The 112,895-nt window shown below is 55.6% G+C and carries 113 protein-coding genes, 1 tRNA gene, 1 other RNA gene and 1 pseudogene; 57 read left to right on the forward strand and 59 right to left on the reverse strand.

Features of this window, described 5'->3' with window-relative positions; all coding sequences use genetic code 11:
• The first annotated feature begins 278 nt into the window (after positions 1-278).
• Complete coding sequence (metA, locus tag ACEVJK_RS08715) at positions 279-1,202, forward strand: homoserine O-succinyltransferase (RefSeq protein ID WP_186853116.1); 924 nt, start codon at positions 279-281, stop codon at positions 1,200-1,202.
• A 64-nt stretch (positions 1,203-1,266) separates the two neighbouring features.
• Here metA and ACEVJK_RS08720 read toward each other — a convergent pair whose 3' ends face one another.
• The gene (locus ACEVJK_RS08720) at positions 1,267-2,232 is read right to left on the reverse strand and encodes a LysR family transcriptional regulator (RefSeq protein ID WP_262669121.1); all 966 of its coding nucleotides are present in this window, start codon (positions 2,230-2,232) and stop codon (positions 1,267-1,269) included.
• 181 nt (positions 2,233-2,413) lie between these two features.
• Between ACEVJK_RS08720 and ACEVJK_RS08725 the strand changes: the two genes are divergently transcribed.
• From ACEVJK_RS08725 to ACEVJK_RS08790, 14 genes are all read left to right on the forward strand, one after another.
• Positions 2,414-4,090, forward strand: coding sequence for a dihydroxy-acid dehydratase (locus tag ACEVJK_RS08725; RefSeq protein WP_374740389.1), 1,677 nt, complete (start codon positions 2,414-2,416; stop codon positions 4,088-4,090).
• A gap of 442 nt (positions 4,091-4,532) precedes the next feature.
• Positions 4,533-5,195, forward strand: coding sequence for an HD domain-containing protein (locus ACEVJK_RS08730; RefSeq protein ID WP_147573376.1), 663 nt, complete (start codon positions 4,533-4,535; stop codon positions 5,193-5,195).
• Positions 5,196-5,352: 157 nt separating this feature from the next.
• Positions 5,353-5,727: a BlaI/MecI/CopY family transcriptional regulator gene (locus ACEVJK_RS08735; RefSeq protein ID WP_374740390.1), complete on the forward strand. Its 375-nt coding sequence runs from the start codon at positions 5,353-5,355 to the stop codon at positions 5,725-5,727.
• Positions 5,720-6,628 (forward strand): M56 family metallopeptidase, encoded by a 909-nt coding sequence (locus ACEVJK_RS08740; RefSeq protein WP_262669122.1) that lies wholly within the window; start codon positions 5,720-5,722, stop codon positions 6,626-6,628. The genes ACEVJK_RS08735 and ACEVJK_RS08740 overlap by 8 nt, the downstream gene beginning before the upstream one ends.
• Entirely contained in the window at positions 6,625-8,550 is a 1,926-nt protein-coding gene (locus ACEVJK_RS08745; RefSeq protein WP_374740391.1) for a hypothetical protein, read from the forward strand. Before ACEVJK_RS08740 ends, ACEVJK_RS08745 begins: the two co-directional genes overlap by 4 nt.
• Before the next feature lie 80 nt (positions 8,551-8,630).
• On the forward strand, positions 8,631-9,932 hold the full coding sequence (locus ACEVJK_RS08750) for a hypothetical protein (protein WP_374740392.1): 1,302 nt from the start codon (positions 8,631-8,633) through the stop codon (positions 9,930-9,932).
• Between the two features lie 43 nt (positions 9,933-9,975).
• Positions 9,976-11,982 carry a hypothetical protein gene (locus ACEVJK_RS08755; RefSeq protein ID WP_374740393.1) on the forward strand — a complete coding sequence of 669 codons (2,007 nt, stop codon included), beginning with the start codon at positions 9,976-9,978 and terminating at the stop codon, positions 11,980-11,982.
• 248 nt (positions 11,983-12,230) lie between these two features.
• Entirely contained in the window at positions 12,231-13,070 is an 840-nt protein-coding gene (locus ACEVJK_RS08760) for a 3-hydroxyacyl-CoA dehydrogenase family protein (RefSeq protein ID WP_147573370.1), read from the forward strand.
• Positions 13,071-13,600: 530 nt separating this feature from the next.
• On the forward strand, positions 13,601-14,746 hold the full coding sequence (locus ACEVJK_RS08765) for an acyl-CoA dehydrogenase (protein WP_147573369.1): 1,146 nt from the start codon (positions 13,601-13,603) through the stop codon (positions 14,744-14,746).
• Between the two features lie 18 nt (positions 14,747-14,764).
• Positions 14,765-15,565, forward strand: coding sequence for an acryloyl-CoA reductase electron transfer subunit gamma (gene acrB, locus ACEVJK_RS08770; RefSeq protein ID WP_147573368.1), 801 nt, complete (start codon positions 14,765-14,767; stop codon positions 15,563-15,565).
• 19 nt (positions 15,566-15,584) lie between these two features.
• Positions 15,585-16,697, forward strand: coding sequence for an acryloyl-CoA reductase electron transfer subunit beta (gene acrA, locus ACEVJK_RS08775; RefSeq protein ID WP_147573367.1), 1,113 nt, complete (start codon positions 15,585-15,587; stop codon positions 16,695-16,697).
• Positions 16,698-16,838: 141 nt separating this feature from the next.
• Positions 16,839-17,267 carry a hypothetical protein gene (locus tag ACEVJK_RS08780; protein WP_374740394.1) on the forward strand — a complete coding sequence of 143 codons (429 nt, stop codon included), beginning with the start codon at positions 16,839-16,841 and terminating at the stop codon, positions 17,265-17,267.
• Between the two features lie 286 nt (positions 17,268-17,553).
• Positions 17,554-18,423, forward strand: coding sequence for a dipicolinate synthase subunit DpsA (gene dpsA, locus ACEVJK_RS08785; protein ID WP_147573366.1), 870 nt, complete (start codon positions 17,554-17,556; stop codon positions 18,421-18,423).
• An 85-nt stretch (positions 18,424-18,508) separates the two neighbouring features.
• Positions 18,509-19,090, forward strand: a complete 582-nt coding sequence (locus tag ACEVJK_RS08790; protein WP_147573365.1) for a dipicolinate synthase subunit B — start codon at positions 18,509-18,511, stop codon at positions 19,088-19,090.
• A 53-nt stretch (positions 19,091-19,143) separates the two neighbouring features.
• On the opposite strand, the gene ACEVJK_RS08795 is transcribed toward ACEVJK_RS08790, so the two are convergent.
• The 6 genes from ACEVJK_RS08795 to hrcA all read right to left on the reverse strand — a co-directional run bounded on the left by ACEVJK_RS08795 (position 19,144) and on the right by hrcA (position 24,615).
• Positions 19,144-19,305: a hypothetical protein gene (locus ACEVJK_RS08795; RefSeq protein ID WP_186853126.1), complete on the reverse strand. Its 162-nt coding sequence runs from the start codon at positions 19,303-19,305 to the stop codon at positions 19,144-19,146.
• Between the two features lie 192 nt (positions 19,306-19,497).
• The gene (dnaJ, locus tag ACEVJK_RS08800) at positions 19,498-20,646 is read right to left on the reverse strand and encodes a molecular chaperone DnaJ (protein ID WP_147573364.1); all 1,149 of its coding nucleotides are present in this window, start codon (positions 20,644-20,646) and stop codon (positions 19,498-19,500) included.
• Between the two features lie 182 nt (positions 20,647-20,828).
• The gene (dnaK, locus tag ACEVJK_RS08805; protein WP_147573363.1) at positions 20,829-22,673 is read right to left on the reverse strand and encodes a molecular chaperone DnaK; all 1,845 of its coding nucleotides are present in this window, start codon (positions 22,671-22,673) and stop codon (positions 20,829-20,831) included.
• Between the two features lie 41 nt (positions 22,674-22,714).
• Positions 22,715-22,852 (reverse strand): hypothetical protein, encoded by a 138-nt coding sequence (locus ACEVJK_RS08810; RefSeq protein ID WP_186853129.1) that lies wholly within the window; start codon positions 22,850-22,852, stop codon positions 22,715-22,717.
• A gap of 62 nt (positions 22,853-22,914) precedes the next feature.
• Positions 22,915-23,526: a nucleotide exchange factor GrpE gene (grpE, locus tag ACEVJK_RS08815; protein WP_186853130.1), complete on the reverse strand. Its 612-nt coding sequence runs from the start codon at positions 23,524-23,526 to the stop codon at positions 22,915-22,917.
• A gap of 21 nt (positions 23,527-23,547) precedes the next feature.
• Positions 23,548-24,615 (reverse strand): heat-inducible transcriptional repressor HrcA, encoded by a 1,068-nt coding sequence (gene hrcA, locus ACEVJK_RS08820; RefSeq protein ID WP_147573361.1) that lies wholly within the window; start codon positions 24,613-24,615, stop codon positions 23,548-23,550.
• Positions 24,616-24,930: 315 nt separating this feature from the next.
• Between hrcA and ACEVJK_RS08825 the strand changes: the two genes are divergently transcribed.
• Entirely contained in the window at positions 24,931-25,086 is a 156-nt protein-coding gene (locus tag ACEVJK_RS08825) for a hypothetical protein (RefSeq protein WP_186853131.1), read from the forward strand.
• Between the two features lie 35 nt (positions 25,087-25,121).
• On the opposite strand, the gene ACEVJK_RS08830 is transcribed toward ACEVJK_RS08825, so the two are convergent.
• From ACEVJK_RS08830 to ACEVJK_RS08840, 3 genes are read right to left on the reverse strand one after another with little or no spacing between them, the layout of a single operon-like run.
• The gene (locus ACEVJK_RS08830; RefSeq protein ID WP_240288571.1) at positions 25,122-25,964 is read right to left on the reverse strand and encodes an MBL fold metallo-hydrolase; all 843 of its coding nucleotides are present in this window, start codon (positions 25,962-25,964) and stop codon (positions 25,122-25,124) included.
• A 13-nt stretch (positions 25,965-25,977) separates the two neighbouring features.
• On the reverse strand, positions 25,978-27,366 hold the full coding sequence (locus tag ACEVJK_RS08835) for an MATE family efflux transporter (RefSeq protein ID WP_186853132.1): 1,389 nt from the start codon (positions 27,364-27,366) through the stop codon (positions 25,978-25,980).
• A 29-nt stretch (positions 27,367-27,395) separates the two neighbouring features.
• A complete protein-coding gene (locus ACEVJK_RS08840) occupies positions 27,396-28,535 on the reverse strand; it encodes a cysteine desulfurase family protein (RefSeq protein WP_374740395.1) in 1,140 nt (379 codons plus the stop codon).
• Between the two features lie 282 nt (positions 28,536-28,817).
• Between ACEVJK_RS08840 and ACEVJK_RS08845 the strand changes: the two genes are divergently transcribed.
• The 4 genes from ACEVJK_RS08845 to ssrA all read left to right on the forward strand — a co-directional run bounded on the left by ACEVJK_RS08845 (position 28,818) and on the right by ssrA (position 31,170).
• Positions 28,818-29,489 carry a thiamine diphosphokinase gene (locus tag ACEVJK_RS08845; protein WP_147573358.1) on the forward strand — a complete coding sequence of 224 codons (672 nt, stop codon included), beginning with the start codon at positions 28,818-28,820 and terminating at the stop codon, positions 29,487-29,489.
• Between the two features lie 72 nt (positions 29,490-29,561).
• Positions 29,562-30,023 (forward strand): SsrA-binding protein SmpB, encoded by a 462-nt coding sequence (gene smpB, locus ACEVJK_RS08850; protein ID WP_147573357.1) that lies wholly within the window; start codon positions 29,562-29,564, stop codon positions 30,021-30,023.
• Between the two features lie 27 nt (positions 30,024-30,050).
• Entirely contained in the window at positions 30,051-30,572 is a 522-nt protein-coding gene (locus tag ACEVJK_RS08855; RefSeq protein ID WP_262669129.1) for a peptidylprolyl isomerase, read from the forward strand.
• 233 nt (positions 30,573-30,805) lie between these two features.
• Positions 30,806-31,170, forward strand: a transfer-messenger RNA (tmRNA) gene (ssrA, locus tag ACEVJK_RS08860).
• Positions 31,171-31,248: 78 nt separating this feature from the next.
• Here ssrA and ACEVJK_RS08865 read toward each other — a convergent pair.
• Positions 31,249-32,451 carry a tyrosine-type recombinase/integrase gene (locus ACEVJK_RS08865; RefSeq protein ID WP_374740396.1) on the reverse strand — a complete coding sequence of 401 codons (1,203 nt, stop codon included), beginning with the start codon at positions 32,449-32,451 and terminating at the stop codon, positions 31,249-31,251.
• 104 nt (positions 32,452-32,555) lie between these two features.
• Entirely contained in the window at positions 32,556-33,050 is a 495-nt protein-coding gene (locus ACEVJK_RS08870) for a hypothetical protein (protein WP_374740397.1), read from the reverse strand.
• Between the two features lie 369 nt (positions 33,051-33,419).
• Between ACEVJK_RS08870 and ACEVJK_RS08875 the strand changes: the two genes are divergently transcribed.
• The 8 genes from ACEVJK_RS08875 (at position 33,420) to ACEVJK_RS08910 (ending at position 38,423) form a co-directional block, all read left to right on the forward strand.
• Positions 33,420-33,602 carry a hypothetical protein gene (locus tag ACEVJK_RS08875; RefSeq protein ID WP_374740398.1) on the forward strand — a complete coding sequence of 61 codons (183 nt, stop codon included), beginning with the start codon at positions 33,420-33,422 and terminating at the stop codon, positions 33,600-33,602.
• Positions 33,602-33,787, forward strand: coding sequence for a helix-turn-helix domain-containing protein (locus tag ACEVJK_RS08880; protein WP_374740399.1), 186 nt, complete (start codon positions 33,602-33,604; stop codon positions 33,785-33,787). Before ACEVJK_RS08875 ends, ACEVJK_RS08880 begins: the two co-directional genes overlap by 1 nt.
• Positions 33,788-34,177: 390 nt before the next feature.
• Positions 34,178-34,798: a CHC2 zinc finger domain-containing protein gene (locus tag ACEVJK_RS08885; RefSeq protein ID WP_374740400.1), complete on the forward strand. Its 621-nt coding sequence runs from the start codon at positions 34,178-34,180 to the stop codon at positions 34,796-34,798.
• On the forward strand, positions 34,753-36,288 hold the full coding sequence (locus ACEVJK_RS08890; RefSeq protein ID WP_374740401.1) for a YfjI family protein: 1,536 nt from the start codon (positions 34,753-34,755) through the stop codon (positions 36,286-36,288). The genes ACEVJK_RS08885 and ACEVJK_RS08890 overlap by 46 nt, the downstream gene beginning before the upstream one ends.
• Positions 36,289-36,356: 68 nt before the next feature.
• Positions 36,357-36,752 (forward strand): hypothetical protein, encoded by a 396-nt coding sequence (locus ACEVJK_RS08895; protein WP_374740402.1) that lies wholly within the window; start codon positions 36,357-36,359, stop codon positions 36,750-36,752.
• Entirely contained in the window at positions 36,742-37,089 is a 348-nt protein-coding gene (locus ACEVJK_RS08900; protein ID WP_374740403.1) for a hypothetical protein, read from the forward strand. Before ACEVJK_RS08895 ends, ACEVJK_RS08900 begins: the two co-directional genes overlap by 11 nt.
• Positions 37,090-37,154: 65 nt before the next feature.
• Positions 37,155-37,784, forward strand: coding sequence for an RNA polymerase sigma factor (locus tag ACEVJK_RS08905; protein WP_374740404.1), 630 nt, complete (start codon positions 37,155-37,157; stop codon positions 37,782-37,784).
• Between the two features lie 369 nt (positions 37,785-38,153).
• A complete protein-coding gene (locus tag ACEVJK_RS08910; RefSeq protein WP_374740405.1) occupies positions 38,154-38,423 on the forward strand; it encodes a hypothetical protein in 270 nt (89 codons plus the stop codon).
• Between the two features lie 132 nt (positions 38,424-38,555).
• On the opposite strand, the gene ACEVJK_RS08915 is transcribed toward ACEVJK_RS08910, so the two are convergent.
• The 3 genes from ACEVJK_RS08915 to ACEVJK_RS08925 all read right to left on the reverse strand — a co-directional run bounded on the left by ACEVJK_RS08915 (position 38,556) and on the right by ACEVJK_RS08925 (position 39,345).
• Positions 38,556-38,699, reverse strand: a complete 144-nt coding sequence (locus ACEVJK_RS08915) for a hypothetical protein (RefSeq protein WP_374740406.1) — start codon at positions 38,697-38,699, stop codon at positions 38,556-38,558.
• Positions 38,692-38,997, reverse strand: coding sequence for a hypothetical protein (locus ACEVJK_RS08920; RefSeq protein ID WP_374740407.1), 306 nt, complete (start codon positions 38,995-38,997; stop codon positions 38,692-38,694). Before ACEVJK_RS08920 ends, ACEVJK_RS08915 begins: the two co-directional genes overlap by 8 nt.
• Before the next feature lie 126 nt (positions 38,998-39,123).
• The gene (locus tag ACEVJK_RS08925) at positions 39,124-39,345 is read right to left on the reverse strand and encodes a hypothetical protein (protein WP_340405469.1); all 222 of its coding nucleotides are present in this window, start codon (positions 39,343-39,345) and stop codon (positions 39,124-39,126) included.
• A gap of 563 nt (positions 39,346-39,908) precedes the next feature.
• Between ACEVJK_RS08925 and ACEVJK_RS08930 the strand changes: the two genes are divergently transcribed.
• On the forward strand, positions 39,909-40,133 hold the full coding sequence (locus tag ACEVJK_RS08930; protein ID WP_374740408.1) for an ABC transporter ATP-binding protein: 225 nt from the start codon (positions 39,909-39,911) through the stop codon (positions 40,131-40,133).
• 472 nt (positions 40,134-40,605) lie between these two features.
• Here the strand turns inward: ACEVJK_RS08930 and ACEVJK_RS08935 are convergent, their stop codons facing one another.
• Together ACEVJK_RS08935 and ACEVJK_RS08940 are read right to left on the reverse strand one after the other, a co-directional pair.
• Positions 40,606-42,102: a recombinase family protein gene (locus tag ACEVJK_RS08935; RefSeq protein WP_374740409.1), complete on the reverse strand. Its 1,497-nt coding sequence runs from the start codon at positions 42,100-42,102 to the stop codon at positions 40,606-40,608.
• A complete protein-coding gene (locus ACEVJK_RS08940; RefSeq protein WP_374740410.1) occupies positions 42,099-42,821 on the reverse strand; it encodes a helix-turn-helix domain-containing protein in 723 nt (240 codons plus the stop codon). The genes ACEVJK_RS08935 and ACEVJK_RS08940 overlap by 4 nt, the downstream gene beginning before the upstream one ends.
• Positions 42,822-43,029: 208 nt before the next feature.
• On the opposite strand from ACEVJK_RS08940, the gene ACEVJK_RS08945 reads away from it, so the two are divergent.
• Positions 43,030-43,224, forward strand: a complete 195-nt coding sequence (locus ACEVJK_RS08945; protein ID WP_176833196.1) for a hypothetical protein — start codon at positions 43,030-43,032, stop codon at positions 43,222-43,224.
• Positions 43,169-45,496, forward strand: coding sequence for a YfjI family protein (locus ACEVJK_RS08950; protein ID WP_374740411.1), 2,328 nt, complete (start codon positions 43,169-43,171; stop codon positions 45,494-45,496). The genes ACEVJK_RS08945 and ACEVJK_RS08950 overlap by 56 nt, the downstream gene beginning before the upstream one ends.
• A 122-nt stretch (positions 45,497-45,618) precedes the next feature.
• Here ACEVJK_RS08950 and ACEVJK_RS08955 read toward each other — a convergent pair whose 3' ends face one another.
• Positions 45,619-46,596, reverse strand: coding sequence for a DNA-deoxyinosine glycosylase (locus tag ACEVJK_RS08955; RefSeq protein WP_021920516.1), 978 nt, complete (start codon positions 46,594-46,596; stop codon positions 45,619-45,621).
• A 103-nt stretch (positions 46,597-46,699) separates the two neighbouring features.
• On the opposite strand from ACEVJK_RS08955, the gene ACEVJK_RS08960 reads away from it, so the two are divergent.
• Positions 46,700-46,942, forward strand: a complete 243-nt coding sequence (locus ACEVJK_RS08960; protein ID WP_374740412.1) for a helix-turn-helix domain-containing protein — start codon at positions 46,700-46,702, stop codon at positions 46,940-46,942.
• 81 nt (positions 46,943-47,023) lie between these two features.
• On the forward strand, positions 47,024-48,262 hold the full coding sequence (locus ACEVJK_RS08965) for a hypothetical protein (RefSeq protein WP_374740413.1): 1,239 nt from the start codon (positions 47,024-47,026) through the stop codon (positions 48,260-48,262).
• A gap of 791 nt (positions 48,263-49,053) precedes the next feature.
• On the opposite strand, the gene ACEVJK_RS08970 is transcribed toward ACEVJK_RS08965, so the two are convergent.
• Both ACEVJK_RS08970 and ACEVJK_RS08975 read right to left on the reverse strand, forming a co-directional pair.
• Complete coding sequence (locus ACEVJK_RS08970; protein WP_240288926.1) at positions 49,054-49,953, reverse strand: PAS domain-containing protein; 900 nt, start codon at positions 49,951-49,953, stop codon at positions 49,054-49,056.
• Positions 49,954-49,989: 36 nt separating this feature from the next.
• Positions 49,990-50,463 (reverse strand): sporulation initiation factor Spo0A C-terminal domain-containing protein, encoded by a 474-nt coding sequence (locus ACEVJK_RS08975; protein ID WP_147573355.1) that lies wholly within the window; start codon positions 50,461-50,463, stop codon positions 49,990-49,992.
• Positions 50,464-50,748: 285 nt separating this feature from the next.
• Here ACEVJK_RS08975 and ACEVJK_RS08980 point away from each other — a divergent pair, with 285 nt between their 5' ends.
• The 3 genes from ACEVJK_RS08980 to ACEVJK_RS08990 all read left to right on the forward strand — a co-directional run bounded on the left by ACEVJK_RS08980 (position 50,749) and on the right by ACEVJK_RS08990 (position 54,066).
• Positions 50,749-51,486: a helix-turn-helix domain-containing protein gene (locus ACEVJK_RS08980; RefSeq protein WP_374740414.1), complete on the forward strand. Its 738-nt coding sequence runs from the start codon at positions 50,749-50,751 to the stop codon at positions 51,484-51,486.
• A 372-nt stretch (positions 51,487-51,858) separates the two neighbouring features.
• A complete protein-coding gene (locus tag ACEVJK_RS08985; protein ID WP_240288577.1) occupies positions 51,859-53,394 on the forward strand; it encodes a DUF1538 domain-containing protein in 1,536 nt (511 codons plus the stop codon).
• Complete coding sequence (locus tag ACEVJK_RS08990; protein WP_340406401.1) at positions 53,395-54,066, forward strand: hypothetical protein; 672 nt, start codon at positions 53,395-53,397, stop codon at positions 54,064-54,066. It begins immediately after the preceding gene.
• A 69-nt stretch (positions 54,067-54,135) separates the two neighbouring features.
• Here ACEVJK_RS08990 and ACEVJK_RS08995 read toward each other — a convergent pair whose 3' ends face one another.
• Positions 54,136-56,562: an ATP-dependent Clp protease ATP-binding subunit gene (locus ACEVJK_RS08995; protein WP_240288582.1), complete on the reverse strand. Its 2,427-nt coding sequence runs from the start codon at positions 56,560-56,562 to the stop codon at positions 54,136-54,138.
• A gap of 119 nt (positions 56,563-56,681) precedes the next feature.
• Here ACEVJK_RS08995 and ACEVJK_RS09000 point away from each other — a divergent pair, with 119 nt between their 5' ends.
• Both ACEVJK_RS09000 and ACEVJK_RS09005 read left to right on the forward strand, forming a co-directional pair.
• Positions 56,682-56,852, forward strand: a complete 171-nt coding sequence (locus tag ACEVJK_RS09000; RefSeq protein ID WP_147573351.1) for a DUF362 domain-containing protein — start codon at positions 56,682-56,684, stop codon at positions 56,850-56,852.
• A 162-nt stretch (positions 56,853-57,014) separates the two neighbouring features.
• Positions 57,015-57,728, forward strand: a complete 714-nt coding sequence (locus ACEVJK_RS09005) for a hemolysin III family protein (RefSeq protein ID WP_374740415.1) — start codon at positions 57,015-57,017, stop codon at positions 57,726-57,728.
• Positions 57,729-57,791: 63 nt separating this feature from the next.
• Here the strand turns inward: ACEVJK_RS09005 and ACEVJK_RS09010 are convergent, their stop codons facing one another.
• Positions 57,792-60,503: an S-layer homology domain-containing protein gene (locus ACEVJK_RS09010; RefSeq protein ID WP_374740416.1), complete on the reverse strand. Its 2,712-nt coding sequence runs from the start codon at positions 60,501-60,503 to the stop codon at positions 57,792-57,794.
• Positions 60,504-60,742: 239 nt separating this feature from the next.
• Positions 60,743-62,104: an MATE family efflux transporter gene (locus ACEVJK_RS09015; protein ID WP_147573388.1), complete on the reverse strand. Its 1,362-nt coding sequence runs from the start codon at positions 62,102-62,104 to the stop codon at positions 60,743-60,745.
• 226 nt (positions 62,105-62,330) lie between these two features.
• Here ACEVJK_RS09015 and ACEVJK_RS09020 point away from each other — a divergent pair, with 226 nt between their 5' ends.
• Together ACEVJK_RS09020 and ACEVJK_RS09025 are read left to right on the forward strand one after the other, a co-directional pair.
• Complete coding sequence (locus tag ACEVJK_RS09020) at positions 62,331-63,938, forward strand: peptide chain release factor 3 (protein WP_147573348.1); 1,608 nt, start codon at positions 62,331-62,333, stop codon at positions 63,936-63,938.
• 68 nt (positions 63,939-64,006) lie between these two features.
• Entirely contained in the window at positions 64,007-64,414 is a 408-nt protein-coding gene (locus ACEVJK_RS09025; protein ID WP_147573347.1) for a hypothetical protein, read from the forward strand.
• Between the two features lie 39 nt (positions 64,415-64,453).
• On the opposite strand, the gene ACEVJK_RS09030 is transcribed toward ACEVJK_RS09025, so the two are convergent.
• Positions 64,454-65,764 carry an MATE family efflux transporter gene (locus ACEVJK_RS09030; protein WP_147573387.1) on the reverse strand — a complete coding sequence of 437 codons (1,311 nt, stop codon included), beginning with the start codon at positions 65,762-65,764 and terminating at the stop codon, positions 64,454-64,456.
• A gap of 334 nt (positions 65,765-66,098) precedes the next feature.
• On the opposite strand from ACEVJK_RS09030, the gene ACEVJK_RS09035 reads away from it, so the two are divergent.
• Positions 66,099-68,090 carry a fructose-1,6-bisphosphatase gene (locus ACEVJK_RS09035; RefSeq protein WP_147573346.1) on the forward strand — a complete coding sequence of 664 codons (1,992 nt, stop codon included), beginning with the start codon at positions 66,099-66,101 and terminating at the stop codon, positions 68,088-68,090.
• A 47-nt stretch (positions 68,091-68,137) separates the two neighbouring features.
• Here the strand turns inward: ACEVJK_RS09035 and ACEVJK_RS09040 are convergent, their stop codons facing one another.
• On the reverse strand, positions 68,138-68,335 hold the full coding sequence (locus ACEVJK_RS09040; RefSeq protein ID WP_374740417.1) for a hypothetical protein: 198 nt from the start codon (positions 68,333-68,335) through the stop codon (positions 68,138-68,140).
• Positions 68,336-68,565: 230 nt separating this feature from the next.
• Here ACEVJK_RS09040 and ACEVJK_RS09045 point away from each other — a divergent pair, with 230 nt between their 5' ends.
• Entirely contained in the window at positions 68,566-69,372 is an 807-nt protein-coding gene (locus ACEVJK_RS09045; RefSeq protein ID WP_186853143.1) for an HAD-IIB family hydrolase, read from the forward strand.
• A gap of 40 nt (positions 69,373-69,412) precedes the next feature.
• Here the strand turns inward: ACEVJK_RS09045 and ACEVJK_RS09050 are convergent, their stop codons facing one another.
• Positions 69,413-71,116 (reverse strand): S-layer homology domain-containing protein, encoded by a 1,704-nt coding sequence (locus ACEVJK_RS09050; protein WP_374740418.1) that lies wholly within the window; start codon positions 71,114-71,116, stop codon positions 69,413-69,415.
• A gap of 188 nt (positions 71,117-71,304) precedes the next feature.
• Between ACEVJK_RS09050 and ACEVJK_RS09055 the strand changes: the two genes are divergently transcribed.
• Positions 71,305-71,889 (forward strand): hydrolase, encoded by a 585-nt coding sequence (locus ACEVJK_RS09055; protein WP_147573345.1) that lies wholly within the window; start codon positions 71,305-71,307, stop codon positions 71,887-71,889.
• Between the two features lie 46 nt (positions 71,890-71,935).
• Here ACEVJK_RS09055 and ACEVJK_RS09060 read toward each other — a convergent pair whose 3' ends face one another.
• The 3 genes from ACEVJK_RS09060 to ACEVJK_RS09070 all read right to left on the reverse strand — a co-directional run bounded on the left by ACEVJK_RS09060 (position 71,936) and on the right by ACEVJK_RS09070 (position 75,070).
• Entirely contained in the window at positions 71,936-72,454 is a 519-nt protein-coding gene (locus ACEVJK_RS09060) for a QueT transporter family protein (RefSeq protein WP_147573344.1), read from the reverse strand.
• Positions 72,455-73,006: 552 nt separating this feature from the next.
• Positions 73,007-74,695 carry a DAK2 domain-containing protein gene (locus ACEVJK_RS09065; protein ID WP_186852263.1) on the reverse strand — a complete coding sequence of 563 codons (1,689 nt, stop codon included), beginning with the start codon at positions 74,693-74,695 and terminating at the stop codon, positions 73,007-73,009.
• 27 nt (positions 74,696-74,722) lie between these two features.
• A complete protein-coding gene (locus ACEVJK_RS09070; RefSeq protein WP_147573342.1) occupies positions 74,723-75,070 on the reverse strand; it encodes an Asp23/Gls24 family envelope stress response protein in 348 nt (115 codons plus the stop codon).
• A 225-nt stretch (positions 75,071-75,295) separates the two neighbouring features.
• On the opposite strand from ACEVJK_RS09070, the gene ACEVJK_RS09075 reads away from it, so the two are divergent.
• Entirely contained in the window at positions 75,296-77,659 is a 2,364-nt protein-coding gene (locus ACEVJK_RS09075) for a SpoIIE family protein phosphatase (RefSeq protein WP_374740419.1), read from the forward strand.
• Between the two features lie 32 nt (positions 77,660-77,691).
• Here ACEVJK_RS09075 and ACEVJK_RS09080 read toward each other — a convergent pair whose 3' ends face one another.
• The 3 genes from ACEVJK_RS09080 to ACEVJK_RS09090 all read right to left on the reverse strand — a co-directional run bounded on the left by ACEVJK_RS09080 (position 77,692) and on the right by ACEVJK_RS09090 (position 79,466).
• Positions 77,692-77,940 carry a helix-hairpin-helix domain-containing protein gene (locus ACEVJK_RS09080; protein ID WP_147573340.1) on the reverse strand — a complete coding sequence of 83 codons (249 nt, stop codon included), beginning with the start codon at positions 77,938-77,940 and terminating at the stop codon, positions 77,692-77,694.
• Between the two features lie 2 nt (positions 77,941-77,942).
• The gene (gene asnS / locus ACEVJK_RS09085) at positions 77,943-79,337 is read right to left on the reverse strand and encodes an asparagine--tRNA ligase (RefSeq protein ID WP_147573339.1); all 1,395 of its coding nucleotides are present in this window, start codon (positions 79,335-79,337) and stop codon (positions 77,943-77,945) included.
• Positions 79,338-79,389: 52 nt separating this feature from the next.
• Positions 79,390-79,466: transfer RNA gene (locus ACEVJK_RS09090), tRNA-Arg, on the reverse strand.
• Between the two features lie 174 nt (positions 79,467-79,640).
• Here ACEVJK_RS09090 and ACEVJK_RS09095 point away from each other — a divergent pair.
• The 5 genes from ACEVJK_RS09095 (at position 79,641) to ACEVJK_RS09115 (ending at position 82,264) form a co-directional block, all read left to right on the forward strand.
• Positions 79,641-80,099 (forward strand): LytTR family DNA-binding domain-containing protein, encoded by a 459-nt coding sequence (locus ACEVJK_RS09095; RefSeq protein WP_147573338.1) that lies wholly within the window; start codon positions 79,641-79,643, stop codon positions 80,097-80,099.
• Positions 80,096-80,959 (forward strand): DUF3021 family protein, encoded by an 864-nt coding sequence (locus tag ACEVJK_RS09100; protein WP_186852265.1) that lies wholly within the window; start codon positions 80,096-80,098, stop codon positions 80,957-80,959. Before ACEVJK_RS09095 ends, ACEVJK_RS09100 begins: the two co-directional genes overlap by 4 nt.
• Entirely contained in the window at positions 80,949-81,362 is a 414-nt protein-coding gene (locus ACEVJK_RS09105) for a hypothetical protein (RefSeq protein ID WP_186852266.1), read from the forward strand. Before ACEVJK_RS09100 ends, ACEVJK_RS09105 begins: the two co-directional genes overlap by 11 nt.
• Before the next feature lie 106 nt (positions 81,363-81,468).
• Positions 81,469-81,879 (forward strand): hypothetical protein, encoded by a 411-nt coding sequence (locus ACEVJK_RS09110; protein ID WP_262669429.1) that lies wholly within the window; start codon positions 81,469-81,471, stop codon positions 81,877-81,879.
• Between the two features lie 85 nt (positions 81,880-81,964).
• On the forward strand, positions 81,965-82,264 hold the full coding sequence (locus ACEVJK_RS09115) for a hypothetical protein (protein ID WP_374740420.1): 300 nt from the start codon (positions 81,965-81,967) through the stop codon (positions 82,262-82,264).
• 76 nt (positions 82,265-82,340) lie between these two features.
• Here ACEVJK_RS09115 and ACEVJK_RS09120 read toward each other — a convergent pair whose 3' ends face one another.
• From ACEVJK_RS09120 to ACEVJK_RS09145, 6 genes are all read right to left on the reverse strand, one after another.
• Positions 82,341-83,183 carry a glycosyltransferase family 8 protein gene (locus ACEVJK_RS09120; RefSeq protein WP_147573334.1) on the reverse strand — a complete coding sequence of 281 codons (843 nt, stop codon included), beginning with the start codon at positions 83,181-83,183 and terminating at the stop codon, positions 82,341-82,343.
• Between the two features lie 69 nt (positions 83,184-83,252).
• A complete protein-coding gene (locus tag ACEVJK_RS09125; protein WP_374740421.1) occupies positions 83,253-85,406 on the reverse strand; it encodes an ABC transporter ATP-binding protein in 2,154 nt (717 codons plus the stop codon).
• Positions 85,406-87,187, reverse strand: a complete 1,782-nt coding sequence (locus ACEVJK_RS09130) for an ABC transporter ATP-binding protein (protein ID WP_147573332.1) — start codon at positions 87,185-87,187, stop codon at positions 85,406-85,408. Before ACEVJK_RS09130 ends, ACEVJK_RS09125 begins: the two co-directional genes overlap by 1 nt.
• A 1-nt stretch (position 87,188) precedes the next feature.
• Positions 87,189-87,671 (reverse strand): MarR family winged helix-turn-helix transcriptional regulator, encoded by a 483-nt coding sequence (locus tag ACEVJK_RS09135; protein ID WP_374740422.1) that lies wholly within the window; start codon positions 87,669-87,671, stop codon positions 87,189-87,191.
• Between the two features lie 190 nt (positions 87,672-87,861).
• Entirely contained in the window at positions 87,862-88,032 is a 171-nt protein-coding gene (locus tag ACEVJK_RS09140) for a hypothetical protein (RefSeq protein WP_186852271.1), read from the reverse strand.
• A gap of 104 nt (positions 88,033-88,136) precedes the next feature.
• Positions 88,137-88,955: a polysaccharide deacetylase family protein gene (locus ACEVJK_RS09145; RefSeq protein WP_262669425.1), complete on the reverse strand. Its 819-nt coding sequence runs from the start codon at positions 88,953-88,955 to the stop codon at positions 88,137-88,139.
• A gap of 106 nt (positions 88,956-89,061) precedes the next feature.
• On the opposite strand from ACEVJK_RS09145, the gene ACEVJK_RS09150 reads away from it, so the two are divergent.
• From ACEVJK_RS09150 to ACEVJK_RS09170, 5 genes are read left to right on the forward strand one after another with little or no spacing between them, the layout of a single operon-like run.
• Complete coding sequence (locus tag ACEVJK_RS09150) at positions 89,062-89,292, forward strand: helix-turn-helix transcriptional regulator (RefSeq protein WP_147573330.1); 231 nt, start codon at positions 89,062-89,064, stop codon at positions 89,290-89,292.
• On the forward strand, positions 89,279-89,710 hold the full coding sequence (locus ACEVJK_RS09155) for a hypothetical protein (RefSeq protein ID WP_147573329.1): 432 nt from the start codon (positions 89,279-89,281) through the stop codon (positions 89,708-89,710). The genes ACEVJK_RS09150 and ACEVJK_RS09155 overlap by 14 nt, the downstream gene beginning before the upstream one ends.
• A 12-nt stretch (positions 89,711-89,722) precedes the next feature.
• On the forward strand, positions 89,723-90,139 hold the full coding sequence (locus ACEVJK_RS09160) for a hypothetical protein (protein WP_262669424.1): 417 nt from the start codon (positions 89,723-89,725) through the stop codon (positions 90,137-90,139).
• Positions 90,123-90,455: a hypothetical protein gene (locus ACEVJK_RS09165; protein WP_147573327.1), complete on the forward strand. Its 333-nt coding sequence runs from the start codon at positions 90,123-90,125 to the stop codon at positions 90,453-90,455. Before ACEVJK_RS09160 ends, ACEVJK_RS09165 begins: the two co-directional genes overlap by 17 nt.
• A gap of 13 nt (positions 90,456-90,468) precedes the next feature.
• Entirely contained in the window at positions 90,469-90,831 is a 363-nt protein-coding gene (locus ACEVJK_RS09170) for a hypothetical protein (RefSeq protein ID WP_374740423.1), read from the forward strand.
• A 39-nt stretch (positions 90,832-90,870) separates the two neighbouring features.
• Here ACEVJK_RS09170 and ACEVJK_RS09175 read toward each other — a convergent pair whose 3' ends face one another.
• From ACEVJK_RS09175 to ACEVJK_RS09200, 6 genes are all read right to left on the reverse strand, one after another.
• Positions 90,871-91,767 carry a hypothetical protein gene (locus ACEVJK_RS09175; RefSeq protein WP_374740424.1) on the reverse strand — a complete coding sequence of 299 codons (897 nt, stop codon included), beginning with the start codon at positions 91,765-91,767 and terminating at the stop codon, positions 90,871-90,873.
• A gap of 97 nt (positions 91,768-91,864) precedes the next feature.
• The gene (locus tag ACEVJK_RS09180) at positions 91,865-93,442 is read right to left on the reverse strand and encodes a recombinase family protein (RefSeq protein ID WP_207726614.1); all 1,578 of its coding nucleotides are present in this window, start codon (positions 93,440-93,442) and stop codon (positions 91,865-91,867) included.
• Between the two features lie 145 nt (positions 93,443-93,587).
• The gene (locus tag ACEVJK_RS09185; protein ID WP_002334813.1) at positions 93,588-93,782 is read right to left on the reverse strand and encodes a hypothetical protein; all 195 of its coding nucleotides are present in this window, start codon (positions 93,780-93,782) and stop codon (positions 93,588-93,590) included.
• Between the two features lie 71 nt (positions 93,783-93,853).
• Positions 93,854-94,798, reverse strand: a complete 945-nt coding sequence (gene mobV, locus ACEVJK_RS09190; RefSeq protein ID WP_122012631.1) for a MobV family relaxase — start codon at positions 94,796-94,798, stop codon at positions 93,854-93,856.
• Between the two features lie 183 nt (positions 94,799-94,981).
• Complete coding sequence (locus tag ACEVJK_RS09195) at positions 94,982-95,377, reverse strand: replication initiator protein A (RefSeq protein ID WP_117551616.1); 396 nt, start codon at positions 95,375-95,377, stop codon at positions 94,982-94,984.
• Between the two features lie 111 nt (positions 95,378-95,488).
• Positions 95,489-95,902: a cysteine-rich VLP domain-containing protein gene (locus ACEVJK_RS09200; RefSeq protein ID WP_054352687.1), complete on the reverse strand. Its 414-nt coding sequence runs from the start codon at positions 95,900-95,902 to the stop codon at positions 95,489-95,491.
• A 339-nt stretch (positions 95,903-96,241) separates the two neighbouring features.
• On the opposite strand from ACEVJK_RS09200, the gene ACEVJK_RS09205 reads away from it, so the two are divergent.
• From ACEVJK_RS09205 to ACEVJK_RS09215, 3 genes are all read left to right on the forward strand, one after another.
• Positions 96,242-97,042: a helix-turn-helix domain-containing protein gene (locus tag ACEVJK_RS09205; RefSeq protein WP_117685591.1), complete on the forward strand. Its 801-nt coding sequence runs from the start codon at positions 96,242-96,244 to the stop codon at positions 97,040-97,042.
• Positions 97,043-97,078: 36 nt separating this feature from the next.
• On the forward strand, positions 97,079-97,600 hold the full coding sequence (locus ACEVJK_RS09210) for a GNAT family N-acetyltransferase (RefSeq protein ID WP_117502383.1): 522 nt from the start codon (positions 97,079-97,081) through the stop codon (positions 97,598-97,600).
• A 191-nt stretch (positions 97,601-97,791) separates the two neighbouring features.
• Complete coding sequence (locus tag ACEVJK_RS09215) at positions 97,792-98,658, forward strand: aminoglycoside 6-adenylyltransferase AadE (protein ID WP_001255868.1); 867 nt, start codon at positions 97,792-97,794, stop codon at positions 98,656-98,658.
• Here the strand turns inward: ACEVJK_RS09215 and ACEVJK_RS09220 are convergent.
• The 15 genes and pseudogenes from ACEVJK_RS09220 to ACEVJK_RS09290 all read right to left on the reverse strand — a co-directional run.
• Positions 98,607-99,017, reverse strand: coding sequence for a hypothetical protein (locus tag ACEVJK_RS09220; RefSeq protein ID WP_243118116.1), 411 nt, complete (start codon positions 99,015-99,017; stop codon positions 98,607-98,609). The two genes, ACEVJK_RS09215 and ACEVJK_RS09220, sit on opposite strands and share 52 nt — an antisense overlap.
• Before the next feature lie 254 nt (positions 99,018-99,271).
• Positions 99,272-99,385: pseudogene (locus ACEVJK_RS09225) on the reverse strand (helix-turn-helix domain-containing protein); the annotation flags it as partial.
• 158 nt (positions 99,386-99,543) lie between these two features.
• The gene (locus tag ACEVJK_RS09230) at positions 99,544-100,953 is read right to left on the reverse strand and encodes a TraB/GumN family protein (RefSeq protein ID WP_240288615.1); all 1,410 of its coding nucleotides are present in this window, start codon (positions 100,951-100,953) and stop codon (positions 99,544-99,546) included.
• Between the two features lie 271 nt (positions 100,954-101,224).
• Positions 101,225-102,199 carry an SPFH domain-containing protein gene (locus ACEVJK_RS09235; protein WP_186852278.1) on the reverse strand — a complete coding sequence of 325 codons (975 nt, stop codon included), beginning with the start codon at positions 102,197-102,199 and terminating at the stop codon, positions 101,225-101,227.
• A gap of 41 nt (positions 102,200-102,240) precedes the next feature.
• Entirely contained in the window at positions 102,241-102,669 is a 429-nt protein-coding gene (locus ACEVJK_RS09240) for an NfeD family protein (protein ID WP_147573323.1), read from the reverse strand.
• Between the two features lie 335 nt (positions 102,670-103,004).
• Positions 103,005-104,633 (reverse strand): chaperonin GroEL, encoded by a 1,629-nt coding sequence (groL, locus tag ACEVJK_RS09245; protein WP_186852279.1) that lies wholly within the window; start codon positions 104,631-104,633, stop codon positions 103,005-103,007.
• 59 nt (positions 104,634-104,692) lie between these two features.
• Complete coding sequence (gene groES / locus ACEVJK_RS09250) at positions 104,693-104,977, reverse strand: co-chaperone GroES (RefSeq protein ID WP_023347701.1); 285 nt, start codon at positions 104,975-104,977, stop codon at positions 104,693-104,695.
• 189 nt (positions 104,978-105,166) lie between these two features.
• Positions 105,167-106,081 carry a diacylglycerol kinase family protein gene (locus tag ACEVJK_RS09255; RefSeq protein ID WP_147573321.1) on the reverse strand — a complete coding sequence of 305 codons (915 nt, stop codon included), beginning with the start codon at positions 106,079-106,081 and terminating at the stop codon, positions 105,167-105,169.
• Positions 106,082-106,099: 18 nt separating this feature from the next.
• Positions 106,100-106,597 carry a DUF3916 domain-containing protein gene (locus ACEVJK_RS09260; RefSeq protein ID WP_147573320.1) on the reverse strand — a complete coding sequence of 166 codons (498 nt, stop codon included), beginning with the start codon at positions 106,595-106,597 and terminating at the stop codon, positions 106,100-106,102.
• Positions 106,598-106,605: 8 nt separating this feature from the next.
• Positions 106,606-107,727, reverse strand: a complete 1,122-nt coding sequence (locus tag ACEVJK_RS09265) for a class I SAM-dependent RNA methyltransferase (RefSeq protein ID WP_240288619.1) — start codon at positions 107,725-107,727, stop codon at positions 106,606-106,608.
• A gap of 132 nt (positions 107,728-107,859) precedes the next feature.
• Complete coding sequence (locus tag ACEVJK_RS09270; RefSeq protein ID WP_262669419.1) at positions 107,860-108,675, reverse strand: glutamate racemase; 816 nt, start codon at positions 108,673-108,675, stop codon at positions 107,860-107,862.
• A 130-nt stretch (positions 108,676-108,805) separates the two neighbouring features.
• A complete protein-coding gene (locus ACEVJK_RS09275; protein WP_147573316.1) occupies positions 108,806-109,624 on the reverse strand; it encodes a hypothetical protein in 819 nt (272 codons plus the stop codon).
• 4 nt (positions 109,625-109,628) lie between these two features.
• On the reverse strand, positions 109,629-110,939 hold the full coding sequence (locus ACEVJK_RS09280; RefSeq protein ID WP_186852284.1) for a hypothetical protein: 1,311 nt from the start codon (positions 110,937-110,939) through the stop codon (positions 109,629-109,631).
• Positions 110,932-112,704, reverse strand: a complete 1,773-nt coding sequence (locus tag ACEVJK_RS09285) for an ATP-binding protein (protein ID WP_240288626.1) — start codon at positions 112,702-112,704, stop codon at positions 110,932-110,934. The genes ACEVJK_RS09280 and ACEVJK_RS09285 overlap by 8 nt, the downstream gene beginning before the upstream one ends.
• Positions 112,697-112,895: hypothetical protein (locus tag ACEVJK_RS09290; protein WP_374740425.1), on the reverse strand; the 199-nt coding region annotated here is incomplete at its 5' end. The genes ACEVJK_RS09285 and ACEVJK_RS09290, both read right to left, overlap by 8 nt.

A 112,895-nucleotide genomic window follows, 5' to 3' on the forward strand; every position in this document is an offset into this window, starting at 1 on the left:
AAACACTTCCTCCCTTGTCAACACTTTTTTCCCACTTTTTTCCCCTTTTTTTATCCCCTCCTTACCTACACTATATCTTCCCCTCCCTCACTCCCTCCTACCACTATATCTGGACCGCCCTTCTACCTGTCCATCTGTCAAGAACAAATATACACCAGATTTCCGCCTTGCGGAAATTCCTTGTTTGTGGTAACCTTATTTCATCCATGGCCGAGCAAATACGCACCACTGACGGCCAAGAGGCCACACGCCTCTTATCATATAGGGAAGTGATCCAAATGCCCATCAAGATCCCCGACTCTCTGCCCGCCCGAGCCACGCTGGAGGGGGAAAATATCTTTGTCATGACGGAATATCGGGCCATCCATCAGGATATGCGTCCGCTGAATCTCCTTATCCTGAATCTAATGCCGACCAAAATCGTCACTGAAACGCAGTTGCTTCGCAAGCTGTCCAATACGCCTCTGCAAATTCAGGTGGAGCTCCTTCAAATGGCTAGCCACGTTTCCCAAAATACGGATGCCAGCCATCTCGCTTCCTTTTATACTACCTTTGACCAAATCAAGGATAAACGGTATGACGGTATGATCATCACCGGCGCGCCGGTAGAAAATCTGGATTTCGCGGATGTGGACTATTGGCCGGAGCTGTGCGACATTATGGAGTGGACCAAGACTCATGTCCACTCCACCCTCCATGTATGCTGGGGGGCTCAAGCCGGCCTCTACTACCACTACGGCATTCCCAAATACTCTCTGCCCAAAAAACTGTTCGGTGTCTTCCCACATACTATTATAAAAAAACAATCCCCTCTGTTCCGGGGATTTGATGATATCTTTTATGTCCCCCATTCCCGGCATACGGAAAACCATCTGGATGATATCCTGGACCGCCCGGAACTAGAACTGCTGGCCGTATCGGATGAGGCCGGAGTTTTTGCTGTCAAAAGCGAGAACAACCGCCGCTTCTTTATCACCGGCCACCCGGAATATGATCCGGACACGTTGGCCAACGAGTACTTTCGGGATATCAACAAAGGTCTTGATATTGATGTTCCCAAGCATTATTTTCCCGGCGATGACCCCCAGCAGTCACCCGTTGTCCGCTGGCGCTCCGCCGCCCAGCTCTTTTACACAAACTGGCTCAATTACTACGTATATCAGACTACTCCCTATGACCTGTATCACGGCCAACTGCAATGATGATAAAGCTGGTCCCCGAAACCTCCATTTCGGGGACCAGCTTTTTGTTATCCAAATCTCAGGTCTACTGCTCCAACACATCTGTCTGCTCCAAGTAGCTGCCCACAATTTCCTTCAGAAGCGCAAAACAGTCTACCGCAAATTTGGGGTAGTACACCATATCCTGATACACCAAATCAAAGCGCAGGGATCGTTCCAAGCCCCGTACCGGTAGGATGCAGAGAAATCTTTCCTCTGGGCAGCTTCGGTTCCCCTTTATAATGGTAGGCAGAAATATTTGGGGACAGAAGGACGCCACATATCCAGTGCGACACGCCTCCTCTAATACGTTGTAATCACTGACTGACAACAGATTGTCTATCGTCACCCCATTTGTGACCAGGTGCTGGTCAATCAACTGGAAGGCTGTACTTTTTCCATAATTCATAGCAAAGGGCAGGCCTTGAAAGTGTTTCAAGTCAATGCCGCTCCTTAGGCCGGCTATTGCCTCTTTCTCCAGTCCGAGGTATTTTTTGAGATAGGAGACGGAGGCAATCAAATAGATGCTCTCCCGAGCTAGAGGGACCGACTTCATTCCAGGACGCAGAGCTGTATTGACACCCAAAAATCCATCCAGCTCACCGTTCTCCAGCATCCTTTCCATTGCGGAGGTCTCTCCCGGGACCAGCTCGACCCGCACCTTCGGATATCGAGCATGATACTGCACAAAGAACAGAGGAATGATCAGGCGGGCTCTTGCATAGTTTGTACCTAATCTCAGGGTGCCAGCAGCCCCCTCCTCCAGTTCGGCCAATTCCGCTTCCAACCCGGACTCCAAATTTTTTACCCGCTGCAGCGTGCGCTGTACCGCTTCCCCCGCCGGAGTAAGGGACACCCGTGGACGCCGGTAGAAGAGCGGGGTTCCATAGCACCCCTCCAGCCGCCGGATATGGTCACTGAGCCCCTGTTGGCTGAGGAAAGCACGGGCCGCTGCCCGACGGAAATTGAGCTCCTCCGCCAAGATCAGAAAGAGTTTCTCACTATTTGTCATCTGTCTCCCCCCCTTTCATGGTAACATACACGGCATTTAATAACAAGTATTTACTTGTTGATTTACAGAGTACAACTGTTTTACATAGAATCAGTTTTTCTCTATACTATATTGTATCAGAGCGGACACATACCACAGCAACCACTATATTATCATTTCAATTAGGGGAGGCAAGACCTAGATGGCAGAAAACTGGAAGGGGGTCCATGACCCTGATAATATCCAGGAGGGCTATTTCACCGGCCTGATGAATTCCTGCGGATACCGCATCAAGGATTTACGCAAACCTATCATCGGCATCGCAAATTCTTACACGGATGTCAATCCCGGTCACCGAAGCTTTGGCGAACTGGTCAAGTTCGTAAAGGAAGGTATCTGGTCCGCTGGCGGCGTACCGGGGGAGTTTAATGTCCCCGCCCCCTGCGACGGCATGGCCCAGGGCACAGGGATGCATTATATCCTGCCCCAGCGTGATTTGATCGCGGCCAGCATTGAATCCATGGCCAACGCCCACGGCTTTGACGGCCTTGTCTTCCTATGCAGCTGTGACAAGATCGTCCCCGGTATGCTTATGGCTGCCGCCGCGCTCAATAAACCCTGCCTTTTTCTCACTGCCGGCAGCATGGTGCCCTATGAGGCGGAGGAGGGCACCTATGTGACCCCTGATTTGAAGGAGTCTATCGGCGCCCGGAATATCGACAAGATCAGTGAGGAAACCTACACTCGTTATCGTGAAAACATCTGCTTTTCCTGCGGTACCTGCAGTATGTACGGGACCGCCAATACCATGGGCGTTTTTGCCGAAGTCATCGGCCTGTGCCCCATCGACAGCACCACCATGCTGTTCTGCTCTGCGGCTAAAAACCGTCAGGCCCGGGATGTGGGTGAACGCATCGTTCAGCTTGTGAAGGAGAACGTCAGGTTCAGCGATATCGTCACGGAAAGCAGCCTGATAAACGGCCTCCGTCATGTAGCGGCTACCGGCGGATCTACCAACGCCCAGCTCCACATATGCGCGCTGGCCCGTGTGATGGGTATTAAGCTCGATATGGGAGATTTCGACCAGATCCAGCAGCATGTCCCCTGTATTGCCAAGTTCAAACCCTCCTCCCAATATAATATCTATGACTATTACAAGGCCGGAGGCGTGGGAGCCACCCTCAAGGCGATCCAGCAGTATTTGGACCTGGATGCCCGTTTGGCTATGGGCGGTACTCTGGGCGAATTTTTGTCCGCCTTCAAACGGAAAGTAAACGCCGAGATCATTCACTCTGTCGAGGACCCCCTGTATCCTGACGGCAGCTTTGCCGTGCTATACGGCAATTTGGCCCCCAACGGCTGCATCGTGAAAAAGAGCGGCGTGGTCCCTGAGATGTTCCACCACCGGGGGCCGGCTGTGTGCTTCGACTCTGAGGACGACCTGCGCAAGTTTATGGCAGATAGGGCCGTCAAGCCCGGCAGCGTCCTGGTCATCCGCTATGAAGGGCCCAAGGGAGGCCCAGGCATGAGGGAAATGTCCATCCCCGCCGCTATGCTGGTGGGCATGGGGCTGCACACCAGCTGTGCCATGGTCACCGACGGACGCTATTCCGGCGCGACACGGGGGCCCTGTATTGGCCATGTCTCCCCCGAAGCCTGGGATGGCGGTCCCATCGCCGCGGTCCAAGACGGGGATATAATCGAGATCGATATTGACAACCACACCATCCATCTGGAAGTAAGCGAGGAGGAGATTGTCTCCCGTCTAGCTAAGATTCGCCGTCCCGACCGCCCTGTTAAGGGCGCGTTGGCCGCCTACCGTTCCGCCGTGGAGGGGGTTGACAAAGGTTGCGTCTGGTTATACGGAGACGAGCAATAATTTCCCTACATTCTATTTTGTTATATTCTTTGATATATATTTTACTAGAACAGGGGTCCATAGGCTGAAACCTATGGACCCCTGTTTTTTCTTTTGATTTTCCTTAAACATACAGCTCAGACCGAGACCAGTATGCCTCATGCTTCTCCAACATCTCTGTGGTCCTGTAGCGCTCCCATCCTTCCTTACTGCCGGACCAGGGTCTTTAGATTCTGGTCCGCTCTTTTTCGCCTGTCCAGTTTTATCCCATTTCAACTATTGAAAACTGCCCATAATTATTATAGTATAAACAGGGACATTTCCACCCCGGAGCGCAGTGTTTCCCTTTCAACGGGGAAGCGGCATCTCCGTTCCCCCTGCGTAACAGTTACCGGCGGCGGGTCACCCACACCATTTGGATGAGAACGTCCCCCAACCGGCCGGCATGAAGGAGGCTTTACTTATGTCTGTCACCTTTCAGGATATTCAAAACTCCGTGGAAATCCGCACTTATATTACCCAGGCGGACGCTTCCCTGATCGCTCTCGGCTTTACTGAACATTCCTTTGCCCATGTGGGCCGGTGTGCCGACGTAGCCGCCAGGATTCTGAACGAGCTGGGCTATCCCGCCCGAGAGGTGGAGCTGGCTCGGATCGCCGCCTTTATGCATGACATCGGTAATGTGGTCAACCGCCATGACCACGCCATCAGTGGAGCCACCATGGCCTTCCGCATTCTTGATAAAATGGGGATGGAACCGGCGGAGGTGGCCACTGTCATCACCGCCATCGGCCACCACGACGACTCCACCGCTTTTCCCGTAAATGCGGTGGCTGCCGCCCTGATCCTGGCGGACAAGACCGATGTGCGCCGCAGCCGGGTGCGCAACAACGATGTCATTAACTTCGACATCCACGACCGGGTCAACTACGCTGTGGAGCGGTCCGAGGTGCTACTGGACACCGTGTCCGGAACCGTTACCCTCTCCCTGACCATTAACACCCAGGTCTGTGCTGTCATGGACTACTTTGAAATCTTCCTTCAGCGTATGGTGCTGTGCCGTAAAGCGGCGGAGTTCTTTCACCTTCAGTTCCATCTGGAAATCAATGGGCAGATTTTGCTGTAATTCGTTTTTCCCTGCGGCCGCTTATGAGGCGGCCGCTTTTTCTTTTTCCCCATCCATTCTGTTGCCCACTGTAACCACACTGTAACTTGATTTTCTATTACTTCAAGTGTAGTATGTTTTTAAGGACTACATTTGACGTAATAAGGAGCTATCTGACATGAAACGACTTCCTGACACCGAACTGGAGGTAATGAAGGCCCTGTGGACCTCTGGGCCAGGCACTCCGCGCGCCCAGCTGGACCAAACCCTGGCCCCTTTCGGCTGGTCTCCCAACACCATCAACACCTACCTCACCCGGCTAGTGGCGAAAGGGTTTGTGTCCGTTCGAAGGGAGGGCAGGGGCAACCTGTACACCCCTCTCATCCTTCGGGATGACTACCAGGCCTTTGACAGCCGGGCAGTGGTGTCTCGACTGTACGGTTCTCCCCGAAACTTTGTGGCCGCTCTGGCGCGGGAAGGCTTGGACCGCCGGGATCTGGATGAGCTTCAAGCCCTGCTGAACGAGTTGAGCGGAGGGCGGGATCATGGATGACTTTCTTCTCACTTTAGGGGCGCTGACTCTAGGCGGATCAGCGGCTATTCTCCTGCTGTCCCTAGCATCCCGCTCCACCCGCTCCCTCTATGGGGCCCGGTGGCGGTGCTGGGCCTGGCTGCTCCTTTGTCTGCGGCTGGCGGTTCCCTTCCCCCTGCTGCCCCAAGGGCAGCGTGAAGCCGCCCCTATCCAGCTCCCCACTTTTTCTGATTCCATTATCTACCAATCGCGCCCTGGCGGCGGAGAACAATCTCCCCCTGAAGGTCAGAGCGGGGAGGCGCCCGGCAAGGCCGGCAGTCAGGGGAGCACGGTTTCTTCTTCCTACTCCGGCGGTCAGCCGGACCCATCCTGGGATGAGCCTTTCTCCCTGTCCCTCTCCCAACTGGCTGGGGCATTGTGGCTGGTAGGAGTAACTGTCGTTGTGCTATGGGCCGGGCTGGCCCACCTGCGCTTCCTGTGCTACCTCCGACGCTGGTCCTCTCCTGTCGTGGACAGCGACACTGTGCGTATTTTCAACCAGTTAGGGGACAGCTTGGGCCTGGGCCGTCGCCCTCGGCTGCTGGCGTGTCAGGGGCTGAAGGTGCCCATGCTGGCCGGTTTGCTGAGGCCCGTTCTCCTGCTGCCCCAGGATAAGCTGTCGGGAGATGCTCTGCACTACTCCCTCCTCCATGAGCTGACCCACTTCCGCCGCCGGGACATCTGGCTGAAGGCCCTGGCCCTGTGGGTCAATGCCCTTCACTGGTTCAATCCCTTGGCCTGGTATATGGTCCGTCTGGTAGAGCGGGACACGGAGCTGGCCTGTGACGAGGCGGCGCTTAACACACTCTCGCCGGAGGAACACGCCGCCTACGGGCAAACCATCCTGTCCGCTGTGTCCCGTCTGAGAAAGGAAGCGCCATGAACAGAACGTCCCTCCCCATTTCCCCTTTTACCACCGCCCTGTCCGGCTCGGCCAGGGAAACGGAGCTTCGCATCCGCAGCATCTTCCAGTGGAAGCGCAGGCGCCCGCCTCTGCCCCTGCTGATCCTCCTGCTGGCCGCCGCCCTCCTGTGCGGCAACCTGGTGTCCTGCCGGACGGAGGAGCCTGACCTGGCCCAGCTTCTCCTGGAGGCGCACGAAAATTATCCCTATGATGGTGGCCGTATGTCCTCTAAGCTCCTCCTGTCCCAGGAAGGGGAGGGCTGCACCCTGGCCCTGGCTCTCGTAGACGGCGGCTCTCACCCCGCAGGGCTGGGCAATCTGATGCTGGGCCTGTGGGACGGGAGGGAGCAAGACTGGCGGGGCCCTGTCCGACAGGTGGCTGGGGATGACGGCCTGTTCTCCTCCTGGACCGATGCGGAGGGCATCCTCAACATTTTGTGCACCAACACCTCCACCTGGACCGGCATTGAGGGAGCCAGCACCGTGGCCCACTACCGCTTTGACGGCTCCAGTTTGGAGGAGGCTGCCCAGTGGGACTACTACAGTGACGACGGTCTCTCCGACCAGAAGGCCGTTCCCGTGGAGGGCGGCCTGGAGCTGTACTCCCTCAACCCGGAGTGGGGCTATCCCGACAGCATCCAGTCTGGCAGTCCCATGCCGGAGCAGTGGGTCTATTCCCATTTTGAGTCCATTGGCAAAGCAGGCATCTCCGCCCATACCGCCGCCTACTCCGTTCCCCTCACAAGCCAGCGGGATCTGACTCTGGAACTTCGTTCCGACAGAGCCAAGAGGGACGTTTTTTTCTCCCCTCTCAAGGAGATTCTGGTCTACGAGGACGGAAAGCTGCTTCAATCCATTGACGTCCCCGCTCTGATGGCCAGCGACCAACCCATTCAGGCCTACCGGTGGGACACACATTCCGTTGATATCTACCCCGCCTTCAGTCTGGCGGAGGAACCTCAGTATCTCTATGAGGGTCTGTTTTTCCGGGAGGAGTCCGCTTTTGGCGGCCAGGAATTTGGAGATTTCAACTTCGACGGCTACACCGACTTTGCCATTCCGGCGGTGGAGGCCTCTCCCCATAATGTGACCTACGCCTATTTTCTTTTTGACCCCGCGGCGGAGGAGTACATTTTCTCTTTCCTCATGTTCAGCCCGCCGGAGCTGTTGAAGGAGGAGGAGCTGCTGGTGGAGCATGAGCATGACAGCCAAACCGTCCAGCGCCGCTATTATTCCTTTGACCGGGAGGGACGGCTTGTGTTGGTGCGGCAGGAAACCGAGCTTTACGGACAGCCCTCTGACTCCCTCTCCCCTGAGCCTTATCCCGGCCCCGCCGAGGCAGCAGAGGCATTCCGGCAAGTGATGGCCGGAGACGCTCCTTTCCGTTCTGTATCAGAAGACGGCAGAGAGTATTACCTCTCTCAAATCAACGAGCTGATTTGGAATGACCCTGCGGTGAACGCCTATGCGGAGCAATTTGCCGTGGCCGATCTGGACGATGATGGGACGCCGGAGGTCATCATTCTCACCAACCAGCACATCCACTCCGAGCCCATTCTGGTCCTGCGCTGGCAGGATGGGCAGATCTACGGCTACAATGAGGTGGGCCGGGGGATGCAGGGGCTGAAGGCGGACGGCACCTCCGGCTGGTCTGACGGCGCCTTTCACAACGGCACCCACCGGGACCAATACAGCTCCAGCGGCGATGGCCCCGACCGGCGGGAGCAACTCTATCTCAGTGAAGAAATTTTGGCCTCAGACGGTTCAGGGGAATTCTATCTCAGCGGCCAAGAGGTCACCCAGGCAGAGTATGAAGCCGCCGAAGCGGCCCAGGACGCCAAGCCTGACGCGGTCTGGTACAACCTTCTCCCGGAAATCATCGCCGACCTGTTTGGACAATAGGAGGAAGGGCCACCCTGTGCCTTCGCCCCCCTAATTCCTAACTCCCATCCCAACTCTCCATTCTCAACCGGAGGTGTCCCATGAACAAAATCCCCTCCTCCCCCTTCGCCACCCGCCTGTCCGGGTCGGCCACAGAAACGGAGCTTCGCATCCGCAGCATCCTCCAGTGGAAAAAACAGCGCCCGCCCCTGTGGGCCATGATCCTCACCGGCCTTGTCATCCTCTCCTGCGGCGGGCTGGTGTCCTGCCAGGCCCAGGAGGAAATGCCCGCCCCCGGCGGCCTCTCCGGCGATCCGGGCCCCGCCCCCGTCAGCAGACCCGCGGATCCCTCCCTCCCTTACGATTTGGAGACAGTCTCTTTGGACGGTCTGACTCTGGATGATAGCGGGACGGAAGACGACCGGGTCACCGTCACCTCCTGCCGGGTGGACGCTTCTGACCGGGAGGGGCTGACCACAGTGGAGGTCACTCTGGGCGGCGGGCAGACCGCTGTCTGGGAGCACCCCTTCCCCTGCTTCCCCAACATTGTCCCCCTGCACCTCACCTCACCTGACGTGCAATCCCTGGTCATCGAAATGGCAGACCGCACCTCTAATTATGGGGCCGCCCGCTACTTCATTCTGGAAATGGAGGACGGCGCTCTGGCGGAGCGGGGCCATATCGGACTGTGGGATGACCCGGAGTGTGACCTTTTGCCCGATGAGGCCGTCCTTTACGGTGCGAAGTGGGCAGAGCGGGAGGACAGCGCGCTCCAGGCCCTGCGGGTCCCCGTACTGATCGACAAGTGGCATGACCCCTGTTATATCACGCTGACCTGGGAAGATGGTCAGTTTGTATCAAAGGCCGACGACTTCTTCACCGACCGGGAAACGCTTCCCCTGCCGGACGGCGGGGAAGTGACCATAGAGTTGGAGGGCCGCTGGGAAAACAGTGACACAGCCCGGCAGACGCTTTATTACAGTGAGATCCGGGTTTTGGAGGGGACCCGCCTGCTCCAAACCATCACGCCCCCGCACGCACTGCCCCAGCCCCGTGCCTTCGACTCCGATACCGCCGCCCAGGTCACCCCTCCGGCGGCCAACGCCCCGGCGCTGGGCTTCAGTGCAGAGCGCCAGCTTCACGCCCTGGATCTCCGGGATGTGAATTTTGACGGCTTCACAGACCTGGGCCTTCCCTGGGACACCACCCACAACGATGTCCACCTCTGGTACCTGTGGGATCCGGCGGCCGGACAGTTCCGGTATTCCTTCGCCCTCCAAGGGGATCTGACTATCGATGCGGAGCGGCATCTGCTGATCGAAACCCGCTGGGAGGAGGGCCCCCACACCTATTCCTTCAATGCCCGGGGCCAGATCTGCTGGCAGGGGCCGTATGAGATGTGACTGCCGCCCCTTTTTGCTCCAGGACAAAAGGAGGTATATTCAGATGAAAAAAATTCCCCGCTCCCCCTTCGCCACCCGGCTGTCCGGGTCGGCCAGGGAGATCGAGCTGCGAATCCGCAGCATCTTCCAGTGGAAAAAACAGCGCCCGCCCCTGGCCCTTTTCCTTCTCATGCTGGTCATCGGCCTGCTGTGCGGCAATCTGGTGTCCTGCCAGAGCAGTCCGGCAGGCGTTCCGGAGGACCCCCCCGCCCAGAGCGGCGAGGCGTGGAGCACCCGGTCCGTTCTGGACGCCCTGTCCCAGTGCTTCGACGCCGCAGAGTCGTTCCCCGACGGCATGGAGCGAGAGCTGCTGGATACCGTCGGCACCGGCGAGGATGTCACTCTGGCCGCGGCCCATTTTTACGACCGCTATCCCCGCTACTCCTTGGTCATCGGCATGGTGGACCGGGCGGGGCAGGCGGTCGGAACGCCCTTTGAGGTCCGGGGCTCCGGTGGTCGGCCCTATGTGGCCGCCTTTGTAAAGGACGGGGTGGAGTACCTGCTCTACACTGGAAGCAGTGCGCACCAGGCATACAGCAGCGGCCAGGCCGGGGTCATCCGTCTGGACGGAGGCGACTTCTCCTGGGTGTGGCCGGTGGAGGGGGACATCCGGGATGAAAGCTCCCAAGCTTACCGGGACTACAACGCCTATTGGGAGGAAAAAAAGCCCCTGATGGCCCCTGGCGGCGTAGATATTTTTACGGAAAACCAAGACTACGGCTCCTATGAGGGCTCCCCCGTCCAGTGGGTCCCCGACCACAATGAAACCTTCTGGTATACTGCCGAACAGGACCTGCCCATTGGCGTCTACTATCAGAGCCGGGGATGGTTGGAGGAATTTACCCGGCATGAACGGAACCCCTGGAACGCCTTGAACACCTCTGCCCTGTGGCAGATCGTATCCCTAGCCCCGGCGGACGGGGTGTACCGGGACAGAAACTATGACGGGGAGGCGGTCTATGAGCTGAAGGCCCGGGCAGACAACGGAGAGGACCTGTGGTTTGCGGCCTCCCTTCTCTTTGACCACAGCGGGGAGCGTCCCATCCAGGTCCAGGGCTGGCGCATGGGTACAAAGGCGGAGATAGACAGTGCCGGCGGAGGGGCCGATCCGCAGCAGCCGGACGAGGCCCTCTACACCCTGCTCCGGGACTGGTATAACGGCCAATACCCCAACGGCCGGTGGTATTTTGTTTCCGACCAGCCCAGCGCCCCCCGGGAGGGGGACGTCCGACTTGGCCCTGTCACTTATGTCGGGGAGGTCCCCACAGACAGCGGGGCAGCAGCGGTCTACGAGATCGTCATATCCCGTTATACGCTCCACCGTGCAGACGAGAATGACCCCGGCTCCTGGGACTTCTTCTCCGCCGACACCCAGTTCATCGTCCTCCGGCTGGATGGGGAGGGCATACCCACCCAGGTGCTGGGCGTCGCCCCCACGCAGCCCAGCCGCGATATCCAGGCCATCGTCTATGAGGCCCTCTATGGCCTACTCAGCGGTGATGTGACCTTCCTCCGGGACGGCTGGAACACCCCCATCGGCCCGGGGATGGATCTATCCTTCTCCTGCCTGGACGTTGGGAGCATGGAGACGGAGCAGTTGGAGGACTACGAGCCCATCTACCACGATGGGGACTACTGGTACCGGGTCTCCGCCAACTACCCCACGGGCACCTTTACCGCCCTGTGCTATCACAGCGCGGCAGACGACGCCGACTCCATCCACACCCTGGAGGCCTCCATGTCCGACCTGTACACCCCCCGGGGCATCCGGGTAGGGGCCAGCCGGGCGGAGGTGCTGGCCGCCTATCCCAAGGCCCTCACCGGCGATTACTGGGGCCAGTATCCGGAGGAGCCGGACCTGCTGGCCTATCTGCCCTGGAGCGGCCACGACCCGGAGCAGGTTTCCGACCTGTCCCAGCTGGAGTTTTCCCAGGGGCTGGGCCCGGCGATCCTGTTTTTCTTTGACGGGGACACCGTGGAGCGCATCGTCCTTACCAATATGTTCAACTGACCGCAGGGCAACAAACGGCAGCTTTCCGGCAAGATATGCAGGTCAAAACTGAAAAAGCTGCATTTTTTCAGGGCTTTGCCCAATTACACGGAAAAAATATTGTTTAAAATATTCCCCCCCTTTCCTCTTGCGTTTGCACAAAAAAACAGGTATACTGAGGTCCATAAGAGCGGGGCCGGGTTTCCCCGGCCGACCCCCGCCAGCGGATCTGGCACCATTTCACTTATTTTAATTAGGAGGAACACAGTATGAAAGTCGCATTGTTCGGCGCCGGCACTATGGGCCGGGGCATCGCCCAGGTCTTTGCCGCCAAGGGCCACACCGTCCTGATGTACGCCAGCAGCCCCGCCTCCGCCCAGCGCCACAAGGATACCTTGGGCAAGTCCCTGGCCAAGCGGGTCGAAAAGGGCAAGATGGCTCAGGAGGCTATGGATGCCCTGATGGCCAACGTTCTGATCCCCCAGACCCATGAGGAGGCCGCCGATGCCGATCTGGTCATTGAGTGCGTCAAGGAGGAGATGGCCACCAAGAAGGAGCTTCTGAACGAGCTGGACGGCTTCTGCAAGCCCGAAACTGTCTTTGCCTCCAACACCTCCTCTCTGTCCATCACCGAGATGGGCAACGGCCTGAAGCACCCCGTCATCGGAATGCACTTCTTCAACCCCGTGCCCTCCATGAAGCTGGTGGAGATCATCCGCGGAGCCAACACCACCCAGGAGACCTTTGATTTCATTTACAAGCTGTCCCAGGACATCGGCAAGGACCCCGTCGAGGTGGCCGAGGCCCCCGGCTTTGTGGTCAACAAGATCCTGATCCCCATGATCAACGAGGCCATCGGCCTGGTTGAGACCGGCGTCGCCTCTGTGGCCGACATCGACAAGGCCATGCAGTTGGGCGCCAATCATCCGATGGGCCCCCTGGCTCTGGGCGACTTCATCGGTCTGGACGTGTGTCTGGCCATTATGGACACCCTGTTTGCCGAAACCGGCGACCCCAAGTACCGCCCCGCCCTTCTGCTGAAGAAGATGGTCCGCGGCGGCCTGCTGGGCAAGAAGTCCGGCAAGGGCTTCTACGATTACAGCAAGTAAATCGCCCCATCCAGCTGCCCCCTCCCAAGCCGGAGGGGGCAGTTTTATATGTCAAAAAAAGAGCGGCACTTCGGGCCTTCTTTTCCGGAGGCACCTTCTCCGCCCCCCAATCCAGCCGGACCACGGGCCGGCCCCCCGGCGCCCTGAAAGGGCAGCGAAATCGCAGCCGGTCAACATACGCCAATCTTTTAGGCAACTTCCGCATATTTTCCCGTTTCCGACAAATCCGATATGGAAAAACTGTTAAATTTGCCAGATATGTCCCCCTTGCTTTACCCCTGAAAAACAGCTATAATCTGGGTTGTAAGTGGATTTTAGCCGTGTTTGATATGGTTCGCAACGCCAGGATCCTTTCCTGTGTTGCGCTTTTTTCCGGTTTTTATTGTTAAATTTCTAACAATATTCGTCAAACGCGGCGTCCCGACCATGTATCGTCTGCCCCCGGGGCCGGCTCTCTCCGGTCAAGAAAGGCGCGCCTCCCGGGCGTTTAAGGATGATTGCAAAGTAATTTAAACTAGGAGGACTAAAAAATGGATTTTCATCTGTCGAAAGAACAAGAGATGGTCCGCAAGATGTACCGCGAGTTCGCCGAGAACGAGGTCAAGCCCTTGGCTGAGGAAATCGACGAGGAAGAGCGCTTCCCTATGGAAACCGTAGAGAAGATGGGCAAGCTGGGCATGCTGGGCATCTACTTCCCCAAGGAGTACGGCGGAGCCGGCGGCGATGTGCTGTCCTACGCCATGTGCGTTGAGGAGCTGGCCAAGGTGTGCGGCACCACTGCCGTCATCGTGTCCGCCCATACCTCTCTGTGCTGCGCCCCCATCTTTGAGCACGGCACTGAGGAGCAGAAGATGAAGTACCTGCCTGACCTGCTCTCCGGCAAGAAGATCGGCGCCTTCGGTCTGACCGAGCCCAACGCCGGTACCGACGCCTCCGGCCAGCAGACCACCGCCGTAAAGAATGAGAACGGCGACTATGTGCTCAACGGCTCCAAGTGCTTCATCACCAACGGCACCGTAGCCGAAACTCTGGTGGTCTTCGCTATGACCGACAAGACTCTGGGCAACCACGGCATCTCCGCCTTCATCGTGGAGAAGAACTTCCCCGGCTTCTCTGTGGGCAAGCACGAGAAGAAGATGGGTATCCGCGGCTCCTCCACCTGCGACCTGATCTTTGAGGACTGCGTCGTGCCCAAGGAGAACCTGCTGGGCAAGGAGGGCCAGGGCTTCAAGATCGCCATGCAGACCCTGGACGGCGGCCGTATCGGCATCGCCGCGCAGGCTCTGGGCCTGGGCGAGGGCGCTGTGAACGAGGCTGTCAAGTACACCCAGGAGCGCGTGCAGTTCAAGAAGCGTCTGTCCCAGTTCCAGAACACCCAGTTCCAGCTGGCCGATATGCACACCCGGATGCAGGCCGCTCAGTACCTGGTGTACGCCGCCGCCGTGAAGAAGCAGAACCACGAGCCCTACGGCATGGATTCCGCTATGGCCAAGCTGTTCGCCGCTGAGGCCGCTTCCGACGTGACCCGCCGCGCCGTCCAGCTGTTCGGCGGCTACGGCTACACCCGTGAGTACCCCGTGGAGCGCATGATGCGCGACGCCAAGATCACCGAGATCTACGAGGGTACTTCCGAGGTCCAGCGCATGGTCATCTCCCGTGCTCTGGGTGTGAAATAAGTTAGGAGGCAGATCGAAATGAAAATCATTGTTTGTGTCAAGCAGGTCCCCGATACCTCCGGTAAGGTGGCCGTCAATCCCGATGGTACTCTGAACCGCGCCTCCATGGCCGCTATCACCAACCCCGACGACCTGAACGCCGTCGAGGCCGCTCTGACTTTGAAGGAGCAGACCGGCGCCGAGGTCGTGATCGTCTCTATGGGTCCTCCTCCCGCCGAGTCCATGCTGCGTGAGGTCATGGCCCGCGGCGCTGACCGCGCCGTTCTGGTGTCCGCCCGTGAGTTCGGCGGCTCCGATACCTACGCCACCTCCCAGATCCTGGCCGCCGCCATCAACAAGATTGGCGTCGAGGACGAGGATATCGTGCTGTGCGGCCGTCAGGCCATCGACGGCGATACCGCCCAGGTCGGCCCCCAGATCGCTGAGAAGCTGCACCTGCCCCAGGTTTCCTACGCCGCCGAGATCACCAAGGAAGGCGACACCATCACCGTCAAGCGGATGCTGGAGGACGGCTATATGACCATCAAGGTCAAGACCCCCTGCCTGATCACCTGCATCAAGGAGCTGAACGCTCCCCGTTACATGAGCGTGGGCGGCATCTACGAGTGCTACTCCAAGCCCTATGAGATCTTTGACTACAACACCCTGAAGGACGATCCCCTCATCGATCCTACCACCATCGGTCTGAAGGGCTCCCCCACCAACATCTTCAAGTCCTTCACTCCCCCTCAGAAGGGCGTGGGCATGATGCTGGAGGGCGCCGACAAGGCCACCTGCGACAAGCTGGCCGGCATTCTGGCCGCCAAGCACCTGATCTGATAGAAGGGAGATTAAGAATATGTCTAACTACAACAGTGCTGCCATCGAAGAATTCAAGGGCGGCGTTTGGGTATTCTGCGAGCAGCGTCAGGGCAAGATGATGCCCACCTCCTTCGAGCTGATCTCCGAGGGCCGCAAGCTGGCCGACGAGCTGGGCGAGAAGCTGTACGGCCTTCTGCTGGGCCACGAGATCGAGGGTATCGCCAAGGAGCTGGGCGGCTACGGCGCTGACGGCGTGTATGTCTGCGACCACCCCCTGCTGGCCAACTACACCACTGACGGCTACACCAAGGTCATCTGCGACGTGATCCAGGAGTACAAGCCTGAGGTCATGCTGATCGGCGCCACCAACATCGGCCGCGATCTGGGTCCCCGCTGCGCCGCCCGTCTGCACACCGGTCTGTGCGCCGACTGTACTCACCTGGACATCGACGTGCCCAAGTACAAGGACTTCCTGCGCTCCGCCTCCACTCTGGCTCCTGCCATGATCGACTCCATCCCCGAGGATGACCGCAACCTGAAGATGACCCGTCCCGCTTTCGGCGGTCACCTGATGGCCACCATCATCTGCCCCCGCTTCCGTCCCGCTATGGCCACCGTCCGTCCCGGCGTGATGAAGAAGAACGCCTTTGACCAGGCCAAGGCTGACGCCTGCGAGATCATCAAGCCCAACTTCTCCCTCACCGAGGACGACATGGAAACTCAGGTCGTCGAGGTGGTCAAGGCCGCCAAGAAGCTGGTCGATTTGATCGGCGCCGATGTGGTCGTTTCCGTGGGCCGCGGCATCTCCAAGGATGTTGAGGGCGGCATCAAGCTGGCCGAGGAACTGGCTGAGGTTCTGGGCGGCGTCGTGGGCGGCTCCCGTGCCACCATCGACTCCGGCTGGCTGTCCGCCGACCATCAGGTCGGTCAGACCGGCAAGACCGTTCACCCCAAGATCTATGTGGCTCTGGGCATCTCCGGCGCTATCCAGCACAAGGCCGGTATGCAGGACTCCGAGTGCATCATCGCCGTGAACAAGAACGATACTGCCCCCATCTTCGAGATTGCCGACTACGGCATCTGCGGCGACCTGTTCAAGGTCACCCCCATGCTGATCGAGGCCATCAAGGCTGCCAAGGCCGCCAAGTAAGATCGGCTGTAATCGCATAAAAAAGCCAGTACCCCCCGTCCGTTGGACGGGGGGTACTTATTTTATAAGTAGTTTTTTAAAAAAATCCATGCTATACTGTTGATATAATACAGAAACTACTAGGCTTAAAGGAGGCATATCATGAAAATCTATCATAAACCTTCTTTTATGTACGGTCTTACTTTCCTTTTCGCGCTGCCTCTGTTTGCGTTTGGTATCATAAAGGTCCATTGGTGGCAGTGGATCATCACCATCGCATTTGCCACAAAGTTCTTATACACAGGACTTTCTAGATCAGAAAGCGAGTATCAGGAAAATATCGCAAAGAACTATCGGAGCGTGGCCCAGGAGCTTTACGGGAAATATGCAACCATAAAGTTAAATTTCCCTTTGGTCATTTTATGTTCTTTTTATGCTGTCGCTTTGTTCATCAGGTTGGTAGCTGATCTTTTTATTCCTATTTGGATCACTGTTTGTTTCACAATCGTTCTTACTGTTTCTGTCTTTTATAGCCTCAGCCTTGACCATAAAATCAAAGAACATATTGAAAATGGCACAAATAGAGGATAGAAATGAATTAAACAACACCTCAAAAGCCAATACCCCCCCTAGGGCCAGCCGGAAACCGGCTGGCCTTTTTTTATACTCCCCCTCATCTGTCTGGGCGGCTTGGCTGCCCGTAGGATACTCCGGTGGCACACATCTCCCCCCTCTACACGGCGTAACAAGGTCGTCACGCTCTCTCCATCTTCCATCTCTTCTCTCCATTCTCATTCCCCCCGCACCGTGGCCCGGCCGTGCGCATAGGATAGCTCAGAAACCCGCCCCCCTTCAGGCGGTCTTCGGAGGTACTGCTATGAAACACGAACTGAACATCTGGGTGGTGGGCGGCGATATGCGCCAGGCCAAGCTGGCCCAGCTGCTGGCCCTGGACGGCCACACTGTCCATACTTACGCTTTGGAGCAAGACCGCTCTACCGGCCCGCTCCCTGAGGAGGATCTGTCTCAGGCCGAGAAGGCGGACTGTGTCGTTCTGCCGCTGCTGGTGTCCACAGAGGGCGGCCTGCTCAACGCCCCTCTATCCCAAACAGATCATCCCTTGTCCGACGTATTAGATGCACTTCGCCCCAGCCAGTTTATCTGCGGCGGCCGGCTGGACTCGGAAATCTTAGCTTTGGCTGCCCACCGCGGGCTAACCATTCGGGACTACTTCGCCCGGGAGGAGCTGGCGGTAGCCAACGCTGTCCCCACAGCGGAGGGAGCTATCCAACTGGCCATGGAGCATTTACCAATCACAATCCACGGCGCCCGTGTGCTGGTCGTGGGCTTTGGCCGGGTGGGCCGGCTCACCGCCCAACGCTTCCAAGCTCTGGGAGCAAAGGTTTCCGTGGCGGCCCGCCGGTATGAGCAGCTGGCCTGGGCGCAGGCCATGGGACTGGGCACCGAGCATCTGGCCCATCTAGCCGGATGGCTGTGCGGCTATGACCTGATCGTCAACACAGTCCCCGCCCAGGTCCTGGGCCGGCTGGAACTAGAGGATGTCAAAGAGGACTGTCTCATCCTGGACCTGGCCTCCAAGCCCGGCGGGGTGGACCTTAGGGCGGCGGGAGAGCTGGGCCTCACAGTAATCTGGGCCCTGTCCCTCCCCGGTAAGGTAGCCCCTGTGACCGCCGGGGCCGCCATTAAATCCACCATTTATAATATGCTTCAAGAGGCGGGGTACTGAGAGGGGCGTGCCCTGGAGGGAAGTACAAGACGTACCCCGGCGCGAATCGCCTCACATTCAGTCTGATTTGGAAAGGAAGATTGATTTGATCGATAAAACCGTCGGATTCGCTGTGTGCGGGTCCTTCTGCACCCATCACAAGGCCATGGAGGCCTTAGAGCAGGTGAAAGCCCGCTTCACCCATGTGGTGCCTATTGTATCCGAGTGCACTGCCGACACGGATACCCGCTTCGGCAAAGCTCACGACCTGATGCGGGAAATGGAGCGCATCTGTGACCACCGGGTCATCTCCACTGTCAAGGCGGCAGAGCCTATTGGCCCCCAGAAGCTGCTGGACCTGCTTATTATCTGCCCCTGTACCGGAAACACCCTGGGCAAGCTGGCCAACGGAGTGACAGACACCAGTGTCACTATGGCTGCCAAAGCTCACTTACGCAACAGCCGCCCCCTGGTCATCGCCCCCTCTACCAATGACGGACTGGCCGCCTCGGCCGTGAGCATCGGGGCCCTGCTGCCTAGAAAATACATCTATTTCGTTCCCTTTGGCCAAGACGACCCAGAGAGAAAGCCTACTTCTTTAGTATCTGATTTCTCTTTGGTGGCAGACGCGGCCCAGGCCGCCCTGGAGGGAAAACAGCTTCAACCCCTGCTCATCCCACATCATTGATCAAAAAAGATCCCGGACCACACCCTTACAGGTGAGGTCCGGGATTCGCTCTCTTAAAGGGAGCTCCCGTGCCAATATGACCGGAAATAATGGAGCAGGTCAGAGCCAAATTGGAACAGAATGATCAGCACCATCACGGTCACAGGCAAAAATAAGAGGAACATCACGATCTCGTCCATCAGCTGATATAGAGAGGCCCAAAAAAAGCTCCACATATTTCGCTCCTTTCCCGATTTGATTCTTCCCTACGTGCTCCTCCTCAACTTTTTCTCTATACAAAGTATACTATATCTCACGAGATTTATCAATATAATTTTCGTTTTTTTACAAATAAAATATCTTGATGTAATCCACCCTCTTCTTTATAAAAGGAGGCCGCCTGTGTAAATCACAGGCGGCCTCCTTTTTCATTTTTTCTTTTTTCGCTTTTCAAAAAAACTCTTGACTACACCTTCTGGTACCTCTTCGCCCATGCTCTCACCAAAGGCCTCTAGAGCAGCGCGCTGATCGGCGCTCAGGCTGGTCGGTACTTGGACTTTGATGGTCACATACTGATCGCCCCGGCCTCGACCTCGAAGCTCTGGGATTCCTTTCCCCCGCAGGCGGAAGGTGGTACCGGGTTGTGTTCCGGCCGGCAGGCTCCACTTGACCTTTCCGTCGATGGTGGGAATCTCCAGCTCCCCTCCCATCGCCGCCCGGTAGAAGGAAACGGGCTGCTCGTAGAGGACTGTGGTCCCATCCCGGCGGAACTGCGTATGGGGCTTTATACGGATGCCCACAATCAGGTCACCGGCCGGGCCTCCGTTTTTACCGGCATTGCCCTGGCCCCGCAGAGAAACCGCCTGTCCGTCGTCGATCCCGGCAGGAATGGTAACGGTGATGCGTTTTTTCTTCCGCACACTGCCGGCGCCGCCACATACCTTACAGGGGGAGTGGATCAGCTTGCCCGTCCCCCGGCACTTGGAACATTGGGCGGTGGTGGAGAAGGCGAAGCCGCCCGCCCCCCGCTGAATCCGAACCACGCCGGTCCCCCGGCAGTCAGGGCAGGTCTCGGCGGTGGTGCCCGGCTCACAGCCGGAGCCATGGCAGGCATCGCACATCTCAGTCCGTGTCAGCTCCAGCTCCTTCTCGCAGCCGAAAGCGGCCTCCTCAAACGTGACAGAGAGATTAGCCCGCAGGCTCTCTCCCTTTTGCGGGGCATTAGCTCTCTGCTGCTGACCACCAAAGCCACTGAAGCCGCCGCCGAAGAAGGAGCCAAAGATATCTCCCAGGTCGATGTCCCCCATATCGAAGCCGCCGAAGCCGCCGCCACCCCCGAAATTGGGGTCTACCCCCGCATGGCCGAACTGGTCATACTTCGCCCGCTTCTCCTTGTCGGACAGGACCTCATACGCCTCGTTGACCTCTTTGAATTTAGCCTCTGCCCCTTTGTCCCCCGGATTCATGTCGGGGTGGTACTGCTTGGCCAGCTTACGGTACGCTTTTTTCAATTCTTCGTCCGAGGCCCCTTTGGACACGCCCAAGACCTCGTAATAATCTCGTTTCTGTTCTGGCATGATATCACCTCTGTTTCAGAGTTCAGAGTGGAACGTGAAGAGCGGAGATAAGGTCTGCGGCGTATATGCCCGGAGTGAATGACCATATCTTCACTCTCCACTCTTTACCCTTCACTCTTTTGAACAGGCACAACGGCGCGCAGGCGGGGCGACGCCCCGCCCGCGCGGACCATAGATTTCTATTACTTCTGATCGTCGTCCACGACCTCATAGTCCGCATCGACCACATCAGGGCCGGCGGCGCTGCCGCCCTGGGCGCCGCCCATATCGGGGCCGGGGCCGGGCTGGCCGGCCTGCGCCTGGCCATACAGCTTTTCGCTAACTGCGTAAAACTCCTTCGTCAGAGCCTCGGTGGCCTCCTTGATGGCCTGGGTGTCATTTCCCTTCAAGACTTCCTTCAGGTGGTTCAGCGCGCTCTCCACCTTGCCCTTATCTCCAGCGGGGATCTTATCGCCCATCTCCTCCAGGGTCTTTTCTGTCTGATAAACCATCTGGTCCCCGTTGTTGCGGATGTCCACCTCTTCCTTCCGCTTGGCGTCTTCGGCGGCGAACTGTTCAGCCTCCTTGACTGCCTTATCAATGTCGTCCTTCGACATATTGGTGGAGGAGGTAATGGTAATATGCTGCTCCTTGCCGGTACCCATATCCTTGGCGGACACGTTCACGATGCCGTTGGCGTCGATATCAAAGGTAACCTCGATCTGAGGCACACCCCGGCGTGCGGGAGCGATGCCGTCCAGGTGGAAGCGGCCCAAGGTCTTGTTGTACTGGGCCATCTCACGCTCGCCCTGGAGAACGTGGACCTCTACGGAGGTCTGGTTATCAGCGGCGGTAGTGAAGGTCTGGCTCTTCTTTACGGGGATAGTGGTGTTACGCTCGATGAGCTTGGTCATCACGCCACCCATGGTCTCAATGCCCAGGGACAGGGGGGTGACGTCCAGCAGCAGCAGGTCCTTCACGTCGCCGGTAAACACACCGCCCTGGAGAGCGGCGCCCAAGGCCACGCACTCGTCGGGGTTAATGCCCTTGAAGCCCTCCTTGCCAGTCAGCTTCTTTACCATCTCCTGAACCGCGGGAATACGGCTGGAGCCGCCCACCATCAGGACCTTAGACAAATCGCTTCCGCTCAGTCCGGCGTCAGACAGAGCCTGCTTCACAGGGCCGCTGGTGGCTTCCACCAGGTGAGCGGTCAGTTGGTCGAACTTGGCCCGAGTCAGGGTCAGGTCCAAGTGCTTGGGGCCGGTGGCATCAGCGGTGATATAGGGCAGGTTGATGCTGGTAGAAGTGACACCGGACAGCTCGATCTTGGCCTTCTCAGCAGCCTCCTTCAAGCGCTGCATGGCCACCTTGTCGCCGGTCAGGTCCACACCCTCAGTTTTCTTAAACTCCGCGGCCATCCAGTCCATGACGCACTTGTCGAAGTCGTCGCCGCCCAAGCGGTTGTTACCAGCGGTAGCCAGCACCTCGATGACGCCGTCGTCGATATCCAGGATGGATACGTCGAAGGTGCCACCGCCCAGGTCATACACCATGACCTTCTGGGCGGTCTCCTTGTCTACGCCGTAGGCCAGAGCAGCGGCGGTGGGCTCGTTGATAATCCGCTTCACGTCCAGGCCGGCGATCTTACCAGCATCCTTAGTGGCCTGGCGCTGGGCATCGGTGAAGTAGGCGGGGACTGTGATGACGGCCTCGGTGACTGTTGTGCCCAGATAGGCCTCGGCGTCCGCCTTCAGCTTCTGCAGAATCATGGCGCTGATCTCCTGGGGGGTATACTTCTTGCCATCGATGTTCACCTTGTAGTCGGAGCCCATCTCACGCTTGATGGAGATGACGGTCCGGTCGGGGTTCGTGATGGCCTGGCGCTTGGCCACCTGACCCACCATACGCTCGCCGTCCTTGGAAAAAGCCACCACAGAGGGGGTGGTGCGGTTGCCTTCGGCGTTGGGGATGACGACAGCGTCGCCGCCCTCCATGACCGCTACACAGCTGTTGGTCGTACCTAAATCGATACCGATGATCTTAGACATAATTCATTCCTCCTAAATATATGACATTCATGTTTACAAAGTTAAAATAGGAACAGCGGCCCGATGGCGTAGAGTGCGGCGCACCAGGCCAGCAGGCCCCCAGCGAGCAGCAGGGTATAGGATACAGCATCACAGGTTTTCGCTTTACAGCACTGCTTGCAGGGCTGATTTCTTTTCACTGTTTTCCTCCTTTAATCCCATCGGCTTTTGAAAATAAGCCGCACACCTCGGTTCCGTTCCCCTAATTGGCCACCTGCACCATGGCGAAGCGGATGACCTTCTCGCCGCACTGGAAGCCGGCCTGGAACACGGCGGCCACTACGTTCTCGCCCAAGCTCTCATCCTCCACGTGCATAACGGCGTTATGGAGATTCGGATCAAAGGGCTGGCCCAGGGCGGGAATCTCAGTGATGCCCAGCTTGGAAAGGATCTCCTTCAGCTGGTTCATCGTCATCTCCACCCCTTTTTTGTAGGCTTCGTCGGCGGTGTCCTGCTTCAAGGCCCGCTCCAGGTTATCATAGACGGGAAGAAACGCGGCGGCGGTATCCGCCTTGGCGTCGTTCCAGATGGACTCCTTCTCCTTGGCGGTCCGCTTTCGGTAGTTGTCGTACTCCGCGGCCAGGCGGAGAAAGCGGTCGTCGAGGGGTGCGGTCCCCTCTCCGGAGGGCTCCTCCTTGGGTGCCTCCCCTGATTTCTGGTCCTCCTGGGCGGCCTCGCCGGCCTCCTGGGGCCCCCCTTTCTCCTCCTGTTCCGTGCGAACAGCCTCTTCCTCAGGCTCCACAGCCTCTTCCTTCCGAATATCCTCCTGACACTGCTCAGGCTGGGCCTGCTTCTTTTTATTTTTATCGCTCACGATGCGGCGCTCCTTTCCTGCTTATGGCTCCTGTGTATCTGTTTTCTCTGCCGGGGGTAACTCTCCCTTGCCGAACATCCGGGTCAGGCTGTCGGCAAAATAGGACAGGCGGGCGGTGACCTTGGCGTAGTCCATCCGGGTGGGTCCAACCACTCCGATGACGCCCTTCATATTTTCTCCAATGTCGTAGCTGGCCATGACCACACTGGTGTCCTTCAGCGCGTCACTGACATTTTCCGGCCCGATCAGGATGTTCATGTTCTGGCCGCCGGTCATTGTCACAGGCAGCCGGGCCACATCCTTCTCCTCGGCCAGATAGTTCATCAGAGGTTTAGCCTTGTCCAGGCTTCGGTATTCCGGGTGTTCCAGCAAGTGAGTGATTCCGGTAGTTCGGACCTTTTGGCTGCTCTGTTCCGACAGGATCTCCACCGCGAAGTCCACCACCAGGGCAATCAGCTCAAAGGCGCCTGGAGCGGTGCGGGTCTCCATCTTGTCCAAGGTCTGTTCCATCTCCTCCTGGGTCAGTCCCACGAAGGAACTGTTCAGAACCGCGGAGAGCAGTTGGAGCTGGGTGTCAGAAACCTCCTCAGGGATATGGATGAGTTTATTTTTAACGATGGAGTTGTCCGTCATGACCACGGCGATAAAGGCGTTTTCTTCCACTTTCAGCAGGTCATAGCGTTTGACGGTGATCCGCTCCGCGGGGGCGGCCATGGTAAATACAGGATAGTCGCTGAACTGGGATAGGACCTTTCCCGCCCGGTCGATCACTCGATCCAGCTCCTCCATCTTCAGGTTCAGCGCCTCGTTGATACGCTGAGTCTCCTGCATGGTCAGCTGCTGATGACCCATCAACTCATTGACATACAGCCGGTAGCCCGCGGCGGAGGGTACCCGTCCGGCGGAGGTATGGGGCTGCTCCAAAAGGCCCATATCAGTCAAATCAGCCATCTCGTTCCGGATGGTGGCACTGGACACATCCAGTCCGGCCCGCTCCGCTACCATTTTCGACCCCACAGGCTCGGCGGTGGCGATATAGGTTTCAATGATGGCCCGAAGAATCCGTCTTTTTCTATCCGTCAGCTCCATGTTTCCCCCCCCTGTTCCTTTTATCTCGGCATGCGCTTCCGGCCGTTCCGGCTCAAGACAGCTCCGCTCCGCGGACCCTTCGTCTTATATCCTCATGCCGGCCTGCTTGCGCTTTGATCATTTCGTTAGCACTCAATACTCCTGAGTGCTAAAGATAATGTACCACCGGGGGGCAGAATTGTCAATAGGCACTTTATGAATTTGTTGTAAACAAATGAATCCCGCCAATTTTTTGCATCTTCTATCTTTTGCTGCTAAGAGCTCCGGCTCTTGACAAATGTTTCTAATGTATTACACTAGATATGAGGTGATTTTATGGGAATCGAAAAAAAGAATTACAGCTTTCGTTTTCATGAGGACATGGTAGAACGCCTCCGCGCCCAGGCCCAGCTGGAGAACCGCTCGCTCTCCAACCTGGTGGAAACGATTCTGCTCCAATATCTCTCCACCTTAGAGGAGAAAACAACATGACCGTCTGTCCATAGACAGGCGGTCATGTTTCTTTTTTATAGGGTAAACACCTGGCCGGTATACAGTCCCTGACAGCCGGGACCGAAGTATTCCGTCAGCCGCTCCAGGGCTGGCTGTCCGGTGCAGTGGCCGGTCAGGATTCGCTCCACCCCCAGGGCCTTCAGCGCGTCAGCCACCGACTGTACATACTCCGGCGAGCAGTTCATGCCAGTCCCCCCCTTGGCATACATATGCAGTCCGCCCACCACGGCGTGCACCCGCTTTCCGGGCAGCTGGTCCAACACGCCCCGCACGATGTTGACGATGCCCCCATGGCTGCAGGAGTTGAAGACCACCAGTCCCCGCTCCCCCTCCAGCACCAGGGACTGCTCGTGGCTGAAATCGTCCGGGAAAAAGTCATCCTCCCCTCGCTTGCAGACCAGGTTAGACGCCTTTCCCATAAAGGCCGGGTCCTTTGGACCGTCGGGCAGCAGCCACCCGCCCTCCAGCAGCTCCATAGGTCCCGGTACTGGGACAAGCCGCTCTCTGGCCCCCTCCCAGATATCCCGGTGGACGCCAATAAATTTGGGTCCCTCCTCTGTCATGGAGAAGTAGGGCCCTCCGGCCTGGGGGCGGACATAGACCTTGGCTCTCTGGTTGAGCTGGAAGAACCGGCGCAGGCCGTCGGCGTGGTCATAGTGGCCGTGGGACAGCACCCCCAGGTCCACATCCGCCAGGTCCACCCCAAGCTTCTGGGCGTTGTCGGCAAACCGTCCTGAGGCGCCCCCATCCAGCAGCAGCCTCTTCCCCCGATATTCGATATACAGGGACAGGCCGTGCTCCGGCACCAGACCGCATCCCTCCTGGGCAGTATTTTCCATTAATACGGCAACTTTCATGTCCTGTTCCTCCTTATTCCAGTGCTCCAGAGCGGGTCAAGTCTCGAATCCACTTGCCGCTCCTTAATCTCCACACTCCCCCGACGCACTTACAAAACTGCTCTACCCCCAGGGATAGGTAGACCCAAAAGATCCCCGTCTTCAACACCAGCCCACATATAGCGGCCATAGGCACTGCCACCAGCCAGAGCGGGAGAATGTCAATGAGCGTAGTGGCCCGCACATCTCCCCCTCCCCGGAGGACTCCCACAATATTCACGCTGTTAAAATCCTTCAGCGGCATGATGACCGCCTGGAGAGTAATCATCATAGTGGCCGCGGCCGCCGCTCCTGCCGAGAGCTTAAACAGCGGGAACACATAGGTAGGCGCCAGGAAAACCAGTACCAGCCACAGGGCCAATCCCAGCGCCGCGCCTCCTACGGCGGCCAAGGTGTTCAGGGCGAGTCCCACTCCATATACCCTGTCCTTATGTCCGGCACCGATCTCCCGGCCAATGATAATCGCCGCGGTAGAGGCAAGTCCCATGGAAACTACCTTACATATTTTCTCTACATTTCCTGCTAGTGTATAGGCGGCCAGTATCTCCGTGCTGCCCGCCATATGTCCCATGACTGTGGGATACATAGAGGTACCTAGCCCCCACAGGGTTTCATTCAGCACCACTGGCCCACTGCACATCAGAAATTGACGGGCCAGCCGCTTTCCTGGCCGCAGGACCAGTCTCCACCGCACCCGGAAGATCCGATTCCTAGCCATGTGACAGGCCACGATGACAACCTCTAAAACGCGTGCGATGAGGGTGGCCAGAGCCGCCCCTTGAACTCCCAGTGCGGGCGCTCCCAGATTTCCGAAAATAAATACCCAGTTCAAAAAGGTATTCACTGCCATAGAGGTAGCCAGAATGTACATTCCCAGTTGGGGATGCTCCATACTGCGGAAGGCTGCAATATAAGTCATTGAAAAGGCGTTGAATACATAGGACAGCCCCGCCAGCCGGCCATATTGGGCGGCCAGCTCCACCACCGCCCGGTCGTTGCCAAAGAGGCTGAGAAATTCTACCGGACAGATCAGCAGAATCACCGAGCACAGAGACGATACTGCCATCACCAGCCACAGGGCCATCCCATAGATTCGATTGATAGACTCCATGTCCTGTTTGCCCCAGTATTGGCTCAACAGGACCGTGGAGCCGCTCTGCACTCCAAAAATAAAAAGCTGCACTACAAACAGTGGAATATTGGCTAGGGTAACCGCCGCCATCGGCTCCTCCCCCAGCAGCCCCACCATAAAGGTGTCCGCCATGCTCAGGGTGCTGGTGATCATATCCTGGAGGATGATAGGCGCGGCCAGAGCAGCGACCTCCTTATAAAAATTCGGTCCTCTCCGCATATAGGCAAACATGGAAACGCTCCTTTTTCGTTGTTTCTCATTCAGGACAGGGATGGGAACAGCTTCTCCGATGCCCCTTTCAATCCCTCAATTAAGGCGTCTACGTCCTCCTGCTTGGTATCGTAGGAAAAGCTGATCCGCAGCACCCCGTCCCGTTCCCCCTTGGGCAGTTTCAGGGCGGCAAAGACGTGGCTGGGTTTCCCCTTGTGGCAGGCGGAGCCGGAGGAGATATATACCCCCCGGTCACTCAGGAAGCGGACCACCACCTCGCTCTTATAACCCACCAGGGAGATGGCTAGGATGTGGGGAGCGCCCCCCTGGGCCAGCAGCTTCGCCTTCGGCACTTCCTCCGCCAGTCGCCGAACGGTTTCTTCCTTCAGCCGGGCCATATGGGCCATGTCCTCCTCCAGAGTCTGCCGCCCCAGCCGGGCGGCGGCGGCGAACGCCGCGATCTGAGCTGTGGCCTCAGTACCCGACCGAAGGCCCTCCTCCTGCCCCCCGCCCCAGATCAGGGGAGGCAGCTTCAGCCCCTTTCGAACATAGAGCGCCCCCACCCCTTTAGGGGCGTGGATCTTGTGCCCGCTGACTGTCAGCAGGTCTACACCCAGTTTTTTGGGGGAAAAAGGTATTTTCAAAAATCCCTGCACCGCGTCACAGTGGAGCAGAGCCGGGCAGCCAGTCCTCCGAATGACTTGGGCAACCTCCCCCACAGGCAGGATGGCGCCTAGTTCATTGTTAACCAGCATCATGGAGACCAGCGCCGTGTCCGGCCGCATCGCCCCCTCCACCTGGGCGGCAGTGATGTTACCCTGGCGGTCCGGCTCCAGGTATGTCACCTCATAGCCCCGGCGCTCCAATTCCCGGCAGGGCTCCAGCACAGCGGCGTGCTCGATGGCGGTGGTGATAATGTGCTTTCCTCGGCGGCGATTGACCTCCAGGGCAGACTGGATGGCCCAGTTGTCCCCCTCCGTGCCACAGGAGGTAAAAAACAGCTCCTCCGGCAGGCAGCCCAGGGCTTGGGCCACATTCCCCCGCCACTCCTTCATCCGGGCGGCCGCCTTGGTCCCCAGTTCATACCGGGACGAGGGGTTGCCCCAGCCTTTGGTCATCGCCTCTACCGCCGCCTGTACCGCCTCCGGCCGCACCGGCGTGGTGGCCGCATTATCCAAATAATGTATCATCCTGATCCACCCCAGTCTGTATCTGTTCAAAGTATCCTTCATTCTACCGTCTGCCTGGAGGAAAGTCAAGGCGGCGTAGACCGGCTCTGACCAGTGGGCTGCCGGACTTTCTCTCTATATCGGTCCTATCCGCACAACTTCCCTGGATACACTTATTTTTTCTTCTCCAGGAATATACTCTCCACAAGGAGACCTCTTTGTGGTATAATGAGAAAAAATCGCTCAAGGGTTCTCCCGGTCTTCTCCGGGCCTCTTATGCTCTCTGAAAAAGAAGGTTTTATCATGACCAATAACCAACGCATCTGTTATGTGGTGGGGGCCATGTCCCTGTCCCCCTCTCTGCGCCCCTACCCCGCTCCGGGGGACTACGTCATCGCCGCCGACCGTGGCTATGACTCCCTGATGGCCTACGGCGTCACGCCTGACCTTGTGGTGGGCGACTTTGATTCCCTGGGCCGCACCCCCTCCCATCCCAACGTGATCCAGCTCCCAGCGGAGAAGGATGATACTGACATGGTCTACGCTCTTCGTAAGGGTCTGGAGCTGGGCTACCGGCGATTCGTTCTGCTGGGCGGCGTGGGCGGCCGGCTGGAGCACACCCTTGGCAACCTCCAGCTGCTGGACTGGCTGACTACCCAAGGGGCCCACGGATTCCTGGCAGGCGAAAAAACAGCGGCCACCGCCCTCCGGAACAGTTCCCTCACCTTCCCCGCTTCCATGTCTGGCTATCTATCTGTGTTCTGCAACAGCGGCACAGCGGAAGGGGTCACCCTCACTGGGCTCAAATTTCCGCTGGACCAGTATCAAATGGAGGGCAGTTTCCCCATTGGGGTCAGCAATGAGTTTCTGGGCACAGAGGCCACGGTGTCTGTGAGGCATGGTTCTCTCCTGCTGCTGTGGGAGGAATCGGGGAATTTTTACTCCCAACTGCCCAAACTGTGGCCCAATCCTTGACTTTTTCCTTGCCTTTTGGGCTATCCTATGGTATAGTTGTTCCCTGATCTTGAGGGAGAGGAGGTGTCCCCAGTGGGCGAAGCGGTCAAGGTCGTCGCCAAAAATAGCAAGGCCTACCACGATTACTTCGTGGAAGAGAAATTTGAGGCCGGCATTGAACTGGCGGGCACCGAGGTCAAGTCTATCCGGCTGGGCAATGTGAATCTGAAGGACTCCTTCTGCATCATCAAGGAGGGGCAGCTGTCTGTCCTGGGTATGCACATCAGTCCATATGAAAAGGGCAATATTTTCAATAAGGACCCCCGCCGGCCCCGCCGACTGCTTATGCACCGGCGGGAGATCCTGCGGCTCTCCGGCCGAATCCAGCAGGACGGCTACTCCCTCATCCCCCTGTCCGTCTATTTCAAGGGTCCCCGGGTCAAACTGGAGCTGGGGCTTGCTAAGGGCAAGAAGCTCTATGACAAGCGGGAGTCCTCCGCCAAGCGGGACGCCAAGCGGGAAATAGACCGGGCGATGAAGACAAGGAACCGGTGACCGGTACTATCAGAAAGGATGACAGATATGGCACAGAATCCCATTGTCACCATCGAAATGGAAGACGGCGGCGTCATGAAGGCGGAGCTCTATCCTGAGGTGGCCCCCAACAGCGTCAACAATTTCATCAGCCTGGTCAGCAAGGGCTTTTATAACGGGCTGATCTTCCACCGCTGTATCCCCGGATTCATGATCCAGGGTGGTTGCCCCCAAGGCACTGGTATGGGCGGTCCCGGCTACTCCATCAAGGGCGAGTTCAGCCAGAACGGTGTAAAGAACGACTTGGCCCACGACCGGGGTGTGCTGTCCATGGCTCGGGCCATGGCCCCCGACTCCGCCGGCAGTCAGTTTTTCATTATGGTCGAGAAGGCTCCCCACCTGGACGGCAGCTATGCCGCCTTTGGCAAGGTCTTTGAGGGCATGGAGGTGGCTGACGCCATCGTAAACAGCAAGACAGATTGGAATGACCGGCCCCGTCAGGACCAGAGGATGAAGTCGGTTACCGTTGACACCTTTGGTGTGGAGTACCCTGAACCGGAGAAAGTATAATATAGTCCTTGAGTAAGCGCATCCGTACCGGCGCGCCAGCCGTGCCGGTACGGTCTGATTTCACTGAATCCCTCAAGCAAACCACACTGCATACGTTTTCTTTTTCTGGCGGCAAAGCCGCTGTCCAAAATGGAACCCAGTGCAGCGGATCCGTTTTGGAGAGGAGGAATAAGGGAGCGAACGAAGTTTTCGCCATTATGGGAAGCGGAGTTGGCTGGACTTTGCGACGACGAGGGGGCGTACCGGTTTCGACGGGGACGCTGCAGTGGGAATAGCGGGCGGTGGCGCCTGGCCACCTTAAAACGGGCATTCTTTATAAATTAAAGAACGACAACTACGCTTACGCTGCCTAATTAAAGGCAGCCGTCTGACCGGGAAGGGCCACGAGCCCGGATCAGGCGTCGCTTAGTGGCGGACGTGAGCCGGCAAAGCTTTGAGCCGGCCATGCATCATGAAGCTCACCTGACCTTCAGGCGTGACGGCTTGCCTGAAGCGAAGGGAACGGGGAGAGCAAGACTCCTGTAATAACCGTCTGCGCCCGGAGAAGTTCCCATGAATGTGTTTTCGGACGGGAGTTCAACTCTCCCCGCCTCCACCAAGAAGAAAGCCTAGAGCCACAGCGGTTCTAGGCTATTCTTATGCTCTTTTTCCGGGCGTTTTCCCTTTAGTTTTCCCTTTACAGGTTAGAAACTCCCTTTATAAACTGCTCCATGCGGTCTGCGCTGGCCTGTTTCATCTCCTCTGTAACGTGGCCGTATACGTCCAGTGTAAAAGAGGCGGTGTAGTGCCCTAGATTGCCCTGAACTGTCTTAATGTCGTCACCGGCCCGGATGGCAGCCACGGCATAGCTATGCCGCAGATCATGGAATCGTGCGTTAGGGAGGCCGATAGAGGCTACAATCTTCTTATAGTGATGGTACATAGTGCTGGGGGCTAAGTGGTGGCCCAGGTCATCTGTGAATACTAGGCCGGAATCCTCCCACATACTTCCTACCAAGAGACGCATTTCACTTTGGTGGGCTCGGTGTTTTTTCAAGATACTGACCACAGAGGGGGCCACTGTAATCATACGACCCTTGTTGTTCTTTGTGGGTACAAGATGATATTCCCCCGGCTTGCCGGGAATGTTCTGGAGTTGCTTGTTAATAAGGATATGCCCTCGCTCCAGATCCACACAATCCCAGGTAAGTCCTAAGACCTCTCCCCTCCGCATACCAGTAAAGAGAGTGGTCAAAAAGATCGTTTCAAATGAATCTCCCTGAATGGCTTTCAAGAATCTGGAGATATCCCCGCTGTCCAGCGGCTTGATCTCCTTCCGGGCGGAGCGTGGCAAAGCGCAGTTGTTCGCTGGATTGAACCGGAGATAGCCCACTACCACCGCTTGTTGAAGCGCCTTATGTAAAATACCGTGGATACATTTGACCGTCTTAGGAGAAAGTCCCTTTTTGTCCCCCTTTGGCTTTCCTAGATCGTTAATAAATCCCTGGATCTTGTGGGCGGTAAGTGCTTCCAGCTTGACTGCTCCCAGAGCTGGCTTGATATGGACCCGGACATTTTTGCTGTATGTCTGGACCGTAAAAGGTTTCACGCCGCCCAAGTAGTCCTTTTGCCAGATGTCCAGCCATTCCCCCAACGTCATTTTACTTGGCTCCTGATAGGTCCCATCATTGACAGCCACAGCAGCAGCTTGTATCTTCTCCCGGACCTCCTTCTGTGTCTTGCCGGTAAAGGACTTCTGTATCTGTTTCCCTGTTCCGGGATCATGGCCAATGGTGACCCGGCCCTCCCAATAAGTGTATTGCTGGCCCTTGCGGGTGACTGTTTTCTTGCGGATCGTCCCGCTCCCCTGTGCGGCTCGTGTGTTGCTCTTTCTCGCCATTGCAATTCCTCCTTTGTTTGTGGTAGAATGGAGGAGCAGTAGGCCGTGTGAAGTTTACTGCCCCTTATAGCCGTCCCTGGTGTTCGTAGCACCGGGGGCGGCTTTTATTTCCTCAGCTCCGGAGGCTTCAGGAAATGGGCCAAAATGTCATGAAATGCCTGGGTAGCTCGAAAGCCCTCCACGCCAATCCAGGTATGCGTTTGATTCGAGTAGCCTTGCAGGCCATTTCGTTCCAGCAATACCGCCCGCTCCTCTTCTGGCAGTTCGCTATAGTTAATCCGGTGGATATCCCGCAAGGTGGCCATCGTCTCCAGCAAAGTGTAGAACAAGTCCACGGGGGCATCCTGCTTGACACACTCGTCCGGGATGTGCGCCCCCAGCAGAGTGTTGAGCACGTCCAACACAGTGGTACAGGTTAGCCCATCCATATCCGCTGCCATACTGGCCAGGTCCGCCCATCCGCCCAGCGTTTTCACCGCATTTTCATTCAGGCCGGTGTACTGGCAGATATTCCGGACCGAACTGTCCGGTGTGCGCACATCAGTGAGCCCCAGCAACCAATCCGCCGAAACCCCATAGAAATCTGCAAAGTACCGCAAATATTCGACCCTCATACCATTATTTTTATATGCTTTAGTATGATACTCATCGGAAACCTCATAATTTATCAGACTGTCTTTAGATATTTCGACACCATACTTCTCCAAGATAGCGGACCGGAGCTTTTCATGGGATAATCCAAGCCTTTCACGTTCGGATTTTAATCTTTTCCCCATAGTAAGCGACAATCTTTCTGTATCCACATTATCACCTTCAAATAATTGATTTATTTCAACTTTTTATTCCTTTTAGTTGTATATTTTTTACTTTTATCAGCTTGCGAATCGAACAAATATTCGGTATGATATTATCATCTTATTCTATATTTTATAGTATTAAAATCATTCTGTCAAGAGGAGGCTGATGTAATGAGAGAAAATCAAAAAATCAGGAAAGCTGCACGCATCGCAGGGGTGCCCTTGTGGAAAATTGCGGCAACCGCCGGAATCAGCGAGCCAACATTAATGCGGTGGTTAAGATTCCCACTTTCCGCAGAAAAGGAAAAACTGCTAATGGATGCAATCGCCGTTTTGGAACAGGAGGTGAGCTAATGGACAAACTGGAACCTCTGGCCGTCTCTGCACTCGAAGCAGCCCGATTGCTGGGGGTAAGTAAGCCCACAGTATATCAAATGATGAATCGAGAAGATTTCCCGGCCTTCAAAGTCGGAACTAGGACACTAATCTCTGTGGAAGGGCTACGGGAGTGGATCAGAAAGCAGGTGAACGAACAATGAGTGAACAAAGAAAAACCCGCTCCAGTGTTGCAGCACCGGAACGGGCGGAGGAAACGGGGTCGGCTTCACGGGCGGACACCACTTCCCAAAACTATTGTACATCAGACCAGGACCGGACGCAAGCGGGATATATTTCCCAGTTTCTGCTTGCTGGAGCGGGACAGGGGCTCCATCTTCGGGACTTGGTACGGATTACTCAGCTTTCAGAGAGAGAGGTAAGAAAGCAGATCCATGCAGAGCGTCGGAAACATATTCCGATCTTGAGCAATAACCGTGATGGATACTTTCTTCCGTCAGACAAGACAGAAACAACGGCCTGTGTAGCTTCACTTCGTCGCAGAGCAACGGAGATTTTGGAGGCCGCCAACGCTATTGAGGAGGCGGCAGGGATTGACTGATGTTTTCCGGGAGGTACGGGAGCGGGTAAGCGTCCAGGACGCCGCCCGGCATTATGGGCTGACCTTTGACCGGCGAGGCTGGGCGCTATGCCCTTTCCACCAAGACAAGCACCCTTCTATGTCTTTCAGAAATGGCCGTTATCGCTGCTGGGCGTGTAATGCGTCCGGGGACAGTATAGACTTTACCGCCCGTCTGCTGGGGCTGGCGCCAATGGCGGCGGTGGAGCGGCTGAACGCTGATTTTATGCTGGGCCTCCCACTCCACCGAAAGCCTACCCCGGCAGAAACAGAAGCGGCCCGGCGTCGTAAACAGGTAGCCGAGGCGCACAAAAGATTTGAGGAATGGCGGAAGTCCCTGTGTGTCAAGGCTTGCGAGGCTTACCGTGTGGCGCACATAGCCCTCCAGGGGATAGCGGCCCCGGATGATTTAGACCGGCTTTCAGAGCGGGAAACGCTGGCTATACAGCGACAAGCCTACCATGAATATCTGGCTGATGTCCTGACTATCGGGGAGCCAGAGGAACAAATGGAAATTTTTAGAGAACGGCAGGTGATACAGTCACGGATATGTCGAATTTTGAGCGATACGCCGATGAAGTCCAAGACGGCTTGACAGCGGACACAAATTCTGTCCATACCGTCCATTCTGTCCCGGAGTGGGACAAGCCTATTCCATTCAGCAACCCGAACACCCCATATTTTCCCGTTGACGCCCTTCCCGCTCCTGTGGCGGCGTTCGTGGAAGCCCTGGCCGAAACCACACAGACCCCGCCCGAAATGTCCGGTATTCTGTCCCTGGGGATTTTGGCGACGGCGTTTCAATCCAAGTACGAGGTGCAGATCACCCCGGACTGGAGGGAGCCGCTTTGTTTGTACCCCGTGGCCGTGGCCCCGCCCGGAGAGCGAAAGAGCGCCGTTATATCGGCCCTGTCTGGCCCGGTCTATGAGTACGAGGCAGAACAGCGGGAATTTGAAGCGGCGGAAATCGCCCAAAATCAGACGGAGCGTGTATTATTAGAAAAAGCCTTGCAAGCCGCACAAAACAGCGCCGCAAAGGGAAAGGGTAATTTTGAGGCCAAACGGCAAGAGGCCCTTGACTTATCTGCCCAGCTTGCCAACTTCAAGGAATTGCACCCCTTCCGTCTGATGGTGGACGATACCACCCCGGAGAAGCTGGTGGACATGATGGAGCTGCAAGGCGGCAGTATCACGGTAGCCAGCGCCGAGGGCGGCGTATTCGATAGCATAGCGGGACGGTATGACCGGGCGGCAAACTTTGATATCTACTTAAAGGGACACGCTGGAGATACAATATCCGTTGACCGTATTGGGAGAAAGTCAAACTATATCGCCAAACCCCGCCTGACTATGATTTTGACCATTCAGCCCTCCGTCCTTCATGGGCTGATGGATAACGCCACCTTCAGGGGCCGGGGGCTGTGTGGGCGGTTCCTCTATGCTATGTGCCGGTCGAAGGTGGGACGGCGGGAAGTGTCTCCCGCTCCAATGTCCAGCAGCACACGGGCAGAATACCGGCAATTTGTACGCCGCATTTTGGCAGATCAGGGGAGCGGTATTGTGTACCTGTCCCCAGACGCCAACACCATTCGGGAAGATTATCAGGCGTACATTGAAAAGAAGTTGGGCGGGGAATGGGAACACATGAGGGACTGGGGAGGTAAAGCAGTGGGCGCTATGGTGCGGATTGCCACCTTGCTCCACCTGTCCAGCTTCCCGTCCACGGAGCCGATCAGCCCGGAAACAATGGCCGGGGCTACCTCAATAGCTGAGTTCCTGGGCGCTCATGCAGAGGCCGCATATCAGGCTATGGGAGCCGATGAAAGCGTGGAGGATGCCAAATACCTATGGCGGCGGATTGCGGCCAGTGGAGAGGCTGAGATCAGCAAACGTGACCTGTTCCGCCTTGTCCGGGGCAAGTTCAAAAAAGCGGAGTGTATGGAGGCCCCGCTACGTGTTCTGATGGAATATGGGTATATTCGCATTGAGGACGTGGAGCGGGATGGAGCCGGGAGAAAGGCAAGCCAAAAAATAAAAGTAAACCCGTTAGCCTATGGACACAATGGACAGAATGGACACAATTAGGGCGGTGGTGGGTATTCTGTCCATTTAGTCCATTCTGTCCATGAGAAAACAGATTGAAAGGAGTTTACATGGACGATATATTTTCAGACGTGGAGCGGGTAATGGCTGCGCTGTGTGAGCCGCTGGGGGATTGTGCGCCCCGGCGGCGGCGGTTGGTAGCTGACTATAAAGACAGCGACGGGAAAGACCTTCACCAAGACCTGGTTACATGGCACCACAAACAGGCCACGGATGCCGCCCTGGTTCAGTCTATTCGTGAAGCCCTGACCGGGAACGGATGCACACTGACCGCCCTGGGGGAGCTGCTGGAGGGTGGGGGTACGGCGGTTCTATACATGGCCCCCGGCTACCTGGAGGAGTTTGCGGCAGAGATGGGCTTGACCATGCCCCAGGACATAGCCGCCGCATTGAGCGCCGCCGGTGTCCATCCTGTGAATTGGGAGGAATTAACGCATGGGGGCTAAAAGCACACGGAAGGGCGCAGACGGGGAGCGGGAACTTGCCGCCCTGCTCCGTGAATATGGCTATCCCGTCGAGCGGGGCGGTTCCCTGTCCTTTGGTGAGGTGCCGGACTTGACCGGCCTCCCTGGTGTCCATATCGAGTGCAAGCGGGTGGAGCAGCTACGACCTTATTCCTGGCTGGAACAGGCGGATCGGGACGCTGTGTGCTTTGGTGATGGCCTCCCCGCTGTGTTTTTCCGCCGCTCCCGCTCCCCGTGGTTGGTGGTGATGAAGCTGGAGGACTGGCTAAAGATATATCGAACCCAGAGCGAACCCAGAAAAACCGCTCCCAGCGAATGAGAGCGGCCCTGTGGTGGAGTGTGGACTTGTCAATCACATTCTACCATGAAAGGGGCCGGGTATCAATGACCAACGAAGAACTGGCGAAGGAGATCCAGAGCGGGGATAAGGACAAGCTGCTGGATTTGTGGGCACAGGTAAAGAGATTCGCTCATAATTGGGCCTACAAATGGACTGTGGCCCTCAATGGGCGGGGCGGGCTGTCTGTGGATGATTTTGAACAGGTAGCCTTTCTCGCCCTCCTGGAAGCCCTTGAAGGCTGGCGGTCAGAGGGCGGGGCATTTCTCACATGGTACGGCTTAAAGCTGAAGGGGGCCTTTTCCGAGGCGGCAGGGTTGAGAACACAACGGGCCAGAAGGGACCCGCTCCAAAACTGTATCTCTCTGGATGCTCCACTTACAGACAGTGAGGGGGATACACTGTCACTGGCGGATGTGCTGCCAGACCCGGAGGCGGAACAGGTCATAGAAAATATCGCGGAGTGTGACCTGCGCTATGCTTTACACCGGGCCTTGTTGACCCTGTCAGAGCCACAGCGGCGGGCCGTGGTACTGCGGTATTGCTATGGCTTTACCCTGGATGAAACAGCGGCCAGAATGGGAACTACCAGGACAACGGCCAGATCAGCGGAACAAAAGGGCCTCCGCCTCCTGCGGCATCCCAGGAACAGCCAGAGGCTAAGAATATACCGTTAAAACCGCCAGAAAACGCTAATATAATTGAGTTTGATAACGTATTTAGGCATAAAAGCAGAAAGGGGTGGAGGTGTGTATTTTCGCTGTAACGCTGGTGGATGGAATAAAACCCATGAACAGGTGGAGCAGACACCCCGAATAGATAGTTTTGAGTTGGCGTTTACCCATGCCTGGGGTGGGATATTCTGTGGTGGGAAATACCTGGACATTTACCAGGGAGATGACTTTTGCGAGCTATTCCCTCCAAGCGGATACAAGATCAGTCTATCCCACAAACGCAACGGCTACGGCGGACAGCAAACCTTTTTCCTCTGCCCCGGATGCGGCCAGAGGGTGCGATATCTGTATTTGACAGGACAGAGAGGTTTCTTGTGCCGGAAATGTGCCAAGCTGAATTACAAAAGCCAGCAGCAGACAAAGGACGGCATGGTGGACTACTGGAAGGGAATGGAATACGCAAAGCGATACCTGACCCTCCCGCCGTGGCCGGTAGATGGATTTTCTTTTTTAGGTTTTCGTCCAGATAGGCCAAAGGGGATGCACGAAACCACATACCGCCGCCATCTGGTCCGTTTCTCCCGATATCAGCTCCGACACGGAAAGCGGCTGATGGAAGATCTGGCCCGGATATGCCGATAGTACATCCCCCCCACCCCCTACCCCCTGGGAGAATCCCGCTAAGGGATCGGTGAGGGGAACTTTTTCCAACTCTGAGACGTTATACAGAAAAAAGGGGGGAAGCCCGTGTGGGCAGTTCCCTCCTTCATCTCGTTATTCCAGCTTTAGCAGCAGTTTCACGGCCTCCAGTCGCTCCCCCGGCGTGGCCTGGGGGTTGTCCCTGATCTGGCGGAGGGCTTCTATCTGGGCCTCCTTTTCCCGCTCCCGGTTGGCTTGGCGGCGCTCCTCTTTAGTCATGCTCTGCGGCCTCCTTTCCTTGCCTCCAGGCTTCAATCATCCAGAACCGGCAAGCCTCGGCGAATTTATGTACTCCCGCATTGTCTTTATGGCGGGCCATAAGTTCCTCCAGATTGTCCAGGTCCTTCTCCAGGGTATCACGGTCTTGGGTTAGCCCGTCCTCATAAGAGAGATTGAACACCTCCACCCAAGCGGCCGCGACCTCCTTTTCCTTTTCGGATTGCTTCCGTCCTATAAGTTGCTCCTGATAGGCATTGAACGCTTCCGGCGTGGTGGGGAATGTAATAGGATTATCCACGATGCCCCGCCTCCCTCAACGCTCTCTCATAAGCAAGTGCCACTGTCAGGATATGGCGCATAAATTTCTCTGTATTGTTCCTATCCAGGACGCATTCGATCTCGGATCTCAATAGTTCTTTCTGGTTCATACCGCCGTCTCCATCTTTTCTAGCAGATCCTGGAGGGAACAAAGTACAAGGTTGAGGGCTGGTATATATACATCCTCCGTGCGTGCATAAAAGCACACTTCATAGTCCTTTGCGTCTTGGTGTTCTTGCTCCATATCTTCCATAATTAAGCCAAAGGTCGTTGAGATCGCTTTAAGAGAAAATCGTGCGCCGTCCATATCAATCTTTCTTACTTCCATCATATATCCTCTTTCAGTTGATTTCTAGAGGGGACTGTGGTAAGCTATCACTATAGCCCCCTCCGGGGTTACAGGCTCCTATATCCGTATAGCTTGGTCGGCGCTTCGGATATGGGGGCTTTCCTTATGCCAGCACAAAGCGGCGGCAGGTGACGGACTTCATAAACCGCTCCGCAACTCCTTCACCTTCATGTCTAACTCGTTGATGCTCACTTGTGTTACCTCATATTATTTTCAACTTCTGCCCCTGTCTGGGGAAACCCCCGGCGGCGGTGGGCTTTACGGCATAGCGTTCTTCTCAGTGCGTCCCAATCTCCCGTATCCCGTCCCGCTCTTCTGTGGTGGTCTTGATACTATCGTCCACCTTCGCCGGTTCTGTTCCCTCCTGACATTATGTATTATAATCTATTTACGGGAATATGTCTATTGGTATAATGCATATATTTACGTGAATATTTTTATTTATATTTACTATTTACGGGAGTAGATTTCCGTGATATAATAAGGTCATAATGGAAGAGGTGTCGATATTTCATATCACCCCCCAGGAAGGAGGAAAAACCGTGGCAGTATCAAAGGCACAACAGAAGGCCGTACACAAATATGTAAAGGCAAACTATGACCGCATGGAATTAACGGTTCCAAAAGGCCAGAAGGAGGCCATAAAAGCCCACGCAGAGGCCCGTGGGGAGAGCGTAAACGGTTTTGTGAACCGTGCAATAGCGGAGACTATGGAGCGGGACAACGGCGCTCCTGCGGGGCCAGAAACAGAAAAGCCCCAGGCATAGCGCCCAGGGCTTGACAGTGTGGATGTGGTGGCCTATAATGAACATAGAAAGGGCGCTGCTGAGAGCGGTTAGCCCGTGCGAGTTAAGAAGTCAAGACTAAAGCCTTGAAACCGTCACCCTGCCCGGTGGCGGTTTCTGCTTTTCACAATGATCGTGACCGTGAAAGGCCCGATATGTAATGTGATCCGCATAGCGTCACCCCCTTCCGGGGTTATGTGACTAACCGCCCGCCGTCTTGTGCAGCGCCCAGCCCTCAAAAGAGAGCCACGGACAGAATATCATAAAGACTGACAAAATGCAACAGAGAGGATCGCTAACAAGCGCAAAATTGCGCCGGTTGATTTTTATCCGTAAAGAAACAAAAGCCCCAAGACTTAATAAAGTTTTCCCTTTAGTTTTCCCTTTACGGTTTTAACAACATGATACAGCATATGCCAGATTAGAGGGAAAAGGTTTGATTCTGTACGGTATTTTACAGCAAAAGACGCTCTCCCAATAATTCAACTCTCCCCGCCTCCACCAACTGACCCTTAAGTGAACTCACTTCCTTAAGGTCAACATCAAAGTGACCGTCTTGTGTATTGCACAGGACGGTCATTTTGTCGTCATAGAGGTAGATTTTGTTGACAAGCATATCCACCAGCCCCTGCCGGTATTTTGGGTCGTTGATGTCCCCCTTGCGGAACTGATTTAGGAAAAAGCGGATTTCCTTCACGCTGGGGGTCGGATGCTGGGAGGTTTCCACAAGAAGTTGAAGGGACAGTTTCTCATGCTCTTTCTTCTTTTGTGCAATCCGGTCAGCAATAATATCAACGGCCTGTCCACTCTCCAAGGCCTTCAGCAGATTTTCTGTGGCCTGCTCATTTTCTGCAAGCAGTTTTTTAAGCCTCCTTGTGTTGCCGTTGTTGCTCTCTCGTTCACAGAGGTCAACAACTTCTCTGGCAATCGTACTGATATTGTCTGGGGTCAGGAAATCCCGCAGTCTGTTGACCACCAAATCTTCTATGTACTCTTTTCCAACCGTCTTTTTGTCACAGGATTTGTCCCGGCGGTTGGTCACACACTGATAATAGTGATATTTCCGCTCTGTCTTACTCGTCCCACTGATACCAGTCATGGCGGCCTTACAGTGTCCACAGAACAGTTTTGTGGTAAGGAGATAATCTACTTTAGCCTTCGCTCGTGCGGGGGCTTTTTTGTTTTTCTCCATAATGCGCTGTGCCTCCCAAAACAAATCTTCATCAACGATGCGGGGGAGTCCATCAGGAATTTCCTTATCCCGGTATGTATATACCCCTATGTATCGCTTGTTTCTCAAAATGCGGTTGATACTGTTCTTGTTGAATTCATTCCCGTAGGATGTTTTGATTTGATTGGCATTGAGATAGCGGATAATATCAGCCATTGTCGAGCCAGTCACATACATCTCAAAAATGTTAACGACGATTGGCGCGGTAAGTGGGTCAATCACAATCCGTTTATCTTCTGTTTTGAAGCCAAGCGCCAGATTGCCGCCAGTAGAAAGGCACTTCTCAGCGTTAATGTCCATTCCCCGTTTGATTTTCTGAGCCAACTCTACACTGTAATATTCAGCCATCCCCTCCAGAACAGCTTCCATCAGTACGCCGCTTGCATCGTCCGAAATATTCTCACGGGCAGACAGCACACGGACTCCATTCTTTTTTAGTTTTGATTTATAGGTGGCACTGTCATAGCGATTGCGGGCAAAGCGATCAAGCTGATAAACTAAAACACCCTGAAAAGTTTTCTTGGAACTATCAGCAATCATCTTTTGAAATTCAGGGCGATGGTCTGTGGTGCCAGAAAGAGCCCGGTCGATGTATTCCCCTACCACGGTATAGTCGTTGCGCTGGGCGTAGGCGTAACATTCTTTTAACTGCCCCTCGATTGACTGTTCCGTTTGGGAATGAGAAGAAAATCGGGCATAGATTACAACATTCATACTCATTCCTCCCCATCTTCATATGCCGCTTGATCTTTCAAAGTTTCCAAATCAACAGCCTTTCCAGCATCAGTATTTTTCCACTCTTCATAGGTCTTTTTTTCTCTTAGTCTACTGCGCTTGACAGCTTCTTCCTTCAAAAGAGATAGTTCCTGCGTAATTTTCGATAAATAAACATAGGAAAAACTTTCGGCAAAATTCAGCCTTTCATCAGATGTTCCGAGTGGCGATTTTAAGTAAATTGCAGTTGCACTTAAATCCTGCTGCCCATCATTAAAATAATATTCCCCCAGCAAATAGTTATAAAGACAGTCAAAAAGGTCCGTCATGTCCTCCGTTTCTAATAAGAAATTACAGACTGCCACTTTTTTTACGGCCAAAAGGTTATTGGCCTTGACTTTGCGTTGCAGACGAATGAGTTTTTTGATGGCCTTGTTACTCAAGCCGATCCTTTTATGAATTTCTTCATTTTTAGCAGTTTCACATTCGCTTGCCCCCATTAGATAATCCATTGATACCCCAAGTACAGTTGCAATACTGTATAGCTTGCTAACCCCAGGCTCTCTTCCTTTTGTCTCACTCAGCCAATCAGAAACAGTAGATGGAGCAACACCAATTTTGCCAGCAAGTTCAGATTGCTTCATATCTCGTTCTTCCAATAGGGCTTGAAGCCTTTGCACCCATACCGGAATGATACTGTCTGCTGTTGAATTTTTCCTTGCCATAAAAGCACCTCCAATATTCGATTTATAGAATTATAATTTTTGGAATTTTATTTTTAACGGCTTAACGGATTTTCCTGACAAGTCTCTTTTTTTATGCTATCATCACATTCGATATTCAGAATAAATTTTAATAAATTCTATTTACAGAAATTATTATAAGGGATTTATTCTGAAATGTAAAGAGGTTTCTGAATGGTGGTGAAACAACATGGCGGACAGAATAGGTAAAATCAGCCGGGAGCAAGCCCGAATCTTTGCCTATGCCATCTATCGTGATATTGCCGCCTATGTTGGTGCACACCAAGAGGAATATCAGGAATTTCTAAAAACAGAGGAGGAGTATTTTAATGGCAAAGATACGGCTACACATCGACCCGATAGGGATAGAGGAGAAGGCAGATGAAAGGGAGTGGGGAAGAATTTCCCGGAGAGTATTGAAGAAGGATAGTATAAAGGAAGTAACTGTCGCTCAATTGGCACAAAAGCTCCGAACTGGACATACGGTTTGCCCCGCTATCTTAGATGGCTCCAAAGCCGCCGATTGGCAAGAGCAGCAAGTCTTTATGGTGGATATTGATAATGCCGATCAAGGACATCCACAGTTATCACAGGAACAGGCATTAAGGATATGTGATGACTATGAACTATCACCTGTGATTTCTTATCAGACCTTCAGCCACAGCGACAAATGTCCAAAATTCAGGCTTGTGTTTATCACAGACGATGTTATCAACGACCCTGATATACGGTGTGCGATTGTTGAGCGTCTGGTTTCTATTTTCCCACAGAGTGATAGAGCCTGCACCAATGCTAACCGCCTGTTCTTGGGCACAAATAAAGAAGTAGTCCTGCACAGCAAAAATGCGAGGATCTCAGTGGAGAACATATTAGCAATCCCTTGTCGTGAACAACCGAAAAGCGAAAATACCAAAAAGAATATCATTTCTTTAGAGCTGCGGAGAAATCCGGAGTTGGAAGCGCAGATAGAGAAGTTTGATTTTCTCTCATATCTGATTGAACGGAATGGCCCATATTCTGAAAGTGGAAACACGGTCAGTTTCCAAAATTGCGAGGTATGTGGGCATAAAAACGACCTGCGCTATTATCGGGACACCAATACATTTTACTGCTTTTCTTCCAGTGGAGAGGTCGGGGGCAGTATCATCGACTATCTGATGGCAACGGAGGGGTTAACGGTGGGAGAAGCCATTGATAAATTCTCCAACGAACTATGCCAGCCAGAATGGCATGAACCGGAGTTATTGGAGGAATACCAGTTGCCACCCTTCCCCGTTAAACGGTTACCAGTTGAACTTCGGGATTATGTGATGGCTGTATCAGAAAACACTGCTACCGCAGTTGATATGCCGGCCATAGCTGCGTTGGCCTTGGTTGCGGCGGCAGTGCAGGGGAAATTTGTCATTGAAGGGAAGCCAGATTATTACGAGCAATTAAACCTATACTTTCTGATTATTGCTAAGTCAGGGGAGCGCAAGAGCAGCATTATTAAAACAATGACGAGGGCCATCTATAAATATGAGATGGAGGAAAATAAACGCAGACAACCGATGATTGCCGAACAAGAAGCGCAACTCAATAAGTGGAGGGCGCAGATTGAAAAGTATGAAAGGAAGGGTCTGCGTGATGAAGCGGATACGGCAAGACGCCAATGCTATGAGCTGGAACAGCGCCGTATAAGGCCCTTGCGCCTAATCGCCGATGATATTACCCCCGAAGCCCTAACCTCCCTTATGGCGGATAATAACGGCATTATAACGGTGATTTCTACGGAGGGTGGTTTGTTCGATATTTTTAATGGAAAGTATTCCTCCAATGTGGTGTCTATTGATACCGTATTAAAAGCCTATTCTGGCGATCCGATTCGGGTAGACCGTAAGGGGCGGGAAGCTGAGTGCCTCGACGCTCCTGCGCTTACTATGCTCTTGTCGGCGCAGGAAAGTGTATTGGAGGGAATGCTCAATAATGATGCCTTTCGGGGACGAGGGCTTACCGGGCGCTTTTTATACAGTAAGCCTAACCCCATGATGGGACATCGTCCCTTTGACACTCCCCCTATACAAAAGGAACTCAACGAACAATACGAGAAAATTTTACTTGATTTGCTTTCCTTACCCTATCCCAATTCGGATATGCCGATTATTAGACTGGATGGTGACGCTCTCGATGTTTATAGACAGTTCTCTGAAAAGATTGAAGCCCGTTTGTTGACAGACTTGGAAGATATGTCTGACTGGGGCGGAAAGTGTGCGGGAACTGCACTGAGGATTGCGGGTATACTCCACTGTGTAGAAAATCGCATTTCTCCGGACAAGACTCTCGTATCAGGACGCACGATGAAGCGGGCCATTAAAATCACCGAATATTTCTTGGAACACGCACAATACGCCTATTCTGTTATGGGGGCCGACAAAACACTCCATGAGGCCAAATACATACTGCGGAGAGTGGAAAGCCAAGCAAGGCGGGAATTTACAAAAAGCGGTCTGTACCATCTATGCAGAAACAAGAGTTTCAAAAGGGCGGATGATATGCTCCCTGCGTTGGACTTGCTCATTGAATATGGCTATCTGAAAAAGAGATCATATTATCAGGCAACAGGCGGGCGGCCCAAAGGTGACAGTTATCTGCTTAATCCGCTTTACTTCGACCGATAATCCCATCAATATGGCTTTTTAGGGTTTAATGGAAATATATCTTTATTTCCTTTTAGTCCATAAAAGCCACAAAAAGGACCATGCTATCCCCAAATGGGTAGCATGGCCTTTTTATGCGATATTTACAGTGTCAAGAGGGTATCTATTCGCTTTAACAGTGCCAAAAAGGTCCCCTCTTTGATTGCCCGTCCCCATAGTCCATCGCAGAAGCGTTCTTGCCGGACATAGCAAGTCAAAATTGCTTTTGCCAGTCTGAGATCAGCAGTATCAATTTTCTTTGTAAGTTCATTGTTCATTCCAAGCCCATATTCCTCCAATGTATCTCCATAACTAACATCCATAAGGTCACTGTTGGAAACATCATCTATAAAGTTTAGAAAGTGGGTGTCATAGACAGGGAACGGCATGGAGAAAGCACCGCTTTCCAGTTTCCTGCTTTCTTCCCAGCGACAGGCGGTTTCCGCATTGACCGTTTCAAAGTAAGATATATAATTACGGATTTTCTCAATCTCCATATCAATACTCCTTTCTTGTGAAAATATTATATCACATGGGAGTGCCCCCTTCCACGCCAACCTTGGCCCGTTTCTGAGTTGTGGAATGGCGCAAGATAAGGCGGCTCTCCACTCCTTCGCTTTTTCTTGGGTGCCTTTTCTATTTTGACCGCTTGGTGAGGATACGCAAATATAAGGAACGGCGGTATTATTGAAAAACCGCTTAAAATATTTATAAGCATCGTTGCTATGAAATATCAGAAGTTTTATATTTGGATATTGAGAAAGGAACAGCGGGAGGTTATTCGGCGTTTCATCAGATATGTCTTTGTCGTTGGAGGTCTTACGCACAGCAGAATACAATATATCCCAAAGTGCGATATGATATTTCTCCAGCAACTGTTTCTTTCCTTGGTCCGTCTTATCTATCTTTTCTCCACATGCTATGAATAATATGTCCCAGAATTTATTGGAGGGGTCGGCGTAGTATTTGCCATAGGTCAGTGACATTCGACCAGGGAGCGTTCCCAATATAAGAACGGCCGAATTTTGGTCAACACTTGCAGATAAACCTTTAATTCGATTTTTTGACAGGCCAGCGCCCATGTTCATACCTCCCTATTAGGCTATACATAGCCTAATAGTATCACGCGTAGCCTACAAAAGCAAATGAAATCCCTTACGCTAAGTTCGTAAGGGAGGATAACCTATGAACACAACAATGGCTGTGCGCAACCGGATATTGCAATTATGTAATGAGCGGGAAATTACAATCAACAGTTTAGCAACAATATCCGGTCTGCCGCCTTCGTCCATCAAAAATATTCTTTATGGTAAGAGCCTCAACCCCAAAATTGTAACGATTAAAATGATTTGTGATGGACTGAATATCACATTGGGGGAATTTTTTAGTACGCCAGAATTTGATGGCCTGGAGCAGGAACTGAAGTAAATTTCTTTAGCCGATAGTCTTCAAAGAAAAATAACCCCTTGCCAATTGGTAACGACATTTAAAAGAAAGAAGGACTACGAGATGGATAAACTCGAACAGCTTTTGCAAGAGCAATCCTTTCTTGATTCGATTCTTAATTATGAAATCAAAATAATTGATAAAGAAACAAGATTTTGGATGATTCGTACCAAAAAGGGATATTTTTATAACGAATTCATTTCAAATAGTTTTATTGCATTGGCATGGAATACAATTACATCCGCTACTGATTTTTCCGAGGAATCGCAGGACGTTTTAAAAGATCAGATTTTACTTAATTATAGCGAAATCAAGCGGCCAACTACCGTCATAAACAAATGCAACAGTTTTATTCACGATGTAAAGCCAGGGGATTATATTGTAATACCCAATGCTGGCTCAGAGCGCATTACAATTGCACTTGCGGGAGAGTATTATGAGGAAGAAAGCAAAACATATGAAATTGAGAAAGAAGTAATTTCCCGTATTGAGAAAAAAGATGTTCAGATAAATGAGGTGTCTTGCCCATATCGTAAGCGTCGAAAAATTACCCCCTTGCGAACAATAAAGTCTACTGAAATAGATGGAAGACTCTTTAAAGCTATTTCGAATTATCACGGTATAAGCAATTTTGATGACTATTGGCGTAATATTCTTGGCCTATTATATGATGTTCATAGTTATAAACAAAATCTAAATATCGTATATCATATTGGCCGTGTAACACCTGTTGGACCAAGAACACTTTCAAAGTTACTGTGGGCGGCCACTGACTGTTGGTGCGAAATCGTAAATGAAGATAAAATTTCGGCCCAAGTGAACATAGCATCTCCCGGGCCAGTCGATTTTCAGATTGTAGATGCTATCCCACAACTCATAGATGCCGCAAAAGTTTTTGCAGGATTGACAATTGGCGCTATTTCTGTGGTGAAGCCAGAAGCGATACCCACATTTCTAAAAAGCCTTTTCTCACTCCCAGCAGAAGTCAATCGAGAATACATTGCGGCAAAACGAGAAAAATTACAGTTAGAAAAAGAGGAACGGAAACTCCCTCTGGAGATTGAGGAGCAAGAGCTTAATAACCTTGAAAAGAAATTAGCTATTCTCGAAAAATTCAAAGAACTCGGTGTAGACACCAAGAAAGTTGAGACCTCTGCAACTGCTCTCGCAGATACATTTGGTTATTTGCAAATCGAAAGTGCCAAGAACAATCTGCCGAACCTTCCCGAAAATGACGAAAATATATTGGATGAACTTTTGGAGGAAGATATTGCAGAAGAAGAAGTGACTAACGAATCTTAATTACTAAAGCGAAGCCCCATACAAAGCAGATATAGTTCTTATTTGGTTCACTGAGCTCCACCAAAAGAAAATGCGACTTGTTTCGACAAGTCGCATTTTCTTTTGGGTTTCGCTCCCGTTGGTCGCTCCACCCTTCGGTGATTGAAATGCTCGGGCGAAGTGAATTCGCCCTGCGCCAAGGTTTTGCCTGTGGCAAAACGCTTGTACGGCGCAAAGGCGCCGCCGGCCAGAAGGCCGGTTGGATGCTTCTCAAGAAAAATTGCAAATTTGGATCCAAGAGAGTTCGACCGACCTGAGAGGATTTGGATTGTTACCCCTTGCCAAAAAGAAAGACATCTGCTTTCAGCAGATGTCTTTCTTTTTGGGTTTCGGCCGCCTAAGTCGGCCGAAACCCTCCGGAATTTTAATGCTAGCGGTCGGCAGAGCTGCCCCTGCGCAATTCTCGGCCGCAGGCCGGGAATTTACGCGCCGCTCGGCGCACGGCCCAGAAGGGCCCGATAGGCGGTGTATTTCTTCTAACAGTCCCAAGGCTAAAAATATCGATTTTAACCGCTCTTTGCAGAACGAAACGGGACTGGTTGAAACAAGTCGCAATTCGTTCTAGGCAGCGTTCCTCAATATGCCGCTCATGAATCTCTCCTCAGCCTAACATGTTGTCCGGCTTTTCAATATGGCTGCTGTGTCACTACCTGCTGTTTTTTCCAGATATTTTGTACGCCGATTTTGCAGCCCAACGCCCTCCCTTTCTCCGATGGTGGCAAACATATGCTTAGGCTGGACAGAGGTCCACTTTAATTGGAGGAATCATGATCCCTGGCACACAGCGCGCGCTGCCGCCGACTTTTACAACACAGACGTTCCTCCATGAACTTCTGATGAGAAATGTCAATAACCATACCTGTGAGAAGCATATTCCCCTGTTGCTCAGACAATGAGCCGTTCATCAGCAGCCACACGACCTCTCCATCGGGACGGACGACACGGTATTCTAAGCTAACCGTTTGCTCCTTCTGTTCCACGGCTTTGTGCAGCCGCCGCTCAATAAAAGGAATATCCGCTGGATGGACCAAATGGATCGTCCCGTTATTGAGTCGATTGCGTAGACTCTCCCTCGTAATGCCATGTAGCGCATAGTAGTGATCGTTAGCATAAATCAGGGTAAAATCCCGGTCCATTCTGGCGCGGAAAATTCCGCCCATAGGACACTGAACGATGGATTCCAACTCAGCCTGCGCCTCCACTTGGCCAGTGATATCTAAGCATAGGCTGACCAGCACTGACTCCCCATTCGGCAGAACCGTCTGTACCCCTGTCTCTTTCACCCAGATATAGCCTTTATCTCTGCATAGCATTCTATAAGTTGTTGTGTAACTGTTTCCACTCATAAGGGCCTGTGCAATTTCACTCCGCAAGCTCTCCCGATCCTCGGCCCGAACGCAGTTGATCACAGCACCTTTAATTGCGGTGGCAAAGTCCGTCTGGTTTGGGTAATCCAGAAAAGACAGCATCCGGTCATCTATGTAATAGAGGGGAAAATCCGGAGTATTATAGGTAATCATAATACCGCCAAACATACATTCACTTAACAAGTTCAGCATTGCTTTTTCTACACAACGCTCCAGTTCCCTATGCGCACCATGCTTATGGGCGGAAAAACGCCAAGAGGCTGGCATTTTTAAATCACTTTTCATTCTCACATATCTCTCTCCTAATTTCGAGATCGAGTATCATTGACCTTGCATCGCTATATTTTCAGCTCCGATGTTTGAGACAGCCTGTTGAATTTTGAAGGTCAGAGCATTCATCTCGTCTAAAATCTCGTTGTATATCTGCGCGCGGCATACTGACATGGCATCACATGAACTGTCTCCCATTGGATGTGTCTCTTGTCTCCAACGAAGGAATAAGACTTTCAGTTCATTGGAATTTCTAGTGTTGATAGGGTCCAGATACTGCTCCACCGACTCCAGATCCCCGCGCGTCAGAGCCCCCTCAAAGGCATAGCGTATCGCACGTTCAACTTGCCCCGGAGTCGCTCCATTCTGTTTGGCTATCTTTGCGTATAACACACAAACTTTACCAGAAAAATAGTAGGAATCTTTATCCATGAGTTCCAAAGCGTCGTGAATATATGTGAATCCTTTTGTATTAGCCGGAATCCCTGCACGCAATAGGATATCCACGATTTCATTCTGCAGCATAATCTAAAATATCCTTTCAGTAATAATTTTCTCACTACTCTCACGGCAGCCCCATACATTTGTGGGTTGACAGGAACTGTCTTTTGCTTTAGTATTATCGATATACTCAGTGTTCTCAACTCATGGTATGTACGTCCACGTATCACGAACAACGGTTTTAGCTTACAACAAACATCTTTGAAAGTCAACCATTTTTTACAAATTTCTTGTTACTATTTTTCTCATCTGCAAGAGATTTGTAAGGCAGGAAATGAGGATTGGAGCGTCTAACAAGGAGGACCTCATATGAGCCTAGGAGATAAATTGCGGCAGAGGAGACAGGAAATGGGCCTCACCAGGCCCCAGCTGGCAGCTAAAATCTGCGTGACTCCGTCAGCGATTGCCAACTATGAAAATGGAATCAGCACCCCAAAGCCTGACATCTTAATTTCCCTGATTAATGTCTTAGAGGTTGACGCCAACTATATTTACTCTGATTATCTTGGAACAAACCGAATCAGCAAAATTTATGACCAGGCTCTAAGCGCGGAAGAGATTGACACCATCAAAAAATACAGAGCACTTTCTGAAGAGGGGAAGCGGCTTGTTCGGCTGATTGTAAACGAGGAATATACTCGAACAATCGCCAGAAGCCGGCTCACCCTTCCCTGTTATCTGCCTGGTGTACGCAAGCTTCACACTGGTTTTCTCATGCAAGAGAACTTGGGTAGTGTGCGTATCATGCGAAAGGATCTGCCGGTTGGGGCCGATTTCTGCTTTCAGATTCAGGTAGACCAATATCTGCCCGTCTTCCGTAAATTCGATATTCTGGCCCTTCAGAGAAGGCAGGCAGGGCACAATGAGATGGGGCTGTTTTGTCTCAACGGTATTTATTATCTTCGTACCCTTTTTCAAGAGAGGGGAGAGTGTCGTCTGCGGGCTCTAAATGTAATTGATGAGGACATCTTAGTAACAGAAACAGACGAATTCCGCTGTATTGGTACGGTTCTTGGGCAAGTAAATGGTATTTTGGAGCCCTCCTGAATGACCTACCTTGTCTGAATAAACTGTTGTTAGCTGTTCCGATCCGACAGGGGACGTTCCCTGTGAACGTCCTTCCCCGGTCTGACCAAATGCTGGCTGTTGTTCAGGCCAGGCAGGCTTGCTTTATACCTAAAATTCTTGCGCCGTAACGGTATCAGTCCCTCTATCCACATACTCAAGACGCAATACACACTATATCCCCTGGGCGCAACTACCCGTAAGATAACCGGATCGGTCAGCTGGCTGTTCCGGTTTTTATCACATATACCCCATAAAAACCGTCTAAATCATATTAAGATAATATAAAGATTGCTGTTTTATTTTTCTTCCTCCAGTATAATGGAATCAAGTCGTTTGAAAGGAGGCCTGACCGTGCGCTTGAACAAACAGCTAAAGGAGAAAAATAAGGAGTCCCTCTCCTCTGTCCTGCCCATCACGGCCATCGTGTTTCTCCTTTCCATCTCCATTGCGCCCCTCGATCCAGGCACGTTGGTCCTATTCCTGTTCGGCGCCATTTTGCTCATCGGCGGCATGGGCTTCTTTACTCTGGGTGTGGATATGTCCATGACCCCCATGGGTGAGGGAGTGGGCGTAGAAGTGAGCCGGGCCAGACACCTGATCGTCCCCATCGTCCTCTACTTTCTCCTGGGTGTACTCGCCACGGTAGCGGAACCAGACCTGCAAGTCCTGGCGGAGCAGGTCCCGTCCATCGACAACCCGGTCCTAATCTGGACCGTGGCCATTGGTGTGGGAATATTCCTGGTGATTGCCGCCATGCGTATCCGTATGGCTGTCCCTCTGCGCCGGCTGCTCCTGGTCTTCTACTTTATCGTCTTTGCCCTGGCAGCCCTCGCGCCCGCCAACTTTATCCCCGTTTCCTTCGACTCTGGTGGCGTCACCACTGGACCTATCACAGTACCGTTCATCATGGCCCTTGGCGTAGGTATTGCCTCCACCCGCAGCGATAAAAACTCCGCCAGCGATAGCTTTGGCCTGGTTTCTCTCTGCTCCATCGGTCCCATCCTGTCCGTACTGCTACTTGGTAGTATCTACCGCCCTGAGCAGGCTGTGCCCCACACCACTTCCATCCCGGACGTATCCACCACACTAGAGGCTGCCCAATACTTTTGGGTTTCACTCCCGGCTTACTTCCGGGAAGTGGCCGTCGCTCTTATTCCTATCGCCGGCCTGTTCCTAGTGTTTCAGGTCGTCACCCGCCGGTTCAAGGGGAACGAGCTGCTCCGGATCGGTCTGGGCCTTGTCTACACCTATCTAGGGCTGGTCCTGTTCCTGTGCGGGGTCAATGTGGGCTTCATGCCCGCCGGCCAGCTCATTGGTGCCACCGTAGCTTCCAGCCCCAACCGCTGGCTGCTGGTCCCCATCGGAATGGTCATCGGCTATTATATCGTCAAGGCCGAGCCCGCCGTGGCCGTCCTTACCAAGCAGGTGGAGGAGGTCTCTAATGGCTCTATCACCCATAAGGCCATGGGCCACGCCCTGTCTATCGGCGTCTGTGTTTCCGTGGGTCTGGCCATGCTGCGGGTGCTCACCGGTCTCAATATCTTTTGGCTGCTGATCCCAGGTTATGCCATCTCCCTGGGGCTCACCTTCTTTGTCCCACCTATTTTTACCGGTATTGCCTTTGACTCCGGCGGTGTAGCCAGCGGCCCCATGACGGCCACCTTTCTCCTTCCCTTTGCTCAGGGGGCCTGTCAGGCCCTGGGCGGGGATGTGATGACTGATGCCTTCGGCATCGTGGCTATGGTAGCTATGACCCCTCTGGTGACCATTCAGATCATGGGTCTGTCCAGTGTGGTCCGCCACAGCCTGGCCCGCCGCCGGTTCCGGCACCGCATGGAACAGGTAGAGGATGTCATTCTCTATTTTGACGGAAAGGAGGGGGCTTGAATGGACGCAGTCAGTCTGATCGTATCCATCGTAGAGCGCGGCCGGGGCGTGACTATGGAAAAGCTGTATGCCAGCCGTCAGGTGTCCCTCCATCTCCAGTGCGCCGGGAGGGGAACCGCCACCTCGGAGATCATGGATATCCTGGGCCTAGGCTCCAGCGAAAAGGATGTGGTCTTCAGCTTTGCCACCCGCCAGACCGCCGCCCGCCTGCTGTATGATCTGGACAGCGACCTGCGTGGAAGCACTGGCTCCAGCGGCATTGTCTTTGATCTGCCCCTCAGCGGACTGAACAGTTTGACCGCCGCTGTGGTCAATTTTCAAAGCGAGGGCGCAAAGAGGGAAAAAGGAGGGGAAGTCCCTATGGAGCACACAGAAAACAGCTTGATTCTGGTGGCCTGCAGTCGTGGCAGCGCGGACGATGTCATGGCCACTGCCAAAGAGCACGGGGCCCGCGGCGGCACAGTCATAAAGGCCCGTCTGGCCGGACTTGAGCTGCTGGAGGAGGCCTATGACACTGATCTAAAGGCGGAACGTGAGATCGTTGCCATCGTGGTACCCACTGACAGGCGCGCTTCCATCATGGAGGCGGTCAACGTCCAGCACGGCTTACGCAGTCCAGCCCAGAGCGTACTTTGTTCCCTGCCCATCGATCATATCGTGCGGCTGGGCTGATTTCACAAAAACGCCCCCGGACCAGAAAGGACCGGGGGCCGTCTTTTTTTCCATCTCCGCAGGCCAGTGCTATACCAGCTGTACCCGTACCTGCCCCTCCTGGGCCATGACCCTCAGGGTATCCCCCTGCTTCAATTTTCCTGCCAGGATCAAATCTGCCGCCGGGTCCTCCACCAGGGTAGAAACGGCCCTACGCAGGGGCCGGGCTCCATACTCCCTGTCGGCGCCCCGGTCCGCCAGCAGCGCAACCGCCTGGTCCTCTACCTCCATGGTCACTCCCAGCTTTGATAGGCGGGCCCCTGTCTCTAACAGGACTTGCCGGGCGATCTGCCCCAACGTATCCCGCTCCAGGGGATGGAACACCAAGGTGGCATCCAGCCGGTTGAGAAACTCCGGGGCAAAGGTGGACCGGGCGTCGGCCAGGACGGCCCGCTCCAGCTCCTCCCGCTCCGCCTGTCCTCCGGTGTGGAAGCCAAGACTCTGGCTTTTTCCGAAGCGGCGCGCCCCCAGGTTGGAGGTCATGACCAGCACTGTGTTTCGGAAGTCGGTTCGGCGGCCCTGGGCGTCAGTGAGCACCCCCTCCTCCATGACTTGAAGCAGAATGGACCACACGTCACGGTGTGCCTTCTCCAGCTCGTCCAGCAGTACCACAGACCATGGATTTTTCCGCACACGCTCGGTGAGCTGCCCCCCCTCCTCATGGCCCACATAGCCGGGAGGCGAACCGATAAGGCGGGACACGCTGTGGGCCTCCATATACTCAGACATATCAAAGCGGAGCAGGGCCTCCTGGCTGCCGAAGAGGGCGGAAGCCAGGCTTCGGCATAGCTGGGTCTTGCCCACTCCACTGGGGCCCAGCAGCAGGAAACAGCCCACTGGCCGGCGGGGGTCCTTCAGCCCCAGGCGCCCCCGGCGGATAGCCTTTGTCACCGCCTCCACCGCCCGGTCCTGGCCCAGCAGAGTGCGGTTCAGCTCCTTCTCCAGCGTAGACAGAGCCTTCTTGTCCGCTTCGTCCGGATCGGTGACCGGAACGCCAGTCCACTGGGTCAGCACTGCCCGAATGTGGCTCTCCTCCACCTGACGGGGCTTCTGGGCTGCCTGCCACCGCTCCTTTCCCTCTCTCAGCTGCCGGCGGAAGTCCCCCTCCGCATCTCGGAGGAGCGCCGCCCGCTCAAAGTCCTGGTCCTGGATGGCCCGGCCCATCTGCCGGCCCGCCTGGGCAGCTCTATCCTCCAGCTCTTTCAGCTCTGGGGGCAGGGCCTGACGGTCCAAGCGGGCTCTGGAGGCGGCCTCATCTACAAGGTCGATGGCCTTGTCGGGCAAAAACCGCTGGGGCAGATAGCGGATCGATAGGTCCACCGCCGCCGCCAGCGCCTCATCCGTGATCGTCAGGTGGTGGTGGCTCTCGTACCGGCCCCGGAGCCCTCTCAAAATGGCCAGAGCCTGGTCCCGGCTGGGTTCCCGCACTGTGACCGGCTGGAAGCGGCGCTCCAAGGCGGAGTCCTTTTCGATATGCCGACGATATTCGTCCAAAGTGGTGGCTCCGATGACTTGTATCTCCCCCCGCGCCAGGGCGGGCTTTAGAATATTGGCCGCGTCAATAGCACCTTCGGCAGAGCCCGCCCCCACGATGGTGTGGAGCTCATCAATGAACAGGATGATGTTGCCCGCCCGGCGGACTTCGTTCAGGACGTGCTTCAGCTTCTCCTCAAATTCCCCCCGATATTTGGTGCCTGCTACCATGGAGGACAGGTCAAGGGCGCACACTCTCCTGCCCAGCAGGTGGGCAGGAGCGGTCCCGTCCGCAATGGCTAAGGCCAGCCCCTCGGCCACGGCAGTCTTGCCCACTCCCGGCTCCCCGATGAGGGCCGGGTTGTTTTTGGTCCGCCGGGACAGAATTTGAATCACTCGGGCCAACTCCTCCTCCCGTCCGATAACCGGGTCCAGCCTTCCCTCGGCGGCCATTCGAGTCAGATCCCGGGCGCACTGGTCCAGTTGCCTGGTGTCGGAGGCAGTCCTCGCCTCCGGCTCCCGTGCTCTGGTTCTGGGTGGCAGCTCCTCTCCGCCTAGGGAGGCGGCCACTTGTCGGTACAGCTGGGCCGGTTCCACACCACAGTCGGTCAACAGGCGGATGGCGCCATTTTGCCCGTCCCCCAGTAACCCCAGCAGCAGGTGCTCTGAGTTCACCGCCCCATGACCCAGTCGGCGGCTCTCCCCCACCGCACCCCGAATCGCCTGACAGCAGTTGGGCGTCAGTCCTTGATGGAGGGAGCGGGCGGGCACTCCGATCCCAACCCGCTGGCCAATCGCGCAGCGGAGGGTATGGCTGTCTGCCCCAGCCTTACGCAGAGCACAGGCAGCGGGGCTGTACTCCTGGCTGGCCAGCCCCAGCAGCAGATGTTCACAGCCCACATAGCTGTGTCCCAGGCGGGCGGCATTCTCTTGGGCCAGTCGGATGGCCCCTAGGGCGGTAGAAGTAAACTGGCTGTCTGCCATAGAAAGATCACCTCGGTCTAAAATCTTTATTAAGGTTTCCCTCTTTTCTAAAAATTAGCATTGCATTTTTCAAAAGTTGTGTTAAAATGTAGGTACAATTTGATGGAGGTGTACTTAACATGGCTTATGTGATCGGTGATGCTTGCATCAGCTGTGGTTCCTGCGCGGATGCCTGCCCCGTGGGCGCCATTTCTCAGGGCGATGACCACTATGTGATCGACGCTGGTGCCTGCCTGGACTGTGGTTCCTGCGCTGGCACCTGCCCCATGAATGCTATTACTGAGGGCTAATCACAAAAAGTAACGCCGGAATACTCCGGCGTTACTTTTTATATCTTATAATCTAATTTTAAATATTATATTTAGTCATATTTCACATTGATATTTTACTGTGAAACGGATATACTGGTATTAAGAAAACAGCCTTTCCTGACCTTGAAAGGAGCGATCTCTATGCGTCCTGATACCATAACGGTTCAGCCCCCTCTCTTTCCCTCCGTCCCCCGGCGGAGACGGGAAGTCCGGGATCCCTATGACGGCTTACGCCCCTGGTCAGCCATCACTCATGGAGCCGGCGCCGTATTGTCCCTGGCTGGAACGATATACCTTCTCCTCCGGACTGCCGCCGAGGGAAACGGGCTTCTCTTTGGACTAATGGCTGTCTATGGGTTGTCTATGGTCTGCCTCTACACAGCCAGCACTCTGTACCACTGCCTGCGGGTATCGGTACCCGGCCGCCTCGCTCTGCGGAAATATGACCACTGCTCCATCTACCTTCTTATCGCTGGCAGCTATACTCCTCTGTGCTTGACCGCCCTTCGGGACAGCGGTGGCCCCGTCCTGCTGGCTCTGGTGTGGAGTGTGGGGGTGGTGGGTATGATACTGACCATCGCCAAGCTCTCCATCCCCCGCTGGCTCACCAGCGCAATCTACCTGTTCATGGGCTGGCTGGCCATCTTCGCCATCGGCCCCATCCGCATCGCCCTGTCCTCCGTTTGCTTCTTTTGGCTCATGATGGGGGCTGCCATGTACACAGTGGGCGGTGTACTCTATGCGGTCAAGTGGCCCGGCCGAAATAACCCCCGCTTTGGCTGTCATGAGATATTTCACGTCTTTATCCTGCTAGGTAGTATCTGCCACTTTGTGATGATGTATCAGTTGTTATAAATTTGAATACCAGACAGGAGAGCGGGACGCCCCCAAGGGGCGTCCCGCTCTCTGTACCGGCATTTACTTTGCGATATTCTCACAGAAGTTCATGAAGATTTGTGCTACCTCGGCACGGGTGGCCCCGGCGGTAGGCGCCAGGGTGTTGTTCCCCTTGCCGGACAGCAGACCGGCGTTCACCACCCAGTCCATGGCCTTCACGGCATAGCTGGAGATGGAGGAGGCGTCCAGATAGCCCTCTGTACCCTTGCCGCTCTGGCTGGTCTTGTACCCCTCGTTCTGGGCATAGCGGTACAGGATGGCCGCCAGCTGCTCCCGTGTAATGGGATCGTTGGGGCCGAAGGTGTCGCCGTAGCCGGACACGATGCCCTCGCTGGCCGCCCAGGAAATGGCGTCGGCGTACCAGGCGCCCTCCGCCACGTCAGCGAAGTCAGCCCTGCCGGCTGCGGGCTTGCCCTCCAGGCTGTACAGCATCTGGGCCACCATGGCGCGGGTCAGGGTGCTGCCGGGGGCGAACTCCCGGTCGGACACACCGGACATCAGGCCGTTGTCCAGAGCGTAGTCCACCGCCTCATGGTACCAGGCGTCCTCGTCCACATCCCGGAAGCCGGCGGCGGGACAGGTATCCTGGTGGTCGATCTCCACGAAGGAGGCCTCAATGGTCACCTTGGACCGGGGCATCTTGAAGGTATACCTGCCGTCGCCCTTGTCGGTCAGTTCGATCTCGTCCCCGTTCTTGTCGGTGACCGTCAGTTCGTCCAACTCATAGCCCTCGTCGGCCTTGACAGTGATGGTCACCGTCCGGCCGCTGGAGGCGCTCCTGGGGGACACGGTCACAGTGCCGTTTTCGATGTTCTTGTCCACGCTGATGGAGTAGCTGCTGGAACCGCCCCCGCCAGAGGATGGTGTTGAAACGCCGGTTTCGGTTGTCGCGGAAAGTCTTCCCGCATAGCCAGAGCCAGCAACGGGAGTTACCACTACACGAATATATTTACCTGCGTCCTCATTGGTCATCATATAGGCAGCTTCCGTCGCGCCGCTGATATCATAGAACATTCCGTCCGCAGTATCACCGGACTGCCATTGATAGGAAACAGATATGTTATCCGGGATTCCACTTGTTTCCGCAACAAGCGTTTGGCCAATCTCTGCCGTACCAGAGATAACCACATTTCCTGTCAAAGAGGGAAGGATCGTAACTGTTTTAGAGGGGACAGAATAAACGCTTCCATCCTCCGGATTGGTAAAATAATTACCAATTGTATTGATATATACATACATTCCCAAGTCGATGTAGTCCTCTAAGAATTCAGTCAGCGGCGCTCCGCCATCGTACTCGCCGTCTTTTAAGATTATGAGATCATCTGCTAACATGATTTCTTGAGGCTTTTCGTCATACTGTGGGTCGCCGCCGTAATAAATCTTTTGAAGCTGAATGGCCTGGCAATACATATATGTGACTTCTTCTGGACTATCCACGTCCCCAGCGGCATGAGTTGAGATGGATAGAGAGGACCCTGGTTCTAAAACCAATTCAGTCCTGACGGGGACTGGATCAGTCTCAAAATTGTCCATATTGATTCCGATCCCCGTAGCACAGGCAGGACCGATTTGCTCTCCGTCAGATTGGCCATCAGTTGTGGCCTCGATTGTGATGCTTCCCGAATTCGTTAATGTAGCATTATCCGTCAGATTGCTTAAATAAATGCCCCATGTATAGGCATCATAGGCTCTGCAGTGGATAGTCCCCGTGTTATTTAAAACCGATGAGGAGCTGTCCAGTTCAAGGCCAATCGCATATTCCGCGGTTAGGTTGTTTCCAGCGTTTTTCGCAGTCAACTCCATGGTTCCAGCATTGGTCATCTTCATTTGATCGCTCACAACAGAAACCGCACAGGCATGATTCGAGCCCTTATGCAGCTCCTCTGACACACCCTCGTAATTGCCACCGTAAGCCACTACATCCGACCTGATCAGACCATTGTTCTGCCATGGAACCGAGGTGCTGGTACCGCGCAGGCCATAGGCATCTCCATTTACTGTAGAAACAGTCAGGGCCAACTCTCCGCTGTTCTCCATCCCTCCGCTGTAGATCAGTATCCCATAAACGTCCGCACCACTCCAAGTGGTCAGGCTTTGATTCTGAATTTCAGCGGTGATTTTACCCGTATTTTTTAGAAACGCAGATTGCTCTTCATACTCGCCGCCTATAATACCGGCTATGGTATCACTATACCCGGCCTGGGATGGCACAGAGATTTCGATAAAAAGTGTGGCATTGTTGACCAGTCCTGCTCCGGTATAGATACCTGATATTTTTTCGGTACTGCCAGACTCCGCTGCCTGTGAAACGGAAATAGTCAGGGAAGAATCTTCTTCACTCTCAAGAAATTCGATCTCACCACTGTTTTGAATGGCAAAGAACTCAACATTCTCTTGGGTATTCTTTGCGGAAATACGATTTTCTCCAATCAGTGAAATGGTCAGCTTTTCTATGTCTGCCTGGATGGCAGAGATATCCTCTGCGCTAATCTCCGCACCATTCAGCGTCAATGTCGCAGAGGATGCCTCCCAGCGGATGTTATAGTCCTCTTGGGTAGCGCCCTCAGTTGTGACTGTCCCCATGTCCGTTTTAGCGTATTCTGTTTCTGGAGTCAGAGTCACATTTCCGACAGAAATACTCTCTCCATCTTCCTCTGTTGCCGACACCGTCATTGGCAGAAGACAGAGACAGAAGGACAAGACGGCTAGTAAACTTCTCTGCCATTTTTTCATGGGAATAGACCTCCTTTAAGTAACTATACTTTTATAATTTTTTAAGGAAGCCTAAATATCAAGAAATTTCTTGCTTATTTTGCATATTAATGATATATTTTTTATTGTAAAAGTATGCTTTGTACAATTTGTAAAAGTATACCTTTCCAATATTCCTCCTTCTAGCCGGAGGGACCGATATCTTAAATTGAAAAGCAGCGGCTCCGCTTTTGCGGAGCCGCTGCTTTCATTAGGATACCTCAGAGTAGCTTTGGAGATTCCCTCATGGGGGCGATCTCCTTCCGGTAGACTCGGCGGAGGAACAACGCAGACATGGCCAAAGAGAACAGCTCCGCGATGGGGATGGACCACCATACCAGCGAAAGCTCCCCCGTCTGAGCCAGAAGGAATGCCATAGGGAGCAGGACCACCAGTTGCCGCACCACCGAAACGGCCAGAGAGAGCACACCGTGACCTAGAGCCTGGAATACGGAGGAGCAGACGATGGCGAAGCCGGCAAACAGGAAGCTGTAAGAGATGGTGCGCAAGGCGGGGACTCCGATGGTCAGCATATCTCCACCGCCCTCTCCTTCCGCCATGAACAACCCCAAAAACACATGGGGGATCATCTGAAACAGGAGCAGCCCCACCGCCATAATACCTACAGCATAGGTTATACTCAGCTTGATGGTCTTGATAATCCGGTCCGGCTTCCTGGCCCCGTAGTTGTAAGCCACAATCGGCACCATGCCGTTATTCAAGCCAAAGACAGGCATGAAGATAAAAGACTGGAGCTTGAAATAGACACCAAAGACCGCGGTGGCAGTAGCCGTGAAGGCGATCAGAATCTGGTTCATCCCAAACACCATTACCGAGCCGATGGACTGCATGGCAATCGAGGGGATACCCACGCTGTAGATCCCAGCCACGATGGCTTTGCGGGGCAAAAAATTCTTCCAGCTCAACTTGATGTCCGGGTTGCGCGTCAGGTTGAAGAACAGGGCCAGCAGGCCGCCGCAAATCTGTCCAACCACGGTGGCCACAGCAGCACCAGCTACCTCCATTCGGGGAAAGCCAAACAATCCAAAGATGAGAATGGGGTCCAGAATGATGTTGATAATCGCGCCGGTGGCCTGGGTAATCATGGTGTAGAAGGTACGGCCGGTAGCCTGGAGCAACCGCTCACAGGCGATGGACAAGAAGATTCCCACACTGACCCCGGACACGATGGTCAGATAGTCCGTGCCATACTCCACAATGCCGGGGATGTCAGTCTGTACGGTATAAAACAGCCGGGCGCAGGTCCAACCCAGTATGGTAAACACCAGACAACTGGCCGCGGCCAGGAACAGGCCGTTCATGGCCGTCTGGTTGGCCCGCTCAAAATCTTTCTGTCCCAGGCTGCGGGACAGAAGGGCATTGATACCTACTCCAGTACCCACGGCCACGGCGATCATCAGGTTTTGGACTGGAAAGGCCAGAGACACCGCATTCAAGGCGTCCTCGCTGAGCTGGGCCACAAATACGCTGTCCACCACATTATAAAACGCCTGGACCAGCATGGATATGATCATAGGCACCGCCATGTTCAGCAGCAGTTTATTTACCGGCATAACGCCCATCTTGTTCTCTGCGGGTCGCTCCACTTCCAGTTCCCCCTTTTTTCATATTTCGAGCAATACAGACAGTAATAGATTATAGTGGAAAGAAATTTTAATGTCAATGGCTTTCTTTCTGTGGTTTCCTTGGAGTAGAAATATCCTTCTACCCCTTGCGGGCCCGGCTCTCCTGTGGTAAAATAGTTTGCTAAATTATGAAATCACTATTTTTTAGAGGGAGTGGACTCCTTTGTCGAGATACGAATCTGAGATCAAACGCCGCCGCACCTTCGCCATCATCAGCCACCCGGACGCGGGCAAGACCACCTTGACGGAGAAATTCCTGCTCTACGGCGGGGCCATCGCCCAGGCCGGTCAGGTGAAGGGCAAAAAGAATACCCGGGCGGCCACCTCCGACTGGATGGAGATTGAGAAGCAGAGAGGGATCTCCGTCACCTCCTCGGTGATGCAGTTTCAGTACGAGGGCTACTGCATCAACATTCTGGACACCCCAGGCCACCAGGACTTCTCCGAGGACACCTACCGCACTCTCATGGCCGCCGATTCCGCCGTCATGGTCATCGACGGGGCCAAGGGCGTGGAAGCCCAGACCAGGAAGCTCTTCAAGGTGTGCGCCATGCGGGACATCCCCATTTTTACTTTTATCAACAAGATGGACCGAGAGGCACGGGACCCCTTTGAGCTGTGTGAGGAGCTGGAGCATGAGCTGGGATTGGACACCTATGCCATGAACTGGCCTATCGGCTGCGGCAAGGAGTTTAAGGGCGTTTACGACCGGAACAATGGCCGGGTGATCCATTTTACCTCTAATACCAACGCCCGGGCGGCGACCGCCACAGAGATCGAGCTGGAGGATCCGGCCCTGGCCGACCTGATCGGTCAGGCCAAACGGGACCAGCTGGTGGACGAGATCGAGCTGCTGGACGGAGCAAGCTGTGACTTTGATCTGGACCGGGTGCGCCACGGCAAGCTCTCCCCGGTGTTTTTCGGTTCCGCCCTGACCAACTTCGGTGTGGAACCCTTCCTGGAGGAGTTCCTCCGGTTGACCACCGCCCCCCTGCCCCGAAAGGCGGGAGATGAGGTGATCGACTCCTTCGACGAGGACTTCTCCGCCTTCGTCTTTAAGATCCAAGCCAATATGAATAAGGCTCACCGGGACCGGATCGCTTTTATGCGAATCGTGTCCGGTAAATTTGAGGCGGATAAGGAGGTCTACCACCTGCAGGGCGGAAAGAAGATCCGTCTGTCCCGGCCGCAGCAGCTGATGGCCGCCGAACGTGAGATCATCGAGGAGGCCTATGCCGGCGACATCATCGGTGTGTTCGATCCCGGTATCTTCTCCATTGGGGACACCCTGTGCGCCCCCGGCAAGAAATTCCGCTTTGATCCCATCCCCACCTTTGCCCCGGAGCACTTTCAGCGCATCCGCTCGGTGGATACCATGAAGCGAAAGCAGTTTCTCAAGGGTGTGGAGCAGATCGCCCAGGAGGGCGCCATCCAGATCTTCAAGACTCCCTACACCGGCATGGAAGAGGTGATTGTTGGCGTGGTGGGCACTCTGCAATTCGATGTGCTGGAGTACCGCCTGCGCAGCGAGTACAACGTGGAGCTATATAAGGAGAGCCTGCCCTTCGAATACCTGCGCTGGATTGTCAAGGAGGACGAGGAGGCCCCCGCTCTCAGAGAGGAGGACCTGCTGCTCCCCAATGACGCCAAGCTGGTGGAGGACTACAAGGGCAACCAGCTGCTGCTGTTCGCCTCCCAGTGGTCTATTCAATGGGTACAGGACCGGAACAAGGGACTGGTCCTGGCTGAGTTCGGCGGGGCAAAGTTTTAATGTCTCCCTCCCCCTGTTCTCACAATACAGCGCCCCCTCGGATACACTAGACCGAGGGGGTGCTTTCTATGGAATGGGAAGATGAGGACACGCTATGCCGCCAGCTGGCGGACGCAGACGCCTCATTGTATTTTTTAATCCTGTTGATCTTGTCCGTCTGCCTGTCCTGGGCCGCCACAGCCATCCAACGGCAGGGGCTGTACCGTGTCCTGAAAGGCGAGATCCAGAAGCTCCCTGATGTCTTTTCCCTCCGTCTGGCTGCCAACGCACTGGTGGTAGGGGCGCTGACCTTCTTCTTTGGTCTTGCTCTAAAGGGCTGGGCGGAGGCAGACCGTTGTGATCCATCCGCTTGCCGGGCCGCCGAGACCGACCTGTGGGCCTCTCTCTTTGTTTTGGCCGCGGCCCTACTCCGGCTATCGGCCCTAGCGGACGGCCAAGGGCAAGCTCCCGCCCCAGATCAGGACCTGCCTGATTAAATTAAAAAACAGCGCTCCCTCCTGGGGGGCGCTGCTTTTTCAGTCTTTCGGGGTGGGCAGCAGCTTTTTTCGCCGGGTAAGGAAAATGGTCAGCGTGGTGGCAGAGGCCAGAATATCAGCCACCGGCTCGGCGATATAGACCCCCATTACGCTGTTGGTGATTCGGGGCAGAAGGATGGCAAGAGGCACCAAAAGGATCACCTTTCTCAACAGGGCAAGAAACAGGCTGGTCTTGGCCTGGCCCAGCGCCATGAAGGTAGTCTGACAGGCCATTTGGGCCCCAAAGGCCCAGATCCCGGCGAAGAAAACCGGCATGACCCTGTCCACCAGAGCGACCAGTTCCTGGTCGTCGTTGAAGATCTGGGCCAGTTGGCCGGGGAACAGGGATACGATTATAAATGCGGTGATGGTGACGGTCATCGTCACGGTCAGCAGCCGTTTGAACACCTGGCGGACCCGCTGGAAGTTTTTTGCCCCGAAGTTATAGCTCATGATGGGCTGGGTCCCCTGGGTGATTCCCTGGACGGGCATGACCACCATCTGCATCACGCTCTGCATAATCGTAAGCGTTCCCACATAAAGATCTCCGCCAAAGGTCTGAAGACTAGAATTGAGAACGACAGTGACCAGGCTTTCTGTGGACTGCATGATAAAGGGGGCCACGCCCAGCGCCGCAATCCTGGATACAATCTCCTTTTTCAAAGCCATATTGGCCAGCCGGATCCGAAGCCCGGACCGCTTAGTACACAAAAAGCCGACAACCCAGCAGGCACTGACAGCCTGGGAGAGAATTGTGGCCAAGGCCGCGCCGCGCACCCCCATTTGGAACCCAAAAATAAAAATCGGGTCCAGGACGATATTTAGCACAGCGCCGATCAGGACGGAGAGCATAGAGGTGAGGGCTTTCCCCTGGGCACTGATAAAGGTGTTCAGACCAAGGGCAAGCTGGACGAACACTGTGCCCAATAGATAGATGGATAAGTATTCCAGCGCGTAGCCCACTGTGTCCTCCGAGGCGCCAAAGGCCATCAGGAGAGGCCGCTTAAACAGGGAGAAAAATACCGTCAGCACCGCGGCGGTGCCCAGCAGAAGGGTGGTAGAATTTCCAAGGATCTGTTCAGCCCCCTTCCGGTCGCCGGCCCCCAGCCGAATGGAGGCCAGTGGGGCCCCGCCCATGCCGGAAAAGGCGGCGAAGGCGGACACCAGCATCAGAATGGGGAAAGAAACCCCAAGACCGGTCAAAGCGGTTTTACCCACCACAGGGATATGGCCGATATAGATTCGGTCCACGATGTTATACAGCATATTGATGAGCTGGGCGGCGACTGCCGGGACTGCCAGCCGAAGCATCAATCCACCGATAGGGGCAGCGGCCAGAGCTTCCTCGCCCCTGTAATTGCTAGACACGGGGACACTTCCTTTCTTGTTTCAAAGCACACATGATAAAGTTAAGAAAGCCGTAATAATTAGTATATCATGCCAGCCAAAAAAAGAAAAGAAACTTTCTGTGAACTTCGGCTTGGGATACCATAGAAAATCAGATCGTCTCACTTAATTTGGATAATTTCCGCATACTATTTTGGTTTCTCTCTCTTTTTTTTCTGTCGCCTGGGGTGTAAAATGGGGGAGAATTTGAATATCCGGCTAATAAGCAGCCGGACGGGCAGAAAAAGGAGGCCGTTTTATGAAAACCAAAAAGACCTTCAAGCCAGATGAGCTGCGCTATCTTCGGCTCCTGGCCAGACAGTATCCCACGGTGCAGGCAGCCAGCACCGAGATCATCAATCTTCAGGCTATTTTGAACCTTCCCAAAGGGACAGAGCACTTTATTTCTGATATCCACGGGGAGTATGAGGCGTTCAACCATATCCTCAATTCCTGCTCCGGTGTGGTGAAGGAAAAGCTGGATGAGCTGTTTGGCACCAGCCTGCCCCGGTCTGAGCGGGATGAGCTGTCCACCTTGATCTACTACCCGGAGGAGAAACTGGCCCTCATCGCCAAGCAGACCTCTGATCTGAATGAGTGGTACCGCATCACCCTACATCGTCTCATCGAGGTATGCCGCTGGGTATCCTCTAAATATACCCGCTCCAAGGTCCGGAAAGCTCTGCCCAAGGACTACGCCTATATCATCGATGAGCTGCTCCATACCCATTATGACGAGGCGGACAAACGGGACTACTATGAAAATATCATCAACACCATCATCGACATCGACCAGGCCCCCAGCTTTATTGAGGCCGTGTGCGAGGTCATTAAGCGGATGGCGGTGGATCATCTCCATATTGTGGGCGATATCTTCGACCGGGGGCCACGGGCAGACGTGGTAATGGACGCCCTGTTGAACTACCACAGCGTGGACATCCAGTGGGGCAACCATGATATCCTTTGGATGGGGGCCGCCTCTGGCTCCCGGACTCTAGTGGCTACCGTGTTGGCTAACTCCATCCACTATAATAACTTGGATGTCATCGAAACTGGGTACGGCATCTCCCTGCGCCCCCTGTCCATCTTCGCTAACGAGGTATACAAGGACTGCGACACCCACCGCTTCGCTGTCAAGCTTACCGGCCCAGACGCCGACCAGTACAGCGAGAAGGACAAGCTGCTGTCCGCCCGGATGCACAAGGCCATCACCATTATCCTCTTCAAGTTGGAGGGACAGAAACTGGTCCGCTGTCCGGAATTTAATATGTCCGACCGTTTGCTGCTGGACAAAATCGACTATGACACCAAGTCTATTACCATTTCTGGCGTGACCTATCCTTTAGAGGACTGTGACTTTCCTACTGTGGACCCAGCCGATCCCTATGCCCTGACACCAGAGGAGAGCCAGGTCATTGACCAGCTCACCGCCTCCTTCCAACGCAGCGAGAAGCTGCAGCAGCACATCCGCTTCCTCTACTCCAAGGGCGGGCTGTACAAGGTGTTCAATGGCAATCTCCTGTTTCACGGCTGCATCCCCATGGCCGAGGATGGCTCCTTCCTGAAATTCACCATCGGCGGAAAAGAGCGCTCTGGCAGGGAGTTTTTGGACTACGCCGAGAAGACCGCCCGCAAGGCTTATTATGACAAGCCCGGTTCCCCGGAGCGGCAGTTCGGCATGGACTTCCTGTGGTGGCTCTGGGCGGGCCGGAACAGCCCCATCTTCGGCCGGGACCGAATGACCACCTTTGAGCGGCGGCTCATCAAGGATGAGGGCGCCTGGACCGAGCCCAAAAACTGCTACTACACCCTTTATAACGACCCGGAGGTATGCGAGCGCATCCTGAAGGAGTTTGGCCTGGAGGGTCCCCATTGCCATATCATCAACGGCCATATCCCCGTCAAGGCCAAGAAGGGCGAGAGCCCCATCAAGGGCGGCGGCAGGCTCATCGTCATCGACGGCGGGTTCTGCAAGGCCTATCAGCCCACCAGCGGCATCGCTGGCTATACGCTGATCTACAATTCCCGGAATATCCGCATCGTGTCCCACCAGCCCTTTGAGGGCCGGCTGGAGGCCATTCGCTATAATCACGATATTGCCAACAACTCCCTCATTTTTGAGAGGATGGACGCCCGGGTTAAAATTGCCGAAACGGACATCGGTAAAAAGCTCCAGGCCCAGGCCAATGACCTTCGTCGGCTGCTGGAGGCCTACCGTGCCGGTGCGGTCACCGAGGACCACAAGGATTGACCCCTCTGTTTGAACTGGGACTGTCACGCTGTGACAGCCCCAGTTTTCTATTTTTTCACAAAGATGTAATAATACAGGTGGTCCACCGCCCCGGTGCCCTGAACCACGGACATCTCCTCACACCCCTCCTGAACCGCCTGGGACACCATGGCCTGGCCCTGCTCCATCCCATCCTGGGACAGGACAGGCTTCCGCCCTGTTTCCTCCTCCCCCACTCCTTCCCTACCGGCGTCCAGCCTTGACAAGCGTGGCCCCATAGCATACAATATTTTCAGCCATGCACATCTAGGCGCAGACACGGCTGGATGTGCATTCCCCCAAAATAGAGGGGCGGCGGGTCCTCCTAATTGGGCCGCGCCGGTATAGGGCCTGAATGGTCTTTTCTCTGCTCTTGATCCCGCGCCTCTTTGGTTGTAGCGCGGTATTTTTATGGCGCTCCCATCAATGCCCCAATAGGGCGGAAAGGAAGTCCCCCATGGGAAAATTTGACGGTCTGCTGCTGGTCAGTGATTTCGACGATACGCTCTATGACTCCCACCACCGGGTGCCGGAACGGAACCTGAAGGCCCTGGACTACTTCCGCAGACAGGGTGGCCGCTTCACCGTGGCCACTGGAAGAGCCCACAGGACCTTCTCCCCCCACGTCCATCTGGTCCCGATCGACGTCCCCGTGGTGCTGTCCAACGGCTCCGCCCTGTACGACTTTCACCAGGGCCGGATGCTAGTCCAGACGCTCCTGTCCCCTACCGCCCCCCAGGATTTTGGGGCGCTGATGGATGCCTTTCCCTCCCTGGGCATCGAAACTTATCACGACGAGGATATCTTTGTCTACAACCCCAATCCCATCACAGACGCCCATATGAAAAAGGTAGGCACAGACTATGAGGTCAGACCCGTCAGCCAGATGCCCGTCCCCTGGACCAAGGCCATCCTCCAGCAGGATCACCCACTTCTTCTTGAGGTCCAACGGTGGCTGTTGGAGCGGTACGGCCACCTGTATGAGGCCATCTTCTCCAATCCCTACTACCTGGAGATCACCAAAAAGGGAAGCACCAAGGGTGGTATGGTGGACCATCTAGTGTCTCTGCTGGGCATCGACCCCGGAAAGGTGTATTGTGTGGGGGACAACCAGAACGACATTCCTATGCTGGCCCGGTCGGCCATCCCCTTCGCCCCCGCCAACTGTGCCCAAGAGGTCCGGGACTGGGGTGCGCGGGTCCTGTGCCACTGTGATGACGGGGTCATCGGCGATATCGTGGAAATACTGGACAAGCTCTATTAAAGATAAAAAGCGCGCGGAGCTAGGCTCCGCGCGCTTTTTCCTAATCTTCCTTCTGTAACAATAAGCCGGCCAGTTTCTCCCCTTCCGTCCGTGTCATGGGGTCCAGCGGGCGGAACGCTCCGCCCCGAAGCTCCATCAGATCAAGGGAAAGGGCCTGCATAACTCCTTCCTGGGCCCACAGGGCAATCTGATCTCCATCCGCAGGCTCAGTAAACTCCCCCTGTCCGGCCCGGCCGGACAGCTGGGCAGCCTTGACCGCCATCACAGCCGCCTCCTGACGGGTGATGGGTCGGGCGGCCTGGAATCCGCCCTCCCCAGTGCCAGCGGCCACACCGCTCTCAACGGCCCAGTAAATCGCTGGGAGATACCACTCGATGCCGAGAACATCCGCAATCTCCACGCTCTGTGCGTCCGGACTTCCAGCTGCCTGCCACAGCAGAGCCACGAACCGTCCGCGAGTCAGTGGAGCGCCAGGGTATTCCTTTTGCTCCAGCCGCTGGGGATTGGCCAGCAGCCACTCCACCGCGGTGTCGCGGCCCTCCAGCGTGTCCTCCATGGTCTGGGGTACCAGTACATCGGGTTCCAGCGGCTCCACGCCCCGCCCGGCGTCAGCGTCTAGCAGTGTCCCCAGATCAATATACTTCCGGGAGCAGCCCACCTGTAGCCCGGAGTTGGGCAGGCGGAAGGAGCCCACTGACCCAAAGTGGTCCACGCTGCCGCTGGTCAGGTCGCCCACCAGCGCCGCTCCCATCTCCTGAAGCTCTACGGCATTGATGATAGCGGACGAAAAAGTGGTCTCCCCGATCAGACCTACCACCTCGGTTCCCCTGTCCATCTCCTGGCGGAGCACCTCCAGGAGAGGCCAGATGACCCCGTCGGAGCCGCCTCCATTATTGCGTAAATCGAGGAGGATGCGGCGATAATCCCCAGCCTCCAGTTCGGCCTGCACCTGACCGGAAAATCGCTCCATAGGTAGGTCCGGGTCCTCCATGCAGCTGTTATATTGGATATAATAGGCGCTGTCATTCAGTGGAAAGGCCAGATAATTCTGGTCCCGGCCAGCCGTCGCGGGCTGGGGCAAAGAAGCGCCCATCTGGACAAGATCTGTCCGGCCCAGCTCCTCCGCGGCCACAGGAGCGATCTCCAGGCTCTCCCCGCCGGTGAGCGTCAAGATCAAAGGCTTCCCCTTCTCCACCAGGCCCAAATATTCGTAGAAGTCCGCCACATTACAGGTCTGCCGGTACTGCCGCCGCAGTTTTACCTGGTTGTCCGCGCTGAGGACCACCCCAAAGGCCTCCACGACCCGCTCCATAGTCCTGCCGTTAACCGCGGTGACCTGCCGCCCCAGCATATCCTTCCCTGCAGCGGGGGCTGTAGTCAGATACCACTTCCCATCCCTCCAAGTGAGGGCTATGGGATAATAGCGCATGGTCTGGGCCAGGCTGCCCAGAGCTATCGTAGTGTGGGAATCTCCCACCATAGCAACCAGGCTTTGCAGATCCAGCGCAAAGGTCTGGTCGCTGGCCGAAGCCAGCGACTTCTCTATCTCCCCCCTCCGAGCCAGGAACTCCTCTTCCGGCGTGTTGGCAAACAGGTCCGGATGCCCCCGTTTCAGTGTGTCATACAGGAAATCCAGGTCCTCCTGTCGCTGCTGGGCCACAGTGTCCTCCACCGGAGCGGCACAGACTGGGACTGTCAGGCACAAAGCCAGTGTCCCAGCTAAAATTCCTCTCCACAGGCGCATCACATCTCCTCCTAATCTCAATCAAGTTTTATGGTAGGTCTATCATAGCAGAACCGCTCCGCCTGTTCCATTGAAATAAAATTAAATTTAGGGGTGCCGCCCATTCTGGCATTTCAAGCCCCTGTATGATATAATAGAATAAATGCCAGCTCCGCCTTCCAGCGTGGCTGAGATCAGGGAGGAACACCATGTCCTGCAAAGAGGAATTTATCGACATTTTTAAGTCCACCATCACCCGGGAGGGGGCCGACAAGCTGCTGGATTTTCTGGAAAATAAAAGCGACTTCTTCACGGCCCCCGCCTCCGCCCGGTATCACGGGGCCTATGAAGGCGGTCTGTGTGAGCACAGCCTGAACGTATATCACTGTCTGGTGGACTATCTCCAGCGTGAGCGGGTCCAAGAGCTCTATGGCCTGGAGTACGGCGAGGAGTCGGTGGCTATTGTGGCCCTGCTCCACGACCTGTGCAAAGTGGGGTGCTATAAAAAGGGGTTCCGCAACGTGAAGAACGACGCCACCGGTCAATGGGAGAAAGTGCCCTCTTACACCTTTGACGACCCCCTGCCCTATGGTCACGGGGAGAAGAGCGTATACATCGCCAACGGCTACATCCGTCTGACCAGGGAGGAGGCTATGGCCATCCGCTGGCACATGGGCTTTTCCGGGCCCGAGGATAACCGCACCGTGGGCCAGGCCCTGCAGAAGTATCCCCTGGCGTTTGCCTTGGCTGTGGCCGACATGGAGGCCTCCTACTTTCTGGAGGGGGAGGACTGACACAAAAAAAGCTCCCGTCCAGCGGTTCTGGACGGGAGCTTTTGCTTCAGCGGGTCGTAGTCAGGCGCCGCTCCGGGATAAAAGGACGGAGAGCCGGCACCCTGGGCAGGGCGGAAAGCAGCAACTGCCCCAGGATAAGGCAGGCGGCCAGCTCGCCCAACCCTACGGTGAGGGCGTTGAAGGCGTAGGCTGCTCCAAAACCCGGGCCGAAGCCGGCCTCGAACCAGGCGATCTCCGCCCCCACGATAACCATGTTGCACACCACTGGGGGAAGGGAGGCCAGCCACCGGTTTGGCATCCGCTGGGTGAGCAGGCAAGCGATGAGGGTGGCGGCGGAGCCGCACACCACATCCAGGGGATAGGGGGAAAACAGATTGGCGATGACGCAACCCACGAACAGCCCCGGTGTGGCGGCCGGGAACAGGAAGGGCAGGACCGTCATGGCCTCGGCCACCCGGAATTGGACTCCGCTGAATGCAGGGACAGGCAGAGCCACGGTAAGCACGGCGTAGACGGCGGCGATCAGCGCCGCCAGAGTCAGGTCTTTGATGGTAAATTTGGACATGAAAAAACCTCCATTTTTTGTTTAGAGAACAGCGGCGGAACCGCTGAACGAACATAGAGCCAGGGATCTTCCCCTGCCACGCTCCGCTCCCTCGTGGTCGGAGACCCGGCGCTTCTATGCTTGGACGAGGTTTGGAAGGAACTCGTCGAGCAATATCTTACCACAGTCCGCGCTGTTTGTCCAGAGGGATCTCTGTCCTTTCCGTGCTGGTGAATCATAGAGGAAAAGCGTCCGCTATTTCATAAGCCGGAGGAAGAATATAGAAAAATGGCCTTATGCTTTCCCAAGCTTCTGTATATCTTTTCCCAGCCGGAGGGTACCCCGCTCTCTTTTCCAACGCGGAAAAGGCAGCAGATATTATTTCCAATTTCATAGTTCAGCAATAATCTCAAATCTTAGTTTAATCGGCAGCCACCATATCGGGCAACTGCCCGCTTGGCTATTCTGAAATCAGCCTTCCACAGGACAGAAGGAAAACGGAACGCCCTGTCCCTGACCGCAAAACAGAGCAGGCCCTCTCCATATCTGGAGAGGGCCTGCTCTGTTTTGTCCTTATTCCGCAGATATCATATAGTAGTAGACGGGCTGGCCGCCGGGCAGCAGGCTGACCTCCGCCTTGGGGCAGGCCGCCGCGAAGATCTCCTCCGCCCGCTGGGCCTGCTCCTCTGTAACGTCCTCTCCATAGAAGATAGAGATAAACTCTGCCTCCTGGTGTCCCTCCGAGTGGGCCAGCCGGTCCAGCATGGATTCCAAGTCCCGGTCCGTGCCAAAGAGCTGGTGCTCCTCCAGGGCCAGATAGTCCCCCTGCTTGATGGCAAAGCCGCCAAAGTCGGAGTCCCGCGCCGCGTAGGTAATCTCACTGGTCCGGACCCGGCTAAAGCCGTCTGTCATGGCGGCAGTATTGTCCTCCTCACTGGCGTCCGGTTCGGCGCACAGCATAGCGGAGATGCCCTGGGGGATAGTCTTGGTGGGCAGGACCACCACCTTTTTATCCTCGCACAGGGACACACACTGCTCGGCCGCCATAATGATGTTTTTATTGTTGGGCAGGACATAGACGATCTCAGCCGGTGTGCGCTCGATTTCCTTCAGAATGTCCTCTGTGGAGGGGTTCATGGTCTGTCCTCCACCTACTAGTCCGTCCACGCCCAAGTCACGGAATACAGCCTCCAGTCCAGCGCCGGCGCAGACAGCCACATAGCCAAACTTTTTTTCTGGCGCCGCCTTGGCCGGGCCCTCAGTCCCGCCGGCCTCCAGCTCCCGCTCCACATTCTCCAGATCGTCAGTGCTCTGGACGTGCTTGCCGGCGGCCAGATCCTCCGCCTGAGTACGCATATTCTCGATCTTGGCCAGCTCCAGCGTCCCGTATTTTTGGGACTCGGTCAGGGCCTGGCCGGGTATGTTGGTGTGGACATGAACCTTAAAGGCGGTGTCGTCCTCACCAATGACCAGACTGTCGCCAATGGAATTCAAATAGCGGCGCAGAGGCTCCAGGTCCACATCCTCCCGGTCCTTGCGGATGATATACACGGTGTCGAAGGCAAAGGTGATATCCTCCACGGACAGGGCCTCAAAGTCGGCCTTATCCCCGGAGCCCTCCTTCTCCTCCATCACCTCAGGCATGGGTAGTCCCCGGAGCTCATCCAGCATGCCCTGAAGGATGACCAGAAAGCCCTTTCCACCGGCGTCCACTACCCCGGCTTTCTTCAGCACGGGATTCAGGTTGACCGTGTCGGCCAGAGCCACATGGCCCTCCTGAATGGCAGCCTCCAGCACGGCCTCGACGTCATTGTTCTCCCGGGCACAGCCGGCGGCCCGGGCGGCGGCCAGACGGGACACCGTGAGGATGGTGCCCTCGGCGGGCTTCATAACCGCCTTATAGGCGGCGGCCACGCCGAAATCCAGAGCGATAGCCAGATCCCGGCCGTCCATGGTTTCCTTCTCCTTGATCGCCTTGGCAAAGCCGCGGAACAACAGAGACAGGATGACGCCGGAGTTGCCCCGGGCCCCCCGCAGCAGGGCCGAAGCGGTCCCCTGGGCGGCCTGACCCACAGCCTGATAGCGGTTCTTTTTCATCTCCGCAGCGGCCGCGCCGATGGTCAGGGACATATTGGTGCCTGTGTCGCCGTCCGGGACAGGAAATACATTTAGATCATTGATGGGCTGTTTCTGCGCGCTGATGGCAGCGGCTCCATGAATCACCATTCGTTGGAAAGCCGCCGCGTCAATATTGTGTACCATAGTGGCTATTTTCCTTTCTATGAATGGTTAAAAGCGCATGGAATCCACACACACATCCACCGAGGCGACCTCTACTCCCGTGGTCTGGCTGACCACATAGCGGACCTCGCTCATAATGGAGCGGCAGACAGCCATCAGGTTGACCCCGTTTTCCACAATGATGTGCAGTTCGATGGACACAGTTCCATCTTCGTTATAATAGACCTTCACGCCCTTGGCCATAGACTCCCGCTTCAGCAGATGGACCAGACCGTCTGTCTTAGAGCGGACAGCCATCCCCTTCACGCCGTAACAGTTGGTGGCGGCGCTTCCTGTGATGGCGGTAAAAACATCGCTGCTGATGCGGATCTCGCCCAGCTCGTTCTGCAGTTTCATAGATCTCTACCTTCCTTTCGCGCAGGATAGGAATCCATATTAATACAGTTTCTATTGTATTCGATTTTCCGCAAAAATACAAGTCCCAACTTCTGTCCTCTTTTCCCTTCCTCTACCGGCCCACCCTTACACCATTCGACGCATCTTTTCCAGAAATTGGAATATAATGGGGCACATCAGGTTAGGACAGGCCCTCTTGGGCCGTATACATAGGAGGAAACAGGCATGACGGCCAGAGAAAGCATACACGGAAAGCTCAACAAACTTCGGCAGCAGTCCAAACAGACCGGTCAGATCCAGCTGTCCGCCTCCGCCCTCACCTTGTGGGCGGAGGCGGGTATCCATCTGCTGCTGGCGGCGGTGCTGGCCGGGGCGGTCATCTTTGAGGGGTATTCCCCCTTCGGGGTGGCCCTGGTCGGGGCGGCGGGCTCCGGACTGTGCGGAGGGGCGGCTCTGCTGGGAGCCTGCTTCGGATATCTGTGCCAGATGGGCTTCGCGGACGGGCTGCGGTACGCCTCCGCCTCCATTCTCACCTTTGCTGTGGCCTTCGCCTTCTACGATCTGAAGGCGATCCGTCGCTCCTGGACCATGCCGCTGCTCACCGCCGCTATCAACGGGGCGGCGGGTTTTATCTATCTGTCCCAACAGGGATGGAAGACAGTTGACGCCATCTATTTCTCTCTGGAGGTCTGCCTGACTGCAGCGGCCGTCTGGTGCTACCGGGCGGTCCTGGTCCCTATGCGTGTCCACCGGGAGGACAGGCTCCTCTCCCCTACCCGCCGGGCCGGCCTGTTGGTTTTATTGGCCACCGCGCTGATGGCGCTGGTCCCCCTCTACATCTATAAGGATATCTCTCTAGGCCGCATCCTTGCTGTGTTGGCGGTGATAACCGCCGCCTGGCAGGGCGGTCTGGCCACCGGAGCCATCGCCGGGGTGTCTCTGGGCATGGCCATGGACCTGGCCGGAGCAGGCGCCCCCATGTACACCATGGCCTACGGTCTGTCCGGCATGATGGCTGGCCTGTGCCGGGGCAAGGCACGGCTGTGGGCCGCCATGGTCTATGTACTGGTCAATGGTGGCGCAGTGTTATGGACCTGGGAGCGGGAGCTGCCTCTGTCCATTCTGTACGAGGTATTTGTGGCCTCGGTGGCCTTTCTCCTGCTGCCCCAGCGGCCCATGCGCAAGCTGGGCGTGTGGCTGGCTCCCCAGATGGCCGGCCCTGTGGACCTGCGGGCCCAAGCCCTGGTCCAGCATCAGTTGGAGGCCACAGCCAAGGCCTTCCGTACCCTGTGCGACTCCCTGCGCTCCGCCTTCCGTCCCCCGGAGAATGACAATGACGTAGCCACCGTCTTTGACCGAACCGCCAGCAGGGTATGCCGCTCCTGCTCTCTCCGGAACAACTGCTGGCAGCAGAATTACACTACCACCTTCAACGCTCTCAATGACGCCACCCCCGCCATGGTGGAGCGGGGCCGCGCGGAGGGGAGTGACTTTCCCAGCCATTTCTCCCACCGATGCATCCATTTCTCCGCCTTTCTATCCACCGTAAACGAGGAACTCACCGCCCTGTTCTACCGCCGCCAGTACAACGCTCGGGTCAAGGAGAGCCGGGCGGCAGTGGGCCGGCAGTATGCCCAACTGGCTGATCTGCTGGGGGCTGCCTCTGCAGAACTGAGCCGGGAGCTCATTCCCGACCTGCTGGGAGACCGGAAGCTGCGCCAGCGGGTGGCGGAGCTGGGACTGGACATCCGGACCGCGGTATACCGGGACAGCAGGGGCCTGCTCCGGGTGGAGGCAGAGGGTCCTGGCTGCGCTGCCCTGGCACGGCCCAGCCGTCTGTCCGACCTGTCTGACCTGCTGGGTGTCCCCCTCCGGGTGGACCAGCCCGGAGAGGACTCCATCTCCCTTCTCCAGCAGGAGCCGCTGATGGCTCTGGCCGGAGTGGCCGCCCAGAAAAAGAGCGGCGAGACGGTGAGCGGCGACTCCGGAACCTATTTCAAGCGGTCCGACGGCAAGCTGTATGTCCTCCTGTGCGACGGCATGGGCAGCGGCCCTGACGCCAACCGGGAGAGCTCCTTGGCGGTTCGTCTGCTGGAGCAGTTCCTCCAGGCCGGGGTAGAACCACGTCACGCCCTGTCCACCCTCTCCTCCGCCTTGGCGCTCCGCGGAGAGGAAACCGGCGGCTTTACTACGGTAGACCTGCTCCAGGTGGACCTGTTCTCCGGCGAGGGCCAGCTGTTCAAGCTGGGGGCCGCTCCCAGCTATGTAAAAAAGGGCTCTGCGGTCCAGAGGCTGTCCGGCACCTCCCTCCCCGCCGGGCTGGCCGAGGGAGAGCAGGGGGCGCTGGACCAGTTCACCCTGAAGCTGGCGCCAGGGGACACAGTGCTTATGGTGAGCGACGGTATCTGCGGTGCCGGGGAGGACCAGTGGGTCAAGGACAAGCTAGCCCAGTTTGACGGGGCCAGCCCCAAGGACCTGGCCCGTGAACTCATTACCGACAGCCCCAAAGAGGTCACCGATGACCGAACGGCTCTGGTCATCCGCATTGAAAAGCGGGCAGCAGGCCAGATGAAGTCATCGTTAAAATGAAACATGGCGGACGCTGTAGCGTCCGCCATGTTTTAATCCTTCCAGTCCCACCAGTTTAGCCTATCCGCCGGGCAGCTCCCATGTTCGGCATAGTACACCGCCAGCCGGTAGACATACAGGGCACACCGGTCCACCTGACAGCCCTGGAACAAGCAGTCCTTTTGATAAATGTGCTCCGGGTCCTCGCCTCGCAGGGAATTCAAAGTGGTATAGCCAATATCCGCCAAGTGGCGGGCCATATTCGGCCCCACTCCAGGGATCCGCTCCAGCTCCGACTTCATTGTCAGAACTCTGCATTGCCCACAGTACGGGGGTGAAGCTCCACATCGCGGATGTTGTTGATACCGGTGAGGTACATCACCATCCGCTCGAAGCCCATGCCATACCCGGCGTGCCGGCAGGAGCCGTAGCGCCGCAGATCGCAGTACCACCAGTAGTCCTTGGGGTCCATGCCCAGCTCCCTGATGCGGCCCTCCAGCAGTTCCAGCCGTTCCTCACGCTGGGAGCCGCCGATGAGCTCGCCGATGCCTGGCACCAGACAGTCGGCGGCGGCCACGGTCTTGCCGTCATCGTTCTGGCGCATATAGAAGGCCTTGATCTCCTTGGGGTAGTCGGTGACAAAGACGGGGCGCTTGAACACCTGCTCGGTGAGGTATCGTTCGTGCTCCGTCTGCAGGTCGGTGCCCCACTCCACTTTGAAGTCGAACTGGTCGTTGACCTTCTTCAAAATCTCCACCGCCTCGGTGTAGGAGACCCGGCCGAACTCGGAGTTGGCTACGTGCTCCAGCCGCTCCTTCAGGCCCTTGTCCACAAAGGAGTTGAAGAAGTCGATCTCGTCCGGGCAGTGAGACATGACATATCGGATGACATACTTGATCATGGCCTCGGCGTTGTCCATATAGTCGTTCAGGTCGGCAAAGGCCATCTCCGGCTCGATCATCCAGAATTCGGCGGCGTGCCGCTGCGTGTTGGAATTCTCCGCCCGGAAGGTAGGGCCAAAGGTGTACACGTTGCCGAAGGCCATGGCAAAGTTCTCACAGTTGAGCTGACCGGATACGGTCAAATTGGCCCGCTTGCCGAAGAAATCTTGGGTGTAGTCCACAGTGCCGTCCTCGTTCCTGGGCACGTTCTCCAGGTCCAGGGTAGTCACCTGGAACATCTCGCCCGCCCCTTCACAGTCGCTGGCGGTGATGATGGGGGTGTGGACATAGACAAAGCCCCGGTCCTGGAAGAAGCAGTGGATAGCGTGGGCGGTGGCGGAGCGCACCCGGAAGGCGGCGGAGAACAGGTTGGTCCGGGGCCGCAGGTGCTGGATGGTCCGCAGGAACTCTACACTGTGGCGCTTCTTCTGCAGGGGATAATCGGGGGCGGAAACACCCTCCACCTGGATAGAAGCGGCCTTCACCTCCAAGGGCTGCTTGGCTTCGGGGGTCAGCACCACCTGTCCGCGGACGATCAGCGCGGCGCCCACGTTTTGACCGGCAATCTCCTTATAGTTGTCCAGGACATTGGCGTCCATGACGACCTGCAGGTTCTTGAAGCAGGAGCCATCATTCAGCTCGATAAACCCAAAGGTTTTCATGTCCCGGATGGTCCGGGCCCAGCCGCATACGGTGACGGTCTGGCCGCCCAGCTTTTCCTGGTCGGCAAAGATGGCGGCGACGGTGACGCGTTCCATTTCATTCATCTCCATGTATAAAAAGTCGATGCCATGGAGATGTCCGCCGGAGTGGCACCCCTGGCGCGACTCGAACGCACTACATTCCGCTTAGGAGGCGGACCCTCTATCCCGGTGAGGTACAGGGGCGTATGGTGGACTCTCCATGGTATCTTTTGTATTTTATCGCACTGTCAGGAGGTTGTCAACGGGGAATGTAAAACCATTTATCCCGGAAAAACGACCACCTGTCCCAAATCTCTGGACCTTCGGGGTCAAAACGGATATACTGGGGACAGAAAAACATAGGGAGGTGGAACGGTCATGGAGGTAGAACTGAAGCTGGAGCCTGGCCGGCAGGAACCCAAGGTGGTCATCCTGGCCGGGGAGGACAGCCCGTCCCTGGAGCGGCTTCGAGCGCATCTGTCCGGCCTCTCTCTGGGCCCCATCACCGTGTGGCGCGGGGAGCGGGCCCTGCCGGTCCGGCAGGAGGAATTTCTCCGCTTCTTTGCCGATGGCAAGGGTGTATCTGCCCAGACCGAAAACCAGATCTACGCGGTCCATCTGCGGCTGTACGAGCTGGAGGAGCGGCTGGACACCACCCGCTTTGTCCGCATCTCCAACAGTGAGATCATCAATCTGGACCGGGTGACTGCCATCGACCTGTCCCTGGCCGGGACCATCCGAATGACTCTGGAAGGGGCGGTCCACGCCTATGTATCCCGGCGGTATGTGAAAAAAATCAAGGATACCTTGAACCTGAGAGGTGGGGATAAAACATGAGGGATATCCGTAAAATCTGGTCCATCCGTCTGGCCGCCGGCGCCCTATTAGGCGCTATTCTGACCACCCTGCTGGCCTGGCTGCTCCTCTCCTTTGGAGTATCCAATGGACAGTCTATCCCAGTGTCCCCCGCCGCGGTCCAGTTTTACGGCTCGGCGGCACTGGCCTTAGTAGTCCAGCTCCTGTTAGGCGGTCTCTTCGGGGCCGTGGTCTCCTTAGCCACCCTGCCATTTGCAAACGAGGGAAAAAAGCTGATCCTGCTCTCCCTGGTCCATTGGGGAGCCACTGTCCTCTGTTTCTCCCTGTTACTGACAGGCTGCCGGTGGTTGGATTTCGGCTGGGACTTGCTGCTGTGGGTGGCTCTGCTGACCCTGCTCTATTTCCTGATCTGGCTGGGCCGGTGGATCGGGTGGTATATGGAGGTGATCCAGCTTCGGGAATTGTTGGGGCTGGCTGCCGGTCCCTCTCCCCTGAAGTGGCGGGAAACCCTGCCTTATCTGCCCTTCTTGCTGTTGGTGTGCAACCTGCTGCCGGCGGCGCTGAGGTGGGTGGACAGGACCTTTGTGGTAGATGTTCCCGTACTGTCCGGTTTGCTTCTGCCTTATCTGATCCTGCCGGTAGTAGGTTATCTATCCGGCCTGTCCCTGGGAAAGCGGCAGGGAGTATGCCCCCTATATCCCCTGGCCTGTTTCCTGTTCTATCTGCCCATGGTATATCTGATATATAACAGCTCCGCCCTGTTTCACTGCTTTATGATCGCTCTCCCCGCCCTGGCTGGCAACGTGATGGGCTGGCTGTACCGTCGGGCGTTCCCAAGAAAGAATCGAACGCCCAGTGAGGGGGCTGACCATGGAGATTAAATGGTATTGGCCCATGGAAATGCTGGGATTTGTAGAGAACATTTCAGCGGAATATCAGGATGGGTATATCCATTACAGTGTGTCTGGGTCCTGTGATACCGTAATGATGTGGCTTCTTCTCGGCCTATTCCCGCTTTTATTCCTGTTTGGCTTCCTGACACGGCGGCTGTCAGCCAGAGCCGGGCGGGACACTCTGGGGATCTGGCTTGCGCGGGTCAGTGTGGCCCTGCTGCTCGGCTATGCCCTGCTCCTGTCGATAGGTGTGGGGCCTTATATTCAATTCTATCCCAGCGGAGGCGGTTTTATTTCCTTTGATACGCTAGAGCACCTATTGTACGGGATATACTGCTCCCTGTTGGCGCTGTCCCTCTTTTTGGGAGGGAAGCTGGGCAAACCGAAATAGAGCCTCTTGTCTCCTTTGAGGCTGTCCCTCTGACCCCTGCCGGTGTCCGGCTTATGATCCTTTTCCGATGCATGATAGAATCGCGGACAAGAAAGGAGCGATTGAGATGAAGCCTATCATGGACAAAACAGATAAAATTCTGTTGACTTTGTTTCTGATGTCCCTGGCAGCCTATCTGGTGATCTTTCTCTCCGCCTTTTGGGACCTGCCTCTGAACATCCCGCCCTGGCACCAGGGTCTGCTCCTGTACTTCCACAGCATCCCCATGTTTTTTCTCCAACTGCTGTTGTGCCGTCTGGCAAAGCCACACTGGCGGCTGTTCGCCCCGCTGATGTTGCTTCTGGTCCCCGGGCTTGTCTTTGTGGGCAGCGCGGGATGGGCCGTCCTGGGATGGGTCCTGTTTCTATATTGGTGCACGGCACCGACGGCAGGCTGTATTCTGGCCTGGATTGTATGGGGTGTTGGGAAGCTGGGCCGGGGGAGGGACAAGCATGAAAAAAGAGATCCATCTATATAATGTTTTGTTTCCCATCTGGCCGCTTTGGGTCTTCCCGGCAGCCTGACTGTTTTTATCCCTATACATTGAAAAACGGAGGTGCCCTATGGAAGCCCTGGCCTTTTTCGTCTTAGCACCCCTGACGGCAGGGATCATCCAGTTCTTCCTCTCCCGGAGCCGTCTGCCCCGCTGGGCCAAGTGGGGGCCCGCTGTCCTGGTCATGCTGGCAGGGATGGTCTGCTTTCTGGGGGCAGTAGACTGTCTTCCTCTGCCCAATACCTACTGGCTGGATGACGGTTCCTTTCTCGCCTTCCCCGACTACTTTTATGGAATGCTGTTCTCCCTGCCCGCCTTGTTTGGCCTGGGGGCAGGGGCGCTCTTTTCCGTGGCCCAGTGGTCGGAGTGAAAAAAGCGTCAAACGGAGACCCATTCAAATCTATAAGAAAAAAGGGCCCTGTCCATGTGGACAGGGCCCTTTCAACTCATGTGCCGGCTTCCGGCAGGTATTTGTCCGCCAAGTTCATATAGTGGCGGTACAGCACCCGGAACCGGCGGCGGTAGTTCTTTTTCCAGGGCTTCTCCCTGCCGCAGAAGTGCAGGACGGCGGTATGGGCCATGACCCAGTCCAGGTCCGCCTCTCCCATACTCCGCACCAAGTAGTTGCTGAAATTTCTGGCGTCATAGTTCCATATAAAATCGTCCACAGCCAGCACCCGGCCGCCATAGAGCGCGTTGAGAATATCCTGGTCCGGCAGGATCAGCTCGTCCCCGTGGTTAGACACGTAATCGAACAGCTCCTCCGTGTGAATCTCGTTTCTGCACCGCTCTAAATCCATTAACAGTACGCCGGAATTGTAATAGTCTCCCTCCGTCCCCAGCCGGAAGCGGTTGACATTGTTGGCAATCTCCGTCTTGCCCGTATGGGCCGCAGCGGCAAACAGATGGCCGTCTAGCTCCAGCTCCCACAGAGGGAGCAGAGAGTTGATCACCAGGGTGTCCGGGTCCAGGTACAGCACCCGTTTCAGCTCCTCCGGCAGAAAGCGGGCGGCCAGCAGGCGGTAGTACATCTCCTGGGGATACCGGTCTGTCACCGGAGCATCCTGAAAAACAGCCTCATCTACTCGGATAAGCACCAACTGGTAGCCCCATCCGGCAAGGCCGCTCTCCAGCGCGGCCAGCCGCTCCTCCGGGATGCTCCGATGGAGTAGATAGACCCTGCACTGGACGCCGGGATGACTTAGACGCAGGGATGTCAGCATCACCCTAAGCTGGGGCAGGTAATGCTCGTCCAGGGTCACAAGAAGATCCATCCGGGTGGTTTCCATCGCTCTGTCCTCCTATCTCTGTCTGTTGAAGCCCTGCCCAGGCTAACCCCGGGCAGGGCTTCCCTCCGGTCAGGAAAGCTGGAACTGCCCGGTATACAGGCGGTAGTACCGGCCCCGCTTTTCCAGCAGTTGATCATGACTGCCCTTTTCCTCGATCTCGCCGTGTTCGATAACCACGATGCAGTTGGAGTTGCGGACCGTGGACAGCCGATGGGCGATGACAAACACAGTCCGTCCGTCCATCAGGGCGTCCATGCCCTTCTGGATCAGGGCCTCGGTCCGGGTATCGATGGAGGAGGTGGCCTCATCCAGGATCATCACCGGCGGGTCCGCCACCGCCGCCCTAGCGATGGCCAGCAGCTGCCGCTGGCCCTGGGACAGGTTGGCCCCGTCCCCAGTGACCATAGTGTTGTATCCGTCCGGCAGACGGCGGATAAAGGAGTGGGCATTGGCACTCTTTGCCGCGGCAATGCACTCCTCGTCGGTGGCGTCCAGCCGCCCGTATCGAATGTTGTCCATAATGGTGCCGGTGAACAAATGGGTGTCCTGAAGCACCGCCCCCAGGGACCGGCGCAAATCGTCCTTTCGGATGGAACGTACATTGATACCGTCATAGGTGATCATACCACCCTCAATCTCATAGAAGCGGTTAATGAGGTTGGTGATGGTGGTCTTTCCCGCGCCGGTGGAGCCCACGAAGGCGATCTTCTGGCCTGGGTTGGCGTAGACGGACACATCATGCAGGATGCGCTTGCCGGGGACATAGGAGAAGTCCACATGGCTGAACCGGACGGCGCCCTTCAGCTCAGTGAGATAGTAGTCCTCCCCAGGGACATTTCGGACCGCCCCCCGGATAAGATGGAGGGAGGCATTGTGGTTGTGGTCCGGGTATTTCCAGGCCCAGCCGTGGCCGGCCAGAGAGGCCAGATCCTGTACTTCGACGAGGGTGCCGTCAGCCGCTACTCGCACCCAGATGCCATCCGGGGAGTCCTCGCCGGGGAGCAGCAGCTTGAGCCCAGTCTTCTCTCGGACGGCCTGGCCCAGCTCGGTGAGCACGTCGCCCTCCACCAGCACGGGGACAAGCGCCATGCCGCTGGTCCTGGGCGTCTTCCACGCCCAGGTGTGGGAGTGTCCCTTTCCATTGAAGGGGGACAGGGTGCCATTGGCATCCTTCTCCACCTCGATCAGGGTGACGGTGCCCTCGTCCACCTCGGGCTTGGTGTCCATCACATCGAAGATGCGTTCAGCGCCAGCCAAGGCGGACAGCAGGGTGGTCATCTGCTGGGAGATCTGATTCAGGGGCTGGCCAACCTGCTTGGAGTAGTTCAGATACACCACCAGGCCACCCAGGTCAAAGCCCTGAAGGACGGACAACAGGCCGCCGAAGGCGGCAGTGAGGGCATAGCTGATGTTCATTAGGTTGCCCGAAACCGGCATGATCATGATGGAGTAGAAGTTGGCCTTTTGCGCCGCGTCCCGGTAGGCGGTGTTCAGCTTGCGGAAGTCCTCCTTGGCCTGTTCCTCGTGGGTGAAGGCCTTAACCACCTTCAGCCCCTCAATGATCTCTTGGATCTCGCCATTGACATCACCCAGGGCAGATTGCTGTTGCTGGTAATATTTCCGGCTCCGTCCGCCCAGTGTCCTAAAGAGATACACAGTCACTATCAGCAGCAGGGCGGTAACCAGAAAGAGCTTCCAGTTGATGAACAGCATCATGGCCACCAGACCCACAAACATCAGGCAGCTAGAGCACAGAGAAACTACGCTCTGCTCCAGAGCCATCTGTACGTTATCCGCGTCATTGGTAAAGCGGCTCATCAGCTCACCGTGGGGATGCTTGTCAAAGTAGCTGAGGGGAAGGGACTGAAGGCTGTCAAACAGGTCTTTTCTCAGCCGGTTGACGCCCCTCTGGGCCAGCCGGACCATGACGGCGGACTGGCAGTAGGTGGCCACACAGCCGATCAGATAGACGCCTACCAGCTTGCCCACAGACAGGGCCAGCCCAGCAAAGTCGGTACAGCCCGACCAGATGAAGCTGTTGATGATATCCCGCATCATATAGGAGCCGCCCAGGTTGGTAAACACAGACAGCATCAAAAACAGGAACACGGCGACCAGCGGCAGCTTGCTCTTGGTCAGATATCCTACAAGGCGGCGGATCGTCTTGGCCATATTTTTCGGTTTGGCATAGCCCCCTCTTGGGGCTCTATTGGGTCCTGGCATTATCCACCCACCCCCTCTTGCTGAGATTGATAGATCTCCTGATAAATGGTATTGTTGGCCAGCAGTTCCTCATGGGTGCCCCTGCCGGCGATGTGGTCGTCGTCCAGGATCAGGATCTCGTCAGCGTACTGCACGGAGGAGATCCGCTGGGCAATAATGATCACAGTAGTATCCTTCAAGTTCTCCGCGAAGGACTGGCGGATGGCAGCCTCGGTGGCCGAGTCCACCGCCGAGGTACTGTCGTCCAGGATCAGGATGGCTGGCTTGCGGAGCATGGCCCTGGCGATACACAGCCGCTGCTTCTGGCCGCCGGACACGTTGGTCCCTCCCTGGGTCAGCAGGGTATCGAAGCCGTCCGGGAAGGACATGATGAAGTCATAGGCCTGGGCATCCTTGGCCGCCTGGATCATCTCCTCCTCTGTGGCGTCGGGGCGGCCCCAGAGCAGGTTCTCCCGGATGGTGCCGGTAAAGAGCACGTTGGTCTGGAGCACCATGCCGATACGGGCCCGCAGCTCCTCCAGCGGGTAGTCCCGCACATCCACACCGTCTACCAGGACGGCGCCGCCGGTAACATCATAGAACCGGGGGATCAGGTTGACCAGCGAGGACTTGCCGGTGCCGGTGCCGCCCACAATGGCCACGAACTGGCCGGGCTCCACAGTAAAGCTAATACCGGACAACACGTCGTCCCCCGTGCCGGCAGCCGCGTAGCGGAAGGAAACGTTTTGGAACTCCACTCTGCCCCTGGGAGCGGGAAGGACGCGGTCTACGGCCCCGGACTGCCCCTCCGGTGGGGCCACCCGGTAAATCTCGCCCTGGGGTTTGTTCTCCACGGAGGGCTCGGTGTTCAGCACCTCATGGATGCGGTGGGCGCAGGCCTGGGCACGGGTGAGCTGGAGCAGGGCCATCGCCACCATCATCACGCTCATCAGGATCTGGGCGATATAATTGATAAATGCCTGCAAGTCGCCCAGCAGAAAGCCCTCCGCCATAACCATCCTGCCGCCCAGATACAGGACGGCTACCGTGGCGCCGTTCATGGCCAGCATCATGATAGGCATGATAGCGATGATCTTCAGCCCTACGTTCAGAGCGGCCTCCATCAGCTCATCATTGGACTTTTTGAACTTTCCTCGCTCGTGGTCCTCCCGGACAAATGCCTTGACCACACGGATGGCCACCAGGTTCTCCTGCAGGGTGTTGTTCAGCCCATCGATTTTCTTCTGCATCGTCTCAAAGAGCCTGGTACATATCTTCATCAGAATTCCAATGGCCAGTATCATCAGGGGGATGACCACCACCAGCACGATAGCCAGCCTGGCGTTAATGGAAATACAGATGACCAGGGCGGCGACGAGCATCACCGGAGCCCGGACCAGCATCCGCAGGCCCATATTCAGCATCATGGTCATGGCGTTGACATCGTTGGTCATCCGGGTAATGAGAGAAGCGGAAGAAAATCGGTCGATGTCAGCGAAGGAAAACTCCTGTACCTTGTCGAACAGACACTGGCGCAGGTTAGCGCCAAAGCCCTGGCTGGCGAAGGTGGCGTATTTTGCCGAGCCCACGCCGCAGGCCATGGCGAAGAGGGACAACAGGAGCATCAGACCGCCCATCAGAAAGATGTAGCCCACATCTCCGGCCGGGATGGCCACATCCACGATCTCCGCCATGACCAGAGGGAGGATCAGCTCGCAGATGACCTCCAGGGTAATCAGGATGGGGGACTTGATCGCGTCCTTCTTGTACCCCTCCAAATGGGTAAGAAACAGAGAAAGCAAATTAAGGTTCCTCCTTTGCTTGGGTCTTTGTGGGGGACTCCCCCCGCAAGTTATGGAGCATTCGCCGGCGGAAGGATAGCAACTGCTCCCGCTCCACCGGGGAGAAGCCCTGGAGCATCTGCCGGGACACAGTTTCAAAGGCCATTTGGCAGCCGATGACCGCCTGCTGCCCCTTGGGGGTAAGCAGTACACGGTTGCGCCGCGCGTCTCGTCCGCGCTCCCGCCGGATATATCCTCCCTTTTCCAGTGATTTCAGTGAGTTTGCCACCGCAGCCGGCGAGATATGCAGCAACTCGGCCAGCTCCCGCTGGGCGTGACACTGGCCGTCCGGGTCGCTGTCGGCACAGCTTTGCAGGATGGTCAGCAGCATGGGGTGGCCGATCTCGTTTAGGTCTGCGGCGATCAATTCCGCCTGAACAGCGGCCCGGTGCGCCAGGTTAATCTGCTGGGACAGCAGCTCCAGCTCGTTGGAGACCGGGATCAAAGCACTCCCCTCCTTTCCAATTAATTAACGGGTTAATAATTAACACGTTGATTATTTTAACACCGCTCTAAAAAATGTCAAGACGGTCCCGTTGAAATTCAAAAACTGTTTACATCCTTCCCCAATAATAGCAAAATAGAGGGCCTGCCCTTCCTGGGCGGCCCTCTATTCTATGGCCTTTCACGGGAATTTACTCCTCGTAATCGTCATACTCAGAGGCACAGGCCGTGCGCTGCAGCTTCCCCTTGGCGTGCCCGCACAGCTCAACCAACGCATCCCAATAGGCGATGATGGCGCAGACCATGGCGGCGGCGCCCAGGGACAGAGCCACGATCTTCAGGACGAAACGGGCTATTTTCATATCTGTTTTCCTCCTTTGTTTTTACTGGTTATCGCTATTTTACCTGATACCGGGGGAAAATACAATCGTTTTTACAAATTTAATCGTCCCAGGGCCGCCCTTATCTATGATCCAGAGGATTTCCCATCCTCTCCCTTCGGCGGCAGGGCCCGGAATACAGTTCCCTCCGCCGGCTCCACCTGCCGCTCCTCCATCAGCTGTTCCACGGTGACAAAACAGTAACCCTCAGACAACAGATTATCCACTACCCGCAGCGCCGCATCTACTGAGGTGTCAAAGATATCGTGCATCAGGATAATATCCCCATCCTTCACATGCTCTACCACCGCTGCCACAATGCGGTCCACATCCTTGTCCTTCCAGTCCTCCGGGTCCACCGACCACAGAATGATGGGGCAGTCCGCCCACTTGCGAACCGAGCTGTCAAACAGGCCGTAGGGGGGACGCAGCCAAAACTCCCCATCGCCCAGGATCTCTGCCAAAAGCGCCCTTGTCTTGCCCACCTGAAGGTCAAAATCCTTGCGGGATAGGTCTGATACCACGACGTGTTCAAAGGTATGAATCCCAATCTGGTGTCCGTCTGCCGCCATACGGCGTATCAGCTCCTCGCTGCCCTCAATCCGGTTGCCCACCAGGAAAAAGGTGGCGGGCACCTCCCGCAGCGCCAGTCCGTCCAGCAGCCGGCCGGTGGTGGAATTTCTGGGGCCATCGTCAAAGGTCAGTGCCACCAGCGGCGGCTCTCCCTCCTCAAGCTCCACTGTAGTCGCTCCCCCTGTCATAGTCAGCTCCTGCGGCGGTCCCGGCCATAGGAGAAAGGCCGCCAGCCATGCCGCCAGCCAAAGTATTTTTCCTGTTTTCACCCGCTCCGCCCCTTCCTTGTCCCTTCGGGAACAGTATGTGCGGCCAAGCGGAAATTTCTCCATGAAAAAAATGTTTTCCAGCAGCTTGACAAAAGCTCCCGCCTGTGTATAATATGAAGCAAGCTTCACGTGAAGCACGCTTCATATTTAGAAAGAGGAGGGATCGGGGTTGAAAAACAAAGTCCGGGAGCTTCGGGCCGCCGCCGGCATGACCCAGCAGCAGTTGGCCGACTTGGTCCATGTATCCTCCCGCACGATCATCTCCATTGAAAAGGAGCAGTACAACCCCTCTCTGCTGCTGGCCTACCGCATCGCTCTGGTGTTCGGGGTCAGTCTGGAGGAGCTATGCTGCCTGGAAGAAAATAAGGAGCTGGAGGACAAGGAATATGAAAATATATAACAAAAAAGGTCTCATTTGGGGCGTGTTCTGGACGATAGGCGGTCTCTTCTGTCTGTACCGAGATATTGTTGACCCCCACGATTTTCTGCCCCAGCAGATCAAGTCGGTGATCCTCTCCGTGCTCCTGTTGGCAATGGGCGTCACCGGTTTTGTCCGGGCTTTCTCCAAACGGGCCACCATCGAGGATAAGACCGAGGAACGGGATGAACGCAACAAGCTGGTCCGCCTGAAGGGGGACGCCATGGTGGGCAACATCCTCTTTTATGTTCAGATGGCCCTCATGCTGGCGGGGGTTCTGGCCTATGCCGTCACAAAAAAACTTGTATTCGGCTTCCTTTTCCTAATCTGTGGACTGAATGTGAGCCTATGTTTCATCCTGTCCATTATCTTTGCCGTCTATTATGAAAAACATGTCTAGGAGGTTCGTCCTGTGAAGATCAAAAGCGTCCGGAATCTGGCCTCCGGCATCCTGTTGATGTTTTTGGCGGCCGCCTGTGCCTGTAAACTCCTATTGGACGGCTTTCAGCTTCGTTTCCTCCTGTCCGCCCTGCTGGCTGTATCCATTTCCCTGGTCAGCTTTTATTTCGCCTTCACCCACCGAGGGATCGAGGAGGAGCTCTCCCGGTACGCCGATGAGAGGGACCGCTATCTGGCGATCAAGTCCGGCCACGCGACGGTCCGTATCATGAACTACCTGCTGCTGGGCGGCTGCTGGATAGCCCTTGTACTGTACGGCTTTACCAAGTCCGCTCTCGCGCTGTCCGTTGCCGCCACTCTGTGCGGCGTATTGATCGCCATGTTCATCATTATGTTGGGGGTGAATCTCTACTATGAGCGCCGAGGATAAGAAAAATGTTATAGAACAGCCTGTCAAATGGGCCAATCGCCGCCCGTTATATGACGAGCGGGATCAGGAAATTGAGGCCCGTGCCAACAGCAAGGCTCTTGGCTTTGGGGCGGGCTGTCTGGAATTGTTCACCGTTCTGTGCGCCGTGAAGGGGGAGTCCGCCTGGCGGGGCGGTCTGGCCCTTCTCCTGTTGGGAATGTCCGCCAGTATGCTGTACCGCTCCAGTGCCTACGAGGAGAAGCCCTATCTCTGGGGTGGCCTTCTTCTGGGAGCTCTCGGCGCCACCCTGCTGGCCTGGTTCACCTTCGGAAGCTGAAAGGAGGATATCCATGTGGATCATTGGAGGCGTGCTCTCCTTCTACCTACTGCAGAAGCTGGCTACTCTGCTAGCCGTCGGACTGTTTTTGCTGGCCGTCTGGATGAAATCGAAAATATCCCATATGGATGGTGAAAAATGGGACCAGTATTTCAGGACGTTAAGCAACCGGGGATATACGGCTGTGTTCTTTGTCTTTTACACTATCCCTCATCTGGCCCTGGGCTGGGTGGGATACCTGCTCTATTCCCATTTTTGTTTCCCCGCTCCGGCTGTGCTGGCCCTGCTCATTCCCCTGCTGGGGATTCTAAAGGCAGTTCGGATGCTGGACGAAAACAAGGAAAAGCTGTGGGCCAAGATCCGTAAGCTGGGATAAACAGATAAAAAGCGGGCGGCCATTGGCCGCCCCGCTCCTTTATCCCTTCCACGTCTGGTACTGCTCCACTAGCTCCTGATAGCCTGGTACACCTTTCAAAAATTGAGCCTCCGGGTCCAGGTCCAACTGGTCCAGCAGAGGCTTGAGCAACATGCTCTGGGCCTCCCCGGTTTCGTTCTTGGTGGGTAGATGGCGATACAGAGAAGATTCACTCAAATCCCAGGGGACCGTCAAAGAGTGGAGCAGTCTCTCCAGCAGCTCCAGCGCCCGTGGGCCGTTCCGTTCTGCCATGGCCAACTGGAGGGGAGCGGACAGCACAGCGTAATCGGTAAGGCCCATGACTCTCCCCTCTGCCTCAGCCGTATCAGAAAAGTGGTGAGCCGCCTCCTTGTCCCCCTCCTCAATCGCCAGCTCAATCATGTGGAGGAGGGTGGTCTGGATGGCATGGGCCCGGTCAAACAAGTCCCGCTCCAGGATAGTCCAGGCCTCCTCGATCTTTCCCTCCTTCCTCCGCAGGGAGGCGGTGAGAGTACGCTTGTCCATATGGGTATCGGATAACTGGTCCAACAGGGTCTGGGCCCGGTCCAACTCCCCCCGGCTAATACACTTAGAGGCCACAGTGTAGGTAGCGGCTTCACACACCCTTGCGTCCGCACTGCTGACACACCGCTCATAGAGATCGTCGATCTCCTCCTGCCAGGTCTGCCGCTCCCCCTCTGTGCCGCCAGGTAACAGAGTCAATATTCCCTCCAGCAGCCCCGCCAAGCTGAAGGCGAGCAGGTCACTATTGGGAAACTCCCGCAGCTTACTCCTGGCCAAATCAAAGGCCACGGCAAGCGCCTCCCCCTGGGCTGTCTCATAGACTCGGTTCAGAAATAAACCAATTTCCTCTTGGGTCAGGTCCTCCTGAAAAGACAGCAGGGTGTTCAGATCCACCCCCAGGGTCCGGGCCAGGGAAGGCAGAAGGGTAATATCTGGGTAATTGAGCCCCGTTTCCCTTAGTTAAAGATATTGTTGGGTATCTCAAGATGTGTCATTCGATTTTGCCGATAAAGCGGTAGAAGATTTCCACTTCCTGTTCCCGGCTTCCGTCCTCACTTTTGACCGCTTCATGGACAAGGATTTTTTCAATCAGCGTATTCAGAAGTTCAGCCGTCAATTCTGTGGGATTGACATACTGTTTCATCAGACCTATCCACTTTTCAGCGTCAACCGCTGTCTGGGCGGCGACCTCCATCGCTTCGTGAAGCCGTTCAATTTTTGCGTCCAATTCTCGCTGTTCGCCCTGATACTTTTCGGACAGCATATTGAAATTGTATTCTGTAATGCGTCCGGCAGACCAGTCCTCATACATTTTTGCAAACAGGGTGTCTACTTCTGCTTTGCGCTTTTCCGCCTTTTTCAGTTCGGCTGTCTGCCGCTTCCTTGCAGTATTGCGTTCCTTGTCGCTGGCGTTAAGTAGCCGTTTCAGAAGTTTGTCCCCATCCTGCTGTACCAGCACAGACCAGTATTGCAGACGGGAAAGGACATAGGCGTAAAGCACATCATAGCGGATATAGTGCATGGAACACTGGTGCAATCCTTGCCCGTACTTGCTACAATGGTAGTGGGCATAGTGATTTTTGTTCTGGCTGTTCATACCATAGGCCAGCGACCAGCCGCAGTCCGCACATTTTACCAGCCCGGAAAATATCTGTGTTGTGCCGTTCTTCTGCCGTCTGCGCCTGTTGCAAATCTGCTCCTGTACTTGACGGAACACATCTTCGGAAATAATCGCTTCGTGGGTGTTCTCCACACGATACCATTCCTCTTTTGGCTTGCGTACTTTCTTCTTGTTTTTGAATGAAATATTGGTCTGCTTATTGTGGACGCTGTGTCCGATATAGGTTTCCTCTTTCAGAATACTTTTCACCTGCGCTATCGTCCACGCATAGGCTTTTTCCTCCGGCGCTCCGGCATAGATATTTGCGAAAGTGCCGTATCTCTGGAAATTCAGCCAGCCGGGAGTAGGTACTTTTTCTTCGACCAAAATCCGTGTAATGCTGGCGGCTCCCCGGCCATGAACGGCAAGGTCAAAAATCTTTTCGATAATCCACCTTGTTTCCGGGTCAATCAGAAGATGGCCTTTCTTATCCGGGTCTTTGACATAGCCAAGCGGAGCATAGGCTCCATAGTGTGCGCCATTTGCGAACCGTGTCCGCATGGCCGCCTTTACCTTTTTGCTGGTCTGGCGGGCGTGCATTTCATTCAAAATGTTGAGGAATGGGGCAAGCTCATTCTCTCCGTTGATGGTGTCCACATTGTCATTGACAGCGATATAGCGGACGCCTTTGCTGGGAAAGTAGATTTCCGTGTACTGGCCGGTCAGAATGTAGTTTCTGCCTAAGCGGGATAAATCCTTCGTAACAACGCAGTTGATTTTCCCGTCCTCAATGTCATCAATCATTCTCTGAAAATCCGGCCTGTCAAAGTTCGTTCCAGACCATCCATCGTCGATATATTCATCTATGACATTCAGGCCATGCTCGGCGGCATATTGCCGGAGCATCATGCGTTGTGTCTGAATACTCCCGCTTTCTCCTTGCAGTTCATCGTCCCGGCTCAATCTCATATAAAGCGCCGTGTTGTAAATCGTAGTATTGTAAGGTTGTTTCACCGTTAAAAATCCTCCTTCTAAAGAAACAACCCACGCTTACAATACTTTTGCTCTATGGCAATTATATCATAAGCGTGGGCGTGTTATCAATGATGGGCTATCAGGTTGAAGCGGCTTTTTCTGCGGTATGCCGCACCACATCTACAATCAGATCACCGAGGGGCTTCCCGCCTGCGGCGAAGTGTTCGGAGATTTTTATACGGTTGTTCCCACATACAAAATACTGCGTGCCGTTCTCTGCTTGTATGACCTGCCCTGTCCGGGGTGTAAAAATATCGCTTTCGCTTTTTGCCATCCAGTGTCCTCCATATTCAGTTTTCAAGGTACAATGCCGCACAGGAGCGGCGAAAATTTCTGCTTATACTATCACCTTTCCTTTACCGTGTGCCGCTGCTGCCGTTTCAGTTCCGCCAGTATATCCGGCGGGATACGGTCAACCAGCCGCTGTAAATTGTCCAGTTCGCTTTTCAGCTTTGCCCGTTCCATCGTATCTTTCATCTTGCCTTTTTCACTGGCCTTTGCCCTTGCTTCCAACTTCTCATTCTCCGCCAACAGGTCATTGATTGTGACCTTGTACTTTTTCAACTGCCCGGAGAAGTTCTCCATCTGCGGGAACCACTTTTTCAGCATGGAGAGGGCTTCCTCTTTTTTCTTTCCGGCGTTCAGTGGGTTAATGCCGTCAAGGGCGGCTTCAATGGCTCTGGCCTGTTTGGAGAGGGAAACCGCCTGTTTGAAAATCCGGGTGGGGATATGCTTCCGGCCTGTCTTGCTGGCACTTTCCCCACGCTCCAAGTCAGGATATTTCTCCACCATATAGGCGTGAAAATCGTCCTGCCACTTCGTCAGGTTTGCCCGGTTGCCGATAATCTCCTTTGCGCACAGGCGGTTGTCCTTTGTCAGCGGAACAAAGGTCAAATGCAGGTGGGGCGTTTTCTCATCCATGTGTACCACCGCCGACACGATATTTTCCCGTCCTACCCGGCCAATGAGGAAATCTGCCGCCCTTTGGAAGAACGCCTGTATCTCCTTTGGGGATTTCCCCTTGAAAAACTCCGGGCTGGCGGTTATCAGCGTATCGACAAACCGTGTGCTGTCTTTCCTTGTCCGGCATCCGGCCTGCTCGATACGGCTCTGAATGAAGTGGTAATAGCGTCCCTCCGGCTTGACGATATGGAAGTTGTATTTGCTCCGGCTTGTGTCAATGTCGGGGTTGCTGGCGTATTGTTCTTTCTGTCTTTCGTGATGGGCTTCCAGCGGCCTTGCCGGGTTGCCCTTGTGCTTCTCAAACCGCAAAATTGCGTGTTGTGCCATTCTGCTCCTTTCCCCATTCCTTTCCTATCCGGGGTTTTCCATAGGGAAAATCCCGCCGGAATTATCTCTGATACGATAGGAATGGAATGGATATAAATCAATCATTTTAATCTTTGTATTTCTATATACCGTCTGGTTTTCGTACTTCTCAAGATTGATTTCCGTACTTCAAGGGTACGGTTTTCAGTCCTCCGGCGTACCAGAACCGGATTTCTTGAAGTCGGTGTTTGGAACCGCTTCATAGGATTTTGGGAAAATGCGGTTGGGTTTTCCACAGCCCTGCTTCTGGATTTCCACCAGTCCGGCGTATTGCAGTTCCCGCAGGGTGTTCACCGCTTTCTGCCGCCCACAATGGAGCAGTGTGACCACTTCACAGATAGGGAAATACAGGAAAATCCGTCCGCAGTCATCCGCCCACCCATTCTTGCGGGATAACTCTGTCCGGCGCAGGATAAAGGCGTACAGAACCTTTGCCTCGTTAGACAGGGGCTTGAATGTGGGGGCTTCAAAGAGGAAATTCGGGAGCCGGGTGAAGCTGAACGCCTTTTCCGGCTGATGGATATAGATGGTGTTTGTCATAGTGCGTTTTGTGGACGGTTAGAAGCCCATTTTTCAGGGCGGACGATACTTTATACCACCTGCCCCGGTTTGGGGCTTGCGGAGCCTGATAAATCAAGGCTTTTTTCGCTCCTAACTGTCCACAGCAGACCTCCTTTTCCGTTCACTTTCTGTTTTCTGCCGCCTGTGAACTCTGACGGCACAGCCGGGGCAGTATTTTGCCCGGTTGGATTTGGGGACGAACACGCCGCCGCAGACCGCACAGCATTTCAAGTCCTTATCCCGGAAAATCTCCGCTTCCAGCGTTCCGTCCAGCGGCAAGACCGCCCAGCGGAACCACTTACAGCAGACCGAGAAAGAAACCGTCTGCGGGCAGGTGCAGGTGTCCCCATCGTCAAGGACAATGCAGTTGCCGTCCTCACAACAACAGCACTCCCGGCGTATCAGGCTGGCCGCCTGTTTCCTCTGCGCCGGTGTCATGCGGTAAAGGGAACCGTCCGGCCTGCGCTCCAGTGGCGGCAAGTCTTTATAGAGGTTATTTCTCATGCGTTCCCTCCATTTTGCTTTCCGTTGCCGTTCTCCCCGAAAAGGTTTCCTGCCCCATTCCTGCGGCGTATTCCAGCGTTGGCACGCTCCCCGCAACTTCGGGACAAAATGTCCCGAAGTCCGGCTCCTTGCGGTGCTTCCCCAGCCGGGGTATTCCTTTTCGGACGGTCATTCTGTTTTCAAGGTGCTGTCCATCGATGAACTACCCTAAGTCTACACCTAAATGACCGCCCGTCCCGTATATCCGAAAGGTAGGAAATTGGCCTAAAAAACAGGCTATTTCCACGCTTTCGGAATTGTGGTATAATAAAAATGATATTTGCAGACAAGGGGGAGCGCATGGAACTATCCATACAAGAACGATTGAAAGACCTGCGTGTGGAACGCGGTCTGACGCTGGAACAGCTTGCGGAGAAAACCCACCTCTCCAAGTCCGCTTTAGGGAGTTATGAGGGGGACAACTTCAAGGACATCAGCCATTACGCCCTTATTGAGTTGGCAAAGTTTTACGAAGTGACTGTTGATTATCTGCTGGGCCGTTCTCAAACAAGAAATCACCCAAACGCCGATCTTGCAGACCTGCATTTGAGTGATGATATGATTGAACTATTGAAAAGCGGGCTGGTGGACAATTCCCTTTTGTGTGAACTGGCGACCCACCCGGATTTTCCCCGGCTCATGGCCGACCTTGAAATCTATGTGAACGGCGTGGCGGGAAAACAGGTACAGAGTGCAAACGCCATTGTGGACGCCGTGAGTGCAACGATTATGAAACAACACAATCCCGGCTTGACTGACCCGCAGCTGCGACAGCTTATCGCCGCCCACATTGACGACGACAGCTTTTGCCGCTATGTGATACAGCAGGACATAAACAAGATAGCCTTCGACCTGCAGGAAGCCCACAAGGACGATTTTTTCAGTGTCCCGGAGGACAATCCACTGGAAGATTTTTTGCAGACCGCAGAGGAAACCACCAGAGAGGACAGCGACCCGGAGCAGGCGGCTATGGCATTTATCTGTAAGCGGCTCAAGCTGAACTATGGGAAACTGTCAGAGGAAGAAAAGAAGTGGTTGAAAAAGATTGCACAGAAATCGGATTTACTGAAAAATCCAAAGCCGCAGCGAGGGAGAAAGTAAGAGAACGGAAAAATTTGATTTAGTGAGGTGTAAGGAGTGGAAATTAGATTTATTGATGAAAAACACGCCGCAGATATAAATATTCCCAACGAACCTTTTCCCATTAGGGGACGAATGGTTATTACCTACAACGGAGACAGATGGGAACATACAGAAAAACTATTGCCTTCTGAACAGATTGAAGAAATGACATTCCCAGATGAAAACTACAATTATCATGAGATGAAAGACTATGTTTTTATCGGAGCATATGAGGGAGCGGATTGTATTGGATTAGCAATATTGACTCCTGTATTCAATCCCTGTCTTTTTTTATACGACTTGAAAGTCAAATGCAAAATGCGTGGTAAAGGTATTGGTAAACAGCTAATTAAGGCATCTTATCAATATGCCATAGCAAATGGGTATGCAGGTTTGTATACTGTTGGTCAGGACAACAATTTGAATGCGTGCTTGTTTTATTTGGCTTGCGGTTTTGAAATTGGCGGACTTGATACTAAAATATATGAAAACACAAAGCAGTCGGGAAAATTTGATATAACCTTTTATATGCACTAAAAATAAGTACATTAAATGAATTCAGGTTTATCGGAGAGATAGCAAAGCCAGCCGAGCCAGTCAACGGTCAAGATGAACGGCGCATAAATGCGCCGCCGTTGACAGTCCCGCCCGTCTTTGCTAAAGGGTAATCAAGGCGGGAAAGCCCTAAAATGGCTTCACACCTATTTCAATAATTGGAGGAGATAAAAATGAGATCAGAAAAGGAAGTTTATGATATTGTTTTGAATTTTGCAAAAACAGACAAACGCATTCGCATGGTTACTTTGGAAGGATCTAGAACAAATACAAATATTCCGCCTGATGATTTTCAGGATTTTGATATTACTTTTTTTGTTACGGATATGGACAGCTTCACAAGTGATGATAAATGGCTAGATATATTTGGTGAAAGGTTGATTCTGCAAAAGCCGGAAGATATGGAATTATTTCCAGCTGTAGAAAAGGGATTTTCATATTTAATGCTGTTTACTGATGATGTTAAGATAGATTTAACTTTGCTGCCGCTGGAACTGATAGACGAGTATTTTACATGGGATAAACTGGTAAAGTTACTGTTGGATAAAGACAACCGTATCGTAAAGCCGCCAATACCAACGGATATAGACTACCACTTGCAGAAGCCTACTCAAAGAATGTTTGACGATTGCTGTAATGAATTTTGGAATACTACAACATATGTAGTAAAGGGCTTATGCCGCAAAGAAATTCTTTTTGCTATTGACCATATGAATGATATAGTACGAAAAGAATTGCTTCGCATGATTTCCTGGCTGATTGGTATCAAACAGGGATTTCATTTCAGTTTGGGAAAAAACTATAAATTTATGAAGCAATATGTCCCAGAGGAATTGTGGGAACGACTTATGTCCACTTATAATATGGATTCCTATCCCCATATGTGGGAATCCTTTGAACAATGTATGGCATTGTTCCGGGAGGTTTCGTCAGAAGTGGCATGCCAGTTGGATTACCAGTATCCACTATATGATGAAAAAATCAGTAATTATGTGATTCGGCAAAAGAAAAAATATGGCATTGAAGATGATAACAAATAAAATTTTTTCAATCGAAAAAATTTATTTTGATTATTCAATTTTGAAAAACTGAATACCTCAAAATCAGAAAGAGCGCGGCCAAGCACTTTGAGGGATTGGCCGCCTTGTCCACCCATCCAGCGGGGCGGCGGGCGGCGGTCAAGGCCGGGTGTAACCCCGTTCATTTCAGCCTTGACGGTTGCCCGCTGTCCTGCTACTTTTCCGGGAGTGTGGCCACAACTTCGGGACACTTTGTCCACAAGTCGGAGCGTAGGACGAGGGACGGGGGCTTTCATATACGCCCTGTCTGCTGATGAAACCAGACCTGCGCTTGCGGCTCCACGCCACGCAAGCACAGCCCTGTTTTCCTGCCGCTTCAAATGCCCTTGCCCTCCCCGGCGGCAACGGCATTTTCACGGCAACGCCGACAGAGCGTATAACACACTACACTTTGCTTCGCAAAGTCGTGTGCCAAATGGGGGCGTTGCCCCCTTTGGAAACCTCCACAAGAAAAGGCGGTACGCTACCCCTCCACGGGGCGCATACCGCCTTTTCTTGTTATCCAGCCCTCCGGCTGTATCGGTTGAGCAAAAGTCCGCGTGGGATTGATGTGGTATCTTTAACTTTGGGAAACTCCTTTCTCCCATTTATTTACTGCCGGGGCACTAACTCCGAGCCTATCAGCCAGCCCCTCCTGGGTCAGTCCCATGGTCTGGCGGCGGGTACGGATTACGTCATGGATTTTCATAAGCTTCTCCTCCTGTCTTTCCACCATCATACCAGACTTTCCCGCCCGCTACAATGGAGCAGTACGACAGAGAACGGGAGCGGATATTAACCTTCAGTTAATTTTAATACAAAAGATCCCCCGGTTTTGGCCGGGGGATCTCTCCATATCATTTCATATCAGGGAGCAGGCACCACTTCTACCGTGTAGCCCAGGTCCTTCAGCCCCTGGACGACGCCGGTCTCGCCCACCATGTGGCCGGCGCCCACCACCAGCAGGCCGGTGTGGGAGCCCTCCCGCTTCAGATACTCATCCGCATAGGCGATCATGCCGGGGTCCCGGTCGGTGAACAGCTTGCTGTTTAGCTCGTCGTCGCTGTTCAGGATGGCATCCTTATCATAGATCTGGTCAAAGCTCTCCACGTCCCGGCTCTTCCAGGTGTCCATCATGGCGCCGATCTGGGCCACCTCCTCCTGCAGGGCCTCCTGGGTGGCGGGCTCAAAGGCCTCCTCCCCCAGCACGGCGGTCAGGGCGTCCTTCGTCTGCTGGCTCATGGAATCGGGGTCCAGAATCATCAGCAGGCCGCTGGCCAGGTATACCTCCTGGTACTCAGGGGACAGGCCGTCAAAAATACCGCCCTGGAAGGCATAGGTCTCCACAGCGTCGATGGCGATGCCGGCATTGACCGCCTTGGCGTTGACATACATATCAATGGCCATGGCGTTGGAGCTGGTAGTCTCATCCATCGTAGCCAGGGAGGAAAAGCTGTTGGCCAGGGCCCAAGCTTTGTACTGGGCGATGGTCTGCTCATCCATCCCCATCTGAGCGGCGGTTTCCACTACCACCTGATACAGCTCCGGGGAGATGTGGTCGGCCAGGGTCGTACCGTCGGCATAGGTCTGCATGGCGGCAAACTCGGCGATTTGGGCCTGGTCATTGAAGTCCAACTCAAAGGTCACCTGCTCGGCGTTCAGAATGATGTCCCGCAGCTGCTTATGGATGGGGTAGGTGTTGTTCACGTCCGTATGGATGGAGCCCAGCAGGTACAAGGTGTTGCCGTTGCCCTCCGCCTTCCACAGCAGACCCAGGGAGCCGGCGTTCTGCTGGTCATATAGATTGAGGATCAGGCTGTTGGCCATAGCGGCCCCCTCCAGCAGAGTGCAGGGACGGTCCAGATTCAGCCCGGTGCCGTCGCCGGCTATCGCGCCCACCTCAGTCATGAAGGCCTCTGGCCCCTCCTCCACGCCGGGAAAGGCGTAAGCGGCCGCCTCCTGGTACAGAGCGTTGAGCACACCGCCGCGGGTCGTATCGAGGACCAGGCCGGTGTCATCCGCCTCCCGCTGCTCCACACCCAGCAGGGCCAGCTTGTCAGCCACCACCTGTGTCATCTTGTTCAACTGCTCATCTGTGATGGTCTTGCCGTGGTCCGTGTACAGCTCGTCACCAAAAAGTCCCATAGCATATCCATCTGCCAGCACGCCGTAGGCCCAGGTTGGGAGAGGCTGGACCTGCTCCTCGGCCGCCAGAATGGCGGGGGATGCCCCCATGGCCACAGCCAGGGAGAGCAGCAGCGCTAAAAATTTTTTCATAGTGAGACGTCCTTTCTCCATTTGCCTTAGTCTGTTTAAGTGTACTTTTATAAACCGGCAAAGTCAAGAAAAATGATTTGGAAAATCGGTTGCAATATCTGGATCTTTGTGTTATATTAGCGCAAGGGTTATTTTGAAAAAAGTTTGAAAAAGTACACTTTTTCAAACTTTTTATTCATTATTAACTAAAATATATAACAAAACAGGAACAGGCCACGAAGGGGCCTGTTCCTGTCTGTCTTTTGGGCGGAATGAAGGTCGTGCCCGTTACTTACTCTTTGACTACTGTTTTGGTGATGGTAGCCTTGGGGTCCTCGGTGTCGAAGACTGTCTTGGCGGCGGCAGCCAGACCGGCCAAGCCCTGAATCTCGCTGGGAATGATGATCTTGGTGGCTTTCCCGTTGGCGGCGGCCTGGAATGCCTCCAGCGCCTTGATTTTGATGACGCCGTCGCCAGGGGCGGCGTCATTGATGAGCCGAATGGCGTCTGCGGTGGCCTGCTGGACCTTCAGGATGGCCTCGGCTTCGGCCTCAGCCTCCAAAATCTTGGCCTGCTTGGCGCCTTCCGCCTGAAGGATGGCCGCCTGCTTGGCCGCGTCGGCTCGAAGGATAGCGGACTGTTTCTCGCCCTCCGCCACCAAGATTTGGGACTGCTTCTGGCCCTCGGCCTGGAGAATGGACTCACGCCTCTCGCGCTCGGCCCGCATCTGCTTCTCCATGGATTCCTGAATATCCCGGGGCGGCATAATATTTTTCAACTCCACCCGGTTGACCTTGATGCCCCAGTTGTCGGTGGCTTCGTCCAGGATCGCCCGCATCTGTCCGTTGATGTGGTCCCGGCTGGTCAGGGACTGGTCCAGCTCCAGATCGCCGATAATATTACGAAGGGTGGTAGCGGTCAGGTTTTCAATGGCGGACATGGGGTTCTCCACCCCATAGGTGTACAGTTTGGGATCTGTGATCTGAAAATAAATTACGGTATCGATCTGCATAGTCACGTTGTCCTTGGTGATGACGGGCTGGGGCGGAAAGTCCACCACCTGCTCCTTCAGGGACACATTTTTCGCCACCCGGTCCACGATAGGCAGCTTGAACTTCAGGCCCACGCCCCACACCGTACGGAATGCGCCCAGCCGCTCGATGACAAAGGCACGGGACTGGGGAACGATCTTGATGCAGGACCCCAGCACAATTAGGACCAGCAGAGCCAAGATTATCCATGGCAGAATACCCAAAACAACTTCCATATTTTCTCCTCACTTTCTAAATGGCTTCCATTTACAAGCACTTATAATGTTTCTACGAACACCTTGACCCCTTCGATACGAAGCACTTTGACCTCCGTACCGGCGGGGATGACCACAGCCTGCTGGCTCCGGGCGGACCATATCTGGCCTGAGATATTGACCTGACCCTTTCCCTCTATGTTGTCGATGTCCTGGATCACTATGGCAGTCTTGCCGATCACCCGATCCGCGTTAGTGGCCACATTTTTGGTATCCAGATACCGGGCGGCCAATGGCCGCACCAGAGCCAGCGCCAGACCGGACAGAGCCAGAAACACAATCACCTGAACCCAGATTGCTCCGCCCATCCAGGCTGTAATCGCTCCGCCTAGGGCTCCGACGGCAAACCAAATGAAGGTCAGCCCCACGGTGGCCAGTTCCCCGAGGACCAGCACCACCATGACGATCAGCCAAATGGTACTCGGACTCATAGACACTCCTTTCCCCCGGTCCTGATGCACAGTCCCGAGGCTTGCTATATTGGTAGCATATCATATCCGCCAGGAAATTGCTACAATAACTTGCTGTCAAAAAATAAAATATTGGCTATAAATTAGTATGGCCTCAAATCTTATAGCCATCATACACAGAAAAAACCAATCAAACCGCACTCCTAGACATACCTATATTCCAAGCAAAAAAGTTCGGCTCTCACTTTTGATGAGAGCCGAACTTTTTAGTTTCTTAAACGTTAGGCTTTGACACGGACACGGCGGAAGGAAGTTGGCTTTCTACGTGCCCGGGTTTTAAAGACTAACCGCGTTTATCAGTACATGCCGCCCATGTCAGGGGCAGCGGGAGCGGCGGGAGCGGGAGGCTGGGGCTTATCGGCCACCAGGGACTCGGTGGTCAACAGGGTGGATGCGATGGAAGCGGCGTTCTCCAGGGCAGAACGGGTCACCTTGGTGGGATCCACAATGCCGGCGGGGATCATATCGCAGTACTCCTCCTTGTAGGCGTCGAAGCCGTAGCCGGTCTTGCCGGACTCGCGAATCTTCTCCAGCACTACAGAGCCGTCGATGCCGGCATTGGCGGCGATCTGCTTCACCGGAGCGGTGAGGGCCCGGGCGATGATCTGGACACCAGTCTTCTCGTCGCCCTCGACCTGGTCGTACAGCTTCTCCACGGCGGGGATGGCATTCAGGTAGGCGGTGCCGCCGCCGGCCACGATGCCCTCTTCCACAGCGGCGCGGGTGGCGTTCAGGGCGTCCTCGATGCGCAGCTTCTTCTCCTTCATCTCCACCTCGGTGGCGGCGCCTACCTTGATGACGGCCACACCGCCGGCCAGCTTGGCCAGCCGCTCCTGGAGCTTCTCCTTGTCATAGTCGGAGGTGGTGACCTCAATCTGGCTCTTGATCTGGCCAATGCGGGCCTTGATGTCCTCGCTGCTGCCAGCGCCGTTGACGATGGTGGTGTTCTCCTTAGTAATCTTCACCTGACGGGCCTGACCCAGCATAGTCAACTGAGCTTCCTTCAGCTCCAGACCCACATCGGAGGAGATAACCTGGCCGCCGGTCAGGATGGCGATATCCTGGAGCATCTCCTTGCGGCGGTCACCGAAGCCAGGGGCCTTGACGCACACCACATTCAGGGTGCCGCGCAGGCGGTTGACAATCAGAGTAGACAGGGCGTCGCCCTCCACGTCTTCAGCGATGATCAGCAGCTTCTTGCCGGACTGGACCACCTGTTCCAGAATGGGCAGCAGCTCCTGGATGTTGGAGATCTTCTTATCGGTGATGAGGATGAGGGCGTCGTCCAGGTTGGCCTCCATCTTCTCGGTGTCGGTGACCATATAGGGGGTGATGTAGCCCCGGTCGAACTGCATACCTTCCACGACCTCGGAGTAGGTCTCGGCGGTCTTGGACTCCTCGATGGTGATGACGCCGTCGTGGCCCACTTTCTCCATCGCCTCAGCGATCAGCTTGCCGATGGTCTCATCGCCGGAGGACACGGCACCGACACGGGCGATATCAGCGGAGCCGTTGACCTTCTGGCTGTTGGCCTTCATGGCCTCAATGGCGGCCGCGGTGGCCTTGGCGATGCCCTTCTTCATGACCATGGGGTTGGCACCGGCCGCCAGGTTCTTCAGGCCCTCGCGAACGATAGCCTGCGCCAGCAGGGTAGCGGTGGTGGTGCCGTCGCCGGCCACATCGTTGGTCTTGGTGGAGACCTCCTTCACCAGCTGGGCGCCCATGTTCTCAAAGGGGTCCTCCAGCTCGATCTCCTTGGCGATGGTAACACCGTCGTTGGTGATAAGGGGAGCACCGAACTTCTTGTCCAGCACCACGTTGCGGCCCTTGGGGCCCAGGGTGATCTTTACAGTATCGGCCAGCTGGTTGACGCCCTTCTCCAGAGCCTTGCGGGCCTCCTCGCCGTAGCAGATAATTTTAGCCATAACACATTACCTCCGATTTAGAGTAAATTTGATACACGATTTGGGATAAAAAGACGGGTTTACTCAACCACGGCCAGGATATCATTCTGACGAACGATGGTCACTTCCTCGCCGTCCAGCTTCACCTGAGTGCCGGAATACTTGCTGGTAATGACCTTGTCGCCCACCTTCACGGTCATGACGACCTCCTTGCCGTCCACCATACCGCCGGGACCTACAGCGATGACCTCTGCCACTTCGGGCTTCTCCTTGGCGGCGCCGGTCAGGATGATGCCGCCCTTGGTGGTCTCCTCGGCCTCCACCAATTTTACGATCACACGGTCAGCCAGGGGTTTGAGTTTCATAACAAGTTCCTCCTTATATATGAGTTTTTTGAACTAACTTTCTCAGCGGTTTAGCACTCTTTTTATTTAAGTGCTAAATCTAACTATGATAATAACCGCTTTCTCAAAAAAAATCAACCCCTAAATCAAAAAAATTTGGGGTTGATTTTCTATAATTTACGTTTTGTTCACAAACATATGTCAAGAGTGCTAAACACAAGGGGCATAGCTCGCTCCAGCCGGGTAAAAGAAATTCACCTTTTTCTCTGACAGGCGGACCGTAAAAGTGGTGTCCCGCATGATCTCTCCATCCACTACCACGGTGATGGGTTCCCGGGCGGAGAAGGACACCTCCTGCCCGTGGTAGGCTCGAATCAGCGCGGGGTACTTCCAGTACAAGCCTTTAGCGTACTGACCCGCCAGGCGCGCGAAGGTAGGCAGACTCACCTTGCCCACCCGCAGCACATCCAGCACGCCGTCGTCAGGCATGGCGTCGGCCACCGGCATAAAACCGCCCCCATAGTGCCGCCCATTGCAGATGCACAGGATGGCGGTGGGCTCCTGCGTCCAGCGGTCAGCCCCCATAGACACCGTCATGGGACGGCAGATTCCCCGTACAAGCACCTGCTCCGCCAGGGACAGCAGATAGGCCCATCGTCCGGAGACACCTTTCAATCGCTTGTATTTGTGTACTCCGGCGGCGATACGTGCGTCCACTCCGGCGCATATCACATCCAGCCCCAGCTTGCCGTTGCAGTCCATCAGGTCAAAGGCGGCCTGCGGCCCGGCCGCCAAAGCCTCGAGATTTGAAAAAATGCTGCGGTAGTTGGGCCCAAACAGTTTCAGAAAGTCGTTGCCCGTCCCCATGGGCACGTTGGTCACTGCCAGAAAATCGTGGCCCGCCGCCCCATTCACCACCTCGTTGAGAGTACCGTCACCTCCACAGGCGTAGATCCGAATGGGTTTCCCCAGAGCAGCGGCCGCCTCTGTCATTCGTCGGGCGTCCCCTTCTCTGGCGGTGTGGACTATCTTGCGAGGAAAAGGCAGTCTCTCCAGCAACCGCTCCAGCGTCTCGGTACTATCCTTTTTCCCCGCGGCGGGGTTGATAATAAACAGATGGTCCATAGACACCTCCGAAGCGCCTCAGGGCAGCTCCCCAAAGCCCCAGATCACCTGCTGCTCCACATAGCCTGCCCAGTGAAACTCCTCCAGCACGCACCGCTCCGGGAGGGAGCTCTCCAGCCCAAGCTCCGCCAGCAGGGAGGGACCTTCCTGGGGAATCCACAGTTGGTCCGCCGGGTCGGTACGCACCCAGAAGGTCTGGAAGCGGTCCGGGTCGTAGATGAGGATGATCTCCGCCAGAGCCGGGTCGCCCCCAGGGACAAAGAGGAATATTTTACAGAAGGGCAGGTCCGCCGGCCTGACGGCAATCAGTTCCTCCGTCTTTCGCAGGAGGGCGGCCATCAGCGCCTTCCGGTCCTTCCCTCTGGGATGAAAAAAACGGTTGGCTCCCAGGTCCAGCCACTCCTCTCGAAAATCCTCTTCCGCCGGACACCAGTTGGGCTGGTACTCCTCTACCACCCGCAGAACCCTTTTCAGCTCCCGCCGATATCCCCGAAATTTTTTTATATGGTAAGGCATGACCCCTCCTATTTCATCCCGTACATAAACAGGTCGCACTTCAGCATCCCGTTATAGAGTTTTCGCTTCTTGTCCGCCTGCCGGCCGAAAGTCCGCTCAAACTCGGTGTGGGAGGACAAAAGGAAGAGCTTCCAGCCCTCTGGAAATTTGCTCCAGGCTCGGCCGAAGGCCCGGTACAACTCCTCCGCCTCCCGGCGCTCCATGATGCGCTCTCCGTAAGGCGGATTGGTGACCACCCGGCCATAGAGGCCGCCCCAGTGGAAGGTCCGGGCGTCGGCCGCCTCAAAGGATACGATGTCGTCCACCTCTGCCAGTTGAGCATTGTGCCGGGCCAGCTCCACGGCGGCGGGGTCCAGGTCGCCGCCCCAAATCTCATAATCCCCATCAAATTCCTGGTCCATGGCCTGGTCAGCCGCCTCCATCCAGAGCCGCTTGTCCAGCCACCCCCATTTTTGGGCGGAGAAGGACCTGTTCAGCCCCGGCGCCCGGTTTCGGGCAATCAAGGCAGCCTCGATGGGGATGGTGCCGCTGCCGCAGAAGGGGTCGCACAGGGGGTCCCGGCCTCTGTACCGGGACAGCAGGACCATGGCCGCCGCCAGCGTTTCCCGCAGGGGGGCAATCACCCCCTGGGCCCGGTAGCCCCTCTTGTGCAGCCCAGCGCCGGAGGTATCCAGCATCAGGGTGGCGGTATCCTTCATAATCGCGAACTGAATCTGGTACAGCGCCCCTGTTTCCGGCAGGGTATTCAAGCCGTAAGCCTCTCCCAGCCGGGCGGCCACCGACTTTTTCACGATGGATTGGCAGGCGGGCACCGAGTGGAGGGCGGAGTTGAGGGAGTGGCCCTTCACTGGAAACTGGCCCTCCCGAGGGATGAACCGCTCCCAGGGCAGGGCCCGCGTCCCTTCAAATAGAGCGTCAAAGTTTCCAGCCGGGAATGTCCCCAGCACTAGCAGAACCCGCTCCCCGGTACGCAGATTCAGATTCAGCCGGGGCAGGTCCCCCTCTGTTCCGGTACACAGCACCCGGCCATTTTCCGCCTGGACACTGGGCAGACCCAGCCTCCGGATCTCGTCAGCGCACAGCCCCTCCAGGCCAAACAGGGTGGGGACAGCAAAATTCAGCTCGCCCACAGGCAACACCTCTCCTCTCTTTTGTGGGTCCAGTATACCGTATCTGACGGTCTATGGCAAATTCTTTTTCTCCAAGCCGCCGGTGTAAAAAAGGGACAGGGCGATCTTCGCCCTGTCCCACGTTTATCCCTGTCAAAGCGCCATAGGGGGATAGAAGGACACGCTCCCTATCCGCTCCAGTCCCACCTGGCGGGCCCGCAGAGCATACTCCTTCACGTCGCCGGTGGTATAGATGGTCAGTCCGCCCAATCTGTCGTCAGAGGCCAGCAACCGCTCTCCCTCCAGGTACTCCTTTAGGGCGCGGGCCATCTCCTCCGCGGGGTCGATGAGGGGCAGACCGGGATACAGGCGGCGGATGCTGTCCGCTACCAGGGGGTAATGGGTACAGCCCAGCACACAGCACTGGATGCCCTCCCGCACTATGCCGTCCATCTCCAGGCGCAGGTCCGCCTCCACCTCCGCCATGCCGGCAGGGTCCCCAAGGTTGTGCTCCACCAGCCGGGCCAAATCAGGACAGCCACAGCTGAGGACCACCAGCTTCTTGGGGCTGCGGGCCAATATCCCCTCCGGATAGCACCGGGAGTTGTGGGTAAAGACGGTGGAGATGACTCCTATCTTGTCTACACTCAGCCGTGCGGCGGCCTCCGCCCCCGCCTGAACGGCGTTGAAGGTGGGGCAGGACACCTCCCCCTCACACTGTCCGATTACGCAGGAGATGGTATTGCAGGCCACCAGCAGGGCCTTCACATGATGATCCTCCATGAAGCGGAACATATACCGGGCCATGGCCACGATCTTGTCCTCTGGATGGTTCCCGTAGGGAATATGGGCGCCGTCCCCGAAATAGACCAGCTCCTCGCCTGGCAGCGTCCGCTGAACCTGCCGGACTACACTAAAGCCGCCGATGCCAGAGTCCAGGATTCCGATGGGGTCACTGGGATGGAACATAGACACACCTTCTTCTGCCGCCGGCGGGTTGCCGGCCGTCACCAGTGGATATTACCACAAACTGTCGGTCTGGTAAAGACGAAACTCCGCGGGGCGGTCAAGTTTTACCGCTCCGCGGAGATACCCTTCGTCACTCCACCCGATTCAACTCCCCGGTAAGCAGGTCCAGTTGGTAAGCGCCGGTGTCCGTTGTGACGCGCCACACCGGGATCAGCTCCATGGGCCCGGACAGAGAGGTGACACTGACATAGCCCTGAACAATACTGTCCACCTGATTGCATACGTCGCCCAGCCCATTGAGGCCATTATAAAAGTACACGAGCGCCGAGGCCACCGTAATGGGCCGCTGGTCCGTCCGCTCCACAGGGCTGCCCACCAGACGGCGGCCGGCGGTCATGGTCTCCAGCCCCTCCGAGCCCCATACCAGGGTAACCTGGTGGTTAAACAGGGGGATGCCCTCCCAGCTCTGGCGGACCGTCAGGGTATTCTCATCCCGTGCCGTTGTCTCTCCCTCGAACCCGATTTGGGTCAGGAGGTCCAGGCAGCTTCTCTCCTGGTCCACACCCAGCGGGAAGCTGTCTGGCGATAATTCCGCCGAAAAGGATCCATCGCTGTGGAACTGGAGGGCGCCCGCCCCGTTTTGGTAGCGGTACACCCCGGCTCCTCTGGCCTGGACCACTACATCCTCCCCCAAAAGCTGGGTGGCCAAGCGGCTTTCCTCCTCCTGGTCCCGCTCCACGGTCTGGGGCCTGGGAACCATCTGGTCGTCGGGCAGTTGTCCCTCATGGATCTGTATCCCACGGTCAGTCAGGAAATCCACGGCCTGCTGGCGATTCTGCCTCTGGTTGGCGCTGTCCCGCCACTCCCGTTGGACCACAAAGAACAGTAAGCACAGATTGACCGCCGCGAGCATGATCAGGATGATGTTTTTCAGCTTGGACCATTCCATACCGTCAATCCTCCCGGCTGCCGGCGGCCACCCAGGTGGCGGACACGCTGTCCCCGCCGCCGTCCAGATAGGCCAGCATCAACTCATCCCCCTCCATCCCTTTGGCCGTGAGAGCCGCCGTGGCCTGGAGGGGCGGCATGACAGACCCGCGCTCTCCGCTGGCTGTATAGCTGCGCAGCCGGAGCGTAAAGCGGTCTATCCTCCCGTTCTGGACCAAAAACTGGGCCGCACTCCCCTCGTCCAGTTGGACCGGCACCCCGTTCAGGCAGTATCCAAAGTCGATTTGCCAGCCCCCATCCACCTCTTGGACAGACATCAGATACAGTCTCGCCTCTCCCATACGGGGCGTCATAGCGTCCGCGGCCAGCCGGCGGCATGTCTCTACCGCTTCAAACAGGTCTGCCCCGGACAGGGGGAAATGGCCCACCCCGCCCCGGTCAGCCAGATAGGTGGCGATGCCCCGTTCAGTCAGCCGCAGGGTGTCGTTGCCGTTTCGGACCACCTGCTCCGTGCCCGCAGAGTAAAATACGCTGGAGCCCACCGAGAAGTCCAGGTCCTCCGCCAGAGCGGCAAGGGCGCTCTGCCCTCCGACAGCCGGATTGGCCGCCTGATAGATGACCGGATCCAGCCCCCCCTCTGTCAGCAGGGTATCCGGGTCCAGGTCCTGGTACAGATCGGTCTCAAAGGCGAAGCGGGCGCCGTTTGTCCCCATTCCGGTCAGCGCGCTTTCCAACTGCTGGGGCGTGACAACCTCCGTCAGACAGCGGTAGTAATATCCGTCCCGCTGGTCCTGGTAATAAAACGCCACTTGGTTCTGCCATAGGGACAGGACCAGTCGCCGGACATGGGCATCCAGCGCGCTCTCCTCACCGGACAGCCAGCCCACCAGCACTTGGAGTGGGATATCCCCCTGAAAATCGAAATAGACGCCAGGACAGGAGGTGAGCGCCTCCTCCCACTGGTAGCGGTTCACCCGCTCTGGCTGGCCCGCACTGGACAGCCCCTCGGCCAGCAGGCCGGCCACCTGTTGGAACAGGGCGTCCGCCGCCCCTTGGTCATACTGAACTCCATAGCGGCCAGTCTCCATACCCGCCGTCAGATTGACCGCGATACGCAGGGGGCGGACCGCCTCGATCCGGCTACCCCCTTCCGTCTGTCCCATCTGGGTCTGGGGCATATCCTCCCGGAGAATATTGTGCAGCGGCTCCAGCATTCTGGTCTGGATCAGCAGCCAGACAGCGGAGCAGGTAAGAAACAAAATCAGCACATCCTTAGCCAGCTCCACAGCCCTTCGGTCAAACTTCCGCCTATCCATGGTCCGGCCCCTCGATCTTCAGCTCCAGCCGGAGTGCCAGGCCGGGGCCATCCTTGTCCTGGAGCTCCAGCAGCCCCTGGTGTCGGTTCACGATCTCCTTGGCGATAGACAGCCCCAATCCGGTCCCGCCGGACTGGCGGGACCGGGCCTTGTCCACCCGGTAGAACCGCTCAAAGATCCGGGACCGGTCCTCCGGTGGGATACCGATACCGTCGTCATCCACCACCATCCATACCCGGTCCTCTGTCCGGCCGGCGGAGATGGTAATATGGCCCCCGTCGGGGGTATATTTGATGGAATTGGACACGATATTCATCATAACCTGGAGCACCCGCTCCCGGTCAGCCACAATGGCGGGCAGCTCTGACTCCAGTTCCAGCTTCAGGGTGTGGGCATGGCGCTGGGCCTCCATATAGACCGCGTTGTACAAATCCTGGAGCGCCGCCTCGAAGGAGAAGCGGCCCAGCTTCAGATCGTCCCTGCCCGAGTCGAGGCGGGACAGGGTGAGCAGGTCCTGGACAATGTGGGTCATACGGTCGCTCTCGTTGAGGATAACCCCCAGGAATTTCTTTTCCATGGCGGGTGGGATGTCCTCGGCGCTCTCCGCCAGGGTCTCGGCATAGGATCGGATATTGGTCAGGGGGGTACGCAGCTCGTGGGACACATTGGCCACGAACTCCCGGCGCATCTCCTCGTTTTTCCGCTGGGCAGTCACATCGTGGATGACCACCAAGGCGCCGCCGCCCTCCCGGCCGCGATCAAAGGGGGCCAGCAGCAACTGGAGAAACCGGTCCCGGACCTGGAGCTCTCCCTCCAGATGGTCGGGGGCCTCCAGCACCTGATCTAGAGGGGCGATATCGCCAAAGAGCTGGCCATAGTCGCTCTCCGGCCCGATGTGCCGCAGCAGCATCTGGTCGGCGGCAGGGTTGGAGTGGATGACCTTTCCATCCCGGGAACAGGCCACCACGCCGTCGGTCATGTGGAGGAAGAGGGTATCCAGCTTGTTGCGCTCGTTCTCCACCTGGCGCAGAGTATCCTGGAGCTGGTCCGCCATGTCGTTGAAGGTGTCGGTCAGCACTCCGATCTCATCCCGCGAGGCCACTTGGATCTTCCGGGAAAAGTCCCCTTCTGCCACCCGCATGGCCCCCTCCGTCAGCCGCTGTATAGGGGTAACCATCGTCTTGGACAGCAGGAAGGACAACAGCACCGAGATGACTAGGCCAAAGACCAGGGCCTCCATGATCAAGAGAAACATTTTCTCGGTCAGGCTGTTGGCAGTGGCCTTGTTGTCCAGGATGTAGATGACATAGCCCTCGTCCCCCCGGTGGATGGGGACGGCCAGGTCCATATAATCGGCGGCCAGATTGCTCTCATCCCCCACCTCGTTGGTCTCCAGCCCGGTATTCAGGGCAAAATTCAGGTTCTTGGTATATTCCAATACCTGGTTCTCCCCCTCAGGAGCCACCAGGCACACTCCATCGCTGTCCAGGATATACAGCTTGCGGTTGCGCCCGTCCACCCCCAGCACGCCGACATAGGCGTCCAACACATCGGCCATTCTCTCCGCACCGTTCTCCTCATCCGGAGTTTCGGTGGTCAGGTCGGACACCAGGCCGGGGTCGCTGAACACGTCGGACATCTGGCTATAAAAATCCTCCAGATAAAAGGCGGTCACAGAGTTGATCAGGAAGGCCCCCACCACCATCATCAGGGACAGGATCAGCAGCACCATGATCATGACCAACTTCATATGCAGACTACGCATGGGGCACCCCCTTTCGTCGGAACAAAGTCCGCTTTCCTCGGAACGCCCTTACGGGCATTCCTCCCTCGCTCCCTTGTTCCTCCTCTCCGAACCGGACCCGCTTCGGTCTGCCGCCTTCGGCGGCTTTCTCTCCCAAAGTCCGCTTTCCTCGGAACGCCCTTACGGGCATTCCTCCCTCGCTCCCTTGTTCC

Source organism: Flintibacter sp. P01028 (assembly GCF_041925235.1).
GTDB classification, from domain to species: Bacteria; Bacillota; Clostridia; order Oscillospirales; family Oscillospiraceae; genus Lawsonibacter; species Lawsonibacter aceti.

What these genes read in the sequence shown, in the direction of transcription:
- metA (WP_186853116.1), top strand. Translation starts at nt 279, where the DNA reads ATGCCCATCAAGATCCCCGACTCTCTGCCCGCCCGAGCCACGCTGGAG.
- ACEVJK_RS08720 (WP_262669121.1), bottom strand. Translation starts at nt 2,232, where the DNA reads ATGACAAATAGTGAGAAACTCTTTCTGATCTTGGCGGAGGAGCTCAAT.
- ACEVJK_RS08725 (WP_374740389.1), top strand. Translation starts at nt 2,414, where the DNA reads ATGGCAGAAAACTGGAAGGGGGTCCATGACCCTGATAATATCCAGGAG.
- ACEVJK_RS08730 (WP_147573376.1), top strand. Translation starts at nt 4,533, where the DNA reads ATGTCTGTCACCTTTCAGGATATTCAAAACTCCGTGGAAATCCGCACT.
- ACEVJK_RS08735 (WP_374740390.1), top strand. Translation starts at nt 5,353, where the DNA reads ATGAAACGACTTCCTGACACCGAACTGGAGGTAATGAAGGCCCTGTGG.
- ACEVJK_RS08740 (WP_262669122.1), top strand. Translation starts at nt 5,720, where the DNA reads ATGGATGACTTTCTTCTCACTTTAGGGGCGCTGACTCTAGGCGGATCA.
- ACEVJK_RS08745 (WP_374740391.1), top strand. Translation starts at nt 6,625, where the DNA reads ATGAACAGAACGTCCCTCCCCATTTCCCCTTTTACCACCGCCCTGTCC.
- ACEVJK_RS08750 (WP_374740392.1), top strand. Translation starts at nt 8,631, where the DNA reads ATGAACAAAATCCCCTCCTCCCCCTTCGCCACCCGCCTGTCCGGGTCG.
- ACEVJK_RS08755 (WP_374740393.1), top strand. Translation starts at nt 9,976, where the DNA reads ATGAAAAAAATTCCCCGCTCCCCCTTCGCCACCCGGCTGTCCGGGTCG.
- ACEVJK_RS08760 (WP_147573370.1), top strand. Translation starts at nt 12,231, where the DNA reads ATGAAAGTCGCATTGTTCGGCGCCGGCACTATGGGCCGGGGCATCGCC.
- ACEVJK_RS08765 (WP_147573369.1), top strand. Translation starts at nt 13,601, where the DNA reads ATGGATTTTCATCTGTCGAAAGAACAAGAGATGGTCCGCAAGATGTAC.
- acrB (WP_147573368.1), top strand. Translation starts at nt 14,765, where the DNA reads ATGAAAATCATTGTTTGTGTCAAGCAGGTCCCCGATACCTCCGGTAAG.
- acrA (WP_147573367.1), top strand. Translation starts at nt 15,585, where the DNA reads ATGTCTAACTACAACAGTGCTGCCATCGAAGAATTCAAGGGCGGCGTT.
- ACEVJK_RS08780 (WP_374740394.1), top strand. Translation starts at nt 16,839, where the DNA reads ATGAAAATCTATCATAAACCTTCTTTTATGTACGGTCTTACTTTCCTT.
- dpsA (WP_147573366.1), top strand. Translation starts at nt 17,554, where the DNA reads ATGAAACACGAACTGAACATCTGGGTGGTGGGCGGCGATATGCGCCAG.
- ACEVJK_RS08795 (WP_186853126.1), bottom strand. Translation starts at nt 19,305, where the DNA reads ATGTGGAGCTTTTTTTGGGCCTCTCTATATCAGCTGATGGACGAGATC.
- dnaJ (WP_147573364.1), bottom strand. Translation starts at nt 20,646, where the DNA reads ATGCCAGAACAGAAACGAGATTATTACGAGGTCTTGGGCGTGTCCAAA.
- dnaK (WP_147573363.1), bottom strand. Translation starts at nt 22,673, where the DNA reads ATGTCTAAGATCATCGGTATCGATTTAGGTACGACCAACAGCTGTGTA.
- hrcA (WP_147573361.1), bottom strand. Translation starts at nt 24,615, where the DNA reads ATGGAGCTGACGGATAGAAAAAGACGGATTCTTCGGGCCATCATTGAA.
- ACEVJK_RS08825 (WP_186853131.1), top strand. Translation starts at nt 24,931, where the DNA reads ATGGGAATCGAAAAAAAGAATTACAGCTTTCGTTTTCATGAGGACATG.
- ACEVJK_RS08830 (WP_240288571.1), bottom strand. Translation starts at nt 25,964, where the DNA reads ATGAAAGTTGCCGTATTAATGGAAAATACTGCCCAGGAGGGATGCGGT.
- ACEVJK_RS08835 (WP_186853132.1), bottom strand. Translation starts at nt 27,366, where the DNA reads ATGTTTGCCTATATGCGGAGAGGACCGAATTTTTATAAGGAGGTCGCT.
- ACEVJK_RS08840 (WP_374740395.1), bottom strand. Translation starts at nt 28,535, where the DNA reads ATGATACATTATTTGGATAATGCGGCCACCACGCCGGTGCGGCCGGAG.
- ACEVJK_RS08845 (WP_147573358.1), top strand. Translation starts at nt 28,818, where the DNA reads ATGACCAATAACCAACGCATCTGTTATGTGGTGGGGGCCATGTCCCTG.
- ACEVJK_RS08855 (WP_262669129.1), top strand. Translation starts at nt 30,051, where the DNA reads ATGGCACAGAATCCCATTGTCACCATCGAAATGGAAGACGGCGGCGTC.
- ACEVJK_RS08865 (WP_374740396.1), bottom strand. Translation starts at nt 32,451, where the DNA reads ATGGCGAGAAAGAGCAACACACGAGCCGCACAGGGGAGCGGGACGATC.
- ACEVJK_RS08875 (WP_374740398.1), top strand. Translation starts at nt 33,420, where the DNA reads ATGAGAGAAAATCAAAAAATCAGGAAAGCTGCACGCATCGCAGGGGTG.
- ACEVJK_RS08880 (WP_374740399.1), top strand. Translation starts at nt 33,602, where the DNA reads ATGGACAAACTGGAACCTCTGGCCGTCTCTGCACTCGAAGCAGCCCGA.
- ACEVJK_RS08890 (WP_374740401.1), top strand. Translation starts at nt 34,753, where the DNA reads ATGTCGAATTTTGAGCGATACGCCGATGAAGTCCAAGACGGCTTGACA.
- ACEVJK_RS08895 (WP_374740402.1), top strand. Translation starts at nt 36,357, where the DNA reads ATGGACGATATATTTTCAGACGTGGAGCGGGTAATGGCTGCGCTGTGT.
- ACEVJK_RS08900 (WP_374740403.1), top strand. Translation starts at nt 36,742, where the DNA reads ATGGGGGCTAAAAGCACACGGAAGGGCGCAGACGGGGAGCGGGAACTT.
- ACEVJK_RS08905 (WP_374740404.1), top strand. Translation starts at nt 37,155, where the DNA reads ATGACCAACGAAGAACTGGCGAAGGAGATCCAGAGCGGGGATAAGGAC.
- ACEVJK_RS08915 (WP_374740406.1), bottom strand. Translation starts at nt 38,699, where the DNA reads ATGACTAAAGAGGAGCGCCGCCAAGCCAACCGGGAGCGGGAAAAGGAG.
- ACEVJK_RS08925 (WP_340405469.1), bottom strand. Translation starts at nt 39,345, where the DNA reads ATGGAAGTAAGAAAGATTGATATGGACGGCGCACGATTTTCTCTTAAA.
- ACEVJK_RS08935 (WP_374740409.1), bottom strand. Translation starts at nt 42,102, where the DNA reads ATGAGTATGAATGTTGTAATCTATGCCCGATTTTCTTCTCATTCCCAA.
- ACEVJK_RS08940 (WP_374740410.1), bottom strand. Translation starts at nt 42,821, where the DNA reads ATGGCAAGGAAAAATTCAACAGCAGACAGTATCATTCCGGTATGGGTG.
- ACEVJK_RS08945 (WP_176833196.1), top strand. Translation starts at nt 43,030, where the DNA reads ATGGCGGACAGAATAGGTAAAATCAGCCGGGAGCAAGCCCGAATCTTT.
- ACEVJK_RS08950 (WP_374740411.1), top strand. Translation starts at nt 43,169, where the DNA reads ATGGCAAAGATACGGCTACACATCGACCCGATAGGGATAGAGGAGAAG.
- ACEVJK_RS08955 (WP_021920516.1), bottom strand. Translation starts at nt 46,596, where the DNA reads ATGGGCGCTGGCCTGTCAAAAAATCGAATTAAAGGTTTATCTGCAAGT.
- ACEVJK_RS08960 (WP_374740412.1), top strand. Translation starts at nt 46,700, where the DNA reads ATGAACACAACAATGGCTGTGCGCAACCGGATATTGCAATTATGTAAT.
- ACEVJK_RS08965 (WP_374740413.1), top strand. Translation starts at nt 47,024, where the DNA reads ATGGATAAACTCGAACAGCTTTTGCAAGAGCAATCCTTTCTTGATTCG.
- ACEVJK_RS08970 (WP_240288926.1), bottom strand. Translation starts at nt 49,953, where the DNA reads ATGAAAAGTGATTTAAAAATGCCAGCCTCTTGGCGTTTTTCCGCCCAT.
- ACEVJK_RS08975 (WP_147573355.1), bottom strand. Translation starts at nt 50,463, where the DNA reads ATGCTGCAGAATGAAATCGTGGATATCCTATTGCGTGCAGGGATTCCG.
- ACEVJK_RS08980 (WP_374740414.1), top strand. Translation starts at nt 50,749, where the DNA reads ATGAGCCTAGGAGATAAATTGCGGCAGAGGAGACAGGAAATGGGCCTC.
- ACEVJK_RS08990 (WP_340406401.1), top strand. Translation starts at nt 53,395, where the DNA reads ATGGACGCAGTCAGTCTGATCGTATCCATCGTAGAGCGCGGCCGGGGC.
- ACEVJK_RS08995 (WP_240288582.1), bottom strand. Translation starts at nt 56,562, where the DNA reads ATGGCAGACAGCCAGTTTACTTCTACCGCCCTAGGGGCCATCCGACTG.
- ACEVJK_RS09000 (WP_147573351.1), top strand. Translation starts at nt 56,682, where the DNA reads ATGGCTTATGTGATCGGTGATGCTTGCATCAGCTGTGGTTCCTGCGCG.
- ACEVJK_RS09005 (WP_374740415.1), top strand. Translation starts at nt 57,015, where the DNA reads ATGCGTCCTGATACCATAACGGTTCAGCCCCCTCTCTTTCCCTCCGTC.
- ACEVJK_RS09010 (WP_374740416.1), bottom strand. Translation starts at nt 60,503, where the DNA reads ATGAAAAAATGGCAGAGAAGTTTACTAGCCGTCTTGTCCTTCTGTCTC.
- ACEVJK_RS09015 (WP_147573388.1), bottom strand. Translation starts at nt 62,104, where the DNA reads ATGGGCGTTATGCCGGTAAATAAACTGCTGCTGAACATGGCGGTGCCT.
- ACEVJK_RS09025 (WP_147573347.1), top strand. Translation starts at nt 64,007, where the DNA reads ATGGAATGGGAAGATGAGGACACGCTATGCCGCCAGCTGGCGGACGCA.
- ACEVJK_RS09030 (WP_147573387.1), bottom strand. Translation starts at nt 65,764, where the DNA reads ATGCTTCGGCTGGCAGTCCCGGCAGTCGCCGCCCAGCTCATCAATATG.
- ACEVJK_RS09035 (WP_147573346.1), top strand. Translation starts at nt 66,099, where the DNA reads ATGAAAACCAAAAAGACCTTCAAGCCAGATGAGCTGCGCTATCTTCGG.
- ACEVJK_RS09045 (WP_186853143.1), top strand. Translation starts at nt 68,566, where the DNA reads ATGGGAAAATTTGACGGTCTGCTGCTGGTCAGTGATTTCGACGATACG.
- ACEVJK_RS09050 (WP_374740418.1), bottom strand. Translation starts at nt 71,116, where the DNA reads ATGCGCCTGTGGAGAGGAATTTTAGCTGGGACACTGGCTTTGTGCCTG.
- ACEVJK_RS09055 (WP_147573345.1), top strand. Translation starts at nt 71,305, where the DNA reads ATGTCCTGCAAAGAGGAATTTATCGACATTTTTAAGTCCACCATCACC.
- ACEVJK_RS09060 (WP_147573344.1), bottom strand. Translation starts at nt 72,454, where the DNA reads ATGTCCAAATTTACCATCAAAGACCTGACTCTGGCGGCGCTGATCGCC.
- ACEVJK_RS09065 (WP_186852263.1), bottom strand. Translation starts at nt 74,695, where the DNA reads ATGGTACACAATATTGACGCGGCGGCTTTCCAACGAATGGTGATTCAT.
- ACEVJK_RS09070 (WP_147573342.1), bottom strand. Translation starts at nt 75,070, where the DNA reads ATGAAACTGCAGAACGAGCTGGGCGAGATCCGCATCAGCAGCGATGTT.
- ACEVJK_RS09075 (WP_374740419.1), top strand. Translation starts at nt 75,296, where the DNA reads ATGACGGCCAGAGAAAGCATACACGGAAAGCTCAACAAACTTCGGCAG.
- ACEVJK_RS09080 (WP_147573340.1), bottom strand. Translation starts at nt 77,940, where the DNA reads ATGAAGTCGGAGCTGGAGCGGATCCCTGGAGTGGGGCCGAATATGGCC.
- asnS (WP_147573339.1), bottom strand. Translation starts at nt 79,337, where the DNA reads ATGGAACGCGTCACCGTCGCCGCCATCTTTGCCGACCAGGAAAAGCTG.
- ACEVJK_RS09095 (WP_147573338.1), top strand. Translation starts at nt 79,641, where the DNA reads ATGGAGGTAGAACTGAAGCTGGAGCCTGGCCGGCAGGAACCCAAGGTG.
- ACEVJK_RS09100 (WP_186852265.1), top strand. Translation starts at nt 80,096, where the DNA reads ATGAGGGATATCCGTAAAATCTGGTCCATCCGTCTGGCCGCCGGCGCC.
- ACEVJK_RS09105 (WP_186852266.1), top strand. Translation starts at nt 80,949, where the DNA reads ATGGAGATTAAATGGTATTGGCCCATGGAAATGCTGGGATTTGTAGAG.
- ACEVJK_RS09110 (WP_262669429.1), top strand. Translation starts at nt 81,469, where the DNA reads ATGAAGCCTATCATGGACAAAACAGATAAAATTCTGTTGACTTTGTTT.
- ACEVJK_RS09115 (WP_374740420.1), top strand. Translation starts at nt 81,965, where the DNA reads ATGGAAGCCCTGGCCTTTTTCGTCTTAGCACCCCTGACGGCAGGGATC.
- ACEVJK_RS09120 (WP_147573334.1), bottom strand. Translation starts at nt 83,183, where the DNA reads ATGGAAACCACCCGGATGGATCTTCTTGTGACCCTGGACGAGCATTAC.
- ACEVJK_RS09125 (WP_374740421.1), bottom strand. Translation starts at nt 85,406, where the DNA reads ATGCCAGGACCCAATAGAGCCCCAAGAGGGGGCTATGCCAAACCGAAA.
- ACEVJK_RS09140 (WP_186852271.1), bottom strand. Translation starts at nt 88,032, where the DNA reads ATGAAAATAGCCCGTTTCGTCCTGAAGATCGTGGCTCTGTCCCTGGGC.
- ACEVJK_RS09145 (WP_262669425.1), bottom strand. Translation starts at nt 88,955, where the DNA reads ATGGAGAAATTTCCGCTTGGCCGCACATACTGTTCCCGAAGGGACAAG.
- ACEVJK_RS09155 (WP_147573329.1), top strand. Translation starts at nt 89,279, where the DNA reads ATGAAAATATATAACAAAAAAGGTCTCATTTGGGGCGTGTTCTGGACG.
- ACEVJK_RS09165 (WP_147573327.1), top strand. Translation starts at nt 90,123, where the DNA reads ATGAGCGCCGAGGATAAGAAAAATGTTATAGAACAGCCTGTCAAATGG.
- ACEVJK_RS09170 (WP_374740423.1), top strand. Translation starts at nt 90,469, where the DNA reads ATGTGGATCATTGGAGGCGTGCTCTCCTTCTACCTACTGCAGAAGCTG.
- ACEVJK_RS09180 (WP_207726614.1), bottom strand. Translation starts at nt 93,442, where the DNA reads ATGAGATTGAGCCGGGACGATGAACTGCAAGGAGAAAGCGGGAGTATT.
- ACEVJK_RS09185 (WP_002334813.1), bottom strand. Translation starts at nt 93,782, where the DNA reads ATGGCAAAAAGCGAAAGCGATATTTTTACACCCCGGACAGGGCAGGTC.
- mobV (WP_122012631.1), bottom strand. Translation starts at nt 94,798, where the DNA reads ATGGCACAACACGCAATTTTGCGGTTTGAGAAGCACAAGGGCAACCCG.
- ACEVJK_RS09195 (WP_117551616.1), bottom strand. Translation starts at nt 95,377, where the DNA reads ATGACAAACACCATCTATATCCATCAGCCGGAAAAGGCGTTCAGCTTC.
- ACEVJK_RS09200 (WP_054352687.1), bottom strand. Translation starts at nt 95,902, where the DNA reads ATGAGAAATAACCTCTATAAAGACTTGCCGCCACTGGAGCGCAGGCCG.
- ACEVJK_RS09205 (WP_117685591.1), top strand. Translation starts at nt 96,242, where the DNA reads ATGGAACTATCCATACAAGAACGATTGAAAGACCTGCGTGTGGAACGC.
- ACEVJK_RS09215 (WP_001255868.1), top strand. Translation starts at nt 97,792, where the DNA reads ATGAGATCAGAAAAGGAAGTTTATGATATTGTTTTGAATTTTGCAAAA.
- ACEVJK_RS09230 (WP_240288615.1), bottom strand. Translation starts at nt 100,953, where the DNA reads ATGAAAAAATTTTTAGCGCTGCTGCTCTCCCTGGCTGTGGCCATGGGG.
- ACEVJK_RS09235 (WP_186852278.1), bottom strand. Translation starts at nt 102,199, where the DNA reads ATGGAAGTTGTTTTGGGTATTCTGCCATGGATAATCTTGGCTCTGCTG.
- ACEVJK_RS09240 (WP_147573323.1), bottom strand. Translation starts at nt 102,669, where the DNA reads ATGAGTCCGAGTACCATTTGGCTGATCGTCATGGTGGTGCTGGTCCTC.
- groL (WP_186852279.1), bottom strand. Translation starts at nt 104,633, where the DNA reads ATGGCTAAAATTATCTGCTACGGCGAGGAGGCCCGCAAGGCTCTGGAG.
- groES (WP_023347701.1), bottom strand. Translation starts at nt 104,977, where the DNA reads ATGAAACTCAAACCCCTGGCTGACCGTGTGATCGTAAAATTGGTGGAG.
- ACEVJK_RS09255 (WP_147573321.1), bottom strand. Translation starts at nt 106,081, where the DNA reads ATGGACCATCTGTTTATTATCAACCCCGCCGCGGGGAAAAAGGATAGT.
- ACEVJK_RS09260 (WP_147573320.1), bottom strand. Translation starts at nt 106,597, where the DNA reads ATGCCTTACCATATAAAAAAATTTCGGGGATATCGGCGGGAGCTGAAA.
- ACEVJK_RS09270 (WP_262669419.1), bottom strand. Translation starts at nt 108,675, where the DNA reads ATGTTCCATCCCAGTGACCCCATCGGAATCCTGGACTCTGGCATCGGC.
- ACEVJK_RS09275 (WP_147573316.1), bottom strand. Translation starts at nt 109,624, where the DNA reads ATGGAATGGTCCAAGCTGAAAAACATCATCCTGATCATGCTCGCGGCG.
- ACEVJK_RS09280 (WP_186852284.1), bottom strand. Translation starts at nt 110,939, where the DNA reads ATGGATAGGCGGAAGTTTGACCGAAGGGCTGTGGAGCTGGCTAAGGAT.
- ACEVJK_RS09285 (WP_240288626.1), bottom strand. Translation starts at nt 112,704, where the DNA reads ATGCGTAGTCTGCATATGAAGTTGGTCATGATCATGGTGCTGCTGATC.